The 113110-nt window shown below is 69.3% G+C and carries 101 protein-coding genes, 3 tRNA genes and 1 riboswitch (2 of these 105 only partly in view); of the genes, 44 read left to right on the forward strand and 60 right to left on the reverse strand.

What is annotated here, in order from left to right; translation table 11 throughout:
- On the forward strand, positions 1-49 hold the end of the coding sequence (locus ACYVOK_RS20575; protein ID WP_460664097.1) for a hypothetical protein. 272 nt of this gene lie to the left of the window's left edge; 49 of the gene's 321 nt are visible here — the last part of the coding sequence; its start codon lies off the left edge, out of view; it ends in the stop codon at positions 47-49.
- Between the two features lie 117 nt (positions 50-166).
- Here the strand turns inward: ACYVOK_RS20575 and ACYVOK_RS20580 are convergent, their stop codons facing one another.
- From ACYVOK_RS20580 to ACYVOK_RS20600, 5 genes are all read right to left on the reverse strand, one after another.
- Entirely contained in the window at positions 167-10756 is a 10590-nt protein-coding gene (locus ACYVOK_RS20580) for an amino acid adenylation domain-containing protein (RefSeq protein ID WP_460664098.1), read from the reverse strand.
- Positions 10757-11181: 425 nt separating this feature from the next.
- The gene (locus ACYVOK_RS20585; RefSeq protein WP_460664099.1) at positions 11182-12075 is read right to left on the reverse strand and encodes an NAD(P)-dependent oxidoreductase; all 894 of its coding nucleotides are present in this window, start codon (positions 12073-12075) and stop codon (positions 11182-11184) included.
- A 129-nt stretch (positions 12076-12204) separates the two neighbouring features.
- Positions 12205-12276: transfer RNA gene (locus ACYVOK_RS20590), tRNA-Val, on the reverse strand.
- A 21-nt stretch (positions 12277-12297) separates the two neighbouring features.
- A complete protein-coding gene (locus tag ACYVOK_RS20595; RefSeq protein ID WP_460664100.1) occupies positions 12298-12765 on the reverse strand; it encodes a peroxiredoxin in 468 nt (155 codons plus the stop codon).
- Positions 12766-12772: 7 nt separating this feature from the next.
- Complete coding sequence (locus ACYVOK_RS20600; protein WP_460664101.1) at positions 12773-13219, reverse strand: DUF3052 domain-containing protein; 447 nt, start codon at positions 13217-13219, stop codon at positions 12773-12775.
- Positions 13220-13516: 297 nt separating this feature from the next.
- Here ACYVOK_RS20600 and aceE point away from each other — a divergent pair, with 297 nt between their 5' ends.
- The 5 genes from aceE to ACYVOK_RS20625 all read left to right on the forward strand — a co-directional run bounded on the left by aceE (position 13517) and on the right by ACYVOK_RS20625 (position 20130).
- A complete protein-coding gene (gene aceE, locus ACYVOK_RS20605) occupies positions 13517-16246 on the forward strand; it encodes a pyruvate dehydrogenase (acetyl-transferring), homodimeric type (RefSeq protein WP_460664102.1) in 2730 nt (909 codons plus the stop codon).
- Between the two features lie 179 nt (positions 16247-16425).
- The gene (locus ACYVOK_RS20610) at positions 16426-16731 is read left to right on the forward strand and encodes a hypothetical protein (RefSeq protein ID WP_460664103.1); all 306 of its coding nucleotides are present in this window, start codon (positions 16426-16428) and stop codon (positions 16729-16731) included.
- Positions 16728-17822, forward strand: coding sequence for a flavin-containing monooxygenase (locus tag ACYVOK_RS20615; protein WP_460664104.1), 1095 nt, complete (start codon positions 16728-16730; stop codon positions 17820-17822). The genes ACYVOK_RS20610 and ACYVOK_RS20615 overlap by 4 nt, the downstream gene beginning before the upstream one ends.
- A gap of 34 nt (positions 17823-17856) precedes the next feature.
- Positions 17857-19521 (forward strand): helix-turn-helix transcriptional regulator, encoded by a 1665-nt coding sequence (locus ACYVOK_RS20620; protein ID WP_460664105.1) that lies wholly within the window; start codon positions 17857-17859, stop codon positions 19519-19521.
- 75 nt (positions 19522-19596) lie between these two features.
- On the forward strand, positions 19597-20130 hold the full coding sequence (locus tag ACYVOK_RS20625) for a hypothetical protein (RefSeq protein WP_460664106.1): 534 nt from the start codon (positions 19597-19599) through the stop codon (positions 20128-20130).
- On the opposite strand, the gene ACYVOK_RS20630 is transcribed toward ACYVOK_RS20625, so the two are convergent.
- Both ACYVOK_RS20630 and ACYVOK_RS20635 read right to left on the reverse strand, forming a co-directional pair.
- Entirely contained in the window at positions 20096-21103 is a 1008-nt protein-coding gene (locus ACYVOK_RS20630; RefSeq protein WP_460664107.1) for a pirin family protein, read from the reverse strand. The two genes, ACYVOK_RS20625 and ACYVOK_RS20630, sit on opposite strands and share 35 nt — an antisense overlap.
- Positions 21100-22143 carry a PHP domain-containing protein gene (locus ACYVOK_RS20635; RefSeq protein WP_460664108.1) on the reverse strand — a complete coding sequence of 348 codons (1044 nt, stop codon included), beginning with the start codon at positions 22141-22143 and terminating at the stop codon, positions 21100-21102. The genes ACYVOK_RS20630 and ACYVOK_RS20635 overlap by 4 nt, the downstream gene beginning before the upstream one ends.
- 32 nt (positions 22144-22175) lie before the next feature.
- On the opposite strand from ACYVOK_RS20635, the gene ACYVOK_RS20640 reads away from it, so the two are divergent.
- From ACYVOK_RS20640 to ACYVOK_RS20675, 8 genes are all read left to right on the forward strand, one after another.
- Positions 22176-23378, forward strand: a complete 1203-nt coding sequence (locus ACYVOK_RS20640) for a PucR family transcriptional regulator (RefSeq protein WP_460664109.1) — start codon at positions 22176-22178, stop codon at positions 23376-23378.
- Between the two features lie 78 nt (positions 23379-23456).
- On the forward strand, positions 23457-24653 hold the full coding sequence (locus tag ACYVOK_RS20645) for an acyltransferase domain-containing protein (RefSeq protein ID WP_460664110.1): 1197 nt from the start codon (positions 23457-23459) through the stop codon (positions 24651-24653).
- Positions 24650-25645, forward strand: a complete 996-nt coding sequence (locus tag ACYVOK_RS20650; RefSeq protein WP_460664111.1) for a beta-ketoacyl-ACP synthase III — start codon at positions 24650-24652, stop codon at positions 25643-25645. The genes ACYVOK_RS20645 and ACYVOK_RS20650 overlap by 4 nt, the downstream gene beginning before the upstream one ends.
- A 76-nt stretch (positions 25646-25721) precedes the next feature.
- Positions 25722-25970, forward strand: coding sequence for an acyl carrier protein (locus tag ACYVOK_RS20655; protein WP_130380551.1), 249 nt, complete (start codon positions 25722-25724; stop codon positions 25968-25970).
- Positions 25971-26088: 118 nt separating this feature from the next.
- Positions 26089-27324 carry a beta-ketoacyl-ACP synthase II gene (gene fabF / locus ACYVOK_RS20660; protein WP_460664112.1) on the forward strand — a complete coding sequence of 412 codons (1236 nt, stop codon included), beginning with the start codon at positions 26089-26091 and terminating at the stop codon, positions 27322-27324.
- Between the two features lie 75 nt (positions 27325-27399).
- On the forward strand, positions 27400-28824 hold the full coding sequence (locus ACYVOK_RS20665; protein WP_460664113.1) for an acyl-CoA carboxylase subunit beta: 1425 nt from the start codon (positions 27400-27402) through the stop codon (positions 28822-28824).
- Between the two features lie 245 nt (positions 28825-29069).
- Positions 29070-29567, forward strand: a complete 498-nt coding sequence (locus tag ACYVOK_RS20670; RefSeq protein WP_460664114.1) for a DUF3145 domain-containing protein — start codon at positions 29070-29072, stop codon at positions 29565-29567.
- A gap of 238 nt (positions 29568-29805) precedes the next feature.
- Positions 29806-30156, forward strand: coding sequence for a hypothetical protein (locus tag ACYVOK_RS20675; protein WP_460664115.1), 351 nt, complete (start codon positions 29806-29808; stop codon positions 30154-30156).
- Between the two features lie 21 nt (positions 30157-30177).
- Here ACYVOK_RS20675 and ACYVOK_RS20680 read toward each other — a convergent pair whose 3' ends face one another.
- Genes ACYVOK_RS20680 through ACYVOK_RS20690 form a run of 3 tightly spaced genes read right to left on the reverse strand, consistent with a single transcriptional unit; the run spans position 30178 to position 33157 of the window.
- A complete protein-coding gene (locus tag ACYVOK_RS20680; protein WP_460664116.1) occupies positions 30178-31131 on the reverse strand; it encodes a VWA domain-containing protein in 954 nt (317 codons plus the stop codon).
- Complete coding sequence (locus tag ACYVOK_RS20685; protein ID WP_460664117.1) at positions 31131-32093, reverse strand: DUF58 domain-containing protein; 963 nt, start codon at positions 32091-32093, stop codon at positions 31131-31133. Before ACYVOK_RS20685 ends, ACYVOK_RS20680 begins: the two co-directional genes overlap by 1 nt.
- Positions 32094-32122: 29 nt before the next feature.
- Positions 32123-33157, reverse strand: a complete 1035-nt coding sequence (locus tag ACYVOK_RS20690) for an AAA family ATPase (protein WP_460664118.1) — start codon at positions 33155-33157, stop codon at positions 32123-32125.
- Between the two features lie 252 nt (positions 33158-33409).
- Here ACYVOK_RS20690 and ACYVOK_RS20695 point away from each other — a divergent pair, with 252 nt between their 5' ends.
- Positions 33410-34276 (forward strand): hypothetical protein, encoded by an 867-nt coding sequence (locus ACYVOK_RS20695; protein ID WP_460664119.1) that lies wholly within the window; start codon positions 33410-33412, stop codon positions 34274-34276.
- Here ACYVOK_RS20695 and ACYVOK_RS20700 read toward each other — a convergent pair.
- The 5 genes from ACYVOK_RS20700 to ACYVOK_RS20720 form a co-directional block, all read right to left on the reverse strand.
- A complete protein-coding gene (locus ACYVOK_RS20700; protein ID WP_460664120.1) occupies positions 34273-34524 on the reverse strand; it encodes a CBU_0592 family membrane protein in 252 nt (83 codons plus the stop codon). The genes ACYVOK_RS20695 and ACYVOK_RS20700 overlap by 4 nt on opposite strands.
- 20 nt (positions 34525-34544) lie before the next feature.
- Positions 34545-34612, reverse strand: a riboswitch (guanidine-III (ykkC-III) riboswitch).
- A 3-nt stretch (positions 34613-34615) separates the two neighbouring features.
- Entirely contained in the window at positions 34616-35443 is an 828-nt protein-coding gene (locus ACYVOK_RS20705; RefSeq protein ID WP_460664121.1) for an aldo/keto reductase, read from the reverse strand.
- 75 nt (positions 35444-35518) lie between these two features.
- The gene (locus ACYVOK_RS20710; protein ID WP_460664122.1) at positions 35519-37120 is read right to left on the reverse strand and encodes a CocE/NonD family hydrolase; all 1602 of its coding nucleotides are present in this window, start codon (positions 37118-37120) and stop codon (positions 35519-35521) included.
- 57 nt (positions 37121-37177) lie between these two features.
- The gene (locus ACYVOK_RS20715) at positions 37178-38113 is read right to left on the reverse strand and encodes an oxidoreductase (protein WP_460664123.1); all 936 of its coding nucleotides are present in this window, start codon (positions 38111-38113) and stop codon (positions 37178-37180) included.
- 37 nt (positions 38114-38150) lie between these two features.
- Complete coding sequence (locus ACYVOK_RS20720) at positions 38151-39608, reverse strand: M4 family metallopeptidase (RefSeq protein ID WP_460664124.1); 1458 nt, start codon at positions 39606-39608, stop codon at positions 38151-38153.
- Positions 39609-40010: 402 nt separating this feature from the next.
- Between ACYVOK_RS20720 and ACYVOK_RS20725 the strand changes: the two genes are divergently transcribed.
- Positions 40011-41111: a winged helix DNA-binding domain-containing protein gene (locus ACYVOK_RS20725; protein ID WP_460664125.1), complete on the forward strand. Its 1101-nt coding sequence runs from the start codon at positions 40011-40013 to the stop codon at positions 41109-41111.
- Between the two features lie 74 nt (positions 41112-41185).
- On the opposite strand, the gene ACYVOK_RS20730 is transcribed toward ACYVOK_RS20725, so the two are convergent.
- The 8 genes from ACYVOK_RS20730 to ACYVOK_RS20765 are packed head-to-tail and all read right to left on the reverse strand — an operon-like array spanning position 41186 to position 51830.
- On the reverse strand, positions 41186-42241 hold the full coding sequence (locus ACYVOK_RS20730) for a M48 family metalloprotease (protein WP_460664126.1): 1056 nt from the start codon (positions 42239-42241) through the stop codon (positions 41186-41188).
- 60 nt (positions 42242-42301) lie between these two features.
- On the reverse strand, positions 42302-43456 hold the full coding sequence (locus ACYVOK_RS20735) for a hypothetical protein (RefSeq protein ID WP_460664127.1): 1155 nt from the start codon (positions 43454-43456) through the stop codon (positions 42302-42304).
- A gap of 21 nt (positions 43457-43477) precedes the next feature.
- A complete protein-coding gene (locus ACYVOK_RS20740; RefSeq protein ID WP_460664128.1) occupies positions 43478-44428 on the reverse strand; it encodes a hypothetical protein in 951 nt (316 codons plus the stop codon).
- 6 nt (positions 44429-44434) lie between these two features.
- On the reverse strand, positions 44435-46435 hold the full coding sequence (locus tag ACYVOK_RS20745) for a hypothetical protein (protein WP_460664129.1): 2001 nt from the start codon (positions 46433-46435) through the stop codon (positions 44435-44437).
- Positions 46432-49689 (reverse strand): ATP-binding protein, encoded by a 3258-nt coding sequence (locus ACYVOK_RS20750; protein ID WP_460664130.1) that lies wholly within the window; start codon positions 49687-49689, stop codon positions 46432-46434. The genes ACYVOK_RS20745 and ACYVOK_RS20750 overlap by 4 nt, the downstream gene beginning before the upstream one ends.
- A complete protein-coding gene (locus ACYVOK_RS20755) occupies positions 49686-50252 on the reverse strand; it encodes a hypothetical protein (RefSeq protein ID WP_460664131.1) in 567 nt (188 codons plus the stop codon). Before ACYVOK_RS20755 ends, ACYVOK_RS20750 begins: the two co-directional genes overlap by 4 nt.
- On the reverse strand, positions 50252-50536 hold the full coding sequence (locus ACYVOK_RS20760) for a hypothetical protein (protein ID WP_393150258.1): 285 nt from the start codon (positions 50534-50536) through the stop codon (positions 50252-50254). The genes ACYVOK_RS20755 and ACYVOK_RS20760 overlap by 1 nt, the downstream gene beginning before the upstream one ends.
- Positions 50537-50588: 52 nt before the next feature.
- The gene (locus ACYVOK_RS20765) at positions 50589-51830 is read right to left on the reverse strand and encodes a conjugal transfer protein (protein ID WP_460664132.1); all 1242 of its coding nucleotides are present in this window, start codon (positions 51828-51830) and stop codon (positions 50589-50591) included.
- 419 nt (positions 51831-52249) lie between these two features.
- On the opposite strand from ACYVOK_RS20765, the gene ACYVOK_RS20770 reads away from it, so the two are divergent.
- Together ACYVOK_RS20770 and trxA are read left to right on the forward strand one after the other, a co-directional pair.
- Complete coding sequence (locus ACYVOK_RS20770) at positions 52250-53125, forward strand: aldo/keto reductase (RefSeq protein ID WP_460664133.1); 876 nt, start codon at positions 52250-52252, stop codon at positions 53123-53125.
- Positions 53126-53279: 154 nt separating this feature from the next.
- Positions 53280-53669 carry a thioredoxin gene (gene trxA, locus ACYVOK_RS20775; protein ID WP_460664134.1) on the forward strand — a complete coding sequence of 130 codons (390 nt, stop codon included), beginning with the start codon at positions 53280-53282 and terminating at the stop codon, positions 53667-53669.
- Between the two features lie 92 nt (positions 53670-53761).
- Here the strand turns inward: trxA and ACYVOK_RS20780 are convergent, their stop codons facing one another.
- Together ACYVOK_RS20780 and ACYVOK_RS20785 are read right to left on the reverse strand one after the other, a co-directional pair.
- Complete coding sequence (locus ACYVOK_RS20780; RefSeq protein WP_460664135.1) at positions 53762-54163, reverse strand: VOC family protein; 402 nt, start codon at positions 54161-54163, stop codon at positions 53762-53764.
- 238 nt (positions 54164-54401) lie between these two features.
- Positions 54402-55667 carry an NAD(P)/FAD-dependent oxidoreductase gene (locus tag ACYVOK_RS20785; protein ID WP_460664136.1) on the reverse strand — a complete coding sequence of 422 codons (1266 nt, stop codon included), beginning with the start codon at positions 55665-55667 and terminating at the stop codon, positions 54402-54404.
- A gap of 91 nt (positions 55668-55758) precedes the next feature.
- Here ACYVOK_RS20785 and ACYVOK_RS20790 point away from each other — a divergent pair, with 91 nt between their 5' ends.
- Entirely contained in the window at positions 55759-57306 is a 1548-nt protein-coding gene (locus tag ACYVOK_RS20790) for a helix-turn-helix domain-containing protein (RefSeq protein ID WP_460664137.1), read from the forward strand.
- A 259-nt stretch (positions 57307-57565) separates the two neighbouring features.
- Here the strand turns inward: ACYVOK_RS20790 and ACYVOK_RS20795 are convergent, their stop codons facing one another.
- Genes ACYVOK_RS20795 through ACYVOK_RS20805 form a run of 3 tightly spaced genes read right to left on the reverse strand, consistent with a single transcriptional unit; the run spans position 57566 to position 60161 of the window.
- Positions 57566-58609: an NAD(P)/FAD-dependent oxidoreductase gene (locus ACYVOK_RS20795; RefSeq protein ID WP_460664138.1), complete on the reverse strand. Its 1044-nt coding sequence runs from the start codon at positions 58607-58609 to the stop codon at positions 57566-57568.
- Positions 58606-59115, reverse strand: coding sequence for an isoprenylcysteine carboxyl methyltransferase family protein (locus ACYVOK_RS20800; RefSeq protein ID WP_460664139.1), 510 nt, complete (start codon positions 59113-59115; stop codon positions 58606-58608). Before ACYVOK_RS20800 ends, ACYVOK_RS20795 begins: the two co-directional genes overlap by 4 nt.
- The gene (locus ACYVOK_RS20805) at positions 59112-60161 is read right to left on the reverse strand and encodes a type III polyketide synthase (RefSeq protein ID WP_460664140.1); all 1050 of its coding nucleotides are present in this window, start codon (positions 60159-60161) and stop codon (positions 59112-59114) included. The genes ACYVOK_RS20800 and ACYVOK_RS20805 overlap by 4 nt, the downstream gene beginning before the upstream one ends.
- A 42-nt stretch (positions 60162-60203) precedes the next feature.
- Between ACYVOK_RS20805 and ACYVOK_RS20810 the strand changes: the two genes are divergently transcribed.
- Positions 60204-61022, forward strand: coding sequence for a UbiA family prenyltransferase (locus ACYVOK_RS20810; protein WP_460664141.1), 819 nt, complete (start codon positions 60204-60206; stop codon positions 61020-61022).
- On the opposite strand, the gene ACYVOK_RS20815 is transcribed toward ACYVOK_RS20810, so the two are convergent.
- Both ACYVOK_RS20815 and ACYVOK_RS20820 read right to left on the reverse strand, forming a co-directional pair.
- A complete protein-coding gene (locus ACYVOK_RS20815) occupies positions 61011-62786 on the reverse strand; it encodes a thiamine pyrophosphate-requiring protein (protein WP_460664142.1) in 1776 nt (591 codons plus the stop codon). The two genes, ACYVOK_RS20810 and ACYVOK_RS20815, sit on opposite strands and share 12 nt — an antisense overlap.
- Positions 62787-62882: 96 nt before the next feature.
- Positions 62883-63770, reverse strand: coding sequence for a LysR substrate-binding domain-containing protein (locus ACYVOK_RS20820; protein WP_460664143.1), 888 nt, complete (start codon positions 63768-63770; stop codon positions 62883-62885).
- A 109-nt stretch (positions 63771-63879) separates the two neighbouring features.
- Between ACYVOK_RS20820 and ACYVOK_RS20825 the strand changes: the two genes are divergently transcribed.
- From ACYVOK_RS20825 to ACYVOK_RS20835, 3 genes are all read left to right on the forward strand, one after another.
- On the forward strand, positions 63880-65403 hold the full coding sequence (locus ACYVOK_RS20825) for an MFS transporter (protein WP_460664144.1): 1524 nt from the start codon (positions 63880-63882) through the stop codon (positions 65401-65403).
- 132 nt (positions 65404-65535) lie between these two features.
- Entirely contained in the window at positions 65536-67668 is a 2133-nt protein-coding gene (locus tag ACYVOK_RS20830; RefSeq protein ID WP_460664145.1) for a fibronectin type III domain-containing protein, read from the forward strand.
- Between the two features lie 63 nt (positions 67669-67731).
- The gene (locus tag ACYVOK_RS20835) at positions 67732-68487 is read left to right on the forward strand and encodes a DUF427 domain-containing protein (protein WP_460664146.1); all 756 of its coding nucleotides are present in this window, start codon (positions 67732-67734) and stop codon (positions 68485-68487) included.
- Here ACYVOK_RS20835 and ACYVOK_RS20840 read toward each other — a convergent pair.
- Complete coding sequence (locus ACYVOK_RS20840; RefSeq protein ID WP_460664147.1) at positions 68441-68857, reverse strand: MerR family transcriptional regulator; 417 nt, start codon at positions 68855-68857, stop codon at positions 68441-68443. The genes ACYVOK_RS20835 and ACYVOK_RS20840 overlap by 47 nt on opposite strands.
- The gene (locus ACYVOK_RS20845) at positions 68857-69642 is read right to left on the reverse strand and encodes an SDR family NAD(P)-dependent oxidoreductase (protein ID WP_460664148.1); all 786 of its coding nucleotides are present in this window, start codon (positions 69640-69642) and stop codon (positions 68857-68859) included. Before ACYVOK_RS20845 ends, ACYVOK_RS20840 begins: the two co-directional genes overlap by 1 nt.
- Before the next feature lie 208 nt (positions 69643-69850).
- Here ACYVOK_RS20845 and ACYVOK_RS20850 point away from each other — a divergent pair, with 208 nt between their 5' ends.
- Positions 69851-72067, forward strand: coding sequence for a bifunctional SulP family inorganic anion transporter/carbonic anhydrase (locus ACYVOK_RS20850; RefSeq protein ID WP_460664149.1), 2217 nt, complete (start codon positions 69851-69853; stop codon positions 72065-72067).
- Here ACYVOK_RS20850 and ACYVOK_RS20855 read toward each other — a convergent pair.
- Positions 72010-72831 carry a phosphatase PAP2 family protein gene (locus tag ACYVOK_RS20855; RefSeq protein ID WP_460664150.1) on the reverse strand — a complete coding sequence of 274 codons (822 nt, stop codon included), beginning with the start codon at positions 72829-72831 and terminating at the stop codon, positions 72010-72012. The genes ACYVOK_RS20850 and ACYVOK_RS20855 overlap by 58 nt on opposite strands.
- A 250-nt stretch (positions 72832-73081) precedes the next feature.
- Here ACYVOK_RS20855 and ACYVOK_RS20860 point away from each other — a divergent pair, with 250 nt between their 5' ends.
- Positions 73082-74269, forward strand: a complete 1188-nt coding sequence (locus tag ACYVOK_RS20860) for an MFS transporter (RefSeq protein ID WP_460664151.1) — start codon at positions 73082-73084, stop codon at positions 74267-74269.
- Here ACYVOK_RS20860 and ACYVOK_RS20865 read toward each other — a convergent pair.
- From ACYVOK_RS20865 to ACYVOK_RS20880, 4 genes are read right to left on the reverse strand one after another with little or no spacing between them, the layout of a single operon-like run.
- Complete coding sequence (locus ACYVOK_RS20865; RefSeq protein WP_460664152.1) at positions 74239-75108, reverse strand: neutral zinc metallopeptidase; 870 nt, start codon at positions 75106-75108, stop codon at positions 74239-74241. The genes ACYVOK_RS20860 and ACYVOK_RS20865 overlap by 31 nt on opposite strands.
- A 13-nt stretch (positions 75109-75121) precedes the next feature.
- Positions 75122-75532, reverse strand: coding sequence for an aconitase X swivel domain-containing protein (locus tag ACYVOK_RS20870; protein ID WP_460664153.1), 411 nt, complete (start codon positions 75530-75532; stop codon positions 75122-75124).
- Positions 75529-76785: an aconitase X gene (locus ACYVOK_RS20875; RefSeq protein WP_460664154.1), complete on the reverse strand. Its 1257-nt coding sequence runs from the start codon at positions 76783-76785 to the stop codon at positions 75529-75531. The genes ACYVOK_RS20870 and ACYVOK_RS20875 overlap by 4 nt, the downstream gene beginning before the upstream one ends.
- A 19-nt stretch (positions 76786-76804) precedes the next feature.
- Entirely contained in the window at positions 76805-78931 is a 2127-nt protein-coding gene (locus ACYVOK_RS20880) for a S41 family peptidase (protein WP_460664155.1), read from the reverse strand.
- Between the two features lie 115 nt (positions 78932-79046).
- Here ACYVOK_RS20880 and ACYVOK_RS20885 point away from each other — a divergent pair, with 115 nt between their 5' ends.
- Entirely contained in the window at positions 79047-79751 is a 705-nt protein-coding gene (locus tag ACYVOK_RS20885) for a M50 family metallopeptidase (protein WP_460664156.1), read from the forward strand.
- On the opposite strand, the gene ACYVOK_RS20890 is transcribed toward ACYVOK_RS20885, so the two are convergent.
- Both ACYVOK_RS20890 and ACYVOK_RS20895 read right to left on the reverse strand, forming a co-directional pair.
- On the reverse strand, positions 79748-80518 hold the full coding sequence (locus ACYVOK_RS20890; protein WP_460664157.1) for a DUF5995 family protein: 771 nt from the start codon (positions 80516-80518) through the stop codon (positions 79748-79750). The two genes, ACYVOK_RS20885 and ACYVOK_RS20890, sit on opposite strands and share 4 nt — an antisense overlap.
- A 52-nt stretch (positions 80519-80570) precedes the next feature.
- The gene (locus ACYVOK_RS20895; RefSeq protein ID WP_460664158.1) at positions 80571-81602 is read right to left on the reverse strand and encodes an aldo/keto reductase; all 1032 of its coding nucleotides are present in this window, start codon (positions 81600-81602) and stop codon (positions 80571-80573) included.
- A 76-nt stretch (positions 81603-81678) separates the two neighbouring features.
- On the opposite strand from ACYVOK_RS20895, the gene ACYVOK_RS20900 reads away from it, so the two are divergent.
- Positions 81679-82179 carry a mycothiol transferase gene (locus tag ACYVOK_RS20900; protein ID WP_460664159.1) on the forward strand — a complete coding sequence of 167 codons (501 nt, stop codon included), beginning with the start codon at positions 81679-81681 and terminating at the stop codon, positions 82177-82179.
- On the opposite strand, the gene ACYVOK_RS20905 is transcribed toward ACYVOK_RS20900, so the two are convergent.
- The 3 genes from ACYVOK_RS20905 to ACYVOK_RS20915 are packed head-to-tail and all read right to left on the reverse strand — an operon-like array spanning position 82172 to position 84981.
- A complete protein-coding gene (locus ACYVOK_RS20905; RefSeq protein WP_460664160.1) occupies positions 82172-83287 on the reverse strand; it encodes a hypothetical protein in 1116 nt (371 codons plus the stop codon). The genes ACYVOK_RS20900 and ACYVOK_RS20905 overlap by 8 nt on opposite strands.
- On the reverse strand, positions 83287-84156 hold the full coding sequence (locus ACYVOK_RS20910) for an exodeoxyribonuclease III (protein ID WP_460664161.1): 870 nt from the start codon (positions 84154-84156) through the stop codon (positions 83287-83289). The genes ACYVOK_RS20905 and ACYVOK_RS20910 overlap by 1 nt, the downstream gene beginning before the upstream one ends.
- Positions 84157-84198: 42 nt before the next feature.
- Positions 84199-84981 (reverse strand): uracil-DNA glycosylase family protein, encoded by a 783-nt coding sequence (locus tag ACYVOK_RS20915; RefSeq protein ID WP_460664162.1) that lies wholly within the window; start codon positions 84979-84981, stop codon positions 84199-84201.
- 79 nt (positions 84982-85060) lie between these two features.
- Here ACYVOK_RS20915 and ACYVOK_RS20920 point away from each other — a divergent pair, with 79 nt between their 5' ends.
- From ACYVOK_RS20920 to ACYVOK_RS20945, 6 genes are all read left to right on the forward strand, one after another.
- Entirely contained in the window at positions 85061-86620 is a 1560-nt protein-coding gene (locus tag ACYVOK_RS20920) for an amidohydrolase family protein (RefSeq protein ID WP_460664163.1), read from the forward strand.
- Positions 86621-86695: 75 nt separating this feature from the next.
- The gene (locus tag ACYVOK_RS20925; RefSeq protein ID WP_460664164.1) at positions 86696-87016 is read left to right on the forward strand and encodes an ArsR/SmtB family transcription factor; all 321 of its coding nucleotides are present in this window, start codon (positions 86696-86698) and stop codon (positions 87014-87016) included.
- Entirely contained in the window at positions 87013-87519 is a 507-nt protein-coding gene (locus ACYVOK_RS20930) for an SRPBCC family protein (protein WP_460664165.1), read from the forward strand. The genes ACYVOK_RS20925 and ACYVOK_RS20930 overlap by 4 nt, the downstream gene beginning before the upstream one ends.
- 357 nt (positions 87520-87876) lie before the next feature.
- On the forward strand, positions 87877-88761 hold the full coding sequence (locus ACYVOK_RS20935; protein ID WP_460664166.1) for a sigma-70 family RNA polymerase sigma factor: 885 nt from the start codon (positions 87877-87879) through the stop codon (positions 88759-88761).
- A 355-nt stretch (positions 88762-89116) separates the two neighbouring features.
- On the forward strand, positions 89117-89659 hold the full coding sequence (locus ACYVOK_RS20940; RefSeq protein ID WP_460664167.1) for a hypothetical protein: 543 nt from the start codon (positions 89117-89119) through the stop codon (positions 89657-89659).
- Positions 89660-89796: 137 nt separating this feature from the next.
- Positions 89797-89869: transfer RNA gene (locus ACYVOK_RS20945), tRNA-Asn, on the forward strand.
- 232 nt (positions 89870-90101) lie between these two features.
- Here the strand turns inward: ACYVOK_RS20945 and ACYVOK_RS20950 are convergent.
- Positions 90102-90239, reverse strand: coding sequence for a hypothetical protein (locus ACYVOK_RS20950; RefSeq protein WP_460664168.1), 138 nt, complete (start codon positions 90237-90239; stop codon positions 90102-90104).
- Positions 90240-90573: 334 nt separating this feature from the next.
- On the opposite strand from ACYVOK_RS20950, the gene ACYVOK_RS20955 reads away from it, so the two are divergent.
- From ACYVOK_RS20955 to ACYVOK_RS20965, 3 genes are read left to right on the forward strand one after another with little or no spacing between them, the layout of a single operon-like run.
- Positions 90574-90972 carry a hypothetical protein gene (locus ACYVOK_RS20955; protein ID WP_460664169.1) on the forward strand — a complete coding sequence of 133 codons (399 nt, stop codon included), beginning with the start codon at positions 90574-90576 and terminating at the stop codon, positions 90970-90972.
- Between the two features lie 15 nt (positions 90973-90987).
- Positions 90988-91194 carry a hypothetical protein gene (locus ACYVOK_RS20960; RefSeq protein ID WP_460664170.1) on the forward strand — a complete coding sequence of 69 codons (207 nt, stop codon included), beginning with the start codon at positions 90988-90990 and terminating at the stop codon, positions 91192-91194.
- 56 nt (positions 91195-91250) lie between these two features.
- Entirely contained in the window at positions 91251-91769 is a 519-nt protein-coding gene (locus ACYVOK_RS20965) for a hypothetical protein (RefSeq protein WP_460664171.1), read from the forward strand.
- Positions 91770-92042: 273 nt separating this feature from the next.
- On the opposite strand, the gene ACYVOK_RS20970 is transcribed toward ACYVOK_RS20965, so the two are convergent.
- From ACYVOK_RS20970 to ACYVOK_RS21020, 11 genes are all read right to left on the reverse strand, one after another.
- The gene (locus ACYVOK_RS20970; RefSeq protein ID WP_460664172.1) at positions 92043-92387 is read right to left on the reverse strand and encodes a hypothetical protein; all 345 of its coding nucleotides are present in this window, start codon (positions 92385-92387) and stop codon (positions 92043-92045) included.
- Positions 92387-93127: a hypothetical protein gene (locus ACYVOK_RS20975; RefSeq protein WP_460664173.1), complete on the reverse strand. Its 741-nt coding sequence runs from the start codon at positions 93125-93127 to the stop codon at positions 92387-92389. The genes ACYVOK_RS20970 and ACYVOK_RS20975 overlap by 1 nt, the downstream gene beginning before the upstream one ends.
- On the reverse strand, positions 93114-93767 hold the full coding sequence (locus ACYVOK_RS20980; RefSeq protein ID WP_460664174.1) for an E3 binding domain-containing protein: 654 nt from the start codon (positions 93765-93767) through the stop codon (positions 93114-93116). The genes ACYVOK_RS20975 and ACYVOK_RS20980 overlap by 14 nt, the downstream gene beginning before the upstream one ends.
- The gene (locus ACYVOK_RS20985) at positions 93767-94195 is read right to left on the reverse strand and encodes a hypothetical protein (RefSeq protein WP_460664175.1); all 429 of its coding nucleotides are present in this window, start codon (positions 94193-94195) and stop codon (positions 93767-93769) included. Before ACYVOK_RS20985 ends, ACYVOK_RS20980 begins: the two co-directional genes overlap by 1 nt.
- Entirely contained in the window at positions 94188-94472 is a 285-nt protein-coding gene (locus ACYVOK_RS20990; RefSeq protein ID WP_460664176.1) for a hypothetical protein, read from the reverse strand. Before ACYVOK_RS20990 ends, ACYVOK_RS20985 begins: the two co-directional genes overlap by 8 nt.
- A gap of 674 nt (positions 94473-95146) precedes the next feature.
- A complete protein-coding gene (locus tag ACYVOK_RS20995) occupies positions 95147-95428 on the reverse strand; it encodes a hypothetical protein (RefSeq protein ID WP_460664177.1) in 282 nt (93 codons plus the stop codon).
- A gap of 503 nt (positions 95429-95931) precedes the next feature.
- Entirely contained in the window at positions 95932-97215 is a 1284-nt protein-coding gene (locus ACYVOK_RS21000) for an AAA family ATPase (RefSeq protein ID WP_460664178.1), read from the reverse strand.
- On the reverse strand, positions 97212-97529 hold the full coding sequence (locus ACYVOK_RS21005; protein WP_460664179.1) for a hypothetical protein: 318 nt from the start codon (positions 97527-97529) through the stop codon (positions 97212-97214). Before ACYVOK_RS21005 ends, ACYVOK_RS21000 begins: the two co-directional genes overlap by 4 nt.
- A gap of 300 nt (positions 97530-97829) precedes the next feature.
- The gene (locus ACYVOK_RS21010; protein ID WP_460664180.1) at positions 97830-98117 is read right to left on the reverse strand and encodes a helix-turn-helix domain-containing protein; all 288 of its coding nucleotides are present in this window, start codon (positions 98115-98117) and stop codon (positions 97830-97832) included.
- A 186-nt stretch (positions 98118-98303) separates the two neighbouring features.
- Complete coding sequence (locus tag ACYVOK_RS21015; RefSeq protein ID WP_460664181.1) at positions 98304-99446, reverse strand: tyrosine-type recombinase/integrase; 1143 nt, start codon at positions 99444-99446, stop codon at positions 98304-98306.
- Positions 99447-100021: 575 nt separating this feature from the next.
- Positions 100022-100192 (reverse strand): hypothetical protein, encoded by a 171-nt coding sequence (locus tag ACYVOK_RS21020; protein ID WP_460664182.1) that lies wholly within the window; start codon positions 100190-100192, stop codon positions 100022-100024.
- Between the two features lie 94 nt (positions 100193-100286).
- Between ACYVOK_RS21020 and ACYVOK_RS21025 the strand changes: the two genes are divergently transcribed.
- The 4 genes from ACYVOK_RS21025 to ACYVOK_RS21040 all read left to right on the forward strand — a co-directional run bounded on the left by ACYVOK_RS21025 (position 100287) and on the right by ACYVOK_RS21040 (position 102379).
- Positions 100287-100363 (forward strand) — tRNA-Ile (locus ACYVOK_RS21025).
- 64 nt (positions 100364-100427) lie between these two features.
- Positions 100428-101009: a hypothetical protein gene (locus ACYVOK_RS21030; RefSeq protein ID WP_460664183.1), complete on the forward strand. Its 582-nt coding sequence runs from the start codon at positions 100428-100430 to the stop codon at positions 101007-101009.
- A 112-nt stretch (positions 101010-101121) separates the two neighbouring features.
- Positions 101122-101490, forward strand: a complete 369-nt coding sequence (locus ACYVOK_RS21035; RefSeq protein ID WP_460664184.1) for a VOC family protein — start codon at positions 101122-101124, stop codon at positions 101488-101490.
- A gap of 40 nt (positions 101491-101530) precedes the next feature.
- Positions 101531-102379: an AraC family transcriptional regulator gene (locus ACYVOK_RS21040; protein ID WP_460664185.1), complete on the forward strand. Its 849-nt coding sequence runs from the start codon at positions 101531-101533 to the stop codon at positions 102377-102379.
- A 29-nt stretch (positions 102380-102408) separates the two neighbouring features.
- Here the strand turns inward: ACYVOK_RS21040 and dnaG are convergent, their stop codons facing one another.
- Positions 102409-104295, reverse strand: coding sequence for a DNA primase (gene dnaG / locus ACYVOK_RS21045; protein ID WP_460664186.1), 1887 nt, complete (start codon positions 104293-104295; stop codon positions 102409-102411).
- Between the two features lie 64 nt (positions 104296-104359).
- On the opposite strand from dnaG, the gene ACYVOK_RS21050 reads away from it, so the two are divergent.
- A complete protein-coding gene (locus ACYVOK_RS21050; RefSeq protein WP_460664187.1) occupies positions 104360-105211 on the forward strand; it encodes a TolB family protein in 852 nt (283 codons plus the stop codon).
- Here ACYVOK_RS21050 and ACYVOK_RS21055 read toward each other — a convergent pair.
- Complete coding sequence (locus tag ACYVOK_RS21055) at positions 105208-106449, reverse strand: NAD(P)/FAD-dependent oxidoreductase (protein ID WP_460664188.1); 1242 nt, start codon at positions 106447-106449, stop codon at positions 105208-105210. The genes ACYVOK_RS21050 and ACYVOK_RS21055 overlap by 4 nt on opposite strands.
- Before the next feature lie 94 nt (positions 106450-106543).
- Here ACYVOK_RS21055 and ACYVOK_RS21060 point away from each other — a divergent pair, with 94 nt between their 5' ends.
- Positions 106544-108466 carry an exo-alpha-sialidase gene (locus tag ACYVOK_RS21060; protein WP_460664189.1) on the forward strand — a complete coding sequence of 641 codons (1923 nt, stop codon included), beginning with the start codon at positions 106544-106546 and terminating at the stop codon, positions 108464-108466.
- A 25-nt stretch (positions 108467-108491) separates the two neighbouring features.
- Here the strand turns inward: ACYVOK_RS21060 and ACYVOK_RS21065 are convergent, their stop codons facing one another.
- Together ACYVOK_RS21065 and ACYVOK_RS21070 are read right to left on the reverse strand one after the other, a co-directional pair.
- The gene (locus ACYVOK_RS21065; RefSeq protein ID WP_460664190.1) at positions 108492-109718 is read right to left on the reverse strand and encodes a deoxyguanosinetriphosphate triphosphohydrolase; all 1227 of its coding nucleotides are present in this window, start codon (positions 109716-109718) and stop codon (positions 108492-108494) included.
- Between the two features lie 81 nt (positions 109719-109799).
- Positions 109800-110222, reverse strand: a complete 423-nt coding sequence (locus tag ACYVOK_RS21070) for a Cif family virulence factor (RefSeq protein WP_460664191.1) — start codon at positions 110220-110222, stop codon at positions 109800-109802.
- Between the two features lie 123 nt (positions 110223-110345).
- On the opposite strand from ACYVOK_RS21070, the gene ACYVOK_RS21075 reads away from it, so the two are divergent.
- Positions 110346-111092: a DUF899 family protein gene (locus ACYVOK_RS21075; RefSeq protein ID WP_460664192.1), complete on the forward strand. Its 747-nt coding sequence runs from the start codon at positions 110346-110348 to the stop codon at positions 111090-111092.
- A gap of 15 nt (positions 111093-111107) precedes the next feature.
- Here ACYVOK_RS21075 and ACYVOK_RS21080 read toward each other — a convergent pair whose 3' ends face one another.
- Positions 111108-111710 (reverse strand): dihydrofolate reductase family protein, encoded by a 603-nt coding sequence (locus ACYVOK_RS21080; RefSeq protein ID WP_460664193.1) that lies wholly within the window; start codon positions 111708-111710, stop codon positions 111108-111110.
- Between the two features lie 46 nt (positions 111711-111756).
- Positions 111757-112362, reverse strand: a complete 606-nt coding sequence (locus tag ACYVOK_RS21085) for a TetR/AcrR family transcriptional regulator (protein WP_460664194.1) — start codon at positions 112360-112362, stop codon at positions 111757-111759.
- A gap of 88 nt (positions 112363-112450) precedes the next feature.
- Between ACYVOK_RS21085 and ACYVOK_RS21090 the strand changes: the two genes are divergently transcribed.
- Positions 112451-113110: the 5' portion of an alpha/beta hydrolase gene (locus tag ACYVOK_RS21090; protein ID WP_460664195.1), read on the forward strand. It continues 195 nt past the right edge of the window; 660 of the gene's 855 nt are visible here — the first part of the coding sequence; it begins with the start codon at positions 112451-112453; its stop codon lies off the right edge, out of view.

Genomic DNA, 113110 nt, shown 5'->3' on the forward strand with positions numbered 1-113110 from the left:
CGACGGAGCTGCGCTTGCCCGGAGTGCGATCGATCCTCGGGAGGGATGAGGATCGACGCGGGTTCTGCACCGTGGACGGTGGGCCGGTGGCTGCGGGAGGGCCGCCACCGACACACCCTCCGTCCCCGGTGCAGAACCATGCGGAGACGCGTCTACGTCGTACCGGTCAAGGCTTGAGCCACTCGGGTTCGGGCAGGCGGGCGCGGTCGAGGCGGCCGTTGTCGTCGAGCGGGAGTTCCTCGATCGGGATCAGGTCGGCCGGGACCAGGTAGATCGGCAACTCCTTGCCGAGGTCAAGCATCAGCCGGGCCAGTACGGCGGGATCGCTGTCCTCGAGGACGACGTACCCGATCAGGCACGTGTCACCGGCCGGATCCGTGCAGGCGACCACCACCGCGTCGACCACACCCGGCTGGTCGGCCAGGACATGCTCGGTCTCGCCCGGCTCGACCCGGTGACCGCGAATCTTCACCTGGTCGTCGGCGCGGCCGAGGTACTCCAGCGTCCCGTCCACACGCCAGCGGCCGAGGTCGCGGGTGCGGTACAACCGTCCGCCCGGGTGCCCCGGATCCGGCACGAACGCCCGCTCGGTCTCCTCCGGCCGCCCGAGGTAGCCCTGGGCAACGGCCGCACCGCCGAGGTGGATCTCGCCGACCGCCCCGACCGGCACCGGCCGGAGCGCCTGGTCCAGCAGGCGTACGACGACGCCCTCGACCGGACGGCCGATCGACGGCCGGTCCTCGGCCGGGTCGACCTCGTGGATCGTGGTGACGATCGACGCCTCGACCGGTCCGTACTCGTTGAACAACCGGCAGTCCGGGTGCGCCTCGAGGAAGTCGCGCACCTTGTGCGTCAGCACCATCGCCTCGCCGCCGGCGACGATCTCCCGCAGCGCGGGCAGTTCCGGCAGCCGGCGCATGGTGGCGAGCAGCGCCGTCAACGGGCTGAACGCCATGAACAGCCGCTCGACGTCGTGGTCCCGCAGCGCCGCGATCACCGCGTCCGGGTCGTACCGGTCGTCCTCGCCGATCAACACCAGCGCGGCACCCGACGCCAGCGCGGTGAACATCTCCTGCACGTGGACGTCGAACCCGAACGACGTCCACTGCAACGTCCGGAGCGAGCGGCGGGTGGCCAGATAGTGCCGGATCAGGTTGACCGGGCCGCGGTGCGGAACGAGCACACCCTTCGGGTTGCCGGTCGAGCCCGACGTGTAGATGCAGTAGGCGATGTCATCGGCCGCGGACCGCACCGGCGGCGCCTGCTGAGACCGCGGATCGCCGTCCACCGCCGCGACCGGGACCAGCCGCAGCCCGAGCCGATCGGCCAGGGCCGCGTCGTCACCGACCAGCGCGACCGCGGACGAGTCCTCGACCATGAACGACCAGCGCGACTCCGGCACGCCGGGGTCCAGCGGCAGGTAGGCCGCTCCGGACTTCAGCACGGCGAGCACGGCGACGACGAGTTCGGTGCCCCGGGCAACACGTACGGCGACCAGTTGGCCCGGCTTCACGCCGAGGTCGACGAGTTGCCAGGCGACCGCGTTGGACCGGCGGTCGAGTTCGGCGTACGTGAGCTCGCGCTTTCCTTGGATCAGGGCGATCGCGTCGGGGGTCCGGGCGACCTGCTGCTCGAAGAGGGTGTGCAGTCCGCTGAGCTCACCGGCCACCACCGCGTTCCGCCGTACCCGGCCGATCGGACCGATCGAACCGGTCGGGTCGATGTCGCCCTCGAGCTCGCGCAACGCCTCCAGGTCGGACTCGATCGGCAGCATCAGGTCCGGGATGCGCAGATGCGGCTGGGTGGTGGCGCGACGCAGTACCGCTTCCAGGTAGGCGAGCAGGCGGTCGATCGTGCGCTGGTCGAACATGTCGGTGCGGTAGTCCGCCGTACAGGTGATGCCGGCGCCGTGGTGCGTGAGCCGGAGCCGTACGTCGAGGTGCTCCGGCAACTCCTCGTCGCCGTCCTCGAACTCCACCAGCACCTGGAACAGTGGGTCGCGCTCCAGTACGGCGAGGTCCGTGCCGGCGTGGTCGAACGCGCCGGTCGTGACGTCGCGGACCCGGTGCGCGAGCTCGCCGAGGTCGGGTTCGCCGGAGAGGTCGATGCGGATCGGCACCGCGCGCTGAGGCGCCGTCGAGGTGTCGCCCTGCGGGCGGATCAGCCGGGTCCCGATGGTCACATCGTCCTGCGCCGCGAACCGGCCGAGCACGGTCCCGACCGCGGCCAGCATCACCATCAGCGGACTGACGCGCCGCTCCCGGCTGTACGCGAAAACCGCGTCGCCGAGCTCGACCGCAAACTCCTGCCTGACCGAAGCAACCCCCGGCTCACCCCCCGGCCGGTCCCCGGGCAAAACCAAAGGCTCCGCCCCGGCCAAAGCCAAGTCCCAATACTCGAAGTCCCGCCGCCGCAACTCCTTCTCACCCTCGACCCCCTCACCTTCGTCCTGCACCGCGGCGGTGGGCGCCTGCGGGGTCGCGGCGGTGGGCTCGTCGACTGGAGTCTCGGGGTTGGGCTCCGCCAACGAGTCGGCGTCGGGCTGTTGAGCGGCTTCCGGGCCGTCCGTGTCCGCGTCGGCGGGCGGCTCAGCGACGGGCGCCGGCTCGGCAGTGGGTGCCGGCTCGGCACTACCCCCCGGCTCATCGGCAGCCGAGGCGCCATCATCAGCGGCCACACCGGGACCAGCGGTGGATTCGTTGAGGATCGCCAGTTGTTCGCGCATCAGCTTGGTGACTCCGTCGACCAGCTGGCTCGCGACGCGCAACTGCTGCGACATGAGCGCAGCCATGCCCGACCCCGGCAGCTTCGCCTCACTCGTCGCGGCCGCCGCCTCGTCGACCTTCGCGGCCAGCTCGGCCAGCTCGGACCCAAGCACCGCCAACGCAGTACGCGGGTCACGAGCCTCAGCCACATCATCCTCGGCGACCAACACCTCCACGGAATCGGTGCCATCGGCAACTTCCTCGACAACACCTTCAACCCCAGCAGGCACTTCCGCCCGCTCGGTGCCCTCGGCAACCTCAGCCTCGCCAGGTTTCGCGGTCTGGACAGCCACCGCCGTCGCCAGCTTGTGCGGCGTCGAGTACGTCGTGAAGAGATCGTCCGGCGTGAGCTCAACACCGAACCGCCAGTTGATCTGCTCGATCACCGGAGCCATCGACGCAGGACTCGCCCCGAGCTCGGCGAACGTGTGGTCGACCGTCAGGTCGTACGGGTCCAGCGACAGTTCCTCACAGGTCAGATCGAGAACCGCATCGAGCGACTCCCGGTAGCGCTCGGCCGAAATCTCATCACCCGACAACGATCCCGCCTGGGCCAGGTAGTCCGCATCGACCTGATGCGTCTCGGCCGGCAACGCGAACGGCGACCGCTCCCCCGCCTCGGGCTCCGCCTCGTCGGACTTCACCGCCTCGGCCGGCTCCGGCTCGCTCGGCGGGTCCAGCGGGATCTTCTTCACCGCGGGACCAGTACCGCTCACCGGCTCGAACGCCGCCGCCTGCGCCCGCGCCGCCCGTTCGAACGCACTCAGCCGCCCCGCCGCCGTACCGGTATCCGCGCCGTCGGCAGGCATCGCCACGGCACTAGCCACTGCGGCGGAGGTGTCGATCGGGTGGTGCACCCGGCGGAACGGGTACGTCGGCAACGGCACGCGACCGCTGTCGCCGTACACCTTCGACCAGGCGATCTCGGTGCCCTGCTGGTACAGCTCGGCCAGCCCGTTCATCGTCGCCAGCACCGGATCCTGTCCGAGCCGCTGCGCCGGAATCCACGTGCTGTTCGGCGCGATCCGCCTGCCGGCCGGACTCAGGACCGCATCCGGCCCGAGCTCCAGGAACCGCCGGCACCCGGCCGCCGTCACCGCCTCGACCGCGTCACCGAAGAGAACCGGCTGCCGCAACTGCCCGACCAGGTAGTCACCGTCCAGCACAGTCCCGGACTCGAGCAGGTCACCGGACCAGCTCGACACCATCGGCGTCCGCAGCGGCTTCAGCGTGATGTCACGGACGATCGCAGCGAAGTCCGCGAGGATCGGGTCCACCAGCGAACTGTGGAACGCCCGGTCGACGTCCAGCCGCTGCCACGCGACCTCCAACCGGTCCAGCTGCGCGGCCAACTGCCCGACGATCACCTCGGAGCCAGTCAGCACGAACGACTGCGGACCGTTGCCTGCGGCAATCTCCACACCCGGCGTCTGGGCCAGCTCACGGACCCGCTCAGCATCCGCCCGTACGGCGACCATCGCGCCCGGCACCGTCCCACGCTGCATGAGTTCGCCACGCTTGGCCGTCAGACGTACGCCGTCCGGCAGCGACAACGCTCCTGCCACGCACAGAGCGGCGTACTCCCCGACACTGTGGCCGACGACCAGTGCGGGCTGCACTCCAAACGACTGCCACAACCGCGCCAACGCCAGCTCGAACGCGAACAGAGCAGGCTGCGCAGTCTCCGTCGGCCAGACACCCTCAGACGAACCAGCTGGGGTCAGCAACAGCCCAAGCAGGCTGCCACCGGTCTCCTCGGCGTACACGCGGTCGCACTCGTCCAGAACCGACCGGAACACCGGGAAGCGTGCTGCAAGCCCAGCAGCCATGCCACGCCGTGCAGCGCCCTGTCCGGTGAACGCGTAGCCCAGTGGGCCTGGTCCACCGCGTGGGACCTCGGACGCCTGGGCTGTGGCGAGTGCATCGACCAGCTCGGCCTCTGACGAGCCTGCGACAGCGACGCGGTGACGGTACGCCGGTCGGCCGAGTGCCGCCGTACCAGCGAGGTCGATGAGGCGGTGGCCGGTGCCGTGACCCAGGTCCGTGCGGTACAGCTCCACCAGGTCGGCCAGGGCGTCCAGGTCGGGTGCGGACAGGGGCAGTACGACGGGTCCGTCGTCGCCACGGCGGACCTGCCGGGGCGCCTCCTCGAGAATCACGTGCGCATTGGTGCCGCCGGCATCGAGTGCGCTGACGCCGGCGCGCAACGTCGTACCTGCCTCCCAGTCGCGCACCTTGGTGCCGACCACGAACGGACTGCCGTCGAGCGCGAGCTGCGGATTCGGCTCTGTGTAGTTGATCGTCGGGACCAGCGTCCGGTGCTGCAGCATCAGGATGGTCTTGATCAGCCCGGCCATCCCCGCGGCGCTGTCCAGGTGGCCGATGTTCGGTTTGACCGAACCGATCGTGCAGAACCCGACCTTGTCGGTGTGCCGGCGCAGCGCCGTCGTCAGCGCCTGCACCTCGGCCGAGTCGGCGCCCGCACTGCCGATCCCGTTGGCCTCGATGTAGCTGAGCGAATCGGCCGTGAACCCGGCACGCTCGAGCGCGCGCTCGATCAGCTCGACCTGGTTGCCGGCCGGCGCGTCCTCCTCGTTACTGACCGCGGTGCCGCGGATCACGGCGTACACGGTGTCGCCGTCGGCCACGGCCTGGTCGAGTCGCTTGAGCAGTACGGCGGCCACTCCATTGCCACCCACGGTGCCGTCGGCCTCGGCGTCGAAGGCACGGATCCGGCCGCTCGGCGACAGGATCGACTCCGGGGACGGGTGGTAACCCGTTGCCTGCGGCACCTGTACGGCGGCCGCACCGGCGAGGGCGAGATCCGCGTCGCCGGAACGGAGTGCCTGACAGGCGAGGTGGACCGCGACGAGCGAGGACGACCAGGCGGACTGTACGCCGATGGCCGGGCCGGTCAGGCCGAGGCGGTACGCGACGCGGGTGGCGAGGGAGTCGCGGGACTGGTTCTGCTGGGTGTAGAGGTTCATGCCGGAGCCGGCGAAGACGCCGACGCGGCTGGTCGTACCGGCGTACCCGCCGTGCTCGAGCGCCTGGTAACAGACCTCGAGGAACAGGCGCTGCGCCGGATCCATCAACTCGGCCTCGCGATCGCTGAGCCCGAAGAACTTCGCGTCGAACGACTCCACGTGCTCGAGCGCCCCGTTCACCGCGACCAGGTCGTCGTCCGGGTGCCCGCCCGCTTGGCTCACTTCGTCCGGCGTGAACCGGCGGATGCTCTCCACCCCACCCACCAGGTTGTCCCAGAACTGCTCGAGCGTCTCCGCCCCCGGGAACCGCCCCGCCAACCCCACCACAGCCACCGGCTCAACACTCGCCGCCCTCCCCGCCCCCAAAACCTTCCCCTCACCCCGCACACCACCCCCAACCGCGGACCGGGAACTGCCCGCAGCCTCGGACTGGGTGCTGCCCGCAGCCTCGGACTGTGAACTGCCCGCGGGCCCGGACTGGGAGCTGCCCGCGGTCGGCTCGGCGTCCGAGACCCGGGCAACGTCACCCGTCGGTACGACGCTGGGCTCGGACTCACCCTCCGCGGCGACAGCTTCCGCCTCGGGTTCCGCAGCCGACTCAAGCTCGGCGGCCGGCAGGACGTCACCGGTGGCCTCGGCCGTGACCGATTCGGCGCCCGACTCTGCGGTCGACTCCGGGTCCGCGACCGGCTCAGCGTCAGCAGGAGCCTCCGCCTCGACCGGCCGCACTACCTCAGCCGCCGGGTGGGCGACCTCCCCGGCGGTGGGCTCAAACTCGCCTGTGGGTACGACGGTGGCCTCGGACTGAGCCTGCGTGGCGACAAGTTCTGTGTCGGGTTCCGCAGCCGACGCGACCTCGGTGATGGGGTCAGGGTCGCCGGTGGACCGAGGCTCCGCCTCGACCGAGGCGGATACGGCCTCCGACGCTGCGGTCGACTCGGCGTCCTCGGCTCGCTCGGCGTCAGCTACAGCCTCCGGCTCGACCGGCTGCGCAACCTCGGCCGCCGGCTCGGCGACCTCCTCGGAGGTGGACTCGGGCTCACCTGTAGTTGCGGCGGCCGGCTCGGCGTCGGACGCCCGGCGATCTTCACCCGTGGGTACGGCGTTGGGCTCGGGCTCGGGCTGCGTGGCGACAGCTTCTGCCTCGGGTTCCGACTCAAGCTCGGCGGCGGGCCGGAGCTCACCGGCGGACTCGGACTCAGCCTCGGCGGTGACGGTTTCGGCCTGCGGCGCCGTGGTCGACTCAGTCTCTGCGGCCAGCTCGGCGTCAGCGGCAACCTCCGACTCGGCTTCGGCCATGCGCTCGACGTCTGAACCACCAGCAACTTCGCCCGTCGGTACGGCGCTGGGACCGGACTCGGCCTCCGCGACAACAGCTTCTGCCTGGGATTCCGCAGCCAACTCAAGCTCGGCGCCAGGCCGGACGTCACCGCTGGACTCAGATGCAGCCTCGGCGGTGACGGTTTCGGCCTGCTCCGCCGTGGTCGACTCGGTCTCTTCGACTAGTTCCGCATCACCAGAAGCCTCGGGCTCGGCTTCGGCCGTGGCCTCGGCGTCGGAAGCCCCGGCAACTTCGCCCGTCGGTACGGCGCTGGGACCGGACTCGGCCTCCGCGACGACAACCTCTGCCTGGGGTTCCGCAGCCAACTCAAGCTCGGCGGCGGGCCGGACGTCACCGCTGGACTCAGATGCAGCCTCGGCGGTGACGGTTTCGGTCTGCTGCGCCGTGGTCGACTCGGTCTCTTCGACTAGGTCCGCATCAGCAGAAGCCTCGGGCTCGGCTTCGGCCGTGGGCTCGGCGTCGGAACCACCAGCAACTTCGCCCGTCGGTACGGCGCTGGGACCGGACTCGGCCCCCGCCGCAACAACTCCGACCTCTGGTTCCGGAGCGGCCTCGCTCTCGGCCCCAAGCTCAGCGTGAGGTTCGGCGGCTGGCTCGGTATGCGGTTCTGCGGCTGACTCGGAGACGAGCTCGGCGGCTTGCTCAGCTGGCCGCGCGGCCTCGGCCGTCGGGTCGGCGACCTGCTCGGTGAACTTGGCCTCACCGGTCGGTTCCGCTTCGGCGGCGGGCTCGAAGTCGAATGTGCCAGCAACTTCGCCCGGAGGTACGGCGCTGGGCTCGGACTCAGTCTCCGCCGCGACGGCTCCGGTTCCGGGCTGCGGAGGCGACTCTGTCTCTGCGGCCGGCTGCGCGTGGCCGGGAGCCTCCGGGTCGACCGGCTCAGCGATCTGCTGGGCGGTGGAGTCGGATTCGGGCCTCGCGGCGACGGGCTCGGTTTCGGGTTCCTCGCTTGGCTCGGCGTCCGGCGCGGTTTGCGGCTGGACCGGGTTTGTGACCTCGGCGGCTGGGGCGGCGTCGAGAGTGGTCTCGGGCCCGACCGGGTTTGCGACCTCGGCTGCTGCGCCAGCGTCCAGGGTGATCTCGGGCTCGACTGGCCGTGTGACCTCGGCGGCTGGGGCGGCGTCCGCGGCCGTCTCGGGAGCGACCGGGTTTGCGACCTCGGCGGCCGGGGTGGGGTCCGGTTCGGCTGGGTCTGCGGCGGCAGCGGTGGGGGTGTTGGGCACCACTCGGGTGAGGATGGTGGTGGCTTCGGGGTCGTCGGTGGGCTTGCGGGAGAAGGCGGTGCTGTTGAAGTACGCGTCCGACTCGTCGTCAACCTCGGGCTGAGCGTTCGCCGACGCGTCCTCGGACTCGGGCTGAGCGTTGGCCGACGCGTCCTCTTCCGGTTGCGGCGCGACGTGGGTTGGCGTGGCGGAGGCGGGCTCGGGCTGCGAGCGCGGTGCCGCCTGGAACTGCTCGTCGGTGGGCGGCTCGGCCTGGGGACGCGGGTCCGCCTGGAGCCGCTCGTCGGTGGACGGCTCGGGCTGGGGGCGCGGGTCCGACTGGAGCTGCTCGTCGGTGGACGGCTCGGGCTGGGGGCGCGGGTCCGACTGGAGCTGCTCGTCGGTGGACGGCTCGGCCTGGGGGCGCGGGTCCGACTGGAGCTGCTCGTCGGTGGGCGGCTTGGGCTCGGGGCGCGGCGTCTCGGGGTGAGGGGTGCCTAGGGTGGGGCGTTCGGGTGGGGTGGGGATGGATTGTTGGAGGGTGCGTTTCCAGGCTAGGCGGACGACTGGGAGTTCGGTGGTGCGTTCGGCGGGGTCTTCTTCGACGGAGATGAGGGTGTCGGCGGCGTCGGCGTACGGGCCTTCGCCGGACGGGCCGGAGTAGGAGCTGGCTCCGGCTGGTTCGACGTACGGGCTGGACGAGGTCTCGAGCGTGCCGTCGAGCCAGCGTTGGCGGAGCAGGGGGCGGAGGATCTTGCCGCCGGGGGTGGTCGGGAAGTCGCGCCGAGGTACGCCGACGACCTCGGCCGCGAGGCCGAGCCGGCCCTGGATCAGGCTGCGGATCGCCTGGTCCATGCCTGGGATCGACTCAGGGGTGAGCGCGTAGAACACCACCAGCCGGTCGGTGCCGGTCTCCGGATCGGCGACGCCGCAGGCGGCGACCAGACCGTGCTCGGCGCCGACGACGGACGACGCGACCGCCTCGATGTCGTGGGCGTAGTACAGCTTCCCCGCGATGATGATGCGTTCGCTGTCGCGACCGGTGATGACGACCTGCCCGCCGGTGATGAAGCCCTGGTCGCCGGTCGCGAGCCACTTGCGGGCCGGCCAGTTGCCGACCGGGAACGCGACCCGGTCCGCCTCCAGGTTGCCGAGGTACCCGGGCGTCACCCGGGCGGACGCGACCTGCAACTGCCCGATCCGGCCCTCCGGCAGGACCGCGCCGTTGGGCGCGACGATCCGTACGGTCGTCCCCGGAGCCGGCGCACCCACCGACACCAGGCTCAGTACGCCGGGCGCCTCGGCCCGCGTCTTGCCCGGCCGCGCCACCGCGACCTTGCCGCTCGACGGCCGCTGGTCGACCCACTCGACCACCCCCGTCGGCGGAATGCGGACGCGGTGCACGTTCGGCGTCAGCCCGGGCCGGGCGAACGTGATCCCGGTGACCGTCTCGGTCATCCCCCAGGCCGCGACGAAGGTCTCGGGTACGACGCCGAAACGGTTCGTCAGCCGGAGGAACTCGCTCATCACCGGCACGGTGATCTGCTCACCACCGCTGACCAGACTGCGCAACGCCGAGAGGTCCCAGTGCCGGTCCGGCTCGCCCGCGATGGCCTGGGTGACGAGGCGGTAGCCGAAGTTCGGCGACCAGGAGTGGTTGACCCGGTGCTGCTCCATCAGATCCAGCCAGCGCAGCGGGTTGGCCAGCACCCAGTCAGTGTTGACGTGGATGTTCGTGCAACCGGTGAACACGGGCAGAAGGTGGTAGAGCAGGAAGGCGCCGCTCTGGTCCAGCGGCAGCCAGTTCAGCGTGGTCTGTCCGGGCCGGACCGGCAGCATGGCCGGCGTACCGGCGGCGAACTCGACCAGGCCGCGATGCGTCAGCTGCACGATCTTCGGCGTCCCGGTGCTGGTCCCCGACGACATCATCAGTACGGCGACGTCGTCCGCGGCCGGGCGGTGGAACTCCGAGGTCGGTTCGTGGCCGGCCAGTGCGTCGGGGTCGAGCACGGGCAGGCCGAGGTCGTTGGGGAGGTCGGACGGGCGGCCGATCAGCACGGTCCAGCCGAGCAGATCGGTGACCTTGCGGAGCCGCTCGCGGCCCTCCTCGGTCCGGTCGCCGTCGCGACCCGGCGCCATCAGCAGCGGGCGGATGCCGCCCAGCGTGCAGGCCCAGAACGAGGCGAAGAACCCGATCGGCTCGGTGCAGTGCACGACCGCGGGATCTCCGGCGCGTACGCCGTTCGCCCGCAGGCCGGCCAGGATGCGGGCGGCGAGTTCGAGCAGGATCGGGAAGTCGAGTTTGGTCTCGCGGCCGTCAGGCCCGATCTCTACCACGCCGGCGCCGCCGAAGTCGCGGGCGGCCCGCAGCAACGCGCTGGGCAGGTCCCGCGGATACCCGGCCGGAATCATCAGGGCCGGTCCGGTGCTGATCGCCGGCCGGTCCACACCGCTCCTCACCACGCCGATGCCACCACCGGGGGCAGGGCCGGTACGACGTCGAGCGGGAGCGCGGACCGGCATGTCACCGGGACAGCGGTGGCCGGTTGGCGACCCACGGACACGCGCCTCCCCAACTGGACGGAGCCGGGCTCAGGGCAGACCCGCCTCGCTCTCACCGACAGAAGCCCCGTTGTTCCGCCGGCCGGAACAATGCCGTGACCGGGTGTTCCCGGTGCGTTATCGAGCCGACCGACAGCCGTGAACCCTACCAGCCGCGACCCGCCCGGGAGGAGTCCGATCCCGGCAGCCGATGGTTAAGAATTCCTGCTCCCACCGACACCGTTCACAACGAGTGGCACCGCCGCCGGGTACGGCGACGGCCGACACCGTCCGATCACCGGAATCGGCCCCCGCCACGACCCCGCCGTACGCTCCGGGCCCCCTCAGACCTCGGCCCGAGCGGGCTTCCTGAGCACCTCCACAAGCGCGGAGATGCTGTGCTCGCCGTGGCCGGCCGCAACGGCGCGCTCGAGCAGCTCGCGCAGTGGGCGCTGCCAGGTCACGTCGACAGCTGCCTCCTCGCCGAGTTCCTCGTCGTGCGCGGCTCCGGCGAGGAAGAGATTGACGCTCGACTCCGGTTCGGTGTAATCCCCGCTGTCGATCTCGCGCGCGAAGGTGCGCAGGACGGAGCCGATCATCTCCAGCCATTTGACGGTGTAGGGAACCAGCGTGCTCGCTTCCAGCCCGCGGGCCTGCACGGCCGCGGCGCCCTGGAAGAAGCCGACGAGGGCCGGGAGCAGGGTGCCGCCCACGGCCATCTCGTAGAGCGCGGCGAGGTCCGGTTCGTCGCCGAGGTGAACGGTGTCGCCGCCCAGCACCTTCAGGGTGGTTTCGAACTCGTCGAACACGGTCCGGTCGCCGCCGTAGTACAGGAGGGTGTCCGGGGCTCCGACCGCCGAAGGCACGTTCTTGACCGCCCCGCCGAGGAACCGGGCACCGTTGCGCTTGGCGAAATCCGCCGCCTTCCGGGCCCCGGCCGGCGATCCGCTGTTCAACGTGATCAGGGTGCGCCCCTCCAGGGCCGCCGCAGCCGGCGCCAGGGCCTCGATGGTGTCGTCGAACGTTGTCAGGCACGTGATGATCAGCGGGCTCGCTGCCACGGCGGCCTCGACGGTCTCCGCCTGCTTGCCACCCTTCGCGACGACCGGAGCGGCCTTCGCAGCCGTCCTGTTCCAGACGGTGGTCGGGTGTCCGGCGCCGATGAGTGCTTCGGCCAACGCCGTACCCATCGAACCCAGTCCGATGACGGTGACCGGGATGTTCTTGTTCTCAGGCATGGTCAGAGCCTGTAGCGGTGCCGCCGCCTCGACAAGTACCCACCTTCTTGTCAGGTACTGACAAGAAGTAAGTGACACAACCCTGGACATGCGACGAGCGAGGTCGCACGGACCTCGCTCGTGAAGGGGTGGGCGAAGAGGGGATCGAACCCCCGACATCTTCCTTGTAAGGGAAGCGCTCTACCGCTGAGCTATTCGCCCTGATCGAACGACCGGCGCAGTCTACCCGAGGTCGAGTCCCAGCTCCGCCAGGGCCGCCGCGTACTCGTCCGGGTCGCGGGCCTCCGGGACCGGGTTGACCACCGACCAGCGGATCACGCCGCCGCGGTCGACCACGAAGGTGCCGCGCAGCGCACAGCCGCGCTCGGAGTCGAAGACGCCGTACGCCGACGCGATCGCCCCGTGCGGCCAGAAGTCGCTGAGCAGACCGAACTCGAGTTTCTCCGCGTCCGCGTACGCCCGCAGCGTGAACATCGGGTCGCACGAGATCGCCAGGAACTCGGCCGCCGCCAGCAGGTCGGGCCGGTCCCGCAGCGTGGTCAGTTCGCTCGTGCACACCCTGCTGAAGGCGTACGGGTAGAACACCAGTACGACGTCCCGCCGGCCGTGGAAGTCGGCCAGCCGGACCTCTTCGCCGTACTGGTTCCGGGCGGTGAAGTCCGGTGCCCGGCTGCCGACGGCAGGGGTCACCGGACGGTCAGCCCCGGCCGCGCGCCGACTTGGGCACCACCAACTTGGTGGCCGACCAGTCGTCGGTCACGGTCAGGCTGCTCGTGGTGGCGAGCCCGGCCGTGGGTGCGGCCTCGGCGATCTCGCTGGCGTCGACGTACCCGTCGCGGCCGACCTTCGGGGTCAGCAGCCACACCACGCCGCCGGCCTTCAGGTCGGTCAGGATGTCGAACAGTGCGTCGACCAGGTCGCCGTCGTCCTCCCGGAACCAGAGCAGGACCGCGTCCACGACCTCGTCGGTGTCCTCGTCGACGAACTCCTCGCCGGTGATGTCCCGGATCGCGTCGCGGAGGTCGTCGTCACAGTCGTCGTCGTACCCGATCTCCTGCACGATCCAGCCCGGCTCCAGGCCGAGCCGGGTTGCCGTGTTCGGCACCCCGCTCTTGCCGTCCGCGTGGTCCGCGGTCGCGCTCACGTGTCCTCCTCCGTGGTCCCCGCTTGCCCGGGGGTAGGCGTCAGTAGCGATAGTCCATCGTGGCCTATCGCGTCGCGCAAGTATGCACGAGGGTTCCGTGACGTGTCCGGTATCCGCGTGCCGGGTACGGCGCGTGTCCGGTGGTTGCACGCTGCGGCGGCCGGAATCGGGCGGCTGTGGAAGGCGAAGTAGAACGCATTCCGAACAGGTGACAGGATTGCGGGGAAGAGCAACCTGAGAGAACGGCAGGACACCGTGGCTTCCGGACACGAACCACCAGCCATCATCACCGAGGGGATGCCCACCCAGCTCCCCGACATCGACCCCGACGAGACGCGCGAGTGGGTCGAATCGCTCGACGCCGTCCTGGACGAACGGGGCAAGGCGCGAGCGCGCTACCTGATGCTCAAGCTGATCGAGCGGGCCCGGGAGCGACAGGTCGGGGTGCCCGCCCTGCGGAGCACCGACTACATCAACTCGATCCCGCCCGAGCGCGAGCCGTGGTTCCCCGGCGACGAGCACATCGAGCGCCGGATCCGCGCCTTCATCCGGTGGAACGCCGCGGTGATGGTGAGCAAGGCCAACCGCAAGGGTCTCGAGGTCGGCGGGCACATCGCCACCTACCAGTCCGCGGCCAGCCTGTACGAGGTCGGGTTCAACCACTTCTTCCGCGGCAAGGACCACCCCGGCGGCGGCGACCAGGTCTTCATCCAGGGTCACGCCTCCCCCGGTATGTACGCGCGGGCCTTCCTCGAGGGCCGGCTGACCGCCGACCAGCTGGACGGGTTCCGCCAGGAGGTCTCCCGCGGCCTGCACAACGGCCTGTCGTCGTACCCGCACCCGCGGCTGATGCCGGACTTCTGGGAGTTCCCGACCGTCTCGATGGGGCTGGCCGCGCTGAACTCGATCTACCAGGCCCGCTTCAACCGGTACCTGCACCACCGCGGCATCAAGGACACCAGCCAGCAGCACGTCTGGGCGTTCCTCGGCGACGGCGAGATGGGTGAGCCGGAGTCGCTCGGCGCGATCGGCCTGGCCGCCCGCGAGGAGCTCGACAATCTCACCTTCGTGATCAACTGCAACCTGCAGCAGCTGGACGGCCCGGTCCGCGGCAACGGCAAGGTCATCCAGGAGCTGGAGGCGTTCTTCCGCGGCGCCGGCTGGAACGTGATCAAGGTGATCTGGGGCCGGGAGTGGGACAACCTGCTGGCGCAGGACCACGACGGCGTGCTGGTGAACAAGATGAACACCACCCCGGACGGCCAGTTCCAGACCTACTCGGTGGAGTCCGGCGAGTACATCCGGAACAACTTCTTCGGCGGCGACCAGCGGCTGCAGGCGATGGTCCGCAACCTGTCCGACGAGGACCTGCGCAAGTTGCCGCGCGGCGGTCACGACTACCGCAAGGTGTACGCCGCGTTCAAGAGCGCGACCGAGCACGTCGGCCAGCCGACGGTGATCCTGGCCCAGACCATCAAGGGCTGGACGATCGAGGCGCTGGAGGGCCGCAACGCGACCCACCAGATGAAGAAGCTGACCTCGGACGACCTGAAGGCGTTCCGGGACCGGCTCTACCTGCCGATCGAGGACAAGGACCTCGAGGACGCGTACAACCCGCCGTACTTCCACCCCGGCAAGGACTCGCCGGAGTACCAGTACATGATGGAGCGGCGCAAGCAGCTCGGCGGTTCGCTGCCGGAGCGCCGGGTGGCGCCGCGGACGACGCTGAAGCTGCCGGGCGACGACGTCTACAAGCCGTTGTCGAAGGGCAGCAACGCGCCGGTGGCGACCACGATGGCGCTGGTCCGGCTGTTCCGCGACCTGATGAAGGACCCGGAGATCGGCCACCGGATCGTCCCGATCGCCCCGGACGAGTACCGCACGTTCGGTATGGACTCGATGTTCCCGACGGCGAAGATCTACTCGCCGCACGGGCAGACCTACGAGGCGGTCGACCGCAACCTGCTGCTGTCGTGGAAGGAGTCCGAGCAGGGCCAGCTGCTGCACGAGGGCATCAGCGAGGCCGGTGCGATGGGCTCGATGATCGCGGCCGGTACGGCGTACGCGACGCACGGCGAGCCGATGATCCCGTTCTACATCTTCTACTCGATGTTCGGCTTCCAGCGGACCGGTGACTCGCTCTGGGCGTTCGGCGACCAGCTCGGCCGGGGCTTCCTGATCGGCGCGACGGCCGGCCGGACCACCCTGACCGGTGAGGGCCTGCAGCACGCGGACGGTCACTCGCCGCTGCTGGCCTCGAGCAACCCGGCCGCGGTGCACTACGACCCGGGCTTCGCCTACGAGGTCGCGTACATCGTGAAGGACGGCCTCCGCCGGATGTACGGCTACGGTCTGGACAAGGACCTGCCGTACGGCGAGGACGTCTTCTACTACCTCACCGTCTACAACGAGCCCGTCCCGCAGCCGGCTGAGCCGGAGAACCTCGACGTCGAGGGCTTGCTGAAGGGTATGTACCGGTTCAGCGAGTACGAGACGGCCGAGGGCGACGACGTACCGCGGGTGCAGCTGCTCGCGTCGGGTGTCGCGTTGCCGTGGGTCCGCAAGGCGCAGGAGATCCTCGCCGAGGAGTACTCGGTGGCCGCCGACATCTGGTCGGTGACGTCGTGGAACGAGCTGCGCCGGGACGCGATCGCGGCCGAGGAGCACAACCTGCTGCACCCGGACGAGCCGGAGCAGGTGCCGTTCGTGACCGAGCAGCTGAAGGACACCAAGGGCCCGGTCGTCGCGGTCAGCGACTACATGCGCGCGGTGCAGGACCAGATCTCACGCTGGGTGCCGAACGACTACACCTCGCTCGGGACCGACGGCTGGGGTCTGGCCGACACCCGCGCCGCGGCCCGGCGCCACTTCCACGTGGACGCCGAGTCGATCGTCGTCGCCACGCTGGAGATCCTGGCCAAGCGCGGTGACGTGAAGCCGGAGGTCGCCGCCGAGGCGGCCCGCAAGTACCGCATCGACGACCCGACCGCGGTCGCCGGCGTGAAGCAGGAGGGCGCCGGCGCCTGACGCCGGATCCCTGGAGCAGCCGCTCACCCTTCGGGGTGGGCGGCTTTTCCGTTCCCGGTCCGCCGACCACTCGAGCGCTCGGCAGACCGGCGTACGACAAACCTCGTAGTCCGCGGCCGGCGGAGGTTGCGTATTCCGTCCGACGCGCGGGGTGACCCCGGATCCCTAGCGTCAGTGCCATGACTGGCGCAAGCGTTGCTCTTCTCGCGGGGACGATGTCCACCATCCTCTTCGCGTCGAGTGCGCTGCCGATGGTGGTCAAGGCGATCCGGACCCGCGACCTGGAGTCGTACAGCCCGGCGCATCTGGTCCTCGCCAACGTCGGCAACGCCGTCCACTGCATCTACGTGGTGCACCTGCCGCCGGGACCGATCTGGGCCCTGCACGGCTTCTACGTCGTGACGTCCGCGCTGATGCTGCTGTGGTGGCTGCGGTACCGCCCGGCTGCGCGCGCCGTCGTACGGAACGAGCGGAGACTCGCATGACCACCGAAAGTATCGAGACCGTCATTATCGGCGGCGGGCAGGCCGGGCTGTCCACCGGTTACCACCTGCGCAGACGCGGCCGGCCGTTCCTGATCCTGGACGGCAACGCCCGGATCGGCGACCAGTGGCGGGCGCAGTGGGACACGCTGCGGCTCTACACGCCGATCAAGTACGACGGCCTGCCCGGGCTGCCGTTCCCCGGCGAGCGCTGGGGCTACCCGAGCAAGGACGAGGTCGCCGACTACCTCGAGTCGTACGCCGCTCACTTCGAGCTCCCGGTGCGGAACAGCACCCGGGTGGACAGCCTCGAAGCGCAGGACGGGCGGTACGTCGTCACGACCAGCTCGGGGGCCATCCACGCCGACAACGTGGTGGTTGCCACCGGCACCTTCGGCAAGACGCCGTACCTGCCGGACTTCGCCGTCGATCTCGACCCGGCGATCCGGCAGCTACACTCCAGCGAGTACCGCCGGCCCGAGCAGCTGAAGCAAGGGCCGGTCCTGGTCGTCGGCGGTTCGCACTCGGGGACGGACATCGCCTACGAGGTAGCGACCACCCACCCGACCATCCTGTGCGGACGCGACCCGGGCCAGATCCCAGTCCGGCTGGACAGCCCAGGCGCGCATGTCTTCTTCCCGGTCTTCCTCTTCGTCGGCAAGCATCTGATCACCCGGCGGACACCGATCGGGCGGAAGGCCAGGGAAGACATCCGCTTCCACGGCGGTCCGATGCTCCGGGTCAAGCGGGAGGACCTGCTCGCGCGAGGGGTCGAGCGGGTGCCCGACCGGGTGACCGGTGTCCGCGACGGGCGGCCGGTGCTCGGCGACGACCGGGTGCTGGACGTCGCGAACGTGGTGTGGGCGACCGGGTTCCGGCAGGTGTTCGACTGGATCCGGCTGCCGGTGATCGGTGCGGACGGCTGGCCGGTGGAGGAGCGCGGCGTGGTCACCTCCGCGCCGGGGTTGTTCTTCTGCGGTCTGGCCTTCCAGTTCGCCTTCAGCTCGATGGTGCTCCCGGGCGTCGGGCGGGACGCGGCGTACGTCGCCAAACGCATCGCGGCCCGATCCGGCCGGAGTCTTGCCGCCGCCTGATCCAGCGCGCATCCTCGCCACTAGGGGGCAGGTGATGGGGATCGTCGACGATCTGGAGCGGGCCCGCCGGGCGTACGAGCAGCGCGACTGGGCGGTCGCCTACGACCGGCTCTCCGCAGCTGCGGCCGCGGACGAGCGCGGCGCGGCGGCGGGTGAGCCGGACGCGGCCACACTCGGTGCCGGGGATCTGATGGCGCTGGGCACCGCGGCGTACCTGATCGGTGACCAGGACGGCTGTATCCGCGCGTTTCAGCGCGGGTACCGCGTGCAGGTCGACCGCGGCGACACGCTGGCAGCGGTCCGATTCGCCTTCTGGCTCGCCATGGTGCTCAACGTCCGGGGGGAGGTCGCCGTCGGCAGTGGTTGGGCCGCCAGGGCCGAGCGACTGCTGGCGGACCACCCCGAGGACGTGGTCGAGCGGGGATATCTCCGGCTGCACGAGTTCTTCCGGCACCTGGCACACGGTGACTTCGCCGGCGCCGCGCGTGCCGCCGAGGAGATCACCGAGGCGGCCCGCCGGTTCGGTGACCCCGACCTGCTCGCGCAGGGCCTGGTCTGCCAAGGCCGCCTGATGATGTATTCGGGCCGGGTGCCGGAGGGGCTGGCCAGGCTGGACGAGGCGATGGTCGGCGTCGCGGCCGGCGAGGTCTCGCCGATCTTCGCCGGCCAGGTGTACTGCGCGATGATCGAGGGCTGTCAGGAGGTGATGGACTTCGCCCGGGCGTCGGAATGGACCACCGCGTTGACGCGCTGGTGCGACAGCCAGCCCGACCTCGTCCCATACACCGGCCAGTGCGCCGTCCACCGAGGTCAGATCCTGCGGCTGCACGGGAGGTTCGACGAGGCGCTGGAGGAGTTCGAGGGTGCCCGCCTGCGCTATGTGTCGTCCGGTGCACCCGCCGCGGCCGGCCTCGCGCTGAGCGAGTACGGCGACGTACTCCGGATCCGCGGCGATCTGGCCGGCGCCGAGGCCGGCTACGAACAGGCCATCGAGTACGGTCACGAGGTGCAGCCCGGTCGGGCGCAGCTGCTCCTGGCCCGCGGACGCACGACGGCCGCGGTGGCGACCATCCGCCGGCTGCTCACCGAGACCGGTGACCAGGTGCATCGGGCCCGGCTGCTGCCGGCCGCGGTCGAGATCCTGACGGCCGCCGGTCACTACGACGAGGCCGAGTCCGCCGCGTCCGAGCTGACCGGGATCGCCGACGCCTTCCAATGCCCCGGCCTGCGGGCGACGGCGGCCTACGGTGCGGGTCTGGCAGCGCTGTCGTCCGGGGATCCTGAACGGGCCCTCGCACCGGCGAGGCTGGCAGCGCAGCTGTGGGGAGGGCTGCAGGCGCCGTACGAAGTGGCTCGGGCGAAGGTGCTGGTGGGCCGGGCGTTCCGGCTGCTGGGTGACGACGACTCGGCGACCGCGGAGCTGACGTCCGCGTGCCGGACCTTCGGTGAACTCGGCGCGCTGCCGGCCCGGCAGGACGCCGAGAAGCTGTTGCACCGCAGCACTCCCGGCGGGCTCACGGTGCGGGAGCTCGAGGTTTTGCGATTGGTTGCGTCCGGCAACAGCAATACCGAGATCGCGCACCGGCTGGTGCTCAGCGACAAGACCGTGGCGCGGCACCTCACGAACATCTTCACCAAGCTCGACGTCCCCTCCCGGACCGCGGCAGCGGCCTACGCGCGCGACCACGACCTGCTCTGAAACGCTCCCCGGAGGGAGCCGGTTCACTCTCGCGGGTGAGGTTCCGCCGCCGTGCGGGTCGCATGCTCGGTAACTGTGAAAACGACCGAGCAACCTGTTCCCCGGTGGGCCTACCGGCTGGCTCACGCGATCCCGCTGATGACCCTGCCGTCCGGCCTGTGGCGGCTCGGGCTGGTCGCGGGCTCCTCGATGGGCATCCTCGACGACGCAGGCCAGCCGGCCTACCTGGTCGGCACCGGCGAGAAGATCTACGTCGTCTTCCTGTCGCTGTTCTCCGAGGCCGTCGCGATGATCGCCTTCGGGCTGGTCAAGCCCTGGGGCGAGGTCGCGCCGCGCTGGATCCCGTTCATCGGCGGCCGCCGGGTCAACCCGTACGCCGCGATCGTCCCGGCGATCCTGGGCGCCCTGTCGCTGATCGCGATCTGGACCTACGGGTTCCGCGACGTCTTCTCGGGGGACTTCATCCCGTTCGCGAACACGGGCTGGGCGGCCCTGATGATCGCCTGCTACGCGCCGCTCCACCTGTGGGGTCCGGCGCTGCTGGTCCTCACCTGGGCCTACTACCGCCGCCGGGTCAGCGCGCCCGCGGCCGTGGTTTCAGCTCGGTAGCGGGCAGCGCCGGCGCGGGGAGCGGGTCACCGTCGTAGCCGGGGACCATCCGGAAGCGGTCGTTGCCGCCCGAGGCGATGGCCGACTGCCAGGCTTCCCGGGCGGTGACGATCTCGTCGTGGCTGCGGCCGATGAAGTTCCACCACATCACCAGGTGCTCCTCGAACGGTTCGCCACCGAGCAGCAGGCAGCGAACTCCGTTGTCCGAGGCAACCAGGTCGATCGCCTCGCGGCCGTCGCCGAGGTAGACCATCTCACCGAAGCCCGGGGCCAGGTCGCCGACCGTGAGCGAGCCGTCGACGACCAGTACGGCGTACTCGTGCGACGGCGTGAGGGGAAGCGTCAGCGTCCGACCGGGCTCGATGGTGAGGTCGGCGCCGACGAGTGGGGTGTAGGCGGGAGCGGGTGAGGTGACCCCGGCGACGGTGCCGATCATGACCGTGGCCCGGGCGCCGTCGAAGTCGACCTTCGGCAGGTCGGCGTACGCGTTGAAGGCAGGCGGGACCGTCGCACGCACCGAGTCCGGCAGGGCGACCCACAGCTGGGCGCCGTGCAGGGTCGGCGGCGCGGTCGGGGTCGAGACCTCGGAGTGGGCGATGCCATTGCCCGCGGTCATGATGTTGAGCTCCCCTGGCCGGACCATCGCGTGCGACCCGACACTGTCGCGGTGCTCGATCTCGCCCTCGAACAACCAGCTGACCGTCTGCAGACTCGTGTGCGGGTGCGGCGGGACCTGCATCCCCCGCTCCCCCGGTACGTCGTAAGAGTCGACGCGGCTCGTCAGGTCGTCCGGTCCGTAGTGGTCGACGAAGCACCACGCGCCGACCATCCGGCGGTTCTTGTTCGGCAGCAGCCGCCGTACCTTCGTCGTCCGGCCGAGGACGACCTCGCGCGGCTCGAGGAACTCCAGCACAGGTCCGCCGTTCCCGCCGACACAGATGACCTCGGCCGGGTCCTTCTCCAGGTCGCTCATGACGCCGCCCATTCCTGCAGTTTCTGCTGGTCCCAGGTGTTGATGACGCGGTCGGGGGTCACACCGCAGTCTTCGGCACGCTCGCAGCCGTACGCCTGCCAGTCGAGCTGGCCGGGCGCGTGCGCGTCGGTGTCGATGGAGAACAGGCAGTCCATCTCGACCGCCAGCGACAGCAGCCGCCGGGGCGGGTCGAGGCGTTCCGGACGGGAGTTGATCTCGACCGCCGTACCGAACTGACGGCACGCCTCGAAGACGATCTCCGCGTCGAACTGGGACTCCGGCCGGGTGCCGCGGCCGCCGGTGATCAGCCGGCCGGTGCAGTGCCCGAGGACGTCGACGTGCGGGTTCGCGATCGCACGGACCATCCGCTCGGTCATCGGCTCGGCCGCCATCCGCAGCTTCGAGTGCACGCTGGCGACGACGATGTCGAGCTGGGCCAGGATCTCGCTGTCGCAGTCGAGCGAGCCGTCCTCGAGGATGTCGACCTCGATGCCGTTCAGGATGGTGAACCCGTCCAGCTCGTCGGCCAGCTTCTTGTTCAGCTCCGCGACCACCTTGAGCTGCTGCAGGCGGCGTTCGCGGGACAATCCGTTGGCGACGGTGAGCCGGCCCGAGTGGTCGGTCAGGGCGATGTACTTGTGCCCGAGACGGTGCGCCGTCCGCGCCATCTCCTCGATCGGGCTGCCGCCGTCGGACCAGTCCGAGTGCAGATGCAGATCCGCCTGGAGCTCCGCGCGCATCGCCGTACCGGCCGTGGTCAGCGCACCCGCGGCCTCCTCCAGCTTGACCAGGTACGACGGGGTGGCGCCGTCCATCGCCTCGAGGATGACCGCCTCCGTCTTGGGCCCGATCCCCGGCAACTCGGTCAGCGTGCCGGCCCGGCGACGGGCCCGGACCTCCGCCGGCGGCAGCGCCGCGATCGTGTCGGCCGCCCGGCGGTACGCCTTCACCCGGTGTGTCGGCTGCCGGTCGCGCTCCAGGTAGTACCCGATCGCCCGCAACGCGGCCACCGCATCCGCCACACCCGCCTTGTCACTCATTCCCCCATGATGGCAGCGGATATGGTCGGGACGTGGCGAAGCGGTCGAAGGAGCACCTGGCCCGGGCGGAGCGGTTGCAGGGCGCGACCGGTGCGCTCGCCACCGCGGCGATGGCCGCGATGGACGAGAAGTTGCCGTGGTTCGGGAAGTTGTCCGCGCAGGACCGGTCCTGGATCGGGCTGGTCGCCCAGTCCGGGATCACCGCGTTCGTCGACTGGTTCCGCGATCCCGAGGCACACTCGGCGATGCCGACCCGGATGTTCGGCTCGGCGCCGCGCGAGTTCACCCGGGTCATCTCACTGCACCAGACCGTCGACCTGCTGCGGACCACGATCGAGATGATCGAGAACACCATCGGCGACCTACTGCCGCCCGAGGACGTGCCGGTGGTCCGGGAGGCGATGCAGCGCTACGCCCGCGAGGTCGCGTTCGCCGCCGCGACGGTCTACGCCAAGGCAGCAGAGATGCGCGGCGCCTGGGACGCCCGGCTGGAGGCCCTGGTCGTCGACTCGATGATCCGCGGCGAGGCCGACGAGTCGGTCCGCTCGCGCGCCTCCGCCCTCGGCTGGACCGGAGCCGGTACGACGGGGTCCGCCGAGGTGTCCGTGGTGGTCGGACGAGCACCCGAATCCGAGCCCGGAAGCGCCAACGTGGCCGACGTGGTCCGGCACGCCGCCCGGGAGGCCGGGGCTGACGCTCTGTGTGCGATGCAGGGCGACCGGCTGGTGGTAGTACTCGGTGGTACGAGTAAACCTGTCGAGATCGTACAAAACCTGGTTCAATGGTTCGGACCCGGTCCGATCGTCGTCGGACCGGTGGTGAAAGACCTGATGGCGGCCGTGACGTCGGCCCGCGCGGCGATCGCCGGTCTCCGCGCCGCCCCCGCCTGGCCGACCGCTCCCCGGCCCGTCGAGGCCGACGAGCTCCTCCCGGAAAGGTCACTCTCCGGAGACGGCCACGCCCGCCGCCAACTCGCCTCCGACGTCTACGGCCCGCTCACCATAGGCGATGGCGTGCTGCTCGACACGGTGTCGGCGTACCTGGACTCGGGTGGCGCGATCGAGGCGACGGCCCGGGCGCTGTTCATCCACCCCAATACCGTCCGGTACCGGCTGAAGCGTGTGGGCGAGATCACGGGCTACTCTCCGCTCAACCCGCGCGACGCTTTCACATTGCGTGTCGCACTGGCCTTGGGCCGCCTGCTCAACCCCGAGCCCGGAAGCACGGTTTTGTAGGATCTCCACAATGTCGGCCCGGTAGATTCGTGGTGCATTCCGGCCCACGGACGGCCCGGCTCAGGGAGAGTTGTCACCGTGCTCGTCATCGTCGCGCCCGGTCAGGGTGCCCAGACCCCAGGATTCCTCGAGCCGTGGCTGGAGGACCCCGCGTTCGAGAGCCGGCTGAACTGGCTCTCCGCGGTGGCCGGCCTCGACCTCGCCCACTACGGCACCAAGGCCGACGCGGACACGATCCGGGACACCGCGATCGCGCAGCCGCTCCTGGTCGCGTCCAGCATGCTGGCCGCGCTGGCGGTGTTCCCGCATCCGGCCGACGCCTTCACCAAGGTGGGCGCGGTCGCCGGCCACAGTGTCGGTGAGATCGCGGCCGCGGCCGGCACCGGCGTGCTGAGCGCCGAGCAGGCGATGGTGCTGGTCCGCGAGCGCGGCAAGGCGATGGCCGCCGCGTCGGCGCTGACCGCCACCTCGATGACCGCCGTCCTGGGCGGCGACCGGGACGAGATCCTGGCCAAGCTGGCCGAGCACGGCCTGACCGCCGCGAACGACAACGGTCCCGGTCAGATCGTCGCCGCCGGCACGGTCGAGGAGCTGGCCGCGTTCGCCGCCGACCCGCCGGCCAGGACCCGGCTGGTCCCGCTGTCCGTGGCCGGGGCGTTTCACACCAAGCACATGGAGCCCGCGGTCCAGACCCTGGCGAAGTACGCGACCGCGATCAGCACCCACGACCCGCGGACCCGGCTGATCTCCAACCGCGACGGCCAGATCGTGCACGACGGCCGCGAGGCGCTGGACCGGCTGGTCCAGCAGGTCAACTCCCCGGTCCGGTGGGACCTGTGCATGCAGACGATGGCCGACCTGCAGGTGACCGGCATCCTCGAGCTGCCGCCGGCCGGCACGCTGACCGGGATCGCGAAGCGCGCCCTCAAGGGTGTCGAGACCTTCGCGCTGAAGACGCCGGACCAGCTCGACGACGCCCGCGCGTTCGTCGAGAAGCACGGCAGCCCGTCCGAGATCGACGCGTCGCCGACCTGGCGGCTGCTGGTCGCCCCGGTGAAGGGCACCTTCACCCGCGAGACGGTCCAGGTACGGCGTGAGCCCGGTGACACCGTCGAGGCCGGCGAGGTGGTGGCCCAGGTGAAGAGCCTGCGCGACGAGGCCGGCGTGAAGGCTCCCCACGGCGGCATCGTGGTGGAGTGGCTCGTCGAGGAGGGCGACCCGGTCGCCCCCGGCCAACCGCTGGTCCGACTGCACCCGAACGGAGTCTCCTCATGAGCGCGATAACCCCTCCGAGCGGAGCGCAGTACGCCGGGGTCCTCGGCATCGGCTCGTACCGGCCGCGCCGCGTCGTACCGAACTCGGAGATCCTGGAGCACATCGACTCCAGTGACGAGTGGATCCAGACCCGGTCCGGGATCAAGGAACGGCGCTGGGCGAGCGACGACGAGACAGTCCTGATGATGTCGGTGAACGCGGCCAAGGACGCGCTGGCCGACGCCGGCATCGACCCGGCCCAGATCGGCTGCGTCGTCGTTGCCACCGTCACACACCTGTACCAGACTCCGGCGATCGCGACCCGGATCGCCGTCGAGGTGGGCGCCCCGACCGCGGCCGCGTTCGACATCTCCGCCGCGTGCGCGGGCTTCTGCTACGGCATCGCGATGGCCAACGACATGGTCCGCGGCGGCAGCGCGAAGTACGTGCTGGCGATCGGTGTCGAGCGGCTGAGCGACCTGACCGACCGGAACGACCGCAGTACGGCGTTCATCTTCGCCGACGGCGCCGGTGCCGCGGTGGTCGGCCCGGCCGAGGAGCCGGGCATCGGCCCGGTGGTGTGGGGTTCCGACGGTACGCAGTACCAGGTGATCAGCCAGAAGGAGTCGTGGCAGGAGGCAGCCGGCAGCTACAACTGGCCGCACCTGCGGATGGACGGCAACCCGGTGTTCCGGTGGGCGTCGTTCGAGATGGCGAAGACCGCGCAGCAGGCGCTGGACGTGGCCGGCGTGAAGGCCGAGGACCTCGACCTGTTCGTGCCGCACCAGGCGAACATGCGGATCACCGACGCGATGCGCCGGGCGCTCAAGCTGCCCGACCACGTCAAGGTGGCCCGCGACATCGAGCGGCAGGGCAACACCTCGGCCGCGTCGATCCCGCTCGCCATCACCGCGATGCGCGAGAACGGCGAGGCCAGGAGCGGCGACCTCGCGCTGCTCATCGGCTTCGGCGCCGGTCTGGTGTACGCCGCTCAGGTGATCCGGATCCCGTAGCCCATAGTTGTCCGGGGCGGCTCAGGTGGCCGGCCCGGCCGTTGCACAGCAAAGAATCCGAAAGGGAAACGAACTGATGGCCAGCACCGAAGAGATCCGTTCCAGCCTCGCCGAGATCGTGAACGAGATCGCCGGCATCCCGGTCGAGGACGTCCAGCTGGACAAGTCCTTCACCGACGACCTCGACGTCGACTCGCTCTCCATGGTGGAGGTCGTGGTGGCCGCCGAGGAGAAGTTCGACGTCAAGATCCCCGACGACGAGGTGAAGAACCTGAAGACCGTCGGCGACGCGGTCGCGTTCATCGAGCGCGCCCAGAACGGCTGACCGAACCCGCACCCGTGCTGGCCGGTGCTCGCCGGACCCCGGTCCGGTGAGCACCACCCGGCGCACACCCACCCCTCGCCCCTGTTTCCAGATCGATCCCGTGAAGGATGAGGTAACCATGTCGAAGACCCGAGTCGTCATCACCGGGCTCGGAGCCACGACCCCGCTGGGGGGCGACGTGTCCAGCACCTGGGAAGGGTTGCTGGCCGGCCGGTCCGGCGCACGGCGGCTGACCGACGAGTGGGTGCAGAACCTGGCGGTCCAGATCGCCGCACCGGCCGCGGTCGAGCCCACCGAGGTGCTCGAGCGGGTCAAGGCCCGGCGGCTCGACCGCAACGCGCAGCTCGCCGTGGTGGCTGCCCGGGAGGCCTGGGCCGACGCCGGCCTGAAGGACTCCGGGCTGGACAAGGAGCGGCTCGGTGTCGCGGTCGCCTCCGGTATCGGCGGCCTGCACACCACACTGGCGAACTACGACGCGCTGAAGACCAACCCGCGACGGGTCTCGCCGCTGGCGATCCCGATGCTGATGCCGAACTCGTCCGCGGCGTACGTGAGCCTGGAGTTCGGCGCCAAGTCCGGCGTGCACACCCCGGTCTCGGCCTGCGCGTCCGGCAACGAGGCGATCGCGCTCGGCCTCGACCAGATCCGGCTCGGCCGCGCGGACGTCGTCCTGGCCGGCGGGACCGAAGGCTGCATCATGCCGCTGCCGCTGGCCGCCTTCGGCATGATGCAGGCGCTGAGCAGGCGCAACGACGAGCCGGAGAAGGCGTCGCGGCCGTGGGACGTGGACCGCGACGGGTTCCTGCTCGGTGAGGGCGCCGGGATCCTCGTACTGGAGTCGTACGAGCACGCCAAGGCCCGCGGCGCGACGATCTACGCCGAGCTGGCCGGTGCGGGCATCTCCGCCGACGGTCACGACATCGCGCAGCCCGACCCGACCGGGTCCGGCGCGAAGCGGGCGATGGAGCGGGCGCTGGCCGAGGGCGACCTGACCCCGGCCGACGTGCACCACATCAACGCGCACGCGACCTCGACCCCGCAGGGTGACATCGCGGAGTCGCTGGCGATCCGGCAGGCGCTCGGCAAGGAGGCCGACCACGCGATCGCCACCGCGCCGAAGTCGATGTTCGGTCACCTGCTCGGCGCGGCCGGCGCGGTCGAGTCGATCGCGACCGTGCTCGCCCTGCACCACCGGGTCTCGCCGCCCACCATCAACGTGGACAAGCTCGACGACCAGGTCGAGCTGGACGTCGCGACGGAGCAGCGCAAGCTGGCCGACGGGGACATCGCGGCGCTGAACAACTCCTTCGGCTTCGGCGGCCACAACGCCGCCATCGCCTTCAAGACGGTCTAGTCGACGTCGGTCGCCCGGCGGGACGTACGACGTACGCCGGGCGACACCTGTTCCCGCACACCACCGGAGGACGGTATGACCACCGCTCCAGCAGCGCCCAAGCCCGCCAAACCGCCTCGTGAACTGGACCCGCGGAACCCGGTCACCCGGCTGACGAACCTGCTGGACCTGGACAGCCTGGAGCTGATCACGCCGGACAACCTCTCCGGGATGGTCGCCGCCCGCGGCACGATCGAGGGCGCTCCGGTTGTCGCGTTCTGCTCCGACGCCACGGTGATGGGCGGCGCGATGGGCGACGAGGGCTGCGAGGTGGTGGTCAAGGCCTACGAGGCCGCCCTCCGCGAGGAGGTGCCGATCATCGGCCTGTGGCACTCCGGCGGCGCCCGGCTCGCCGAGGGCGTGCTGAGCCTGCACGCGGTCGGCAAGATCTTCTACGCGATGACGCAGGCGTCCGGGAAGATCCCGCAGATCTCCGTCGTCCTCGGCCCGGCCGCAGGTGGTGCGGCGTACGGCCCGGCGCTGACCGACATCGTCATCCTCGGTCCGGAGGGCCGGATCTTCGTCACCGGGCCGGACGTCGTTCGCTCGGTGACCGGTGAGGACGTCGACATGCTCCGCCTGGGCGGTCCCGAGCCGCACGGAAGGCGGTCCGGCGTCGTCCACATCACCACCGACTCCGAGACCGCCGCACTGCACGAGGCCCGTCGGCTCGCGGACCTGCTGGCGAACCAGGGTTCGGTCGCGGCCGACGTACCGGACACCGATCTGTCCGGGTTCCTGCCGGAGTCGGCCAAGCGTGCGTACGACGTCCATCCGCTGGTCGGAGGGGTGCTCGACGAGGACTCCTCCGTCGAACTGCACCAGCGGTGGGCACCGAACATCGTCACCACGCTCGGCCGGCTCGGCGGGCGGACCGTCGGCGTGATCGCGAACAACCCGCTGCGGCTGGGCGGCTGCCTCGACGCGCTGTCGGCCGAGAAGGCGTCGCGGTTCGTCCGGATGTGCGATGCCTTTGGTGTCCCGCTCGTGGTCCTGGTCGACGTCCCCGGGTATCTGCCGGGTGTCGGTCAGGAGTGGGACGGCGTCGTACGGCGTGGTGCGAAGCTGCTGCACGCGTTCGCGGAGAGCGTCGTGCCGCGGGTGACGCTGGTGACGCGGAAGACGTACGGCGGTGCCTACATCGCGATGAACGCACGGTCGCTCGGTGCCACCCGGGTGTTCGCCTGGCCGCGCGCCGAGGTCGCCGTGATGGGCGCGGTCGCGGCGATCCGGGTGCTGCACCGGCGCAAACTCGCCGAGGTCGACCCCGAACTCCGGCCCCAGGTCGAGGCGGAGCTCGCCGCCGAGCACGAAGAGATCGCCGGCGGCATCGAACGAGCCCGCGAGATCGGTGTCGTCGACGAGGTGGTGGACCCGGCCACGACGCGCTCCGCCCTCGCCGCCGCGATCGCCGCCGCCGACACCGGCCGCCGCGGCCACCACGGCAACATCCCGCTCTGACGGGACCGTTTGCGGAGTCTCTCCGTCACCAGGCGCTGGTTCTCTCCGAAGATCATGTTCGCGACACGATGGTGATGTGGTTGACACGGCGAGGTTGCTGGTGTTGGTGGGGGTCGTGGTGCAAGATGTACGCAGTGTTGTGTCGGGTGTCGTTTGGTGCCTGATGGAATGCTGGTACCGCCGGAATCGACGAGCGGGTGTTCGAGAACGCTGGGGAAGGCGCCCCTCGAGCACAGGAGGTTCCGGTGGCGACAACTCGTGGCGTTCTGTACGTCCACACGGTGCCGTCAGCGTTGTGCCCGCATGTCGAGTGGGCCGCGGGCGGCGTACTCGGCGTGCCCGTGAAACTGGACTGGACGCCGCAGCCTGCGGCTCAGGGCACCTACCGGGCCGAGCTGTCGTGGCAGGCCGAGGCCGGGACCGCGGCGAAGCTGGCGTCCGCGCTGCGCGGATGGCAGAAGCTGCGCTTCGAGGTGACCGAGGAGCCGAGCAACGGCGCCGAGGGTGAGCGGTACTCGTTCACGCCCACGCTGGGGGTGTTCCATGCGACCACCGGCGTCCACGGCGACATCATGGTGCCGGAGGAGCGGCTGAAGGCCGCGATGCTGAAGGCGGCCAGTGGCGAGGCGGACCTGACCGAGGAGGTCGAGCGGCTGCTCGGCCGCCCGTGGGACGACGAACTGGAGCCGTTCCGGTACGCCGGTGACGGCGCGCCGGTGCGCTGGCTCCACCAGGTGGTGTGAGTTCTCCCGACTGAGGTGAACCTGAGAAGTTCTGAAGAAAGCCGTGAAAGGTACGGACTTCCCCGAACTTTTCCAGAAGACTGAGCATCAGACGTTCCACCAGGGTGGGAGGGGCCGTGGCCGCTGGGCCACCGGGTGTCGGGACACCCCCGGTTGTCGCAAACAGCGGCCGCACCACGTGAAGGGCGCGAACCACAGGGTTCGCGCCCTTCGTGCGTCCTGGGCGATAGTGGTGACCATGCATTGGGCACGGCTGACGACGGCGATTCCCTGGCTCGAGGAACTGCCACCAGAGCTGAGCAGCGCGCTCGACCTCGACGAGTTGGTGGTTCCGGACGGCATCGTCGCGACGGTGCGAGCCGACCTCGAGCGTTCGTTGGGCCAGCACGTCATGACCTACCGGGCCGACGCCGTCCCGCGGCCCGGGCACGTCCAGCTGTGCACGATCCTGCATGCGGCGACTCTCTCGCCGGCAGAGCTGGACCTGCTCCGCCAGGCGGAGAATTCCGTGGCGTCACATGGCGTCGTGCTCTGCGCGTACGCGCGCCCGCTGACGATCAGGTGGGCGTCCGCAGACCTCGAGGCCTGACAGGCGACCGGAGCCGGCCGCCTACGGGAAGCGGGAGGCGAGGGCGATGCAGGCGCCGGCGGCGGCGAGAGTGAAGAGCATGGCGATACCGGCGAAGCGGGCGGTGACTTCCTTGTCCACCTCGTCGTACCCGACCGAGGAACCGATGTCCTTGTAGACGTCCTCGAGCTCACCGGCCGACTCCGCCGTGTAGGCCTCGCCGCCGCTGATCTCGGCCACGCTGCGCAGCTCGGCGCGGTCCGGTGGGACCCGCTGGCGGATGCCGTCCATCTCGATGAAGCCGGAGTCGGTGCCGAAGCAGATCGTGTAGACCGGGGTGTTCTTCGCCTTGGCGGCCTGCGCGCCTTCCTGCGCGGTCCGGCCGACGGTCCGCTTGCCGTCCGACAGCAGCACGATGCGCGCCGGAGCCGGGTCGTTCGGGTGGTCGGGGTCCGGCGGGACCTGGGTCAGCGCCTGCAGCGAGGTGAAGATGCCCTCACCGGTCGCGGTCGACTCGGCCAGCTCCAGCCCGTCGACCGAGCGCAGTACGGTGGCCCGGTCCGTCGTGGGCGGCACGATGATCGACGCCGTACCGGCGAAGTTGACCAGCGCCACGTTGAACTTCGACGGCAACTGGTTGATGAAGTTCTTCGCCGACTTCTTCGCCGCCTCCAGCCGGTTCGGCTCGATGTCGGTGGCCATCATCGACAGCGACACGTCGATCGCGACCACGATGGTGGCCCGCTCGCGCGGCACCTTCACCTCGTCCTTGGGCTGTGCGAACGCCACGATGCAGGAGACCGCCGCGAGCAGCGCCAGTACGACGGCCAGGTGCCGCCGCCACTGCGGACGGCGCGGCGCGACCCGGTCGAGCAGGGCGATGTTGGTGAAGCGGAGTGCGTACTGCGCCCGGCGGTGCTGCAGGAAGATGTAGCCGGCGACGACGACCGGGATGATCAGCAGGAACCACAGCCGCCCGGGAGACAGGAACTCCATCAGCGAACCACTCCCTTCGGCGGTTGGTGCAGGCGGGGGGCGACCCGCCGGTAGGCGAGCACGAATCGCACGGTGTCCGCGACCCAGTCACGATCGGTCCGCAGGACCAGGTGGCCCGCACCTACCCTACGCAGAGCGGTCCTGGTTCGTTCCCGTTGCGCCAGGGCGGCCGTCGCGAACGCTTCCCGGACCTTGCGCCGCCGGGTGTCGATCTCGCGGACCGCGCCGGTCTCGGGGTCGCCGATCATGACCACACCGATGTTCGGCAGCTCCAGCTCCCGCGGGTCGACGATCTCGACCGCGAGCACCTGGTGCTGCGCGGTCAGCTTGCGCATCGCCCGCTCCCAGGACGGCTCCTTCCGCGGGTCGACCTCGCCATCCTCCGGCGTGAGGAAGTCGGACACGATCACCCGCAGGCCACGCTTGCGCTGCGTCCGGGCCATCGACTCCAGCGCCGCCGTCAGGTCGCTGCGGTGTGCTTCCTGGTCGCCGCTGACCTGCTCGGCCAGCAAGGCCCGCAGGAGGCCGTACAGGGCCAGCCGGCCGGACCGCGCCGGCCAGCGGCGCAGCGCCGAATCGCGCAGCATCAGCCCGCCGAACCGGTCCCCCAGCCGGTGGGTCAGGAACCCGACCGTGGCGACGGCCGCGACAGCCAGCTCCCGCTTCTCCAGCTGCGACGTACCGAAGTCCATCGAGGCGGACAGGTCGACCAGGGCCCACGTCTCCAGCTCGCGGTCCGCGATCAGGTCACGCACGTGCGGAACCGTCGTACGGGCGGTCACAGCCCAGTCCATCCGCCGTACGTCGTCGCCGACCTGGTACTCCCGGGCTTCGGCGAGCTCGGTGCCGGGGCCTGGCAACAGGCCCAGGTGCTCACCGTGCAGATAACCCTCGAGCCGCCGTACGACGGTCAACTCGAGCCGCCGGAGTGCGCGTTCGGGAGCGAGCTGCGAGATCGTCATCGCAGCCCGCGGGTCTGGTCGGTTGGGCACTACACGAACTCCGGGCGGCCGGAGCCGTCGGTGCCGTCGCGCCACACCGGCTGCGGCGGCGGGACGGTGGCGAGGATGCGCTCGATCACGGCGCGCGGGTCGATGTTGTCCGCGACCGCGTCGAACGTGAGGCCGAGACGGTGGCCCATCACGTCCAGCGCGACGGTCTGGATGTCGCTCGGCAGCAGGTAGTCGCGGCCGTGGATCAGAGCGAGCCCCCGGCCGGCCGAGATCAGGCCGAGGGTCGCGCGCGGGCTGACGCCGAGCTCGATGATCGGCTCCAGGTCGGGCAGGTGGAAGTCGGACGGCGTCCGGGTCGCCATCACCAGGCGAACGGCGTACTCCGCGACCAGGTTGTGCACGAAGACCTGTTCGGCCGACCGCTGCAGCTCCAGGATCGTCTCCGGCTTGAGCACCTGCCGCGGCTCCGGCGGGTCCACACTCATCCGGCGCAGGATCTCGAACTCCTCGTGCCCGCGCGGGTGGGGTACGTCGATCTTGACCAGGAACCGGTCGCGCTGCGCCTCCGGCAGCGGGTAGACACCCTCGGACTCGATCGGGTTCTGGGTGGCGATGACGATGAACGGCTTCGGCATCGGGAACGTCTGGCCGCCGATGGACACCTGGCGCTCGGCCATCAGCTCCAGCATCGCCGACTGCACCTTGGCCGGTGCGCGGTTCACCTCGTCGGCAAGGACGAAGTTCACGAACGTCGGGCCGAGTTCGATGTCGAACGTCTCCCGGGTCTGCCGGTAGATCCGGGTGCCGACGATGTCGGACGGGACCAGGTCAGGGGTGAACTGGATCCGGGCGAACGTGCCGCCGACCACCGAGGCGAAGGTACGGACCGCGAGCGTCTTGGCCACGCCGGGAACACCCTCGAGCAGACAGTGACCCTTCGCCAGCAGCGAGACCATCAACGTCTCGACCATGTGCTCCTGGCCGACGATCACCCGCTTGATCTCGCTGACGGCCTCGCCGATCAGCCGGGACTGCTGGGCCACCGATCCAGCCGGCACAGTGGTTTCGGTCATGCCTGTCCTTCCGGGGTCCGCGCTCGGACCTTGTCAACGCCGCGCCGGTCTCCGGCGCACTCACAACACCGGCCATTCCATCAGATCCCCGGGTCCCCCGGGCGCACGGCCCACCAGGTCCATCCCTATCCTCCCCATCCGCTCAAGTCCGCACTCCCCCGACGGCCTGTCGTCACCGCCGGTGAGCGGTGCCGCGGTCCGGAATCCGGGTGTGGCGACAGTGCTACCAGGGATGTGGTGGGATTGGGGGTGATGACTGCGACCGAATCCCACACCCAGGTGCGGCCGGCGGATGCGCCGGAGCAGACGCCTGCCCAGGTGATTCCGGACGCACTGCCGCTGATGCCGGAGGACCCGCCGCGGGTCGGCGAGTTCTGGCTGCGCGGGCGGCTCGGCGCGAACGCGGCCGGTTACCTGTACACCGCCAGCGACGAGCACGGCCGGCACGCCGTGGTGGCGATGATGACCGAGGGATCGGCGGACGACGCGGCCGCCCGGGACCGGTTCGTCACCGCGGTGGAGGAGTTGCCGGACGACGCCGTCCTCGCGCACAACAACAGTGACGACGGCGACCTGGCGCTGTGGGTCGCGATCGGCCCGATCCGGGAGGACGACGGTTCCAGCGCGGCCGCCGACGAGCGGCTGCTCGCCGAGCGCCGCGGTGAGGACGTGCTGTCCGCGGTCCTGATGGACCGGATCCCGCACATCGGCCGGTTCCGCGGACCCGACTTCCTGCACTACTGGGAGGGCCGCCGGCGCCCGGGCCTGTTCCGGATCTGGCCGCTGCCCTGGCCGAACGCGCTCCGCCCGGCGTCGCGGTGGGCGTTGATCCTGTCCCTGATCGCGATGGCGATCATCATGGCGCTCGCGGTGTTCCTGGCCTGGCTGCTGTTCCGCAACGCCGAGCCGCTGGAGCCGGAGCCGGTCATCCCGACCCCGACCGGTACGACGACGGTCACCGTCACGCCGACCACACCGCCGCCGGGCACCGGTTCGCCGTCCGGTTCGCCGACGACCGTTCCCAGCCCGACGCCGGGATCGCCGACGAGCGGCATCCCGACCGGCCTGCCAAGCACCCCGGGTTCGCCGGGCACCGGCGACCCGGGCGATCGGTTCTAACTCGCCTGCTCCCGGGTGCGCGTCAGGCTGAGCAGTCCGACCAGGCTGATCACGGCCCAGGTGCCTTCCAGCAGCAGGAAGCCCCACGACGACTCGATCGCGGCGATGACCGCCAGCGCCGCCGATCCGACCAGGTTGAGGATTTGGTACGACGCCGTGCGCTGACGCAGCCGTCCGGCCTGGGCGGCCGCGAACGCGATCAGGATGGTGAGCGCACCGGCGATCTCGACGATGTCGATTACATGCATCGGAGTGCCCCTCCAGGGGGCGGGCGCCGTCTTGTCGTGGACCGGGTACGACGCCACTCGTCCGGGGAGCCGCTGACCGCGGCTCCTGCGCTCAGCTTACCAACCTCAGCAGCTCCGGATCGCGCCAGAGCGTGGCCGGCACCGGCTGCCGGACCAGTGCCGCGTCGGCCCGGATCTCGGCCGGGGTTGCGGCCGCGATGAGCACCGACGTGACCGCGGAATGCCTGGTGGGGAAGGCCAGAGCGGCCTGTGGCAGCGAGACGCCGTACCGCTCGCAGACCGCGGAGATCCGGCGGGCGCGAATCGTTGCCGGATCGCTCGACTGCTCGATCTGCAGCACCTGCGGAGTGAGGATGCCGGACACGATCACCGACACCCGGCGCGCGAGGCAACGATCGAGCAGCGGCGTCGCAGACTGGTCGAGCAACGAGTACTGCCCCGCCAGCAGGGCCACCTCCAACTCGAGGTCGCGGACGATCCGGTCCAGCAGTTGCCAATCGTCCGACGCCACGCCGATCGCCTTGATCACCCCGTCGTGCCGCAGTTCGTCCAGCACCGGGTACGACGCCTCGATCGCGGTCGCGTCCGCGAACACGAGGTCGACCGCCAGTCCGAGCCGCTCCATACTCGTCCGGACCGATTCGCCGGCGTCCGGGCCGGCGACCTTAGTGGACACGAGGAACTCACCACGGGGCCGCCGCTGCAACGCCGTACCGAGTCGTTGCTCGCCGGCGCCGTACGCCGGGGACGAGACGAAGAACCGGATGCCGGCCTGATATGCGGCGTCGACCGTCGCCATCGCCCTGGCGTCCCCGTCCGGACCGGGCAGCTCGCCGAGTCGCGAACCACCGAGACCGAACCGCGGCGGCCGGAACTTGCTCGCCGACAATGACGCAAGGGCGTGACTGGGAGCAGCCATTACTGTCACCTCCCGTGGTCGGCGTTGCTACCAGGATCGGTGACGCGGGACGAGTTCGCATCCCGAACCGCTGGCTCAGGGGAGGCTCGCGGCCACCGGGATACTCAGCCTGGACGGGTCGCCGGCCGGGGAACTGAAGGTGACCGTCGTACCGATCGCGCTGCGGCCGAGGTACCGCGGGTCGACCGTGTCCACGACGAGCACGAGGTGATGTCCGGCCGGGACCTCCCAGCTGGTGGTTTCCAGCCTGACGTCGATCGGCACCGCCTGACCCGGCGTCGCGCCGCGCAGGGTGAACGGCTTGTGCGAGATGAGCGAGCCGACGCCGAGCGCGTCGACGTCGTACAGGTAGGCGAACAGCGACGTGTCGGGGCCGGACGGCTTGACCGTCAGATGCAACTCCGGCATGCCGTTGACGACGGCGCCACTGGTGTAGACAGGGCCGGACCAGACACCCGCGAACGACCTGTTCACCAAAGGCGTCGCGACACCGGTCGGAATCGACAAGAGCCCTTGCAGAGCACCGGAAACGAGCGTCACACCGCTGTCCGCGATCGTCGGAACTCCGGCTCCGATCCCACTGCTCCATCCTGTTGACGGCTGACCTGTCAGCGCACCGGTCCGCGACAGTCCGGTCGGCTTGCTGAGGTACGACGTACGCGACTGCCCGACAGACGCCCAACTCGGGTAGCCACGCCAGACCCCGCGCTGCGACTTCAACTGGACCGGCGCTTCGTCGCCGGCTCCGTTGTCCACACCGGTCAGGTGGTGATGCAGCCAGGCGGCGAGTTCGTCCCAGGTCTCGTTCGGCAGTCCGATCGCGCCGGATGCCTCAGGCGTCGCATGATCGCCATGGGCGAGCAGCAGCCGCTTCGATCCGGTCAGCCTGGTGAAGAAGTCCGTGTACTGCGTGGGCGGAAAGATCGAGTCCTCGAAGGCGTTGGCGAGGAACACGGCCGGCCGGTTGGCGTTGATCCGGTCGACCACGGTGGCCGCGGACCGGACCGGCGCGAGTTGCTTCGCCTCCGCGATCGCGCCGTCGAAGTTCCCGCTGAGGAACTTGGTCTGCAAGGACGCCATCTCCGGACCGGGCCGGCCCGTGATGTTGCCGAGAGCAAGCAGACCGGCGACGGACTGGAGTGCGACGGTGTCGTTCGGGTTGAGGGAGGCGATCAAGTCGGCCCAGCCGCTCAGCGCGCCGACCGCCCTGATCCGCGGATCCCGCGCACTCGCGAGCAGCGAGGTGCCGGCGCCGTACGAGATCCCGACCGCGGCGACCCGGGTCGTGTCGGCGTCGGTGTGCCGATCGGCCCAGTCGATGACTTCGGTGACGTCGGCAACGGTCGGCGGACCGGCGATGTCGATCGTGCCGCCGGTGTCCCAGAAGCCGCGACTCGAGTACGAGATCACCTGGAAGCCGGACCTGGCCAGCTTCGCGCCCTGGCCGACGTACTCGACGTTCGGCACGCCCCAACTCGACGGCATCACCACCAGCGGGAACGGCCCGTCGCCCTGACCGGTCGGTGTGAGTACGACGGCACCGATCTCGATCCCGTCCGCGCCGGGGATGCGCTGGTACGACGTACTGAAGCCGGACTGATCCGCTTCGGCACCGACCGCGGGGCCGATCGCGATCAGGGCAAGGACGACAGCAAGGGCGGCTGCGAATCTGCGCACAGTGGGGACCTCCGGCTCGGGTTACCGGAGGGTAACCACAAACATCCCGGTGTGTCACTACCTCGGCACGGTGAGTGTCGGTTCTACTTCGGTCGCCTCGACGGACCAGGCCCACAGTCGCTCTGCCAGCGCAGGATCCTGTGCCGTCCGGCTGGGCAGCACGGCCGCCGGGGCGCCGCGGTACTCGAAGAAACCGGGACCGTAGAAGCCGCCCGGGCGCACATCGGCATCGGTCGCGGCGTACAGAGTGGGCCAGGCGCCGGCCGCCGCGGACTGCGCGACCAGTTTGGTGACCGCGCCCCACATCCGGGCCTGGAGCGCCCGCCCGGCCAGCTCGGGTCCGGCCGCCTGCAGATGGGTTGCGGCGTACCCGGGATGGGCGCCGGCGCTGAGCAGCTTCGACCCGGCGGCGCGGGCGCGGCGGTCGAGTTCGAGCATGAACAGCACGTTGGCGAGCTTGGACTTCCCGTACGCGATCCACTTGGAGTAGGCCTGCCCCGGCCGCCGGAAGTCGGATTCGGCGATCCCCCGCACGGTCTTGTGCATGAAGGAGCTGACCGTCACCACACGCGGAGCCGGTGCCTTGAGCAACGATGGAAGCAGCCGTCCGGTGAGCGCGAAGTGGCCCAGATGGTTGGTGCCGAGCTGCAGCTCGAAGCCGTCCGCGGTCTGCCGGTACGGCGTCGCCATCACGCCGGCGTTGTTGACCAGGAGATCGAGCTTGTCGTAGCTCTTGGCGACCTGGTCCGCGGCCTTCTCGACACTCGTCAGATCCGCGAGATCGAGCTCGACGACGTCGGGCTCTCGGCCGGACGCCTGCCTGAGCGTCTCGGCCGCCTGAGCAGCCTTCTCCGGATTGCGGGCCGCGACCAGCACGTCGGCGCCGTGCCGGAGCAACTCGAGCGCCGTCTGGTAGCCGATTCCGCTGGTCGCGCCGGTCACCAGCGCGCGTCGTCCGGTCAGCTCGGGGATGTCCGCCGTACTCCAGGTCATGCGCCCACAGTAGCCATGGGCGCACAACCTGGGTCCGTCAGAGGATCTTGCGGTCCTGGAAGGCCTTGGTGACCTGGGCAGCCGCAGCCTTGCCGTACAGCAGCCGGGCGGCCTGCACGGTGACGCGGGCAGCGTCGGCGAACGAGGTGTCCGGCGCGTAGAAGAACGTGCCCTCGAGGATCACCCGGTTGGCCTTGGTCCGGCCGAGCGCCTTGTGGATGTCCCAGAGCGCCTGCGACCAGATCTCCCCGTCGTCGTGCACCTGGCCGACCAGGTCGTCCATGGTCTTGCCGGTGTCGGTCCGACGCAGGCAGTGCGGCTCGGTCGTCGTGTACGACGTCGCGTCCCAGTCCATCACGCACGGCAGATCGAAGTTGCGGCTCACCGGCACCGACATCGTCACGGCCCAGTAGTCGCCGAAGCCCTCACCGATCGCCCCGGCCTGGAGCGACGCGCCGTACCCCGGCACGATGTCGTCCTGGATCGCGTGACCGTACTCGTGCCAGATCACCTCGGCGTCCTCGGCGTCGTCGACGCCGCCCTCGCCCATCGTGATCCGGTCCTTCGACGGGTCGTAGAACGAGTTGTCACCGTTGTAGGTGTTGATCTCGAAGTCCTGCGACTCGTTGTTCACCTCGGTGAAGCCGAGACTGTGGATGTACTCCTGGGTCTGGTTGACCTGGTAGTACGCCATCACCTGCTCGAACCGGTCGTCGTCGCGGTAGTACAGGAACTGGTGGTTCGCGCTCTCCGCCAGTCCGCCCTTGGCCTTGACGACGTTGACGTACTTTCCTTCGAGCTTCCCGTTGCCGGTCAGGTTCCGCAGGATCACGCTCTTGTGCGCCGGGAACAGCTCGTCGGTGTTCGCGTCGTCGGCGTCGGTCAGCTTCTCGTTCCGCTCGCTGACCACCGGGTTCGGGTCGAACACGATGCCGCGGCCGTCGACATGGTCGCTGATCACCTTCGACTCGACCACGGCGCCGGACTTCGCGTCGACCAGCGACCGGGTCACGCCCTGGGCCGACCGGCTGGTGACGTTCCAGACCAGTCGCGCGTTCGGCCCACCGATCACGGCCAGCTGCGCGGCCCCGTCGGCCGCGGCCGGGGTCGGCGTCACGTCCTTCTCCGGCCCGGCGAGCCGCGCCCGGGCCGCACGGGCGTTGACCGCCGCGTTGGCCGACGTGGTCGCCGTTGCCGCCGGCACCTTCGCGGTCAGGTCCACATTCTCCGGTACGACGTCCCGCCCGTCGGCGATCTGGACACCACCGGCCTTGGTCACGTGCTTGGCGTAGTACCCGTTGAGGACCGGCAGGCCCTTGAATGTCTGCTGGTACCAGTAGTGCTTGCCGAGCAGCGAGGTCTTCGTCTTGATCAACTTCAGGCCGGACGGATTCGCGGCGCTCTCCGGCGCCGCCCCCGCAGCGCTGGTGAACGACAGCCCGACGGAGACAGTGGCCAAACCGGCAGTGACGACCGCGATCACGCGTTTCGCCATACGTTCCCCTCCTAGGGTGGACGAGTTGCGTAATGCAACAACTACGCTCCGTCGAACCTTAATTGCCCCAGCGGGCGCTGGGAAGCAGCCGCCACCCCGACACGGGAAATCACCCGGGGTCGCCCGTTCAGCGGGAACCGAGAGGTTTTGCCGGGTACTCGCGCAGTACGACTGACGTGGCGACCGGACCGAGCCCGACCCGCCTCCCCGTACCGGCGCTTCTGGTTGCCAGCGACAACGATCCCTAGTGCTCGGTCGATGCCGCGACGCTGGCCGCCGTCTGGGAGGTTCCCCTCGTCATCACCGGCAGCCGCAGCCGGCTCGGCTCGCGGTCTGGTAGAGGACTGAACTTGACCGCTTCTTCTCCTAGCGTTTGATCCGTAAACCAGGAGAGGATGCGCCATGTCGAAGTTGAGCCTGCAAGCCCTGAACCGCGCCACGCTGCACCGCCAATGGCTGATCGAACGCCAGGACGCGACCGCGCTCGAGGCGATCGAACACCTCGTCGGCATGCAGGCCCAGTCACCGCTCGCGCCGTACGTCGGCCTCTGGGCCCGGCTGAAGAACTTCGAACCGTCCGAACTCGCCACGCTGATCGAGACCCGCCAGGCGGTCCGCGGTTCGATGATGCGGGCAACAATCCATCTGATGTCCAGCCGCGACTTCCTCGCGTTCCGCCCGCTGATCCAGCCGCGGCTCGAGCGCGAGGTGTTCCAGAACATGACCTACGGCCGGCACCGGCTCGAGGGGCTCGACATCGACGCCGTACTCCAGGCCGGCATCGAACGCATGACTCAAGGCCCGGCGACCGCCGTACAACTGCGCGAACACCTCGCCCCGCTCTGGCCCGACCGCGACCCCGCCGCCCTGGCCCACGCCGTACGCTGCCTGCTCCCCACCATCCAGACCCCGCCGCGCGGCATCTGGGGCAAGGGCGGCAACCCGGCGATGTCCACCGCCGACCTCTGGCTCGGCTCCCCCGTCGACCCCAACCCGTCGGTCGACGACCTGGTACGGCGCTATCTCGCCGCCTACGGCCCCGCCTCGGTCGCCGACGCCCAGACTTGGTCCGGCCTCACCCGCCTGGCCGAAGTCTTCGACCGCCTCGACCTCCGCACCTACACCGACGCCGAATCGGGCCGCACCCTCTACGACCTCCCCGACATCGACCTCCCCGACGAGGACATCGAGGTCCCCACCCGCTTCCTCCCCGAGTACGACAACCTCCTCCTCTCCCACGCCGACCGCACCCGCTGGATCGACACCGCCACCCGCCGTTCCCTCACCCTCCAGGAAATCCTCACCCGAGGCACCACCCTCCACAACGGCCGACCCACCGCCCTCTGGAAACTAACCAAAACCCCCAAATCCAACCCCACCCTAGAAATAGAACCCATCACCCCCCTCTCCAAAACCACCCAAACCCAAATAGAATCCGAAGCCACCAACCTCCTAGCTTTCACCTCCCCCACCGCAACCCCCGAAATCACATTCACCCGCTGAATCCGAGGGGTTCGGGACAGAGCCGGGAACATGGGGTGATGCCCGTCCCGCCGGGGTCTCCCATGGTTCGGTGCCTATGCGGGCCGTGCCATGCCCTCGAGGGCGCGAACGCGGTCGCCCAGCGACGGGGTGCTGGACATCAATTGGGAGCGCCGGTTGGACTCCCGGCCGAGCATGTTTTGATGTTGGACCTGCCAGCCGTAGAGAACCTGCACGATCGTGGGCCCATAACCCATGCTCGCGGCCCGGCGATCAGCCTGCATGACCTCTCGACGGCCGAGCCACGCCAGAATGGGCGGCGCGACGAACGGCGTCAGGAACAGCAACGGCAGCGTAAGACTGTCGTCGAACGTGAGGACCGCGAGCAGTATCCCCAGATAGCCAACCGTCACAAACCCAATGACCAGGCATCCGACAGCGGGCACTGCCTTCATCAAACGCCCGAGGGCTCGTACGGCGATGAGCGCGCAGCGAGCCGGAATCGAGTACCAGAAACTCAGCAAACTCAGCCAGGTACGCCCGCCGAGGTGATGGCTGAGTTCATGCGCCAGAACAGCCTCCAGATGCGCCGCCGGCAGGTTGTACAACGACCAGGTCGTCACGGCGACAGTGTGACCAGGTGTGGGCGTCGCGTTGGCGTCCTCCGACTCCTGGACCCATACCGAGTACTTGCTAGCGTCCACTCCCGCGCCGCTCGACAACTGCGGCCAGACCGACGCTATGCGCTGGTCCTCGACCAGGGTCGGCTTGCGGAGTCGGAACAAATAGCGAGCGATCAGTTCCTCGACCGACTGGATGAAGACGATCGCTCCGGACAGGATCCAGAGAGCGACGATGATCCACCCGTAGCCGAAGCCGACGATTCCGGCAATCCACGAGACGGTGACAAAGCTCCAGAAGAACCATGGAATCGCAGTGAGGAGGGTCGCCGCGGTCGAGACCTCGACCCGGCCACGAGGCCTGGGACCGCCTCGCCCGTCCGAGCCTGCTGATGACCCCGGGGGCAACTGACTCCACTGCGGGGACGGCGGCAGGCTCTGATGTGGACCAGCGCTAGCAGGGTCGGTTGGCTGCCATGGGCCTGTTGTCCAGGGGGCGTTGGGGTCGTTCGGGTCGCCCGGACTGGTCATTGAGCTCTCACTTCCTGTGCCGCCTCAGCCACACGCGGCAGACTACGGAGACATCGATCATCAGTACAGGGACACGTGGACGTGGTCGTAGTGGCCGCCGGTGGCGTCGGTGGGGCTGTAGACGCCGCCGCCGTTGTACGGGATCCAGGTGCCTCGGCGGGCGGACCAGATTTTGCCGTACCAGATGACGTAGCGCACGCCGGTCTGGCCGGCGGTCTTGACGGCCCAGTTGGCGATCTCGTCGCCTCGGGCGCGGGCCGGCGACGATCTTCGGGCGTCGGTGCCGACCATGAGGTCGCAGGCCTTGCCTCGTGGGTGGTCGCTGGTCGGGTTCCAGAGGTGGGCGTCCCAGCAACTCATGCTCAGAGTTCCCAAGGATTTGCGGGCCGCGGCGACCCAGGCCGCCGTACGCGGGGTGACCAGGCCGCCCGTTCCGGTCGGGTCAGTGACGGTCTGCTGCTCCTCGGGCCAGACGCCGTTCACCGGCCCGCCGGCGATCAATCCTTCGCCGCCGCAGTCCTCGTCCTGCGCGACGCCTTCGACTGCACCGCTCGGCGGTGCGCCCGCTCGGCCGGCGTACGGGTTGCCGGGGCGAGTGAGGTCGATGCCGGCGGCCGCCGCGATCTGGCGCGCCTCGCCCTCCCGCGTGGCGTAGCGGTCAGGGAACGCGGACACCTGCACCCGCTGGGCCGCGTCCCCGAGGGCCATCGACGGCCAACCGTCGATGTCCACCAAACCCGGCGGATCTGGCGCGGCCGCACCACCGAAAAAAGCATTGATCGCGTACACGGGCGGGCTGCCGTCGGGGGGCACGATCTGGTCAGGATCGCCCCATCCCGCGGCGGGCCGCTGTTGGAAGAGCCCGACCGAGTCGGCATCGCCGTACGTCAGGTTCTGCAGGTCGGATTCGACGAGGGCAGTCATCAGGGCGATCAACGTCGCCCGCCCGGGAAGGCCACGCTGGACGGCCACGTCGTCGATGAGCTTCGCGAACCCGATCTGCGTAGCCCGAAGTGGGCCATCGGGGAGCCGGTTGCCGGCTTGGCCGGGTGCAAGCGGTAGGCAGGCGGCCTGCGGCTTGCTCGATCCACCGAACGGGGCGAGCATCAGCAAACTGGCCACGCCCACTACGGCCAGGGCCGCCGCGGCCTTGACGAACACGCCTCTGCTCGCGGCCGTGAGGAGTCCCCTGCCGAGATCGCGCTCATCGAACATCGCAGCCCTCCACCGCCGTGGTCATGGCCCGGTACCGCCTGACACCTCGCTGATGACCCATTGGCTGTTCTGATTCACCAGCGTGACGAGCAGGGGTACGTCGAATCGCTGAGCGTGCTTTCCGGTGACATCGATGGTGACTTTGACGAACCGCGTGATCCGCGCCGGCGTGTCGACCGGGGCCTCCGCGTTGGGCGGCGGAGCGCTGACCGGCGCCGAGACCACAGTCGACTTGCCGCCGTCCTTCTTCAATGCGTCGTACGTCGGATCGCCGGCCGACGTGAAGCTGGACGCGACTTCCGGCGTCATGTACTTCGCACACTTCGAAACCAGCGCCTGATACGTCTCCGCCGCCGGATCGCGGGTATAGAAGGCACGTGCCCAGGCACCGACCACATCGGTCGCCAAGGCGATCGACTCGGCAGACGGTCGCTGACTCTGTGGCGGCGGAATGGTGAGGGTCGGCGTCGAGACTTCCGAGCTCCCGGGATTTGGCTGAGTGTTCGACGGTGCAGACGGGAGCACCACGGAACGACCGGGAGTCAGCAGGCTGATCGGAGCACCGTCGTCCGAGCTCTCGCCACCGAGCAGACGCGGCAGACCACCGCCCAGCCCGAGGATGATGATCGCGAGCACCACAACCAACGCGACGATCACCGCCGGACTGGCCGGCTCGGCCTGCCGCTGGTTGCGCAACCACGCCATCCGCTGCGCGTGGTCGTCACGGCGCCAGTCCTTCTTTGCCCGACGACGTTCACGGCCACTGAGCTCTTCGAGCTCCTCCGGGTAGTCGTAGTCCGTGCTCATCAGCGAACGCCAACTGTCCGGTGCTTCCGGGCGCCGTCGGTGCTCGCGCTCGCGCTCGTCGTACTCGAGTTCGGACTCGGGCCGCGACGTGTCACGGTCGCGGCGATGCGAGGCGCGGCCCGCACCCTCCCGGCGATCCTCAGGCGATCGATGCTTCCCTGCCATCCCCGATCACCTACGCGTCGGCACGTGTACGGTCACGCCATCCTTCGTGAAGGCGGAGTATTCACGGAACCGGCGCGGCTGCGGAGCAGGCGCCCTTCGACGCTGACGAGCCTTGGGCGGCCCCTCGCGGAGACTGGCCGAATGCGAGTGAGCTCGTGGCTCGTACCGCTGCTCGCTGACCGGGGCCTGGGCAGGACGCCGCGAATGGCGGGCCTTCTGGGTGTCCGCCCCGCTGCCACGGGAGCCTCCGGAGCCGCTCGCTCCGGCGACGCTGGCAGCCGAGACGGAGATCGTGCGCCGTGGCTCAGTCGTCTGCTGGGTGCGAGAGCGGGCGAGATTCAGCGCCGAGGTGCTCCTGGTCGAGCCGCCCGCTCCGGCGGCGCGAATCGCACCACCCTCACCAGCCACCTGCTGACCACCCGGCCCGACGCCACCGCCCGAAGTCCCGGCCCCGTCAGCCCTGCGCCGCTCCGGCCCCGCAGTCAACTCGTACGACGAACCAACCGCAGCCCCCCGCCCCAACGAACCAGGCGCGGGCGCTTGTCGGTAGACGCGAACGGATGTAACCCGTTGTGGCGTAGCGCCGTCAGCCACCATGCCCCGCTTCCGCTCGGTGAGCGTCGGTGCCGCGCTCCGGCTTGTGATCGCGCCGAACATTCGCCTTGCCACACTGAGCGCTCCTCGACGTGCCAGCCCACCCAACAGGATGCTGCCGGAGCCGGGCCGCATCATCGAAGTCAAGTTGTCCAGGAGTCTGCGCAATCTGAAGCCGGCTATCAGAACGGCGATGGCCAGCCCAGACACGGGAAGCCAGCCGAGCGCGCCCGTCAGGCTGAAAACAGCTGTGACCAGGGTCAGAGCGGTGCCGAAGACGAGCATCGCAAGGAACGACTGCAGGACAAGGCCTACCAACGCCTCGAACCAGTTGAGCCCCCACTGTCGCGTCCTGCCCGGGATGATCCAGAGGCAGGCGAAGAACACCCCGACGACCAGGAGCAACAGACAGCCGACAAAAGCCATCAATGCCGTGAAGGCCAGGGAGATGTTGAGAAAGGCAAACAAGGTTGCGGCGATGGCTGCGAGCATGACTACGGCGATGCGGCCGAACGCGTTCTCGCCCTTCGCCCACTTGACCGTTGGCGCGTCATCGCCGCCTTCGGCAGGAGCGACCACCGAGTCGATGTACTTGTTTCTCGCGTCGACATCCGTTCCGGCGTCGAGCATGCCCTTGCCGTACCTTCCGCACGCCTCGAGCGAGCCGAATTCCGCAATACACCATGGCGTTACGGCGAATCCGCGCCAACTCGCGTCCGCGGATTTCCGCAGCAAGGCGTCCCGCGCGGTTCCGGTGAAGCTTGGCTCCGGCCAGGCGATGGGACTTTGCATTGTCGGGCCCATGGCATCAGCAGACGCCGTCATGATCGCGCCCGATCCCATCTGCCGGGCGCCGTCCACACCTCGCAGCCATGTCGCGGGAGCGAGCGCGAAGCTGATGCTGAGGACACCGGCGACAAAGACCCAGGCCAACTGACCCAGCGCGCTTCCACTGGTCTTGCGCTGCGTGTAGGCGGCCACCGCACCGAAGGCAAGTGCCGACGGCAGGAGCCAGCCGACCAACTGGGTACTGGTCGCTCCGATCGTTGCCGATGTCGCGTCGGTGAGTGGTTTGACGTCGGTGAAGGAGAACAGCCACCACCCCACCGAAATCGCACCGCGCGTGATCGCGACGATGTACATCATCACGATATGTGCGTAGCCGTTGAAGACGGCCTCCATGGGATCGCGGATACTTCGCTCGAAGTCCAGTCCGTACGCCATCGGGCTGTACTGCTCGAACAGAGTTCGCGTGTCGCCATGCGTGAGGTCCGGCGTCGGAAGCAGGTCACCAAAGCCGGTGGGGCTTGTCGGGCCCGGTTCTGGGTCGGCGGCTAGGGCTAGTTGGGTGGTGACTATGAGGGATATGGAGAGCACTGTCACGGCCGTCCTCAGACGGCGTGACCAGGTCATGCGACGTGCTCCTTGTTGCCGGGGGTGGGGGTGTCGGTGGGGGACGGGTCGCCGTGGGCGGGGTACATGGCCTCGTTGTAGGCGGCTTCGTCTGCTTCTTGGTCGTAGACCTCGTCGGGGCCGATCGGGGACTCGTAGCGCAGGGGGTGGCGGTGGTCCTGGCCGTTGGGGTGGCCGTTCTGGTGGGCGGCCTGGGACGGCTGGGGGTCCTGGATCAGCGCCGTAGTGGTCGGGTGGGGCTCCGGAGTTGGGGCCGTGGCGGTCGGCTGGTGTGCGTGCGTTGGGGCCGTTGCGGTCGGCTGGTGTGCCTGCGACGGAGCCGTGGGGGCCGGCTGGGCGGCTGAAGCAGGTGCCGCGGGGGCCCATTGAGATTCCGGAGCCATGGCGGACGGCTGGGAGTCCGGGGCCATGGCGGACGGCTGGTAGTCCGGAGCCGTGGCGGACGGCTGGGAGTTCGGGGCCATGGCGGACGGCTGGGGTGCAGGAGCCGACGTCGGCGGAGCTGAGGTTGCTGGAGCCATGGCAGTCGGGGTCGGCTGGGGTGCTGGAGCTGGGGCCGTCGGGTGCGGTCCCGGAGTGGATGCCGCGGGAGCAGGCTGGGGGTCCGCGGTCGGAGCAGGGGTGGTCGGGTGCGGTTCGGGGGTTGGTTGGGTGGGGTACGGCGGGGGCGGGGGTGTGGTGGTGTGGGCCTCGGCCTGGGCGGTGGCGGCGGCGGCTGGTTGGGGGGTGTCGTCGTAGTCGTCGGCGAAGGGGTCGAGTTCTTCGGGGACGGGGACGGGTTGGGTGGGTTCGGTGGCGTGTTCGGATTCCGGGGTGGTGCGGAGGAGGGCGGCCACGCGCTGGCTGGGGATGTCGATCTGGACGGTGGCGACTTCGTCCCAGCGGTCGCGCATGATGCAGTGGCCGTGGCGGATGCTCTTGCCGTTGGCGGCGGTGTTGATGCCGCGGACGAGGGCCTGGTACGGCGGGGTCTGCGGCCGGCCCAGCAACTCCAGCAACGAGTCCACCTGCTCGCGCGAGCGGAGGCTGAACGCGAACAGCGTGGTGATCTGCTCCACCAGACCGGGCAGCTTCAGGATGCTCGCCGGGTCCTGGGTGTCGAGGACCAGGGAGGCGCCGAGGGCGCGGCCGACACGGGCGATGTAGTCGAGGAAGGACGCGCCGTCCGGGGTCTTGGTGAGCAGGTGGACCTCGGGGACGATGACGACCTTCGAGCGTCCACGGAACTCGCGGCGTCCCGTCGTACGGATCATCCAGGCGAGGCAGCCGCGCAGGCAGGCCATGCCTACACGTTCGATCGGTGACCAGGACTCCGGCGCCGACTCGGGCGAGGGCAGGGTCAGGCCGGGCATCTGGACGACCCACAGTCCCGGGTTGGTGGTCAGCGACGACAGGCCGGACGGCGGACCGGCGACGACCGAGCCGAGGCCGGTCTCGACCAGGTCGCGGAGGGCGAATCCGACCGTACGCGTGGTCTCGGAGTCGGACTGGCACAGCCGCTGGATGACTCCCCACGACGACGGGTCGGGCGACTGGATCTCGGCCCGCGTCGCGGCCATGACCGGGGCTTCCGCGGCGCCCCGCAGGTGCGGCGGAAGCAGCAGCATCAGCTGTGAAGGCGCCTGCAGCAGGGCGTCGTCGACCGGCAGCACGCGCAGCAGGTCGGCGGCACCGGAGAACTGCGCGGTGATTTCGATGACGGCAGTGGGTACGCCGTACTCCGCGGCGACCGCGGACACACCGGCCGCGTCACCCTTGAGGTCGAGCAGCGGCACCCATGCGCCCGCGAAGGCACTGTCCAGACCGCCCAGCATCGCGGCCGTCGTCTTGCCTCGACCCGAACGTCCCAGGAAGAGCGTCGTCGTCGCGTCACCCAGCGCGGAACCGGCGGCCGCGTCGAAGCGCACCAGGCCCGGCGTGGAGCCGGTCAGGTACCCGATCGCGGGACCGGTGGCGTCACCGACCGACGCACCGCCCCAGAACCAGGATCCGAAGAACGCGGTCGACTCACGGACGTGGCCGAGGTCGGGGACGCGCAACTGGTCGCCCGGCAGGGACTCCAGCCAGAGATCGCGCTGCTCGTCGGCGCCGACGGCGACGGTGATGCCGCGGTCGGCGTAGTGCGCGATGACGGCGTCGACGTACGCCTCCAGGTCCTCGCGGGTGTCCGCGCTGACCAGCAGACGGGGGTGGTCCTCGACCAGGGTCAGGCCGCTGCGGTTGATGTCGCGCTTGACCTCGCGCATCACGCGCTCGGTCTCGACGATCTCGTCAGCGGTCTCCTCCGCGGTGCCCTTGGCGGCGGACCGGCGCTGTTCCTTCGCGCTCTTGCGGGTTTCGTCGACCAGGTGACGCGCGGTCTTCTTGGTGAGCACGCGGAACCGGACCGACGCCTCGACGGTGACGTCGATCTCGTCGCCGTCGTCGTCGATCGCCTTGATCTCCGACAGCGTGCGCAGCCACTCCCCCGCGCCCGGGGTCTCGAGCTCCTCGGGGAAGTCGGTCATCGCGAGCACGGAGGTGTACGCCGCGATCTGGCCGCGGGTGTCGTAGATGCGCAGGTGGTCGGTGTACGGGACGACCCGGCCGGACGTGAGCCGGGCCAGGGACGCACCGGTGATCAGGCCGCGGCGGGGCACGGCGACGGCACCGCGATGCATCTCCCGGCTGATCAGCCAGGAGATCACCTCGGCCGGCGCGGTGTGCGCCCGCCAGACGGTGGAGCCGAGCTGACGGGCGAGCTTGCGGACCCGCTCGTCGAGGTGGGCGAGCTCACGGGCGCTGACGCGCCAGGACGTCGTACCCAGGGCGTCGCTGACCGATCCCCGGACCTGGGCGGTCGCCCGGGGGTCGCGGTCGCTGAGGTGAACGCCGAGGGCGACGTACCGCTCCGGCATCCGCATCTCGTCGATCCGGTCGGCCCGGGTCTGGGCCCAGGCCTCGTGGTCGCCGAGCCGGTAGTGGCCGGCCACGCTGTCGAGGTAGTCCTGACCGGTCGAACGGCCCCAGACCACCTTCAGGTGGCTGAGCCGGTCGCCCAGGATGGTCGCCGCGGCGCTCACGGCGGCGTCGAGGGCCGCGTCCTGCTCCGCCTCGGTGGCCAGATCGGTGTTCGCGACCGAGATCAGGAACCACGCCTCGGCACTGCGTTCGGTGACGAGCAGACCGTCGGCGATGGCGACCAGGCGCGGTGGCGGCAGGCCGCGCTCACGGCCGACACCCACCAGGTTCAGGAGCTTGTCAGCGATCTTCATCGGTGCCTCTTCCCAGACGACGACGTCCTGCGACTGACCCGCTGCACGTGGTCCGCCCCGAGCAGGCGGGCACGCTGGTTGACCGTGATGTCCGCACCTGCGCGGACCCTCGGATCCAGCTCCACCACGACCTCGCGGTCCCACTCCGGGGTCACCCGGGCCTTCGCCAGGTTGGCCACCTTGTGGGTCGCGACGCGCTCACGCCATGGCAGGTACTCCGTCTTGTCGGCGGCCCGGGCGCCGAGACCGATGATCGGGCGATGGGCGCGCAACGCGTAGCGGACGGCGAGCGCCCACTCGGTCACGCGGCGGCGGCGTTCGTGGAACTTGCCCGGTCGCCAGCCGAACGCGGTGATCACGAACGGCGGAACGACGTACAGGCTGACGGTGGGTTTCTTCGGCACCCCGATGATCGGGATGAGCAGTGCGACCCAGAGCACGATGATCACCGCTCCGAAGATGATCATCCGGCGCCGGGCGCCTTCCCCGAGGTCGATGCCCAGCAGGTCGTACTGCCGGGTCTCGATCTCGAAGTGGTGGGTCAGGGTACGGCCGACGCGCATCAATTACCTCCGGACAGCAATCCCCAGAAGCCCTTGAGCACGTTGATGGTCTGGTTGTTGGCGTAGATCAGCCCACCCACCAGTACGCCGGCCGCGATGTGGCCGAACAGCTCGCCCCACTCGCGCTTGAAGTAGTGCCCGATGGCACGCAGCACGAGGATGGCGATGAAGATGTTGCCCGCGATGACCAGGACCCAGTCCTTGAAGTCCGCGCCCGTCGGGACGTTGCTGTCGACCAGCGGCGCGGCGAGCTGAACCACGCTCGCAGCCAGTTCGTGCGTCATCATTGCGGTGTCTCCCTTGTTGCCTCGGTCGTCCGACGGCTGGTCGCTGGTGTCATCCGACGGCAGCCACTTGCCATCGTTGTGCTCCGTCCGTGGCGACAGTACGCCTCAGCGTGAGCGTGTAGGTCTGGTCCAGGGTGGTGTCCCCCGCCCCGTCCCAGGTGACGGCCGCGGTCGCCCGCCGCTCGTCGTCGTTGCCGGTGTAGACCTGCCAGTCCTTGAGCTCGCCGAACTTCACCGAGCCGTTCAGGCTGCGGATCGTCGCGCCCGGCGCGGTCACTGCCGACACCTTGTTGTCCGACTCGGCGTACGCCGAGAAGAACGCCTCCGCGTCCTTCAGCGTCGCCGCGGTCAGGTCGTCGTCCGGGACCCCGGCCTCCGGCATGTTGTCCGGCAGCGGAGCCCGCTCGTCCGGTACGAACGTCGGCGGCCCGCTGGCTACCACGCGTGACGCGGTCCGGGCGACCGGGACTGACAGCCGCTCCCACCGGTACGGTCCGGGGATCCAGGCCGCCCCGCGCTTGGTGAAGGACCGCACCTCGACGCGTACGTCGACCACGGCCGTCACACCACCGGAGTCGACCTTGACCTCGCCCGGGTAGGCGGTATCGGCGGTCTGCTTGCCCCGGCCGTTCCACCCGGCCCGGCCGTCCAGTCCGGCGGCCAGGTCGAGGCCGATCTGGGCCGGACGGGCGTCCGGGTTCGCCTCGTCCCAGTTCAGGTAGGAGACGGCGTACCGGGTCGCGACGGCGCGGGCCTCGTCGACCGGGAAGCTGTTCTGGTTGGTGACGACGGTCTGCGGCGCCCGGTTCGGCGCGATCCAGGAGCGGACGCCGCTGATCGCGGCCAGCAGCAGCACGACGACCACCAGGCCGCGGAAGAACCGGCGGGCCCAGGTCGAGAACGACGACTCCGGCTCGGTCGACCACGGCGGCTGACCTGGCTCGAGCGGCTCGCGGACCGGCACCGGTGCGGTGTGCGTCCCGTGCGGCGAACGCTGTCTCAAACGCTCGGGGGTGCGATGCGCCGGCTGCTGGTTGTCCGGCGTACGAGGAGCTGGACGACGAGGCGGAGCCATCACTCCGCCGGCCGGCGGGTGCGCGGGGGGAGCGGCGTACTGCGCCGCTACGCCCTGTGCCTGGCGAGGGGTGGGTGGCACAGGTCCGTCCGGGTGGGCCCACCACTCCGGTGCGGTGTTCGCCGGGCGCCCCTTGCCCGGCTTCTTCGTACGTCGCTGGTCCGACCAGTGCTCACCTTTTGGCGGCAGGTTCAGCAACGTTCGCCACCAACTCATCGCTACCCGCCCCTCAGACAGCAGTTACGCGGACAGTAGCCGGGACAATACGGCAAGCAACTGTCCTCCGGGAGACCTGGGACCAGGATCCGGATGCTCCATCGCTCCCCGCAGCCATACTGTTACCCCGCTCGCGGGCAGTGTCACCCTCCTCGGGCAAGAGTGACACCTTCAGAACCGTCGTCATAGCTCCTCTCTCATGCCCGACCCTGTCGATCGGGCAGCGCACACCATGCCACACGCCACGGACATGCTTCGAATATCCGTGCGAACAACATGGTAAAGAACGCATCAACTGATCACGCATAGTAACCGATCGCGATGTCCACCCTGTGGAAAACTCTCCCGTGGCGAGGGGTCAAAAACGCTGCACCGGGCATAGGGTCGCAGTAACCCCCTGCTACCCCTGGAGGACCAGCATGGAAACTCGCCGACTGGGCAGACTCGGGCACCAGAGTTCGGTACTCATCTACGGCGCCGCGTCGCTCGGCGGGGTCGACCAGGATCGGGCCGACGCCTCGATCCAGGAAGCCCTCGATGCCGGCATCAACCATTTCGACGTCGCCGCCGACTACGGCGACGCGGAGCTCCGGCTCGGTCCGCGGATGCCGGAGATCCGCGACCGCATCTTCCTCGCGACCAAGACGGGCCGCCGTACGTCCGAGGAGGCATGGGCCGAGATCAACCGGTCGCTGGAGCGGTTGCAGACCGACCACCTCGACCTGATCCAGATGCACGCGGTCTGCGATCTGGAGAACCTCGATCTCGTCACCGGCAAAGGCGGATCGCTCGAAGCGGCCATTCGTGCCAAGGAAGAAGGAATGGTCCGGGCGATCGGGATCACCGGGCACCTCGCGCAGGCGCCGGCCGTCCACACCGAGGCCCTGCGCCGGTTCGACTTCGACAGTGTGCTGACGCCGCTGAACTACCGGCTCTCGACGGATCCGCAGTACGCCGCCGACTACGCCGCGCTGGTCAAGGCGATGAAGGCGTCCGACGCCGCGCTGATGACGATCAAGATGATTGCCCGGCGCAACTGGCGTGACGGCGAGGAGAAGACGTACGACACCTGGTACCGGCCGTTCGACGAGCAGCGCTACATCACTGCGGCGACCGCGTGGCTGCTCAACGGGCACCTGGAGATCACCGGTCTGGCGACGGCCGGCGAGACCCGGTTGCTGCGCCAGATGATCGTCGCGGAACGCGAGCGGGCCGACCTGTCGCCGGAGGACGCGGCATCGATCCTGGAGGAGGTTCAGGACTACACGTCACCGTTCGTGGACATGCCGTTCTGACCCGAACGTGTGCCAGGTCACATCCGATGTGCCGGATTTCGGTCACTTCCCGGCCCGGTCAAGCGCTTGTACGCCGTACTCGCGAGCGGTCCGGGAACACCTGGGACCGGCTCGGTGTTGTAGTGGCTGAATTCGTCTAACTTCGGAGGTCGTAGTGGCAACGGTCGAGCTGTCCAAGGAGAACTTCAACGAGGTCGTCACGGGTGACGGTCTCGTGCTGGTGGACTTCTGGGCAGAGTGGTGTGGCCCGTGCAAGATGTTCGGACCGGTGTTCGAGAAGTCGTCCGAGCAGCACACGGACATCACCTTCGGCAAGGTCGACACGGAGGCGCAGGTCGAGCTGGCCCAGGCGTTCCAGATCCGTTCGATCCCGACCCTGATGGCGGTCCGCGACGGCGTCGTCCTCTACTCCCAGCCGGGCGCGCTCCCGGCCCCGGCCCTGGAGGACCTGATCAGCCAGCTCCGCGCGGTCGACATGGACGAGGTCCGCGCCCAGATCGCGGCCCACGAAGCCGAACACGGCACCGAGCCACACACCCACTGAGCACGTCTTCGAGGCCCCGGACCACAGCGGTCCGGGGCTTCGTCATACCCCCGGTAGGTCAGTCGTCGCAGGGCGCTGCGGGCGCCGGCAGGTCAGCCGTCGCGGGAGCTGAGGACGCAGAACTCGTTGCCTTCGGGGTCGGCGAGGACGGTGAAGGAGGCGTCGGCGGGTTGGCCGACGTCGACGCGGCGGGCGCCGAGGGCTTCGAGGCGGGCGATCTCGGCGTCGCGGTCCTGGCTGGTGTGCGGGGCGAGGTCGAGGTGCAGCCGGTTCTTCACCGTCTTGCCCTCCGGTACGGCGACGAACGTCATCCCCGGCCCGATCCGCTCCCAGGGTGTGTCCCGCATGACCTGCTCGTCCACCCAGCCCGGGACGTTGACGCACTCGTCGTCGGCCTCGTAAATCGTCTGCCAGCCGAGCGCCTCCGCCCACCAGGCGGCCTGCTTGCGCACGTCGTGGCAGTCGACGACGACCGTGTACCAGCGCAGCACCATGAAACGTCCTCCTCGAAACTCAGAGGACCACCCTGTCACCGGCCGCCGACAAAACGAGCGGGCCCTGGGCAGGGGATCTCAGCCAGGGCCCGCTCCGGAGCTGACCGGCGGCAGGTGAGCCACAGGAGGCGCAGGGCGGATGAGGCAGGACCGCCCGATCGGGTCACCTGGATTGCCGCTCGAGGTGTGGGTCAGCTCGGGTGGAGGGGCCCACGTCCCTGGAGCCCCTCCCGTGTGGTCAGCGAAGTGGGTCGAACGGAGCCAGCTCGGCCGGGGTCCGGCCGGTGGTGATGGTCTCGGCCAGCAGTTGCCCGGTGACGGGGCCGAGGGTGATACCCCACATGCCGTGACCGCCGGCGGCGAAGACGCGCGGTGACGTGGTGGCACCGATCAGCGGCAGGCCGTCCGGGGTGCACGGACGCGGGCCGACCCACTCATAGGTCCGGGCGTCCAGGTCGGCGTCCCGCAGAAGTGGCCGGGCCGCCTCGACGATCGCCTCGATCCGGCGCGGGTCGAGCTTCGCGTCCGGCTTACGGAACTCCATCATCCCGGCGACCCGCAGCCGGTCGCCGAGCGGCGTGCACGCGACCCGCTGCGCCGGGAAGTACACCGGCCCGGCCGGCACGTGCGCGATCGGCACGCTGAAGCTGTACCCGCGACCAGCTTGTACGACGGTCTTGACGCCGAACTGCCGGGCCAGGTCGCCGAGCCACGCCCCGGTCGCCATCACCACGGCGTCGAAGGGGTCGGTCTCGCCGTCGCCGGTGACCAGGCGGACACCGCGGATCTCGTCGACGATGTCCTTCACGACGACACCCGCGATGATCTGGCCGCCGCGGGCGACGACCGAGTCGGCCAGCAGCTGCACGTACTCGCCGGGGTTGATGAACCGCTGCCCGTGCAGCCGGATCGCGGCCCCGATCTCGTCGGACAGCGAGGGCTCGATCTCGCGGGCGTCGTCACCGCTGATCGGCTCGAACTCGATGCCCTGGCCGGCCGCGTGGATGTGCTCGATCTCCTCGAGCAGCACGCTGCGCTCGGCCTCGGTCCGGTACGCGGCCAGGAACGACTTGGCCTCGTACGTCTGCGCCTCGACGCCGGCCTTGGCCAGGAAGTCGAACGCGGTCAGGGCCTGGCGGTTGATCGGGACCAGCGACTCCATCGCGGTCTTCCAGCGTCCGGCGGTGCTGTTGCGAGCGAAGCGGGTGAGGAAATTGAGGAGCCGCGGGCTCGCGGTCGGTGGAACGTACACCGGTGAGGAGGGGCTCAGCACCGCGCGGACGCCGTACTTGAGGACGGCCGGTTCCGGCAGCGGGGTGGCCAGGCCGGGTGTCAGCCAGCCGGCGTTGCCCCAGGATGCGCCCGCGGCGACGCCTTCGCGGTCGAGCACGGTGACCTCGACCCCGGCTTCCTGGAGGAACCAGGCGGTGGCGAGTCCGACCATGCCCGCGCCGACGACGGCGACGCGATCCGGTACGACGTGAGTGGAACCAGCAGCGACCATGTATCGATGGTGCGGCCGCGGCGCACGGCTGTCATGGTGCGATCACACCACTGAAGAGACAAATGACTGTGCGCGGCGCACAATAACCTGCATGATCACCGCGTCTGACCTGATCGTCGCCGTCGGCCCTGCCTTGTTCGAGGTGGTGGTGACCGGCAAGGGCGACGGGGAGGTCCGTGACGTGTTCCTGGCCGATCCACAAGAGCCAGCGACCGGTCAGCCGGGCGATCTGGTGCTGGGACTGGGCCTTCGCAACGCAGAGGACGCAGTCGAACTGGTGGAACGCTGCGCGGCCGGCAACGCGTCAGGGGTTGTCCTGCGTACGACGCTCGCGCACGAGCCCACTGTGGTCGCCGCAGCCGAGCGCTGGCTGATCACCCTCGTCGCACTGCAGCCGAGCGTCACTTGGGCCCACGTGGTCTGGCTGCTCCGCGGTGTGATCGACCGAGCCGCCGCACCCGACTCCCCCGCTGCTGGAGACGCCGGCGTCCACCAGGAGCTCTTCGCACTGGCCGACGCGGCGGCAGCGATCGTCGACGCGCCGGTCACCATCGAGGACAACCAATCGCGGGTCCTGGCGTACTCCTCCGGTCAGGACTTCACCGACCCCACCCGGGTCTCCACCATCGTCGGCCGCCGCGTCCCGGCCGAGGTGATCGCGCACTTCCGGGCTCGTGGCATCTTCCGCCGGCTGGCGAAGTCGAGCGAGCCGTTCCTGGTGCCTGACGGACCCAATGGCATCCGCCCGCGTCTCGTCGTACCTGTTCGCGCAGGTGGTGAATGGCTGGGGTCGATCTGGGCCGTGGTGGACGGACCGGTCAGTGACGAGGTGACAGCCGAGCTGAGCAACGCTGCATCGGTTCTGGCGCTGCATCTGCTGCGGCTGCGGGCTCAGGCGGACGTAGCGCGGCGGAGTGCGATCGACAGGCTGCGGACGATCCTCCGGCAGTTCTCCCCCGACAATCCGATCGACGTACGCCTCCCACCGCAGCCCTGGCGCGTGGTCGCACTCGGCTCGCCGGACGGGTACGACGTACCGCAGCAACTCGACCTGTGGGAGTCGACGGGTCGTCGGCACGGGTGGAGCGAGCCACAACTCGCAGACCTCGACGGCACGGTTCTGGCGGTCGTCACCGACGCGGACGGTCCCGGCTCGTGGAACTGGTTGAGCAAGCTCGTCACAGAGCAGGCCAAGACAACTCCTGGCACGATCGCCGCGGCAGGCGGGCAAGCACGTGGTCCGGCCGACCTGCCGAGCTCACGCGCCCAGGCGGTCGAGTTGTTGGGCCTGGTACGACGGGGAGCCGCACCAGGACCCGCATTGCCTGTCGAGCAGGCCTGGCACGTGCTGACGGTTCACCGGGCGGTCACGTCGTTGGACACGACCAAGCTGGACGGACCGCTCGCCACTTTGCTGCGGCACGACATCGAGCACGGCAGCGGGTTCGTGGAAACGCTGCAGGCGTGGCTCGAGTACCCGGGGCAGCCGCAACGCGCCGCGCGGGAGCTGCATTTGCACACGAACACCCTGCGGCACCGGATGAAGCGGATCGGCGAAATCGCGGCCCTTGATCTGTCGGATCCGCAGGAACGGCTCGCGTTGCAATTGCAGATCGCCGCGGTGCGCACCGAGCATTGAGATCTTCGCCACAGCTCTGTGTAACAAGGCTTCATATTCCGGCAACGGATGGGCAACATCCGACTGGTTGAGTCTTCCTCAGAAACACCGAGCACCACCCCAGGGACTTGTCCCAGCTTTTCACCAGGAAGCTGGGGCACCGTTCCAGCCTTTCACCAGGAGGCTGGACCGGCCGGTCCGAGCTTTTCACCAGGAAGCTCGGGCTTCTCGGGGGCCCGGCGGTTGTCTGAGCGATCGCCGGGCCCCAAGAGAACGGCAGTCACGACAACCGGTTGACGATCTGCGCGTAGACGCCGGGCAGCAGCGCGGCAGCCGGCACGATGCGGGGAGCGAGCAACGATCTGTTGCGGGCCCAGAGCAACGAAGCGGTGAGCAGCCGGCACTCCCAGGAGACGCGGCGCCAGGCGGCCTCGTAGTCGGGCGGCCGATCCTTCAGAACGCAGTCCACCAGCTCCGCCGACGTCCGTAGCGCGACCGCGATGCCTTCGCCGGTCAACGCGTCGACGTATCCGGCCGCGTCGCCGACGAGCAGTACACGTCCTGCCACGCGCGATCGCACCCGTTGGCGGAGTGGGCCGGCGCCCATCACCGCATTCGCCGGGCAGGCGCCTCGCAGCCGCCGCTTCAGCGCCGGGAAGGCGTCGAGGTGGGAGTCGAAGGTGCCACGCTCCGAGGTGAGGACCGCGACACCGACCAGGTCGTCGGCAACCGGTGTCACGTACGCCTCCCCCAACTTCGACCAGTACACCTCCACAAGGTCGGTCCAGGGCGCCACGAAGAAGTGCCGACGCAACCCACGACGCACGCCGCCTCCGGCTCCGGAGGCGCGGTCGTCAGTGGGGGGTGGGTGGGTTAGGGATAGTTGGCGGCGGATGGTGGAGTGGAGGCCGTCGGCGGCGGCCAGGTAGCGGGCGGTGATGCCGGCGGCGGTGACCGACGTGGAGTTCTGGGTGATGGTGCTGACGCGATGGTCGACGATCGGCACGCCGAGCGCGGTCAGGCGGTCGACCAGGGCCTGATGAAGCGTCGTACGGCGTACGCCGAGACCTGGGCCGGCGCGGAAGCGGGCGTCGACCTGGTGATCGGCGTCCAGGTACCTGATCCCGTAGAAGGGCCGCCCGTCCAACTCCACCCCCAACCGCCGCAGGTACTCGACCGCGCTGTGTGCGATTCCCTCGCCGCAGGCCTTGTCGATCGGAGCCGAGCGTGGTTCGACCACCACGACGGACAGCCCGGCCAGCGCCGCGCGGATGGCGGTCGCGGCACCTGCGGGACCGCAGCCGGCGACGAGGAGGTCGATCACTTGATCAGCGCGGCGTTCAGGGCCGCCTCTTCGGTCCGGATCCGGACCGCCAGCAACGGGATGTTCAGAATGGTGAAGACCAACGCAGTCACCCACGCCGTGTGGACCAGCGGGAGCGCGATGCCCTCGGCAACCACCGCGACGTAGTTCGGATGGCGCATCCAGCGATACGGGCCGCGTGCAACCAGTTGCAGCCCCGGTACGACGATCACCCGCGTGTTCCACTGTCGACCGAGCACCGTGATGCACCACCACCGCAACCCTTGCGACAGCAGCACCACCGCGAACATCGTCCACCCGAGCCCCGGCACGAAGGGCCGGTGGGCGGCCTCGACCAGACACCCCACCAGCAGCCCGGTGTGCAGCAGGACCATGAACGGATAGTGCCCGCGCCCCGACTCGACGCCGCCCTGCGCGAAACTCCAGCGCGCGTTCCGCAGCGATACAACCAGCTCGGCGACCCGCTCCACACCGACCAGCACCACGAGTACGACGTACCAGGTCATGGCCACTCCAGTAGGACGAGTTCGGAGCAGAAGCCTGGGCCCATTGCCAGGAGCAATCCCATGCCGGAAGGGTCCCCGCGCAACGTCTCGCCGAGCACATGCAGCACGGACGAGGACGACAAGTTGCCGACCGCATCGAGCGACCGCCAGGTCAGTTCCAGCGCATCGGGCCGCAACGACAGCGTCTCCGAGACCGCCTCCAGCACCTTCGGCCCGCCGGGATGACTCACCCACGTGCCGATGTCCGGAACGGTCAACCCGAAACCAGAGAGAAAACCCCGCACATCGTCGCCGAGATACCTCCGCACCACCTGCGGAACGTCGGCCCCGAGCACGATCCGGAACCCGCCCGATCCGACGTCCCACCCCATCACCCGCTCGGAATCCGGGTACAACCGGCTCCGGGTCGCCACCACCGACGGCCCGGCCGCCGCCGGATGTTCCGATCCCGTCATCACCACCGCGGCCGCACCGTCTCCGAACAGTGCCCCGCCGACGAGATTGGGCAACGACGAGTCGTCCCGCTGCAACGTCAACGAGCACAACTCCACCGACAGCAGTACGGCGACATGCGTCGGCCAAGCCTTCAAGTAGTCGTGCACCCGGGCGATCCCCGCGGCCCCACCGACACACCCGAGCCCGAACAACGGCAGCCGCTTGACGTCGTCCCGCAGCCCGAGCCGCACCGCGATCCGCGCGTCGATCGACGGCGCCGCCACCCCGGTCACCGTGGTGAACATCAGCAGGTCGACATCGTCCAGCGTCAGCCCGGCGTCCTTCACCGCGCCCGCGACCGCCTCCGCACCCAGGTCCACCGCCGCCGCGATCCAGGCGTCGTTCGCCTCCCGGAAGTCCTTCAGCGCGGCGTACCGCTCCAACGGCAACGCCAGATGCCGGTACGACACCCCCGCGTTCGCGTGCAGCCGCCGCAGCAGCGCCGTACCGCTGCCGTCGGGCAGACAGATCGACGCGAACGCGTCGGTGAGGTCGGACTGCGGATAGCGGTACGGCGGCAACGCGGGCCGGACCGCTGCGATCCGCGTCATCGTGGCATCGTTACTTCGGTGAGCCCCGAGGTCAGCCCAGCGGTGGGCACTGTCGCAGCGACCGTCAAAGGTCTGGCGCTGGCCTGCCATCCCGGACCGACGGCCGCTGTCACCGCACTCACCACGGCCGTGGCGTGGTCGGCCGGGCGCAGTCCGGCCGGGTGTCTCCTCGTCGCAGCAACGATCCTCACCGGCCACCTCTCGATCGGCTGGAGCAATGACGCGATAGATGCCGCCCGCGACACCATTGTGAACCGACGGGACAAGCCGGTGGTGCGCGGACTGGTGAGTCGTCGCACACTCGCGGTGGGCGCGGCCGTCATGTTGATCGTCACCATCCCGGTCTCGCTGGCCAACGGGATCGCCGCCGGCCTGATGCATCTGCTCTTCGTCGTCTGCGCATGGGCGTACAACCTCGGCCTGAAGTCGACCGCGGTGTCCTGGCTCCCGTACGCCGTCGCGTTCGGTGCGCTCCCCTCGTTCGTCACCCTCGGCACGACGGACACCTGGGCGCCCTGGTGGGCCACGGCCGCCACCGCCCTGCTCGGGGTCGGTGCCCACCTGGCAAACGTCGTACCCGATCTCGCCGACGATCTCGCCACCGGCGTCCGGGGCTGGCCGCAACGACTCGGCGGCGCGGCCCGGCTGCTCGCGCCGGTCCCGCTGGCCGCCGCCGCGATCCTGCTGGTGGTCGCCCCGGCCGGACCGATCGGTGTGATCGGCTGGATCGCGCTCGCCGCCGTCGCCGCCCTGCTCGCGACCATCGTGGCCTGGAAGGACGCGCCGTTCGTCGTCACGATCGCGGTCGCGGCGGTGAGCGTGGCGGCGCTCGTCATCAGTGGCGACGCGTTAGTGCCGTAGCTCCTGGAGCTTGGTCTTCATGCCTTCCTTGAGCACTCCCCAGCGGTCCTCGTCGCCGTGCCACAGCGACTTGGCCATCTTCTGGATCTGGTCCCAACTGGCGTGCGGCGGAATCGGCGGTACGTCGGGGTCGCAGTACACGTCGAGCACCGTCGGCCGGTCCGCTGCCAACGCGGCGTCCCAGGCCGAGCCGAGCGAGTCTGCGTCCCGGACGGTGATCGCCTCGAGGCCCACGGACCGCGCGAAGGCCGCGTAGTCGACGTCCGGCAGCGTCTGCGAGTCGGGGAACTTGGGTGCCCCCTGCATCGACCGCATCTCCCAGGTCACCTGGTTGAGGTCGTTGTTGTGCAGTACGGCGATCACCAGCCGCGGGTCGCTCCACTCCCGCCAGTACCGCTTGATCGTGATGAGTTCGGCCAGCCCGTTCATCTGCATCGCACCGTCACCCGAGAACCCGATCACCGGCTTGCCGGGATGCCCGATCTTGGCGCCGATCGCATACGGCACCGCGGACCCCATCGTGGCCAGCGTCCCGGACAGCGACCCGCGCGTGGTGTCGTTGAACCGCACCTGCCGCGCGTACCAGTCGGCCGCCGAGCCGGAGTCGGCGACCACGATGCAGTCGTCGGGGAGCCGCTCGGAGAAGTCGTGGAACAGCCGCTGCGGGTTCACCGGATCGGCCTTGACCTGCGCGGCCGCGGCCATCACCTCCCACCAGTGCCGGACGCTCTCCTCGATCCCCGACCGCCAGGAGCGATCCTCCTTCTGCAGCAGGTACGGCGTGAGCTCGCGCAACGTGGCCGCCGCGTCGCCGACCAGGTTGACCTCGTAGGGGTACCGCATCCCGATCATGGTCGGATCGACGTCGATCTGAACCGCCCGCACCTTGCCGAACTCCGGCAAGAACTGCGAGTACGGGAAACTCGACCCGACCGTCAGCAGCGTGTCGCAGCCTCGCATCAGTTCCCAGCTCGGCCGCGTCCCGAGCAACCCGATCGAGCCGGTCACGTACGGCAGGTGGTCGCTCAGCACGTCCTTGCCGAGCAGCGCCTTGGCCACTCCCGCGTTCAGCAGTTCCGCGACGGTCTCGAGCTCACGCCGCGCACCACGCGCACCCTGACCGACCAGGATCGCGACCTTCACCCCGCTGTTCAGTACGTCGGCCGCCCGCAGCAGCGCCTCCTCGTCGGGCACCGCCAACGAGGGCGCGAAGCCTAGACTCGACGGCACCATCTTGAACGCGTGCGGCGGGGCGGAGTACTCCAGTTCCTGGACGTCGGACGGCACGATGACCGCGGTCGGCGCCGATCGGGACAGCGCGGTCCGGATCGCCCGGTCGAGCACGTTCGGCAGCTGCTCCGGCACGTTGACCGTCTCGACGTACTCGCTCGCGACGTCCTTGAACAGGGTGTGCAGATCCACCTCCTGCTGGTACGAACCGCCCATCGCGGACCGGCTCGTCTGGCCCACGATCGCGACCACCGGGACATGGTCGAGTTTGGCGTCGTACAGACCGTTCAGGAGGTGGATCGCGCCGGGACCGGAGGTCGCCGTGCAGACGCCGACGCGGCCGGTGAACTTGGCGTAGCCGACCGCCTGGAAGGCGCTCATCTCCTCGTGCCGGGACTGGATGAACCGTGGACCGTCGGCCCGCGTCCAGGCGGCGAGGATGCCGTTGATGCCGTCGCCCGGATAGCCGAAGACGGTGTCCACCTGCCAGTCCCGCAGCCGCTGGAGCAGATAGTCGCCAACCGTCGTCGCCATGATGCAACCTCCGAGAGTCGGTTTTCCCCTCGGGTGCCCCTTGTTCCCGCCTTCATGCGGCACCCGGGATGCGGTGGACCGGGAACGGTACGAACGTCAGGCGGCGTCGGGTTTCAGCGGTGCGTTGCTGCCCAGGATGGCGGCGGTCAGGGCCTCGGCGGGCTCCTTGGCGGCACGGGGGTTCGTGATCAGCACCAGGTCGATGGGCGGGAGCTCCGGCAGGCCGGCGCTCGGTGGGGGTTCGACCAGGTCGGCCGGCATCAGCGAGCGGGCGAAGATCGCGATGCCGAGGCCGGCCCGGACGGCCGCGAGCACGCCGTTCACACCGCGGACGATGCAGGTGATCCGGCAGGCCCGGCCGGCCTGCTCCAGCGTCTGCACACCGAGCGAGCGACTCAGGCTGGGTGCCTGGTAGGCGACCAGCGGCACCGGTCCGTCCGGGGCGATCCGGGTCCCGGCGATCCCGGCCCAGACCAGCGGATCCCGCCGTACCAGCCGTCCGTTCGGCTCGTAGCCGGTGCCGACGCTGTGCTTCACGTAGGCCAGGTCCAGGTGACCGGACTCGACCCGGCGGAGCAGGTTGGGGCTCTGGGCAACGGTCAGCTCGAGGTCGATCCGCGGGTACAGCTGGCGGAAGTCGCGCAGGATCCGCGGCAGCGGGGTGAGCGCAAGGTCGTCGGTCACCCCGAACCGCAGCCGGCCGCGCAGCTCCGAGCCGGTGAAGTAGCCGACCGCCTCCTCGTGCGCGGCCAGGATGGTCCGCGCGAACCCGGCCATCGCCTCGCCGTCGGCGGTCAGCGTCACCGTCCTCGTGTCGCGCAGGAACAGCGGCCGGCCGACCGCCGCCTCGAGTTTACGGACATGTTGACTCACCGTCGGCTGCCGGATCCCCAGCCGCTCGGCCGCCTGGGTGAAGCTGAGCGACTGCGCCACCGCCAGGAACGTCCGCAACTGGTCCGGGTCGTACATCGATTCCCCTCTCATAGCGCGACGCAATAAGACTAATAGGAGTAATTCGGTGTCGGAATCCAGCATCGAACTGTGAGGATGGACCTGTCCTCCCCTGACCAGTCCACTCGCGTAGGGAACGCTCTTGACCACCCGGGCCACCGGTACTGTCCCATCCGTCCCCGACTTCCACACCCACCGCTCCACCAGCAGCTCCGACCTCCGGGAAGCGCAGCGCCGCCCGGGCTTCAAGGACACCTTCAGCGCGCTGCAGGTCCGCAACTTCCGGCTCCTGGTCAGCGGACTGCTGGTCAGCTCGACCGGCGGCTGGATCCAGCGCATCGCCCAGGACTGGCTGGTGCTCACGATCACCGGCAGCGCCACGGCGGTCGGCATCACCACCGCGCTGCAGTTCCTCCCCACCCTGCTGCTCGGCCTGTACGGCGGCGTGATCGCGGACCGCTTCCCGAAGCGGAAGGTCCTGCTGGTCACCCAGACGATGATGGGTACTGGAGCCGCCGTCCTCGCTGTACTGGCGTTCACCGGTCAGGTGCAGGTCTGGCAGGTGTACGCGCTGGCCTTGTTCCTCGGTCTGGCCACGGCGGTCGACAACCCGACCCGGCAGTCCTTCGTCACCGAACTGGTCGGCAAGGACCGGGTCCGGAACGCGATCAGCATGGTCTCCTCGACGTTCCAGCTGGGCAGCCTGATCGGTCCGGCGCTGGGCGGCGTGCTGCTCGGCGCGCTCGGCACCGGCTGGGCCTTCGCGCTCAACGCGATCACGTTCTTCGCCTCGATCTCCGCACTGCTGATGATGCGCGAGAGCGAGATGCCCGGTCTGCAGGCCGCCCGCCGGGCGAGCGCGGGGATGCGGATCCGCGACGGTCTCCGCGACGGCGTGCGGTACGCGCTCGACGAGCCGGCCGTCCGGTGGGCGATCGCGCTGGTCGGCATCTACGGCATGTTCGCGATCAGCCTGCCGGTGACCCTGACCGCGTTCGCGGACCGGGTCTTCCACACCGGCGCGACCGGCTACGGCGTACTGAACTCGGTGGTGGCGGTCGGAGCGCTGGCCGGTGCTCTGCTGTCGGCGCGCCGGGTCCGGACACCCCGGCTGCGCAACCTGGTCTGCATCGCGTCACTGCTGGCGGTGACGCAGATCCTGGCCGCGATCCAGCCCTCCCTGTGGACCTTCATCCCGCTGCTGTCGGCGATGGGCATGGCGACGCTGATGTTCCTCACCGCCGCCCAGTCGATGGTCCAGCTGACCACGCCGGACGGGCTGCGCGGGCGCGTTTCCGGCATCTACAACCTGGTGTTCATCGGCGGTGGCGCGATCGGCGGTCCGCTGGTCGGTTTCCTGGCCCAGAACGTCGGCGCCCGCAGCAGTCTGCTGCTGTCCGGCCTGATCCCGGCCGTCGCGACCATCGCCATCGCACTCCGGCTCCGCCGCGACGGTCGCCTCCGGCTGGTCGTGGTCCGCACCCGCTCCCCCTGGCACCAGCCTCCGGTCCGGGTCAACCTCGAGCAGGCGCCGATCCAGTTGTCCGCTCCCGCCCGCCCGGTCGCCCGCACCTCCCGGCCGTTCATGCTCGGCCGGCGCCAGCACCAGCGCACCGACCCGCACACCCGGCCGCTGCGCCCACGCCGCCGGCCGCAGCACCACTAGTCATCCGGGGCAGGGCCGGGAAGCTGCCTCCCGGCCCTGCTCCGGATCCGGATCGGCTGAATACTTGACGTTGTAAATTAATCGCCCCTAGGCTCGGCCGGGTCCGCCTCTCTCCTCCCCCGGAGGATCATCGTGTTGAACTCGCGCCTCAGAACACGCCGTACTGCCGCTGCCGTGCTGGCCTCCGTCGCCCTGGTGTCGACGGCCGCCGCCATCGCACCGGCCGAAGCGGCCCAACCCTCCGCAATCCAGCCGGGCCCCAAGCCGACCTTGGTGGAACCCGACTCGGCGTTCCAGGGCTTCCCCGACCTGACCAGGGATGCTCAGGCCACGCCGGCCAAGCACGCGCAGGTCGCGGCCAAGCCGTACATGGGATGGACCAGCTGGAGCCTGCAGTCCACCAACTACCCGGGCGTGAACCCCGACGGCCCGGGCAGCTTCATCAACGAGCAGAACATCCTCACCCAGGCCCGGGCGATGGCGACGAAGCTGAAGCCGTACGGGTACGAATACATCAACATCGACGCCGGCTGGCAACTCGGCGGTGACGAGTACGGCCGCCCGGTGGCGAACCCGAAGCGGTTCCCGCGCGGGATGAAGGCGGTCGGCGACGACCTGCACAAGCTCGGCCTGAAGTTCGGCATCTACACCGTGGTCGGCCTCGGTTTCGACGTCTACCGCGACGGCAACACCCCGATCTACGACGCGCCGGGCTGCTTCACCCGCGACATCGTCTACCCGGACCTGCGGACGACGAACGGCTGGGACCAGGCGTACAAGATCAACTACGAGAGTCCGTGCGCGCAGAAGTACGCGGACTCGATCGTGAACCTGTTCGCCGACTGGGGCGTCGACTTCATCAAGATGGACGGCGTCGGCCCGGGCTCCTGGAAGGGCGCCCCGGACGACCCGAACCACAACAACACCGAGGACGTCGAGGCCTGGTGGCGCGCGGTGCAGAACTCCGGCCGCCCGATGATGTACACGCTGTCGTGGTCGCTCAGCCACCGGTACGCCGACGTGTGGAAGCAGAACTCGCACGGCTGGCGGATCGACACCGACGTGGAGTGCTACTGCGACACGATCGTCCGCTGGGACGGCTCGGTGAAGCAGCGCTGGTGGGACCTGCCGCAGTGGATCGACGACGCCGGGCCGGGCCACTGGAACAACCTCGACGCGATCAACGTCGGTGTCGGGGAGATGGACGGCCTGAACGAGGCCGAGCGGCAGAGCTACATGACGTTCTGGGCGATCAACGCCGCGCCGCTGTTCGTCGGTGACGACATGACCAAGCTCGACCCGTACGGCCTGAAGCTGCTGACCAACCGCGAGGTCATCGCGATCAACCAGTCCGGCAACCCGGCCCGCCCGCTGAACCAGGACCAGTTGCAGCAGGTCTGGTACGCCAAGAACGCCGACGGCAGTGTCACGGTCGGCCTGTTCAACCTGGCCGAGACGCCGGCCACCGTGACCGGGAACTTCGATCAGCTCGGCATCACCGGCAAGGCGACCGTCCGCGACGTCTGGGCCGACCAGAACACCCGCGGCGTCACCGGGCAGGTCAGCGCCGCGCTGCCCGCGCACGGGTCGAAGCTCTACAAGATCATCCCCGACAAGGCGGCCTCGCCGAGCAAACCGGCCGACCTGACCGCCACGGACGTGAGCCGTACGACGGTTTCGCTCGAGTGGCAGCCGAGCACCGGTGCCTCGTCGTACCAAGTGTTTGCCAACGGCAAGCAGGTGGCGACGAGCTCCGGGACCAAGGTCGTGGTCAGCGGGCTGCTGCCGCAGACGCAGTACACCTTCACGGTGAAGGGTGTGTCGGGCGGACGTACGTCGGAGGCGAGTGCGCCGGTCACCATGTTCACCTCGAAGTCGGGTGGACCGGTGAAGTACGAGGCCGAAGCGTCGACCAGCACGCTGACCGGGAACGCGAGCGTCTCCGGCTGCACGCTGTGCTCCGGCGGCGCGAAGATCGGCAACATCGGCGGTGACGCGTCGGTGACGCTCAACAACATCACCGTGCCGAGCACCGGCACCTACCTGGTGAAGATCGCGTACACCGACGGCGACACCAGCCGGCAGAGCATGCTCACCGTCAACGGTGCCGACACCTACTGGGTGAACTACCACGGCCTCGGCGACAACGACTGGGGTACGCCGCAGGTCACCTACCTGCCGATGAAGCTCCAGGCCGGGGCCAACTCGATCAGGGTGCACAACCCGACCGGCTACATCGCCGACATCGACTGGATCACCGTCTGACGGTTGTCCACAGATCACGGGGCCGGCCTTCCCCTGGGCCGGCCCCGTGCCTTTACTGGATCAATGAGCGCCTACCCCGAATCTCTGGTCCCACCCGGCTCGACCGCTCCGGTCCCCCGGCGGATCCGCGCGATGCTCGACGGTCGGGTCGTCCTCGACACGACCGACGCGATCTACCTCTGGGAGTTCCCGCCGTATCCGCAGTACTACGTTCCGCTCGCCGACGTGGCCGACGGGGTGCTGACCGAAACCGGCGAGACCAAGATGTTCGAGCACGGTGTCGCGCGGGTGCACACCGCCGGATCGGGGAAGGCCTGGGTGTACGACGAGGGGATCGCGAAGGACCGGGTCCGGTTCCAGTGGAACGCGGTGGACAGCTGGTTCGAGGAGGACGAGGAGGTGTTCGTCCATCCGCGCAACCCCTACGCCCGCTGCGACGCGATCCGCTCCGGCCGGCACGTCAAGGTGGAGCTGGACGGCAACGTCCTGGCCGAGTCGCGATCCACTGTGATCGTTTTCGAAACCGGTCTGCCGCCGCGGTACTACGTCCCGCGCACCGAGGTGAACTTCGAGCACCTCACCCCGAGCGAGACCGAGACTGCCTGCCCGTACAAGGGCCGCACCACGGCGTACTGGAACGTCGGCGATCAGGCCGATCTCGCCTGGTCGTACGACTTCCCGACCGCGCCGCTGCTCCCGATCGCCGGGCTCGTCGCCTTCTTCAACGAGAAGGTCGACATCACGATCGACGGCGTGCGCCAGGACCGTCCGATCACACCGTTCTCGGATGCGGACCTGAGCTCCGGTCATCCGGTGTGAGTTCGGCGATCAACTGCTGGAAGTGCGGGCACTCGGTGAAGTCGGGCGCCTCACAGGTCAAGGCGTGCCGGATCAGTCGCTTGGACTCCTGGGCCTGCCGGATCTGCTCGTCCAGGGCAGCGTCCTGCTCGGCCAGGATCCGCCTCCGCTCGGGTCCGCCGGGCGCCTCGAACATCCGGCGGATCTGCTCGAGGCTGAATCCGGCCGCCTTGCCCCGCTGGATCATCACCACGCGCGCCACGTGTGACTCGTCGAACCGGCGCCGGCCGCCGACGCGCGCGGCCGGCGTGAGCAACCCTTCGTCCTCCCAGTGCCTGAGGACGTGGGTGGCCAGTCCGAACCGGCCGGCGAGCTCACCGATCCCGAACATCAGATCGCGGACGTCGCGCCGCCGTCCATGGTGATGATCGCGCCGGTGACGTAGCTGGCCAGTGGGGAGGCCAGGAAGACGGCGACGTTGGCGATCTCGGCGGGTTCGCCGGCCCGGCCCATCGGGATCTCGGCGACCATCTCGGCCAGCAACTCGTCCTTCGGCCGCCCGCTGGCGCGGACCGCGGCCTCGAGCCCTTCGTCCACCCGGGCGGTGCGGGTCATGCCGGGGTTGATCACGTTCACCCGGACGCCCTGACCGGCGTACGCCTTGGCGTAGCCGACCGACGCCAGCATCAGCGCCGCGTTGGCCGCGCCGCCGCCGATGTGCAGCGGGTTCGCCGCGCGCCCGCCTTGGCCGACCACGTTGACGATCGCACCGCTGCCGCGCTCGGCCATCTGCCGGATGACCGCCTCGGTGGCGTGCATGTAGGTGAAGTACTTCGCCTCCATCGCCGCGTGCAACGCCTTGCTGTCGAGCTCGTCGACCGGCGTCCGGCGGGCCGCGCCGGCACAGTTGACCAGGATGTCCGGTACGCCGATCCGCTCGAACGCGGCCTTGGTCGCGTCGGGGTCGGTGAGGTCCACCGCCTCGACGTCGTAACCGAGTCCCTTGGCCGCCAGCTCCTCCTGCGCCTTGGCGAGATTGCCGGGATCACGCGAGATTCCGGTCACCTTCGCCCCCTCGCGGGCCAGCGCCTCCGCGCAGGCCAGGCCGATGCCCTTGCTGGCACCGGTGACGACGGCGGTCCGGCCCGACAGTTGCAGGTCCACGAGACTCCTCACAGTTTCGGCGTACGCCGGGAGTCTAGGCGAACGGCTCGATGCCCTGAGCAATCGTCAGTTTTCCGAGACACGGGCCGTCGGCAACAAATTGGAATTGTCGCTGTTCCGGCCTTGAACGGGCGGCTACGATGGGTGATCAGATCGACACTCTTTGTCTCGACGCCTGATGCCCAAGCGCACCCGACGCCGGAGGGAACCCGTGCCGACCATGTCTTCTTCGTCTTCTTCCCATTCCCCGCCCGCTTCCGCTCGCAGTACCGCGCCCGAGCGCAATACCTGGCAGTCCGTTCTCCACCATGACCTCCCGGCCTCGCTGGTGGTCTTCCTGATCGCGATACCACTCTCCCTGGGGATCGCCGCCGCCTCCGGCGCCCCGCTGATCGCCGGCCTGGTGGCCGCGGTGGTCGGCGGTGTGGTCGCCGGCGCGCTCGGCGGTGCCCCCTTGCAGGTCAGCGGCCCGGCCGCCGGGCTCACCGTTGTCGTCGCCGGCCTCGTCGGCCAGTTCGGCTGGGCCGCGACCGCCGGCATCACCTGCGCCGCCGGCCTGCTGCAGATCCTGTTGGGCGTCACCCGGATCGGGCGGCTCGCCCTCTCCCTGTCTCCCGCCGTCGTCCACGGCATGCTCGCGGGGATCGGTGTCACCATCGCCGTCCAGCAACTGCACGTGGTGCTCGGCGGGCAGGCGCAGAGCTCACTGATCGCCAACCTGCTGGCGCTACCCGGTCAGCTCGTCGCGCACCACCCTCACTCGGTGCTGGTCGGCGTACTGACCGTCGTCATGCTGCTGGTGTGGCCCAGACTGCCCAAGGTGAAGGCGATCCCGGCGCCTCTGGTCGCCGTCGTCGCCGTCACCGCACTGGCCGCTGTCTTCATGCCGGACGTCACCCGGGTCGACCTGCCGGACCAGCCTCTGCAGGACCTGATCCTTCCCGCTATGCCGGACGGCACCCCGGTCGAGGTCGTCACCGCGGTGTTGACCGTCGCGCTCGTCGCGAGTGTGGAGTCGCTGCTCTCGGCCGTTGCCGTGGACAAGCTTCATCGCGGCAAGCGGAGCAACCTGGACCGCGAGCTGATCGGCCAGGGCGCGGCGAACGCGGTGTCCGGCGCACTCGGCGGCATGCCGGTGACCGGGGTGATCGTGCGCAGCTCCACCAACGTCGCGGCCGGTGCGCGCAGCCGGGCCTCGACGATCATGCACGGGATCTGGATCGCGGCGTTCGTGCTCGCGGCCGGCTCGATGCTCGAACTCATCCCGATGGCCGCGCTGGCCGGCGTACTGCTCGTGATCGGACTGCGCCTGGTCCAGCTCGCGCACATCCGCACGTTGCGCCGGCACGACGAGTTGCTCGTGTACGTCGTCACCGCCGCCGGCGTCGCCGTCCTCGGACTGGCCGAAGGCGTGCTGACGGGTCTGGTGCTGGCCCTCGGACGCGTGCTCTACCGGCTGGCCCGGGCGACCGTCACCGCGACCGAGCAGGACGGACTGTGGACGGTGCGGATCCGCGGCACGCTCGTCTTCCTCGGCGTCGCGTCGCTGGTCCGGACGCTGCGGACGATCCCGGCCGGCGCGCGGGTGCGGATCGACCTCGAGGTCGACCATCTCGACCACGCGGCCTACGAGGCGATCGAGGACTGGCGGCGCGGGCACCTCGCGCGCGGCGGCTCGGTCGACCTGAACCGGGCGGCGTTCCGGGCCGCGATGCACACCGACCCGGCCGTGCGGCTGCCCTGGCAACCCCAGGTGATCCCGGAGCCCGACCAGCGCGTCTCGATGCTCGACGGCGTCCGCGAGTTCGAGGCGTCGGCCGACGGGATCCGGCCGGTGCTGGCGAAACTCGCGGCCGACGGGCAGCGGCCGGCGCACCTGTTCATCACCTGCGCCGACTCGCGGATCGTGCCGAACCTGATCACCACGAGTGGTCCGGGCGAGCAGTTCTGCGTGCGCAACATCGGCAACCTGGTCCCGCCGAAGGGATCGAACAGCAACTCCGTCGACGCCGCGATCGAGTACGCCGTCGAGGTGCTCGGGGTGAAGTCGATCGTGGTCTGCGGTCACTCGCACTGCGGTGCCGCCGCGGCCGCCCTCGAAGCCGACGCCCAGGCCGGCTCCGGCCTGCAGAACTGGCTGCGCCATCTGGAACCGTCGGTACGGCGTGCGGTCGGGCTGCCCGACATCATCGATCCGGCGACCGGCGTGAAGCTGTCACCGGCCGACAAGCTCTCCGTCGCGAACGTCGGCGTACAACTGGCCAACCTGCGCAGTTTCGCCTGCGTGCGCACGGCGGAGGCGGAAGGCCGGCTCGAACTGATCGGGCTGTGGTTCGACATCGGTGCGGCCGCGGCCCGGCTGGTCCTCGACCGCGAGCCCTACCTGGTCCGTGCCGACGAGGAGCTCGCCACCACGGGCACCTTGACCAGGCGCTGATCGAGCTCCACGACCTCGGCGGGTGTGCTCTCCGGGCGCACCCGCCGTGGGTCGAAGATCAGCAGCAACGGCAGCGCCAGCGCAATCGCGATCAGGCCGTCGAGCCAGTAGTGGTTGGCGGTCACCACGACGACGGCGAAGGTGAGCACCGGATGCGCGATCCACAACCAGCGCCAGCGGGAGCGGGTCGCCCGGATCAGGAACACAGCGACCATGAACGCCCAGCCGACATGCAGGCTCGGCATCGCGGCGAACTGGTTCGCCACGCCGGAGTCCGTGGTCGGGCCGTAAACGGACTGCCCGAGCAGTACGCCGGTGTCGATCCACCCCGGCATCATCCGCGGCGGCGCCAGCGGGAAGAACATGTGCCCGATCAGCGCCAGACCGGTCAGTGACGCGAGCGCCCACCGGGCTTTGCCGTACTCGCCCGGACGCCGGATCATCAACCACAGCAGGACGACCGCGGTCAGCGGGAAATGCACGCCCGCATAGAAGATGTTGGCCGCCTCGGCCAGCCCCGGGATCCGCAACGCGTGCTGCTGAACGACCGCCTCACTCGGCAGCCCGAGCCAGGCCTCCCAGCGGATGAGGTCATCGGCATGGCGGTACGCCGATCCGGCCTGGTCGGCGGACAGGAATCGGCCCAGGTTGTAGATCCCGAACAGCACCGCGAGCAGGGCCACCTCGCGAACGATCCGCCGTACGCCGGCCTGCGGCTTGACCGCAACCGGATGCTCCACCCGCTCCAGAGTCAGCTGCGCCACGTCGACCCCCTCAAACCGAACGCTCGTTCTCTGATTTCCAACCCTGCTCCTGTGTGCGCCCGGAATCAAGAACGGTCATTCGTTTTGCTGTGTGATCCTGACCGCACCGTTCCAAATTATCGCAATATGCTGATAGTTGCGAAAAATATGAAGCACCTCACATGGTGCGGGAAATTCGTTGGCGCCGGGTGCGGCGGGCAGGCGAGGGTGAGAGCCCGGGCTGCGGAATGAGGAGGACCAGCGAGTCGTGGTGACCGTCTTCGTCAGGTGGACCTGGATGCGGGCGGTGCTGCACAACGGGTGGTGGCTCGTCACCAGCGTCTATCTGGTCGTCGACGCCGGCCTCTCCCCCGCCCAGCTCGTGTTGATCGGCTCGGTGCAGAGCGTCTTCGCGTTGCTGTGCGAGGTGCCGGCCGGAGTCTTCGCGGACACGATCAGCCGCAAATGGTCACTGGTGATCTCCCAACTGCTGATGGGTACGGCGATGCTCACCACCGGGCTCGTCACCTCGTTTCCGTTGCTGCTGGCCACGCAAGTGCTCTGGGGCGTCTCGTGGACGTTCGCCAGCGGCTCCGACGTCGCCTGGATCACCGACGAACTCGATCAGCCCGACCGCATCACCGCCGTACTCGCCCGGGCCGCCCGTGCGCAGTTGACCGGTGCGGCGACGGGCCTGATCGCCCTCGGCCTGCTGGCCTGGACGACCCGTCGCGACGTCACGATCGTCGTTGCCGGAGTCGCGATGATGTCGCTGGCGGTGTACATCGCGTTGCGCTTCACCGAGGACCGGTTCATTCCGGTGCGCACCGCTCGGTGGTCGGCGTCGTGGACCACGTTCCGGCGCGGTCTCACGCTGGTACGGCGAAGCCGCGAGATCCTGCTCATCTTCGCCGCGACATTCCTCGTCAACGGCGCCTCCGACGCGGCCGGCCGGCTGACGCAGAAGCAGTTGCTCGACCTCGGCCTGCCGACCGAACCGGATCCGATCCTCTGGTTCACCGGACTCGGAGTCGTCGGCCTCGTCGTCGGCGCGGTGACCCTGCGGATCTTCGGCAAGCGGATCGACGGCGACCACGCCCGCACGGACTACGCCTGGGCGGCCGTCGCCGGGGTGGTCAGCATGCTGATGCTGGCGCTGGCCCGCGATCCGGTCGTCGGTGCGATCGCCGTCGTCCTGGTCTCCGGAATCGTCACGCCGCTGACCCGCGTGATCAGCACGATCTGGGTCAACGCGCGGACGACTGCGGACATCCGCGCCACCACGCATTCCTTCCTTGCACAGTTGGAGTACCTGGGCGAGATCGTCTGCGGGCTCGGCATCGCGGCCATCGCCCGCCTGACCAACCTGCCGCTGGCGCTCGGCGCGTGCGCGGTGCTGTTCGCGGCGACCGCCGTCCTGATGAAGCGTCAGCCGACCAGGGACGAGGCCGCGTTGTAGGTGTTGCAGGCGGCCGGACCGGCTGCCTTGAGCCCGACGTCGGTCCAGTGCACGTGGTTCGCCGGGCTTCCGTGGTCGCGGTTCGGGTCCTCGCTGGAGGCAACGACCTCGTCCCACACCTCCAGCCACTCGTCGTCGGCCGGGAAGTACTCCTTGTTGGCACCGAGGTAGGCGGCGCTGAAGCAGGACGCCTGCAGTTCCAGCCGCCGGCTCTCCTCCAGTTGCAGGTCGACACCGTTGAGGGCCAGCCCGCGCTCGTACTTCGCCTCGAGGATCCCGGTCAGGGCCTGGATGTGATGCCCGTACTCGTGCCCGATCAGGAACGCCATCCAGGCCCGGGCCCAGGCGGGATCCTCCTTGTACGCCGCGATGTCGACCTTGGCGTCCATGTAGATGGTGTCGCCGCAGTAGTAGGCCTGTCCGTCGTCGAAGTCGCACGGTGAGGACGGCGACTTCCCGAGGACGACGACCAGCTTCGGCGGGACGAAGGTGAGCCCGGCCGTGCGGATCGCCGGTGCCCACACCTTGTCGAGGCAGGCGACGTACTGCTGGTAGTAGGTACGGACGTTCGCCAGGGACGTGGCCGGAACTGACGGCTCCGCACACCGCGACGCGGCGAGCTTGCCGACGCGGTAGATCGGATTCTTCGCCAGCGCGGCCGGCTGCGGCGGCGCGGAGACCGGCGCCTCGGAAGTGTGCACGGTGGTCGGCACCGCCGACCTGAGCTTCTCCACCTCCGAGGCCGCCGCCGCGCCTGGATCTGTCTCGGCGGTCGACGTACATCCGGTCAGCAGTAGAAGAGCGGCTGCCCAGGCAGCGGCCATGCCCCGTGTGTTCACCGGGCGAATGTAGTCACCAGGTGATCGTCGCGTCGAGGGGACCGGCCGTGACGCGCAGGGGGTGGTCCGTGGGAAGGTCGTCGTACGCGGGTCTGCCGACGACGACCACCGGGGTCGCCAGGCCGTAGAGCTCGTGGGCGACGAGTGCGCCCAGGGCGATGATCGCGTCCGGACGGGCCAGGATGATCGCGGCCGGGGCGGTGTGGGCGCGGATCTGCTCGGCGAGCACGCTGGACGCGGAACTCGAACCCCGACCGGACTCCATCACCAGCACGCGTCCGGCCAGGATCGTGCCGCACTGCGGGTGATGCGCGTCGACGATCCGGCCCTGCTCGTCGGTGCCGCCCCAGAAGGACAGCGGCGCGGTGAGCGTGATCGGCTCACCGGACGCGATGCCGGGATGGAGCGTGCGTGCTCGGATCATGCTTCGAGCTCGTCGAGGACGACGTGGCCTGCCCGGGCCGACGCGACGCACTCCGCCAGCGAACCGAGGACGACATCGACGCCGATGTTGCCCGGCGCGTAGTGCGCCCACTTGCCGGAGTTCGTCATCACGTTCTTCCAGGCCGGGGACAGGATCGAGGTCACGTACGTGCAGGTGTCCACGACGACCGTGACACCGGCCGACTCGAGCATCCGCAGTACGCCGGTCTCCTCGGCGCGAGCCCGCGTCGCCCGGCCGGTCGACAGGTAGAAGGGGACCTTCAGCGGCGGCCCGTCATGGAGCAGGTCGGCGAGCCGCTCGCATTCGGCGTACGACGCATGCGGCGTACCGACGCTCACCGCGTCCAGCCCTCCGGACGAGAAGGTGGACAGTCTGCTCCTGGTGGCGCGCATCGTCTCGAGGTCGACGGCATGCGTCGGCAAGTCGTCGAGCGGACCCGTGGGCGCCTCCGGCGTGACCCCGACGGCATGGAACAGCGCGACTCCCCCGGCCGACGCGGCCGCGGCCCCGAACGCCTTCAGGTCGTCCTCGCTCACCTCCGCCGGAATCCCCACCAGCACAGGGATTTCACCCGCTACGACCGACCCGACATGATGCCCGAGCAACGGGTACGCCAACTCCGAACGCAGGAACCGATCGCCGAGCGGCCGGCAGTCGAAGACCACGGTCCCGCGCCGCGCCTCGGTCGTCTGCAGACCCGAGTACGGCGCCCGTCCGGTGATCGCGGCGCAGATGTCGAGGAAGTCGCCGTACCGATCCGTCCGCGCACCGAGGACAGAGTTGGCGAACACGATCGCGTTCGACTCGGCCCAGGCGACGTGCTCGCCGAGACCGGGCCGGTTCGGCAGTTGGTACGGCGCGCACGTCCAGGTCGGGGTGCAGCCGAGGTCGACGTAGGCGGCCATCAGTTCGCGGCCGCGGGTGGCGATCTCGCGTTCGGCAGCGGTGCCGCTGCGGACCAGGCCGGGATGCAGGAGGTCCATCGAGCCGACGTTCAGGGTGGTCGGGACGTGGACCTTCGCGCCGAGGCTGACCAATCGGTGTGCGAAGTCGAGACTGACCTGGCCGTGGTACAGGCACGAGTCGACGTGGGCGGAGGTGATCTCGACCAGCCGTGGCGCGCCCTCGATCCGGGCCAGGCCGACGATCACCCGCATCGCGAGCGCGACGCCGTCGCCGGCCTGACCGCCGAGCATCGCTTCTTCCTCGGCGGTCAGGTGCAGATCGTCCACAATCCGAAAGCTACCTCCTTCAGACGGTGAGACGGCGGGAGGCGACCAGCTCTCCGCTCCGGTAGCCATCGGCTCTGAGCAGCTGCCCCGGGGTGACGTCCAGGATGTCGATCGCGAGCGCCGCGTCGGTCAGGTCCTCGGAACTGATCGGCCGGTCGTCCAGATACAGGTCGACCCGGTCGATCTCCTCCACGTCGAGCGTGACGGTGAGCGTCGTACCGCTGAGGGACGTTGTCAGACCGAGCCGGCGGAACGGCATTGCCGCCAGCAACGATCCGGCCTTGTTCAGCAGGTCGACGTTGCCCTCCAGCAGGTCCGCCCGCGTCATCCGGTGCGTCTCGTGCGGCCGGATGCCGAGGTCCTCGACCGGGGTCCCGGACAGCTCGCCGACCCGCAGGGTGCGGCGGATCGAGACGCGCAGGTTGGCACCGTTCGGCAACGCCTCGTACGGCGACGTCGGGTCGGGCGGCGGCGGTTCGTTCAGCAGCGCGGCGAGCAGGCCGTGCGTCCAGACGTTCGCGCCGCCCGCGCCGGTGTTGTCGTCGACCCCGAGGATGGTGCCGATCTCGTGGTCGGCGAACCCGGCCGCGAAGATGTCGGTCGCCGAGTACACCCGGGCGTCGGTGATCAGCACCACCGGACCGTGGTACGTCTGGCCGATGTCGTTCGCGCCGTCCTCGGGCGTGATCGGCTTCGCGGCCGAGTACGCCGCACCCGTCTCGGTCGCCAGGTCGAGCGAGTCGAACCACGGCCCCAGATCGATCCCGGCCGGGTTGTCCTTGTGCCGGCGGCAGATCCGCAGGTTGAGCGGCGTACTGATGAACTGCACCGGCTCCGGCGAGATGCGCCGCGGCGTCAGTGTCTGCAGGGTGAACTCGCTGGCGTAGATGTGCCCGCCGCCGTTGTCGCGCACGTCGACGATCAGACCGTTCTGCGGCAGCAGACCCGCCAGCCGGACGAACTCGTCCCGGAAGGCGACCGGGTCCTGCACGCTGAACGTGAAGATCCGCAGGTGCCCGAAGGTCCCGGACGGCGTGACGACCTCCCGGGCCCGGAACACACCGGGCATCGTGGTGGGCAGATCCGAACCGCCGACCGCGGCCGGTTTGCTCAACTCCGCCGAACTCTGGCCGCCCTCGAGTTCGACCACGTCGCGAACGTACAGGACCTTCTTCGCCCGGGACTTCTCGTCGGAGTCCAGGTCCAGGCCCATCGACGCGGACGTCTCGCTGATCGCGTCCAGATCCGTCATCGGCGGGAGGTTGGCCGTCACCTTCCACTGCTCGCGCAACTCCTGCGTCGAGCCGTCGAGACCGAGGTAGGTGAGGGTCACCCAGTCCTCGTCCGGCGGCGCCTGGATCACCAGTGGTCGCAACGTGAGCGACTCCAGGCCGCGCGCGAGGTTCGCGACGTCGTTGCTGCCGGCGAACTGGGCGCCGTTCAGGGCCACGGCGCGGGCGATCGGCGTACCGCTCCAGTGCGTCACCTCCGCACCCGGGCCGAACTGCGGAGCCGAATAGCCGGTGACAATCTGGGTGATCAGGTAGTGCTCATCGCCGGCCTCGTCGTAGCACTTCTCGATCATGAACGGCAGGAACGCGATCTTGCCGGCGAACGGAGCCGGCAGCAGGTAGTTGGTGTGCAGGTCGCGGACCGAGTGGAAGATGCTCGACATCTGCCGGTGGAACACCCACTCCGGTTCCATCGTCTCGGCGGTCTGACGTTCCATCCGGGACCGCAACACGCGCAGCCGCTGCAGGGGGTTGACCGCGTGCATCGCGACCTTGAGCGGCAGGTGCACGTAGTTCTGGTCGAGGAGCAGCAACGCCTGGTCGACCAGCAGCTTCCGCTGCCCGATGGTCAGCGTCCCCGCCGAGGCGAGGAACTCCGGCAACGGTACGGCGGCCGCACCTTCGGCGGCCGGCGCCTTGGATTTGGTGGTGCGCGCGATGGTCTGCTTGGCAGCTCGCTTGCCGGCAGTCGTGGTCTTCGCCGATGCCTGCTTGGCGGTGCTCGTCTTCTTCGCGGTGCTCGTCTTCTTCTTCGCGGTGCTCGTCTGCTTGGCGGTGCTCTTTTGCTTGGCGGTGCTGGTCTTCTTGGCCGTTGTCTTCTTGGCAGTGGACTTGGTGTTGCGTGGCTGTGACATCTCTCCCCCAAAACGGCAGCCCCTCCCCGGGCCGCGATCCCTCCACCGTCGTCCGCCCACCGCACGATGTCAACGTCCCCGCGGCCTTCTGGTCCCCGGCTGTCAGGATGGGGTGATGAACGAGGTCTGGGACAGCTTGACGTCGGTGCAGCCGCAGCCGTCGCTCCGGGTCGTGATCGGCACCGGCATCGCCGCGCTACTGCTGATCGCGTGGCGGCCGGTCTGGCGGCACACGCGGCAGGTCGTGACGATCGCGCACGAGGGTGCCCACGGGCTGATCGCCGCGCTCGTCGGACGGAAGCTGGCCGGGATCCGGTTGCACTCCGACACGTCCGGGGTGACGGTGTCGCGCGGACATCCGACCGGTCCGGGCATGATCGCCGTACTGCTGGCCGGTTATCCGGGACCGGCGCTGTTCGGGCTGGCGGCAGCGTTCGTTCTCGGCCGCGGGTACGCCGTTGCGCTGTTGTGGGGACTGTTGGTCGCGTTGCTGATCCTGTTGCTGCAGATCCGCAACCTCTACGGTTTGTGGTCGGTCCTCGTCTTCGGTGCGGTGGTCTTCGGCGTGTCGTGGTGGGGATCGCCGGCTGTGCAGTCCGCGTTCGCCCATCTGCTGACGTGGTTCCTGTTGCTGGCCGCTCCTCGCGCCGTACTCGAGTTGCAGCACTCCCGCCGCGGTGGTGGGGGTCGCAGCTCCGACGCGGATCAGCTTCGGCGGCTGACCGGCGTGCCTGCGCTGATGTGGGTCGGGTTCTTCGGACTGGTGACGCTCGCGTGCCTGGCGCTCGGCGTCGTGTGGTCGGGTGTACTGCCGGACTAGGCCGGTGGTGGGAGTGTCACGCCGAATCCGGTGATCGCCAGTCGGAGCAGCACTTGGCCGGGTCGGAGGAGGTCGGCGATCTTCGTGGCACTGAGGAGTTCGAGCTCGGCGAGGCGGGTCGCGTACGGCGTCGGGCCTTCGAGCCGGGCCCGTTGCAGTTCGGCGGTGTTGTGCCAGACCTTCTGGCGGGACTCGCGGAGGAAGCGCTGCGAGGAGAGCCGGTTGAGCGGGGTGAGGACGCGGTCGAGCAGGCTCCTCGCGCCGCCGAGTTCGTTGTCCTCGGCAGCGACGCGGGACGCGAGCACGTGGTCGATGCGCTCGTGGTCGCGGCGGCGTCGTTCCATCAGCTGCGGGTCGGTGAAGTCGTCGTCACTGATCACGGCCAACAACGCCTGCGGCAGGTCGTAGTTGACGTGTGCGTTGATGCCCAGCAGGACGTGCAGCAGTGGCGGCAGGTCAGCCGGGGCATCGAAGGCCAGCCGCCACGGCCGCGCCACGTCGCCGCCGCGCTCGCCCTTGCCACGTCCGGCCGAGCGCCGGGCGAGATCGGCGTCGTGGGCGTCCAGGTACAGCTCGGCGAACTTCACGTCCCAGTCCTCGACCCACCCCGGGTCCTCGAACAACTGCGCCCGGGCGATCGCCGCGCCGATCGCCCGGGTGGTGCGAAGGTAGGTGCCGAGAAAGATCCGCCGGTGCTCGAGGTCCCGCGGCAACTCGTCCATCCGCTGCTGCAACCGCGCGACGACGCCGGCAATACCGTCGTTCATCAGTCTGCCGTTGTCCTTCGGAGAGCGCCGCTCCCCGAAGGACATGTCGACGTCAGGCGCGGCCGCCGGCGATCGGGCGGTCTCGCTGGTCGTTGCCGGGGCCGCCGTACGGGTAGTCGGCAGCGCCTGGATCACTGGCCGCGTCCAGTTTCGCCGTCTCCTCCTCGGTCAGGTGCAGATCCGCGGCGGCGAGGTTGTCGTCGAGCTGCTCCAGGGTCCGCGCGCCGAGAATGACCGACGTGACCGCCGGCCGGTCGACCAGCCACGCGAGCGCGACCTGGGCCATGGAGATGCCCCGAGCCTCGGCGATCGCGCGGACCGCGTCGACGACGTCGCGGACACGCTGGTTGCGACTGCGGCGGTGCCAGGACTCCACACCGCGGTCCGGGTTCTCACCCAGGCGGGTTGCGCCGGTCGGCTCCTCGTCGAACGAGTACTTCCCGGTCAGCCAGCCACCACCGAGCGGCGACCACGGCAGCAGACCGAGCCCGTTGTCCTGCGCGGCCGGGACGATCTCCCACTCGATCTCACGCACCAGCAGGTTGTACTGCGGTTGCAGCGTGACGAGCCGCGACCAGCCACGCCGGTCGATGAGGTCGCAGGCCTTCTGCAACTGCCACCCGGTGAAGTTGGACAGGCCGCCGTACGAGATCTTGCCCGAGCGTACGGCGTCCTCGAGGAAACTCAGCGTCTCCTCGAGTGGTGTGATCGGGTCCCACGCGTGCAACTGGTACAGGTCGACATGGTCGACCCCGAGGCGGCTGAGCGACGCGTCAAGGGCACGGCGCAGGTGCCGGCGGGACGTGCCGACGTCGTTGGGCGAGTCGCCGGTCGGGAACCGGCCCTTGGTGGCGACGACGAGGTCGGCGCGGGCGGAGCTCTTCGCCAGCCAGCGGCCGACGATCTCCTCGGACACGCCGGCGGAGTACACGTCGGCGGTGTCGATGAAGTTCCCGCCGGCCTCGACGTACCGGTCCAGCTGGGCATGCGAGCCGGCCTCGTCGGTCTCGGTGCCGAACGTCATCGTGCCGAGCGCGTAGGTGGAGACGACGGCGCCGCTCGCGCCCAGAGTGCGGTATTCCACAATTGCTCCTCGTTGTCCGGACAAAGCTTGCTGACCACCTTAGAACTGTCCGGGCGGCGCGCTAGCGTGGCTGTCCATGAACACGAGTGAGCTGCTGATCGACGCGTACGGACGGATCAAGGAGGTCGTGCACGACGTCGTGGACGGTCTCGACGACAAGACCCTCGCGAGCCGGCCCAACGGGACGGCCAACTCGATCGCGTGGCTGGTCTGGCACCTGACCCGGATCCAGGACGACCACCTGGCCGACGCGGGTGGCTACGAGCAGGTGCTGACCGCGGACGGGTGGCACGACCGGCTCGGGCTCCCGTTCGAGCCGGCCGACACCGGGTACGGGCACACCTCCGACCAGGTCGAGCAGGTGAAGGTGTCCGGTGAGTTGCTGCTCGGGTACTACGACGCCGTCCACGCGCGCACGCTGGAGTACCTGGAGACGCTCACCGACGACGACCTCGACCGGATCGTCGACCGCCGCTGGAACCCGCCGGTGACGCTCGGCGTGCGCCTGGTCAGCGTGATCGGCGACGACCTCGAGCACGCTGGTCAAGCGGCGTACGTAAAGGGGCTGCTCAGCTGAGCCTGGTCTGCCAGAGCGAGGTCCCGGCGATGAGATAGAGGGTGCCGGACTTCGTGAGCGCCGCGTCGGTGACGGGGCCTTCCGGGCCGGTCGACTCCTGGACGGTCCAGCTGCCGTCCCGGCCGCTCACCACCTTCACCTTGTTGTCCTGAGCAACGATCTGGACGACGCGCTCGCCGTTGACGACCGGCGGCGGCAGCTTGTCCTCGTCCCCGACCGGGATCGCCGGCAGGCCGGTCAGCCGCTTGGCGGTGCCGTCGCGGTCCAGCTGCCACATCGCGAGCTGCCCGTCGACGTACCCGGAGATCAGGCACGACGTCGTACAGGACGCGGTCATCGCCTGACTGCGGTTGCCGGGCTCGGGCAGCGCGACCCGGGTCCAGCCCTGGTTGAGCTTCGCCGACCGCCAGACCGCGGCCTCCTGGGCGACCACGTTCGGCGCCAGCCGCACCTGCGACCCGACGATCACGATGCTGTCGCCGAGCGCCGTACCGAAGCTGGGTCCGACCAGGAGGGACGGCGTACTCTGCAGGGCCGTCTTCGCCGGGCTCTGCCGGATCCACTTGGCATCGCTCTGCGGGAGCCAGACCGCGGCGTCGTTCCCGGTTTCGACACCGCCCCAGGAGCCGAGCAACGCCCGGCCGCTCGGCGTGATGACGGCCGAGTACAACGCGCCCGCCGTCTGCCCGCCGAACGTGTTGAACTCCTGCGGACGCTCGATCAGTCCACCGTCGACCGTGCCCGTCCACACCGTCCATCGCGTGTTCGAGTGCGCGCCACCGGCCGCGCCGCCGAGCGCGAGCAACTGCTTGCCGTCGTACGCGATCGAGTACCAGATCGCTTCGAACGCGTACGGGCTTTTGGGCGACGGCGTCACGGTGACCTGCTTGCGTTGCTCGCCGTTCAGGACGAGAAGTTGTGGCACGACCTTGGCGCCGCGATCACGGAGGCCGACCAGGAGTTGGTCGCCGTACTCGGTGAGTACGACGGGCTCCGCGCCGACGTCGACCTTCGACCAGGCAACGGGCGATGGGGCCGGCGGCTTGTCCTCACTGCAGGCGGTGACAAGGCATATCAGAAACAGGGCCGCGGCGGTGAGACGACGCATCAGCGGTTCTGTGGGAGTTTGGTGGTGGTCCTGCGGCCCGTCCGCGGCGCCGACGGCGGCGGTACGACGGGACCGATGTCGCCGTCCGGAGCGACGTCGAGGTCGACGATGACCGGCGCGTGGTCGCTCGGACCGGTCCCCTTACGAGCCTTGCGGTCGATCCAGGCGGCCTTCACCCGGTCCGCTACCGGCTCCGTCGCCAGCATCAGGTCGATCCGCATCCCGAGGTCCTGGTGGAACATGCCGGCGCGATAGTCCCAGTAGCTGAAGATGCGGTGATCCGGCCAGCGGTCCCGGACCACGTCGTGGAGCCCCTTGGCGGACATCAGCTCGGCCAGCGCCTGCCGCTCCGGCGCGGTCACATGCGTCTGACCGACGTACGCCGCCGGATCGAAGACGTCTGCGTCGGTCGGGGCGATGTTCATGTCGCCGCAGACGATCTGGTCGGCCGGACCGGCGGCGACCACCTCCCGAAGGGCTGCGAGCCAGGCGAGCTTGTAGCGGTAGTGATCGGAGCCGGGGATGCGACCGTTCGGCACGTAGAGGGAGTAGACGCGGATGCCGCCGCAGGTCGCCGCGACCGCCCGGGCCTCCGGGTTCGGGAAACCCGGAGCGCCGGCGACGCCGGTCACGACGTCCTCCAGTCCGACCCTCGACAGCAAGGCGACACCGTTCCATTGCACCTCGCCGTACAGGGCTGTCTCGTAGCCGCGGGCGGACAGCTCCTCACCGAGCAAATCGGTGAACGCGTCGTCCGCGAGCTTCGTCTCCTGCAGGCACACCACGTCCGGCTGCCGCTCGTCCAGCCACCCCAGCAACCGCGGCAGCCGCTGCTTGACCGAGTTCACATTCCACGTCGCTACTCGCACCCGACTTACGGTAGACCCCGGCACGGACCATTTCAGCAGTTGTCAGCCGACCGCCTGTTTGGGCGCCCTCCAGACGAGAGTGTTGCGGAGGTCGGTCGACGGGCGTTCCACGCAGTTGTTGTGCCTCGGCTTGTCCTTGCGGCCCCACGCGTCGTCACCCAGCCACGGCGGTACCCCGAACGGCAGGTCGCGGGCCGGGATCGCCGCGTAGTCCGACTCGAGGAACTTCGGGCCGTAGTTCGGCACCGTCGGATCACCGTCCGGGTCCGGCGTGACGATCGTCCGCAACTGGCTGACTGCCTCGCGCCAACTGTCCACCAGAACCTTCGGGCTGCGACTGGACGGATGCGGCACCTCGAAGACGGGGACATCCGGCTTGGTGTCCCAGAGCCTGAGCGCCGACCGGGCCTGAGTCCCGAACGCGACGATCGCCTGCAACTGCGGACCGGTGATCAGCTCCAGCAAGGTGTTGCGCCAGGCGAGGTGATCGGGCCGGGACAGCAGCGGCGCCGCCTGCTGAGCCCGCGACGGCAACAGGGCGTACGGGTAGGCGTTGACGAGGGCGTAGCTCCGGGTCAGACCGACCTTCGTGAGGAAGCCTTGCACCCGCTGCCCGGCATCCCCCACCAGCGTCCGCCCGGCGATCCGCTCGGTCGGCCCGGGATCGGACGCGATCGCCAGCAACCGGGCGGTCCGATTCAGCCGGCCCCGGTAGAACACCGGGCCCCAGTCGTACCAGAAGAATTCCCGCGAATCCGCATAACTGGGCACCTTCGCGAAGTGCCGGGCCACAGCGGCCGGCGGGCCGGGATCGAAATCGGCCATCGAAATACCTCCCCCTCGTCGATTCGTGACCTACGCTCGTGCAACAGGGGCGGTAGGGGGATTGTAAACGGGAGGGACGATGTTCGTACTGCGCGGAACCGTGGCGACGATGCGGCCGGACGGGCGGGTCCTCGATCAGGGCGCGGTGTACGTCGGCGACGACGGACTGATCGCGGCGGTCACGCCCGGAGACGCCGTACCGGAGGAATTCGCCGACGCCGTGAAAATCACCGTCGGCGGTGTCATCTATCCCGGTCTGATCGACCTGCACAACCATTTGATGTACAACAGCCTGCCGTTGTGGACCGAGCCGTCCCGCGAGGTTCCGTGGACCTCCCACAACCAGTGGGGCCGGGCGCCGACGTACAGCGAACAGATCAGCCAACCGGCCCGCCTGCTCGGCGCCGCCGCCGGCCGCGCTCTGCTCCGGTACGTCGAGACGCGCGCGATCGTCGGCGGTACGACGTCCATCCAGGGCAACCCGCGGGGCGCCGTACCGCCGGACAACGACCTGATCCGCAACGTCGACTCGGAGAAACTCGGCACCCGCGAGGATTTCATCCGGGTCAGCACACTTGTTGCCGAGAGCAAAGAAGAGCTGGCGCCGTACGCCGCCGCCGTTCAGCAGGGGCGGGGATTCATCGCGCATTCGGCCGAGGGGTCGGATCCCAGACTGCGCAAGGAGTTCCAGCTGCTCGACGAGGTCGGCGTGGTCACACCACAACTGGTCGCCATTCACGGCGGCGCGCTGACCGCGGCCGACTTCGCCCGGATGAAAGCCGGGAATTCGAGTCTGGTCTGGTCACCGTTTTCGAACTACTGGCTGTACGGCGCGACCGCCGATGTGGCCGCGGCGAAACAGGCCGGCGTACGGCTCTGCATCGGTTCGGACTGGGCGCCGTCGGGGACCCGGAATGTCCTGTGGGAGTTGAAGGTCGCGGATCTGTGGAACAAAGCCCAATCCGCGCCCGTGTTCACCGACGAGGAATTGGTGCGGCTGGCAACTTCCAATCCGGGCGAGGCGCTGTCGGGCGTCTGGCCGCATCCGCTCGGCCGAATCGAACGCGGCGCACTGGCCGACCTGGTCGTCGTACGGCGTGACCATGCGGACGTCCATCGCAACCTGATCGCGGCGACCGAGTCCGACATCCGGCTGGTCGTCGTCGGCGGACGTGCGCGCTACGGCCTCCCGTCGCTGATGAAGCGTCTCGCCCCGTCGGCGACCGCGATCTCACTCGGCCGGCTGTCCCGGTTGATCGACTACGGCGACCCTTCGGTCACCTGGAAGTCCGTGCTCACCGAACTCGAAGAGATCCGCGCCAACCCGTCAGCCGCGGCGGCGCGGGCGGCCGACACCTTCGCCGCGCTGGCGGCCGCCGACGAAGCAGCCTTCAACGACCTGGTCACCGCCGACGGGCCGGTCGACCTGGCCGGCACCGACACCTTCGTGCTGTTGCCCGACATGCCGGCTCCGGAACTCGAGACCTCACTGCGCCAGCGGGGTGCCAGCGGCGTCACACCGCCGGCGGTCACCGTCCCACCGCTGGAACCGCTGACCACCGGTCCCGCGTGGTTCGACGCGGTCGACGCCAACCCCTTCCACAACGGCCTCCTCTCCGGCCTCCGCAACTACGCCTGACGACCCCGCCCGTCCTGACTGCCGCGCGGATATATCACTTGAAGTGTATATACGCCTTCTGTAATACTTCTCGCCATGGACGTCTTCGAGGCGATCGCGGAACCCAACCGGCGCGAACTCCTGGATCTGCTGGCGGAACGGGAACGTCCGGCCGGTGAACTGGTCGACCACCTGCACGGGCTGACCCAGCCCGCCGTGTCGCGGCACCTGCGCATCCTCCGCGAGGTGGGCCTGGTCGACGTCCGCCCGGACGGCCAGCGCCGCATCTACACCCTGCGCGCGGACCGCCTGCTCGAGATCGAGAACTGGATCAGCCGGTATCGCAAGTACTGGCCGCGGCACCTCGACGCCCTCGAGCAGCACCTCGCCCAGAACCAGAAGGAGCCCACCGAATGACCACCGACGACCGCCACGGCGAACTGACCATCGACGGCGACCGCGCGACCATGACGTTCCGCCGCCACCTGCCACACCCGATCGAGGCCGTCTGGGCCGCGCTCACCGACCCGGTGGAACGCAAGGCCTGGTTCGGCGAGACCGTCATCGACGCCCGCACCGGCGGCAGCATCGAGATGATGCCCGACGAACCACCCGCCGCCCCCGACGCCAAACGTCTCACCGGCCGCATCCTCGTCTGGGACCCGCCGTACGTCTTCGAACACGAATGGCACCAGCGCATCGTCGAGGACAGCGTCGTCCGCTACGAACTCACCAAGGACGGCGACGGCACGCTCCTCACGTTCACCCACACCGGCCTGTCCCCCACCAACGCCCGCGGCTTCCTCCCCGGCACCCACGCCTACCTGGACCGCCTGACAGCCCACCTCGCCCACACCCCCATCCCCCACTGGCCCACCCGCTACGACGAACTAGCTTCGACCTACCCGACCTGGAACTAGCCCACGCCGGAGCGCGCCAACCGCCTGACGGCTGCCCCGCCCGGCCGGGCCTCGCGCCAATCAATCGGGCCTCACCATGCCCCGGCCCCTCCAGTCTGGGATCTGCCCGCTCCCGCCCCACCTCGAATCTGGGATCTGCCCCGCTCCCGCCGGCCCCGGCTCCGAGCTCGACCGCCCTACAGACGGTTGCCGCCGCCCCCGCACCGCAGCCGGCGCATGATACGCCCGCGGAACTGGCGAACCCGGATATCCACAGGGGCAGATCCGACGACTGGACGTAGTTATCCACCGACAGAAAGTCAGTCCGTTCGACGTGCCCCAAACACGGCACTCTCTTTGGCGAAGAGAGGGGAACGGATGGCCGAACTCGACTGTGATCCCGCCGACGTGACCGCGCTGGTCGCCTACCTGCGCGACATCGGGCACCACGAACTACTGACCCTGGAGGAGGTCAAGGAACACTCGTACTGGATCGAGGCCGGCCTGCTGGCCGCCGAGCAACTCGCCCGCGATCCAGGCCGGCACGACCCGGCGGACCTCGAGCAGGTGGTCGCCCTCGGCAGGCATTCGTGGCGCCGGATGATCGAGGGCAACCTGCGGCTCGTCGTGTCGCTCGCCAAGCGGTACACCGGCAAGGGCATCTCGCTCCTGGACCTGATCCAGGAGGGCAACATCGGCCTGATGCGCGCGGTCGAACGCTTCGACCACCGGCTCGGCCACCGGTTCTCGACGTACGCGATCTGGTGGATCAAGCAGGCGATCGGCCGCGCGATCTCGGACCGGTCACGTCTGGTCCGGATGCCGGCCCAGGCCTACACCGACGCCTGCCGCCTGGCCGCGATCCGCCACGACCTCACCCAGCGCCTGGGCCGCGAAGCCACCGTCCCCGAGCTCGCAACCGCAGCCGGCCTCACCATCGCCCGAGTCGAACGCGCCCAAGCCTGGCGAATCCATCCGGAAACCCTCGACCTGGACGACTCCGAACCGCTGGTCGACGACGAGGAGATAGTCCTCCGAGCCGCCCTCCGCCGCGACATCGCCCACCATCTGCAGTTCCTCGACGACCTCCACCGGCAAGTCATCCACCACCGCTACGGCCTCGACGGCCACAACCCCTCAACCCCCGACGAAACCGCCGCCACCCTCGACCTCACCCCCGACCAGGTCCGCACCCTCGAACGAGAAGCCCTCCGCCACCTCCGCCGCCGAGCCATCCCCCACCTCCGCGACTACGCCGCCTAACAGTGCTGTTTAGGACAGGTTCGTCAGGCTGAGGGTCGGACACAGTCGAGAGCTGTGTGTGGTTGCTGTCTGGGGTGAGGCCATCCTCCCGGGGCTGGTTTGATTAGTAATCCTGCGAGGGCTGCTCGACGGTTGCCTTCTGAAGTGCAGAGCTTCGTGCGGTCCAGCCGCTGGCATGGTGCGCTGGAGTCGTTCGGCCTTACCCGTTGGCTTGAGGCCGGCGGGCGCACCACGCCCGACCACCACAGATACCTAGACGGTGAAGCGGCAGTGGTGAGTGCCTGCCCGACGGGGAGCCCCGAGCGGGATACCCGCGCACCACCGCGGCGGCGGCACGCTTGGAGCGGCTGGGATGATGGGGATCGTGAGACTCAGGCGCACCACCTGGCCCCGCGAGCTGACCGAGTCGGTCACCGCCGCCTCCAAGCACGCCGGCAAGGAAGACATCCTCGCCGCGGTCCAGCTGACCGACGGCACCTGGGTCGCCGGCACCCGCGCCGCCGTCTACCTCCCCACCGACACCCCCGGCTCCGTACGCCGCGTCGGCTGGGAGCAGATCGAACGCGCCGGCTGGGACTCCGAGGCCTCGGTGATGCACATCTACGAGACCACCGACTTCGGCACCCCACTCCGCGCAACTGAGCTCAAGATCGACGACCCGGGCCGATTCGGACAACTCCTCCGCGAACGCGTCGACGCCAGCATCGTCGTCCAACGCCACGTCCCGCTCGCCGGCAAACGCGGCGTACGCATCGTCGGCCGCCGCAACCCCGCCGACACCGACGCCCCCGTCACCTGGAACTTCGTTCTGGACAAGGGCCTGGAGCCCACCCAGCCCGGCCTCGTGGACGCGGCCGAAGCCGCCCTCAAGACGGTCCGCGACGAGTTCGGCATCTGACCACAACCTGCGACCGGAAGCCCGCAGAACCTGCCCCGGAAGCCACCAACCCCGCCCCGGAATCCCGTTTTTGTAGTTCGTCCCGAGCCTGCTAACCTACTCAGGTCCTCAGGGATCGGGGGGCAAGATCACACCGATCCCGCGTAGCTCAATTGGCAGAGCAACCGGCTGTTAACCGGTAGGTTACTGGTTCGAGTCCAGTCGCGGGAGCAGACAAAACCGCAGGTCAGAGCCGGGTTCGCATAGTCGAGCCCGGCTCTCGTGCGTTAACCGTGCATTAGTGTGCCCGCCGCGAATGGGATGCATCGGGGCCGCCCCTTGCTTGTGGTCCGTTCGAGGACGGGCGGCAATTGTCGTAGCCAGCCTCGCAGTCGGGCTCTATCGTGGCGGTGGTGCCGACCTGTTGGCGCAGGCCAGCACCACTCGCGGGGTGGTTGCTACCTCAGTTGTGGTCGTGCCACCACTGGTACAGCAATGCCGCGAAGGCCAGGATCACCCGGATGATGCCCAACCAGCTCACAGGGTTGGTCCTGGCCTCGTGCTTCCGCCGCCGCCGCAACGGCGGCTCCCTCTTGCCCATGTAGAGCCCTCTCTGTTGTGTGGCCCGATCGAACGTCGCGAGCCCGTCGACAGCCAGCATTGGTGGTCACCGAAGCCCTTGCAAATAAGGGCCTTCCGGGACGTGGCCGTACATGAAGCGGTATGAAGCGGTATGAAGCGGCATGAGTCGGTATGAGGCGGCACGAAGCGGTCTAACGCAGTCAAAAATTGACCGGATATCGGACTCGCCTGCCTCAGGCGGGACCTTCTCGCGGGCCAGCGTCGCGCGTAGCGTCCGCCTCAGAAGCGCCACCGGCCGGGGTTGCAGCCCCGGGCCGATGGCTAGGCACCCACCTACCGAGAAGGTGAGCACCATGCGCCACAGCCTCCCAGACCCGCCCGACGACGCCCAGCCCCCGGAGCAGGCTTGGTACGCCATTGCGATCAGATGGGGCGGCAGCCCTCAGTACGAGTTGATCGTGACGCGCGACGCCAAGCTGACGATCCGCCGCACCGTCGACTACCTGGGCCGGATGGCGGACGCCACCGGCTCGGGCTGGCTCCGGCAGAACCCGCCACCAGACGCGGCCAGGGCCGACATGGCGGAGGTTGACGACTGGTTCGAGCAGTTCCAAGCGCACTCGTCCCGGCCCATCCTGGAGTGGCACCGCATCCCCGCCCCAGACGAGGGCAGCAAGGGCGAGGACGACGGCTCGGACCTGCCAGGTGTGGTCGAGCTACCGGACGAGCGACCACACGATCCGCGCGACTGAGAGGAGTGCCCACCCATGACCGAGACGACATGGAAGGTCTGCGGCCACCACCACCCGCCGAGACTGTTGCACCTGGACGGCTGCGAACACCTGGAGAGCCCTCGTGAGGGCTACAGCCCGGACCTGCGCGAGCCGGTCGGCGAGGAGACGCATCTGCGGCATTGCATGCACTGCGAGCAGCGCGCCGAGAAGGCCCGCAGCGGCTCCACGGGTTCCAGGTAAGCGAAACCGCCGAGACAGGCGGCACCAAACGCCACACAAGGATTAGGGGTCACACGATGTCGGTCGAACTCTGGTCTGCGATTCTTGCCGCTGCCGCCCTGTTGGTCGCGCTCGTCGCGGCCTACTTCGCCAAGCACAGCGCCACTGCTGCCGAGCGATCAGCTATAGCAGCCGAACGCTCCGCCGACGCCGCACGAGACCAGGCAGACGAGACACGACGCGCCAACGAGTTGGTCGAGCAGGCGCGTCGGCGCGGGGTCCGCGCGCCGGACGCGACCACTGAGAGCGCCCGCGCGGTCGGCTGGGAGGTCGAACGCGGTTCGGACAAGAACGTCCTGCGACTCCGCAACGTCGGCGAGGCTACCGCCACCAACGTCACTGTCGAGCCGAAATCGTGGTTCATCATGCAGGTGGACACCGACAGATTCGCCGGTCACGACGGACCCACGGTCGAGCCGAACGAAGCGCTCGACCTCTCCCTGGTGGGCGCGTTCGGCCAGGCCGTCTCGACGTTCGTACTCGTGTCGTGGGACGGCCTGGTAGCCCCGGTGCGGGTGCCGATCCCACCCCAGTAACACCGCCGGAGGGGCGCTCTTTCGTCGTGGAAGTGACCCCAGCGCCGCCACGCCGGGGCCACCCCTCTGTGCCACCAGCGGGGGGACCAGCAGGCCCCGCTGGTGACACTTGCCCGAGCCTCCCCAGCCAGCTCCGCCCGCCTGGTTAGAGCGGTAGCCGGTCACAGCCCGGGTGTGGCGGCCGACCAACCCACACCGCAAGAAGGCCCAGTGTGGGGGTCGGCCTTGGGTACCCGGGAGCAGGTCGGACGAAGGGCCCCCGGGTACGTTTCATCAGCCCTCGGCCTCGTCCGGGTAGAGGGCGGCGTGGTCCGCGTCCGGGGCGATGCTCACCGAGGGCCCGGGCAGATTCGCTAGCACGGGCGCGGGTGGCTTGGACGGGTCGCGGTCGGTCGGTGCCGGAGGTCTCTCCGGCGGCGGGCTGGCCAGGTTCACCGGCTCGATCATGGCGAGCCCGAGCAGGTGCCGGATGGTTGCCTCGTCCACGTCCAGGGGCAGCCAGTTGTCCCGGTAGAAGCCGAGCACCACAGCACCACCCCTGCCACCCATCGCGCCGGGCACCGAGGTGCGCACGGTGACGTACGGCGCGACGACGCGATACCTCGTTGCCTCCGGCATCAGGACGCACCTCCCGCGCCAGGCTCGGTTGTTGGTGTAGGCGCGGGTAGCGGCGTGGCTCTCGCCGTCTGCTGCTCGACCCAGGCGTGGTACGTCTCGTCGTCGGGCTCGTCAGCGGTGCCGATGGGTGCTACCGGCACCGTGTTGCGCTGCATCTTGTCCAGCCTGGCCTGAGTGCCGGCCGCGTCGGCTGCGAACCATTCCACCCAGGTTTCGGCCTGCGACGCCGCGATCTTCCCGGCCATGACGGCAGCATCCACGGCCATCCGCTCGCGGTGGGTGCGCTGGGCCTCGTGGTCGGCCCGAAGCTGCGCCAGCTCGTCGGCAGGCACCGACTCATGCCCGGCCGGAACCTCGGCCGCCTCGGTGAGCGCTTCGTTGACGGCGGCAACCAACACAGCGGGGTCGCTGGTCTGCACGCCGACGAGCTTGCCCAGCTCGCGCATCAGCCGGGCGCTGGCGTCCGCCCTGGCCCGCACCTCGGCGAGCGCGCCCACGTCCACCGGCTGCCACACGTCGCCGAAGCCAGGCACATCACGCACGGATGGCGGCGGCTCGGCTGCCTCGGGCAACGTGAACACCGGCAGCGAGGCAACCTCGACCTCCTCGCGCTGCTGCTGCCCCTCGGCCGCGTACTCGTCAAGCGCTGCCTTCATATCGGCATCTGACGCGTCTTCGGGCACGCCGGTCAGCCTGGCGACAGCGCGCCGGGCGCTGGCGGAAAACTCAGGCTTGCTCATCCTGCTGCACCTCCTCCTTCTGGCTGTCCTCACCGAACAGGCGAGCCCACTCCTCGGCGGTCAGCTCCTGCCGGTCTGGCGGCAGGGCCACGCGCCAAGCAGCGACCCGCGTCATGTACTCCTGCCAGCCGTACGCCCCGCGTCCGAGCGCGTTTCCGACTGCGTCATCCGCGCCCACCATCGGCGCGGCATCCTCCACCGGCGTCTCCAGCAGAACGAACAGCTCCGGCAAGCTCGGCGTCGCTGCGGCGGCGTGCCGGATCTGCCACGGCACACCGGCCAGGTTCTGCGGTTCCCACCCGCTCGCGGTCACCGGCGGGAGATTGCCGGAGGCAAAGAATGTTGGCGGTTCTCCGTACCCGCCACCATCGAGCGCCCGGGCGAGCGTCACCAACGGGTTCTCGTCGTAGTCGTCAATCTCGACCGGTGAACCACCGCCCCACGGGCTGAGCATCGGCCGCATCCGCGACGTGGGCCGCCGCCTCGTGGCCGCTGCGAGGACCGGACGGGCCGACGGGCGTGCGGCGGCCCGAACGTCGGCAAGACTGATCCGGCCACCGGCACCGGTCCCGCGCACCTGAGCCAGGGCGACCCCGAGCCGGTCGGCCTCGGCTTGGACGTGCTGCGATGCGGTGGCCATCACGCCACCTCACTTTCGTTGCGCTGAGCAAGAATCAGAGCCAGCTCGGTCCGGTCGAACTGCCAATGCCCGTCTACGCGACGGCCACCGAGCGACGGCGCGATCCGGCGCACGTGGCGGGTGCTCATGTGCAGCATCCGGGCCACCTCCTCCGTGTCGATCGCCACCGATGCTGGCATGGCGGCCGACTCCGGCAGGTCCGCGCGGTCATCGGCGCGGACATCGGCGGTTGCCGACAGCACCTGTTCCGCCTCAGCACACAGAGCCGCCAGCAGCGCGCGCGTCCCGGCCGACAAGCCAATGCCGTCCTGCCGTTCCGCCTGCCGTGCTCCAGCCAGCGCCAACCGGCACACGTCGACCAGCGCGCGGGACCGGAGCAGCACCTGACCGTTGCCTAGCCGCTCTATCGGCGGCAGTGTGTCAACCATCGCCAACACCGCCGCTCAACGCTCGCTCCACCTGCAGTTCGAATTCGAGTTCCCGGACGCGCTCCAGCAACTCCTCAGCCGTCCCAGTCGCCGTCTTCAGTGCCTCGCTGAACTCACGTGCCGTCTTGGCGTCGAGTACCTGCCAGCCGGGCGGCAGGACCGGCTCAGCCTTCGCCGACAGTCCCGCAGCGGCATTGCGGCCTCGCAGCCACCACCCAGCCACAGCGCCCACCAGCAACAGAGCAACAGTTGCCGCCAGCACCAAAAGCGTCATCATCGTGACTCCTCTCCGTGACCGCGCGCCCGCTCGGCCTCGACACGGACACGCCGCGCCTCGCGGCACTCCGGACTGCACGTCAACCGCCTTACGCTCGGTCGCCCTGCCGCCCGATCGAACGGTGTCGCGCACTCCGAACAGAACGCCACCTCCAGAACCGTCTCCGTCGTCATCCGTTGCTCCCATCAACTAAGGTCCCCGCCTTGCTCGAACGGCAGGTCTGGCACCAACGACGCTTGTACGCGCCCGGCTGCAAACCGGCCGGGATCACGAACAGCCGCCGACAAGCCCGGCACGTCCGGATCACCGGCCCCGACCCCGCCCGATTCGGGCCGCGCTTCACATACGGGCGGCCCCACGAGCGAGCCCACGCTGACACGCCTTGCACCACGTCCTCGGGCGGCCCCTGCGGCCCGTCCGCTCGATCGGCGACCCGCACCCAGCACAGGGATACGTGCCGTCGTTGCCCCAAGGCCCGGGTTCCGCTGCGTAATTCTGAGATTGCGAGCGCGGGGCTGCCCCGACGGTCTGGGACGTTTGGCCGGTCGAGATTTTATTTGCCTCGGTCGACTTGTCGTTGTCGTCGGAATCGGGTTGGGCTGCTTGGGCTTGGTCAACAACTTGCGGCCGGCCGTTGACCACGGCGTCAGGATCTTTCGTTGCGTTAGGCATCGTCACCACCGCCGCTTCGCTGGTGTGCAGCCTGGGTCGAGTTGCCCGGTGTCGTCGCGGTCGAGTTGTCGGCGTATCTCGATGTCGCGGCGGGCTGCTGCGGTGCGATGCTCGACGTTGCGCAGCTCGGCCAGCTCGTCGGTGACCCAGGCGTGGGCGTCGGCCCAGCCGGACAGGATGCGTTCGCGGTCGGCGTGGTCGTCGGCCTGCGCCTGGTTGGTGTCTCGGGCTTGACCGGGGGTCCCTTGCTGGGACTGGTCAGGAAGGTCAGCGGCCTCGCTCATCGGTGCACCTTGTCTGGGAGACGCTGTGCGCCGTTCTGGGCGCTCGGCTGGCGTCGGTGGCCGGTTGCCTGTCCTCGGTCCTGGTCGTCGCTGGTGGCCGTGCCCGGGTTCGCGGTGTGGCGCGTTCTGCGCAGGTCGGCGTACAGCCGGAAGATCCTTGCCGGGGACATCGGCTCTGTCCGCTGGCGGCGGTTGCGTCTGGGCATCGGTCGGTCACCTTCCCCGGTGTGCAGGTCGCTGTACGCCGACCTGGGCGACGTTCAGCCTGTGCGTCATTGACCGTTCACCCCTCGTGTTCGCGTCCATCAGAAGGGACGCACCTACTCGGTTCATGCGTCCCGAGTAGGTCGGTGTACCCCCGACCCTTCCGAGGGCTTAGAAAGCCGCACAGAGCGTCTCGCGCAGCGTCGTGATCGCAGGCACCACAGCAGGGCTTACTGGCCAGCCACCTTCTCGTCTGGCACTCGACCTGACGGCCTCCGCAGTTCTTGCACACCGGGTCGTCAGTCATCGGTCTGGTTGCCTTTCGGGTCGTTGTCAGGGGAGAGCCGCTCTGACTGCACCAACTGCTCTGACTGCACCAACTGCTGGGCTTCAGTGGGTGCAGTCAGAGCAGTTGGTGCAGTGGGAGCAGTCTCCCCAGGGGTTGCTCCCACTGTTGCGCTCGGCAACGTCCAGTACGTGCGGCGAGGGAACCCGCTGGAGCTGACCTCGGCCGCGATCTTCCGGCGGGCGCGCTTCAGCGCGTCTGGTGAGTGCCCTGCCTTCGCGCCCTCGCGTTTGATGACCGCGGACTCGTCGGTGCCGCCCTGTAACGTGAGCCAGTCGGTGAGCCAGTCCGCCGCCTCCTGCGTTGCGGTCCGGTTCCCGGCCCCGTCCGATGCGGCCTCCAGCACGTCGCCGAGACTGCGCTCGGTCTCGCCCTTCCATTCGACGCGCCCGGTCCAGATCGGGCCTTCGGTCGTGTCGGCGACGTGCGCCGAGACGATCCCGAAGGTGAGCGTCGGCAGGTCGGACCGACCCAGGTTGTTCTTCGGCTGACCCAGAATCCGTATGGCCTCGTCGTCGGGGTCGATCATGCAGAACAGCACGGCCCGGGCGACAGCGGCGAACGCACGTGATCCCATCAGCATCGTCAGCGGGTCAGTGCTGACGGACTTGTTCACGTGGATCAGTCCGAGAATCGCGGCACCGGTGTTCTCGGCGATTCGGACCAGCGGCTCCAGTGCCAGCCGGACCTCGGCGTCCTTGTGCGTGTCGAGCTTGGCGTCCAGGCGGCTCATCAGCGGGTCGAGCAGAACAAGCGCCGCCTGGACGTTGCGCGCCTGCGACTCCAGCGCGTGCAGGTCTCGCGGCAGGTTGAGCCCCGTCTCGAAGCCTGCGTGGGTCACTACGTCGATGCGGTACACCCGCTGCAGGTCTGCGCCAGCGGCCATGAGTCGGGGCACGATTGTCTGAGCCCAGGAGTCCTCGGATGCGGCAACAATGACCGCTCGCGGCTGGCCGAAGTGTGCCCCCGGCAACTGGCCTCGTGTCAGGTCGGCGGCGAGCTGGTATGCGACCGTGGATTTCCCGATGCCTTCCCGCCCGCCCAGTAGCGCAAGCGTTCCCAGCGCGAGACGGTTGAGCCACAGCCAGTGCACCGGCTTAGGTTCGATGTCGGCTGCCGATGTGAGACGGACGCGGCGAGACTGTGGCGACTCTTCAGTGTCCGAGCCGTCGCGGCCGTCCTGCTCGTCCCAGCCGTCCGGTGGGCCTGGGTCAACGTGCGGATAGTCCTTGCTCACGGCAGCAACCTCCCCTGCTCCCCGGCCGCGCCGTTGCCTACGGCATAGAGCCAGCGCCGCACGTTGTCGGGAGCGCCGGTGATTTCGACGTGGACCCCGCGCATCAAGGCGGCACGGACGACCGGAAGCACGCTCGGTTCAACCCGCGTCGCGCCGACGTGGATGGTTGCCCAGTCGCCCTGACAGGTGCGCTCCAGCGTCCCGGCCGCGCGGGCCTTCGCCGACTTGGGGTCAAGATCCGCCGACAGATCCACACGCGACCTGCCACGCAGCACACCCCGCGGCACCTGCTCGGGCTCGTCCTGGGCGCTCATCGGTCATCACCCGGTGGCCGTGGGTCCGTGCCCTGTCCGCGATGTCGCCAGCGGCTCTGCTCGTCCTTACAAATGAGGCTCGGGTCCGGGTACTCGTCCCGGCAGCCTCTTTTGCAATTCGACTCGTCGGCGAGCCTGCCGGGACAGCCGTGGTCATAGGCGTAGATCAGGATCTGCGACGACACCGGCATGATCTCGTTGCCGTCAGCTACATCGGATAAGGTGAAACCGATCTGCTCGTCAGTTGATCGCAGAGCCGCCCGGACTTCCGCCGGGCGGCTTCTTTCTGGGTCGGCCATCTCACTTGTCACCGCCGGGGCGTGTTACCTGGATTGGCTCAAGGAATGCGACCGCATCGTCCAGCAGGATCCGGTAGCGCTTCTTGCCGCCGAGCTGATAGCCGCGCAGGCGACCATCAGCGATGGCTCGGCGGAGGGTCTTGGGGTGGACGTCGAGCATCTCCGCCGCGTCTGCGAGGGTGAGGTATTTCCGTTGTGTCCTTGGGGTTTTCGGTTTCGTCGCGGGCATGGTGGGCCTTTCAGGAGTCTTGCCTGTCCGTCGCTGTCCACTTTTGCTCTGGAATTCCACCAAACAACTGAGTCGCCACTCACTAAACCGTGAATTCGCCGACAGCAGCGAACTGCATGCGTCAGTGTGCGTCAGTATTCGTCAGTTCACTGAGGGCAGGATGTACCCAAAATTCGTCCAGCAATAGTTCACATGCTGAGACGCACAAAGGCCCCCAGTAACCTGGGGGCCTCGGGAGTGCTCGGCTTAGTTGCCATTGGCAAGCTCCGACAGTCTCTTGGCGAGCAGCAGGTCTCGTTCCTCGCTGGCGTGCTGGTACTTCATCGCCATCGTGGGCGTGGTGTGCCCGAGCCGGGCCATGAGTTCGGCGATGGTCGCGCCCGACTGGGCGGCCAGGACAGCGCCGGTGTGCCGCAGCGCGTGCGGGGTCAGGTCGGGGCGACCGGCGGCATCCTTCGCCAGGTTGAAGCGATACAGCAGCGAGCTGTGCGGGAGTTGTTCACCGGACTTGACCGCGTAGAACAGCAGGCCCTCCGGGCCGATCTGGGCGTGGTCGCGGAGATGCGCCTTGAGCATCGGCAGCAGGTGCGGCGGCACATGCACCGGGCGTTTGCCGGCCGCAGTCTTGGGGTCGTCAACGATGACCTCGCCGTGGTCGCGGACCACACCGCGCCGAATCCGGACAACCCCTTTCTTCAGGTCAACGTCTTTGCGCCGCAGCTCGGTGACCTCGCCGAAGCGGAGAGCGCACCACGCCGACAACTGGATCAGCAGCCGCAGCCGGTCCGGCATCGCCTTGGTCAGGGTGGCCAGCTCGTCAAGGGTGGCCGGGCGCACCTCGGTCGTGCGCTTCGCCTTGCCCGCGCCACGGATGCGGCAGGGGTTCGCCGCGATCAACTCGTCCTCGACGGCGGTCGCCATGATGGCTTTCAGCAACGAGTAGGCATGGGCCTTGGCGGTCGCGCCGGTCTTCTTCTTGGTCGCTGCGGTCTTGAGCCCGGCGTACCACGAGCGCACCGCATCGGCGCTGACCGCGCCGACCGGCATCTCTCCGAGCCCGGGGACGATGTAGGTGTCCAGCAGCCAGCGGTAATGCGAGCGGGTGCGTGGCTTGAGCGTGCGGGCGGCCAGCCAGTCGGCCGCGTAGTCGCCCACGGTCCGGACCTGCGGCCGCTCGGCGGTCGCGGTCGGCGGCGACCAGTTCCCGTCGGCGATCTTCCGGGCCTCGCGGGAGAGCCAGCCTTCGCCGTCGATCTTGGCAGCGAAGGTGACGGGCGCGGCGTGGCGCTGCAGGTCGGGGCCGATGTAGCTCGCCTGCCAGCGCTTGGACGGCAGCTTGCGCAGCGTGCCGAACGCCCGGCGCGTCGCGGCGCGTTTCTTGGTGGTCATGGCCGGTTCCCCTCCCTGCGCCTGGGCGGTGCCCAGTCGCGGCGTGGCGTGCATCCTGCGTGCATTAGCAGAGTACGCCCGTGTCCTCCGCTGTCTATCCCCGTCTATATGCCGAAGTGGCTATATGCGCAGGTCACGGAGCGGAAATCGCTGGTCAGGGCTAGGTTCCCGGATTGACGGTCAGACTGGTTCGAGTCCAGTCGCGGGAGCAACCCAAAGCCGGCTTCCCCACGGGAAACCGGCTTTCTTCATGCACCCGCCGTACGTTCCGCAGATCTCGCGATCCGACACGTTTCCGTGGGTCCGCCGTTCCACCGCGCTTCCACGTCGTACGACCTCCGCAGCGGGCGCAGCCCGCCTCACCCGGCCGGCCCGCCTGCGAGGTCAGACCGAACAGCCCTCGACCGGGTCGGCGAGGGCTGTTGGTGGCGCGTGGGAGCATGTCGGCTCCACGCGGCATGACGAAACTCGAGTTGTTACGCGCAGCCGGTCAACCCGCAATCACGCCTCGGGCCAAGCCCGACGTCTGCGAGATCCGGGCGCCGGTTCCGGCGGGGAACACAAAGGTTCGTGGCTCACCGCTCCTTGCGGCGGTCGATGGCGCGTTGGATGCGGTGCTGCGGCTGCCCGGTCAGCTTCGCGATCAACGGGACGCGGTACTTGTACGCCGCGATCGCGCCCACCACGAGCACGAGAAATATGAACCAGCCCATCGGACTTCCCTTCGTCGGACCTGCCTCCATCATGCCTGGTTCCTGGTCATCACCCCTCAGTCACACCCCTGACCCACCCCTGGTTTCATGCCCCACCCACCCAGACCAGATACGATCTCCCGCACACGGGGCGGTAGCTCAGCCGGTTAGAGCAGAGGACTCATAATCCTTGGGTCGTGGGTTCGAGTCCCACCCGCCCTACCACGGAGACCACGGGTCAGCGGGGCTGACCGTTGGCCGGTGGCGCGACAGCAGGTCAGGAGACAGCGTGGTCGAGCCGATCATCCAGCGGGGTATCAAGATTGCCGGCGAGAATCCGATGATTGTTCTCTATCGGGCCGGCAGTGACGACATCGTCGTACTGGTGAGCATGTGGACGGCGCGGTACTCGCCCGTTGGGTCGGGTCGCGCGTTGCTGATCTGGGCCGATCCCGTGGAGTCAGGGCTTGGGGACAGCGCGCCGGTCGGGATGTACGCCGACAATCCGGAGTTGGCGCTGTATGTCTGGGAGCACTTCTACCGCGACTACGACCGGATCCGTGGACGCGGCATCGAGACGAACCCGCCGGTCCCGGCCAGGTTCGCAGAGGTCGCCGGCGGCGACCGGTTCCATCGGATCACCTGCGTCGCCGCCAACACGACGATCGAGCTCGAGTGGCGGGATGTGCTCGATTGCTTCCAGGTGACGACACGCCTCACCGGGTTCGAGACCTCGGCTGTCGGTTGCCCGTGCGCCGCGGCAGAGGTGCGCGTGAACGGCGTCGCGGCCCGCGGCGAGGTCCACCAGCCGGAAGGCTGGTTCGGCAGTTCCGCAGCGCTGGCCTTCGCCGAAACCTGGCGCGAAATCTGACCCCGCTGTACGACGCATTGCGGGGATATTGCCGATTCGTTCAATCCCGACCGCTGGGGTGACGGCAAGGATGCAGGTATCCGTCGACGTCACAGAAAGAGGGTTGTGTCGAATGCCTTCAGCCAAGCACGGAAAGATCTGCTACATCGTCATGCCCAGCGGGGACCCGCAGCGGTCCGGTGCGTTCTACCAGACGGTCTTCGGTTGGAATGTCCGGACTCGCGGCGACGGTGCGGCCGCCTTCGACGACTCCACCGGCGAAGTCTCCGGGACCTGGACGACCGATCGTCCGCCGGCACGCGACGGCACTCTCGACGTGCACATCATGGTCGACGACCTCCACCAGGCCATCGCCTCCATCCGTGCGGCCGGCGGCACGGTGAACGACAGCGACGTACACACCGAGCGGGAGCACTGGGCTGTGTTCAGCGACCCGGACGGCAACCGGCTCGGGATCTACCAGCAGGGCAGCGGCGCCTGACGTCTGGCTTGACCGACGGCCAATCGTTACGTTTGGCGGTATGCCACCGGTGTCGGACTCCGCCGTGGGTCGTCCGCACCCGGGCTTGGAAGGCCTGGTCGTCGGCTACAGCGGGACTGCACTCGAAGGGTTCAGTCCCGGGATCCACATCGGTACGCCGGGCCTGACACTGCCGCTGATCTTGACGTTGCACGACCGTCCGGTGGTCCAGCTCCGCCACTCCGGCGACCGCAATCCGCAGACGTACACGGCTCTGGTCGCCGGGCTTCGCATGGCTCCGGTGCTGATCGATCATGCAAGCTCCGCAGCGACGTTGTCGGTTCAGCTCAGTCCTCGGGGCGTCCAGGTTCTGTTCGGCGTACCGGCGAGCGAGTTGGTAAGCCTCTCCGTCCATACCGCCGATCTCCTCGGTCCCTCGATCGAGCGACTGCAGCAGCGGTTGGAAGACCTGCACGACTGGCCCAGCAGGTTCGCAGCCGTGGACGCCTACTTGCTGAGTCGGCGGGAAGATCGCCCACCGGAGCCCACGCTGGCGGATGGTGCGTGGCAGCTGATCAATGCCGAGCATGGCCGACTGACTGTCAAGGCGTTGGCGGAACGTCTCGGAAGCCCTCCACGCACCCTGTACGCCGGCATGATCAGACACGTCGGGATCGGGCCGAAGGCGCTGTCACGCCTGGCCCGGTTCGGCGCAGCCCGCCAGATCGTTCACAGCCGGCTGCTGAGCCGATCACCGAATCCGACGCTGGCCGTGATCGCTGCTGACTGCGGATACGCGGACGAGGCGCACCTCATCCGGGACTGGAAGGCCTTCGCAGGCAGCACACCCACGGGCTGGCGGGAGCACGACGACCTCGCCTTCCACCAAGCTCACACCAACCGCCAGTAAGGCCAACCCAACAGGCCATTCCGTCGTCTTCAGAGGGCGCCGGAGATGGCTTTCTTGCGGAGGTCGGAGCGGTAGGCCTCGAGGGCGATGAGCTCGCCGAACATGCGGTTGTAGTCGTCGGCCCGGTCGATCGGGTTGGTGCGCTGGAGCTTGGATTTGAGGTCCTGGATGCGGCGCGCGCAGGTCAGTTCCTGCAGCCGGGCCAGCAGGGCCAGCGCGTACGCCTCGTCCGGTTCGCGGCCCAGGCGGAGCGGGTCGACCGCGAGCGCACCAACCACGGCGGCGGCGGGATCGTTGCCTACGGCATCGCGTACGGCGATCACCCACGCCTCACCCGGAGGCGCCGCGGCCGGACCACCCGCCTTCGCCATCGCGGCGCGGATCGCGGCCAGCCACGGATGCGTGAAGTCCTGGTCGTCCAGCTCGTCGAATGCGACCCCGACGAGTGCCGGATGCTGCATCGCGACCTTGAGCACGTCCCACTCGATCACGAACCGCTGGTCCCGCGGCGACGGCACATCCACCCGTGGCGGCGGCGCCGCGGCGTTCTCGGTCTGGATCGTGACGCGTTCACCGGTGGGACGCGACGCCGCCCGATACACCTCCGTGCGAACCTGGTCGACCTCCATGCCCAGGTGGCCGGCGAGCTCTCGCGTGAACGCCTCCACCTTCGACCGGTCGCGGATGCTGACCACCAGCCGCGCGGCATCCCGCAAGGCGTCGATCCGGGTGTCCGCGCGGTCCAGGTCGTACTTCGACAGCACGTTGGTGAGCACGAACCGGTACAGCGGGACCCGCCGCCCGATCAGCTCGCGGACCGCGGCGTCGCCCTTCTGCAGCCGCAGGTCGCACGGGTCGAGTCCGTCCGGCTCCACCGCGACGTACGTCTGCGACGCGAACGCCTGGTCCCCCGCGAACGCCTTCAGCGCCGCCCGCTGACCGGCCTCGTCACCGTCGAAGGTGAAGATGACCTCGCCGCGGAACTGGTCGTGGTCCAGCAGCAACTGGCGCAACACCCGCGCGTGGTCCTCGCCGAACGACGTACCGCAGGTGGCCACGGCCGTCTGCACACCGGCCAGGTGACACGCCATCACGTCCGTGTAGCCCTCGACGACCACGGCTTGCCGACCCTTGGCGATCTCGCGGCGGGCGAGGTCGACGCCGTACAGGACCTTGGACTTCTTGTAGATCGCGGTCTCGGGGGTGTTCAGGTACTTCGCTTCGATCCGGTCGTCGTCGAACAGCCGCCGGGCACCGAACCCGATCACCTCCGACGAGGCGTCCCGGATCGGCCACATCAGCCGGCCGCGGAACCGGTCGTACAGCCCGCGCTGGCCCTCGGCCGAGAGCCCGGCCGCGACCAGCTCGGCATTGCTGAACCCACGCCCGCGCAGATGGTTGGTCAGCGCCTCGCCGCCGCGCGGCGAGAACCCGACCCCGAAGTGCACCGCGGCGTCCTTGTCGAAACCGCGCTTGTCCAGGAACTGCCGCCCGAGCGCCGCGTCGGCGGCGCCGAACAGTTGCTCGACGTAGAACTCGGCGGCGACCCGGTGCGCCTCGACCAACCGCGGCCGCTGGTTCGCCGGGCCGCGCTGCACCGGCGCGCCGGAGTCCTCGTAGCGGAGCTGGATGCCGACCTTCGCGGCCAGCGTCTCGACCGCCTCGTGGAAGGTGATCTGGTCGATCTTCTGGATGAAGTCGATGACGTCGCCGCCCTCTTGGCAGCCGAAGCAGTAGAAGAAGCCGCGGGACGGGGTGACGTTGAACGACGGCGACTTCTCGTCGTGGAACGGGCACAGCCCCTTGAGCGAGCCCCCGCCGGCGTTCTTCAAGGTCACGTACGAGCCGACGATGTCGTCGATCCGGGCGCGCTCGCGCACCAGCGCGATGTCCTCGTCCTTGATCCTGCCTGCCACGCCGTGAGTCTACGATCATTCCCAAGCCATCCGCCCGACGGTACGACGATCTGGGGAAAACCGCATGCCGAGAACCTTGCGCGACGGTCAACGGGCCGAGCTCTACGTCGTCGACGTGACCACCGGGGACCGGCGGCTCGTCCACAGTTCGTCCAGCCTGCTCTTCGAGGCGCCGAACTGGACTCCCGACGGCCGGCTGCTCGTCAACGGCGACGGTCGCCTGTTCGCGGTCACGCCGGACGGGCTGACCGAGATCGACCTCGGCGGGGTGCCGCCGATCAACAACGACCACGTCCTGAGCCCGGACGGTACGACGATCTACGTGTCGGCAGATGACGGACACCTGTACGCCGTGCCGCTCGAAGGCGGTTCCCCGCGACGGGTGAGCAACGACCGCGGCCCTGGATTCCACCACTACCTGCACGGGGTTTCGCCGGACGGCAGCACGCTCGCCTACATCGGGCTGGACTGGGCCGGCGACCGGCGGATCACCAACGTGTGGACGATCCCGTCGGCGGGCGGCGCCGACGTACAGATCACGAACGACGAGTACGCCGACGACGGCTCGGAGTACAGCCTGGACGGGAAGTGGATCTACTTCAACTCCGAGCGAGCCGGCCACGCACAGCTGTTCCGGATCTCGGTCGGCACCGGTGAGGTCGAGCAGCTGACCTTCGACGAGCGGGTCAACTGGTTCCCGCATCCTGCGCCGGACGGCTCCGCAATCGCCTACGTCAGCTTCCCGCCGGGGACGCAGGGCCATCCGGCGGATGTGGACGACGTACGGCTCCGGCTGCTGACCCCGCAGGGTGAGATTCGCGAGATCGCGACGCTGTTCGGCGGCCAGGGCACGATGAACGTGCCGAGCTGGTCACCGGACAGCAACTCCTTCGCGTACGTCGCCTATCCGATCTAGAGGTCCGCGAGATCGATCGAGGGGTCGGCGAGCCGAGCCGGATCGAGCTGCTTCCGGGAGCGGATCAGGTCCTGAACGGCGTCGATCGCACCCCACGTGTTGACGTGCATCCCGGCGAGCAGCCGCTGGTCGTCGTCGAGCCAGAAGGCGAGATACGCGCCCGACGCCGGATCACCGCGCAGCACCACCTGGTACGACGTGCCGCGCGGAACGTCACCGGCATACTCCATGCCGAGGTCGTACTGGTCTGTGTAGAAGAACGGGATCGCGTCGTGCGCGACGTCCTGTCCGAGCATCGCCTTGGCCGCGGACTTCCCGGTGTCCTTCGCGTTCTGCCAGTGCTCGACTCGGACCGGCCGGCCGAGCAACGGGTGTTCCCACCGGACCACGTCGCCGGCCGCGTACACGTCCTCCGCCGAGGTGCGCAGGTCCGGACCGGTCACGATGCCGGAGCCGTTGTCCGGGGTGGCGACCTCGATTCCGGCCTCTGCGGCCAGCTCGGTGTTCGGCTGTACGCCGACGCCGACGATCACCAGGTCGGCCGGGATCACCTCGCCGTTGGAGGTCCGGACTCCGGTCACCTTGTCGGTACCTTCGAACGCCTCGACACCGGTACCGAACCTCAACGTCACCCCATGCTGCCGGTGCAGCTCGGCGAACAGCCCGCCGACCTGCTGACCGAGCACCGCGGCCAGCGCGGTGGACTGCGGCTCGACGATCGTCACCTCGCAGCCGCGCTCCCGGGCGGCCGAGGCGGCCTCGAGACCGATCCAGCCCGCGCCGACCACGACCACCCGCGGCTTGGCGGCGTACGCGTCGGTGAGAGCCTGGGACTCGTCGGCGGTGCGTAGGTAGTGGATGCCGGCCAGGCCGGCTCCCGGTACGTCGAGGCGCCGTACGCGGCTCCCGGTCGCGATGAGGAGCTTGCTGTAGGAGACCTGTGAGCCGTCGTCCAGCGTGACGGTGCGGGCCGCGGCGTCGATTCCGGTGACCGTCGTACCGAGGCGCAGGTCGATGCTGTTGTCGACGTACCACTGCTGGTCGTGCAGTTGCGCGACGTCGGTCTGGTCCTTGCCGAGCAGGACGCCCTTGGACAACGGTGGTCGCTCGTACGGCAGCCTCGTCTCGCTGCCGATCAGAACGATGCCGCCGCTCCACCCGTTGTTCCTGAGCTCTTCGGCCGCGGTCGTACCCGCGAGACTCGCGCCGACGATGACAATCTGCTCTGCATCAGCCATACGCCGACTCTAGTCGCCGAGCTCTTGTCGCCGGCTCGTCGGCTCGCTACCTTGTCGCAGGACATCATACGTCCTATGTCCTGTCTGGAGAGCTATGCGCACCACCGCCCTGGGCCGCCTCGCGGCCGCCGCCCTGCTCGTGCTCGCACCGCTCGCCGCCGCGCCGGCGGCCTCCGCGCGGGAAGCCCCACCACCGGCCGCCGACTTGTCGGACACCGCCGGTGGACCAGACGACGCGGCGCCGTTCGTCGAGGACGGCGTTCTGTTCCAGCAACGGACGAACGGGTACGCCTGCTTCCGGATCCCGGCGATCGTGCGGGCGACGAACGGCACGGTGCTGGCGTTCGCGGAGGGACGCGTCGCGGACTGCGGTGACGACGGCGACATCGACGTCGTACTGCGGCGATCGACCGACGGCGGCAAGACGTGGGGTCCGCTGCAGGTGGTGTCCGAAGGCAACGGCAGCACCCACGGCAACCCCGTGCCGATTGTCGACAGTCGGACCGGCCGGATCGTCCTCGTGACGACGCACAACGGTCCGGCGCCGTGTACGAACGGCTGCGACCGCGACCCGTACGTCCAGACCAGCGACGACTTCGGCGCGACCTGGACGGCGGCGCGTGAACTGACCGAGGGCAAACTGCCGAACTGGAACTTCTGGTACGCGACCGGTCCGATGCACGGCATCCAGTTGCAGCACGGTCCACACGCGGGTCGTCTGATCGTCGGCGCGAGCTTCGAGACGTACGACGGTGCCGGAGCGCACGTCTACGGCACGCACCTGCTGTACAGCGACGACTCGGGCCAGACCTGGCACATCGGCGCGACCACGTCCCGCGACGACGGCACGGTCATCGCTCAGGAGGTGACTGTGGTCGAGCTGACCGACGGCCGGATCTACGCACTGGCGCGCGAACGCGGCACGGATCCGGGCAGTCGCGCGTACGCGATCAGCAGTGACGGCGGCGAAACCTTCGACAAGCCCTTCAGGACGCTGCCCCGGCTCGTCATGCCCGACGTCCAGGGATCGCTGCTGCGGTTCAGTTCGCGCAAGGACGGCGACCGCCGCAACCGCATCCTGTTCTCCGCCCCGGCCCATCCGTCCGCGCGCGAGGTGATGACGATCCGTTCGTCGTACGACGAGGCGCGGACGTGGGAGAGCTGGAACGAGGGCAAGGTGCTCTACTGGGGCCCGACGGCGTACTCCGACATGGTCCGGCTCGACGGCGACCAGGCGGCCCTGCTGTACGAGGCGGGTGCCTGGACTCCGTACGAGACGATCCGGTACGCACGGTTCAACGAGGCGTACCTGGAGACTCCGAACGGCACTCCGCCGGGGATTCCCGCTCCGCCCGCGCCCGGGCCGACCACGCCGGACGCCGGGCCGGCCGGCAACCCGGCGTACGTCCGCGGCGGCGCCTCGCTTGCCCCAGGCAAGTTCGGGACCGGGATCGCGCTCGACGGAGTGGACGACCACGTCGAGGTCCCGTTCGACCGATCGATCGACCTCGGCGCGGAAGACTTCACGCTGACCTCGTGGATCAAGTACGGCGCGACCACGGGGGCGCACTCGATCCTGTGGGGCTACCGGGTCGGCTGTTGCACGACGCCGGCGTTCTGGCTGCGCGCCGAGCCGGAGAGCAAGCGGATCCGGGCGATGCTGATCGTCGACCGGTACACCGTCAGCATCCAGTCGGCGTCGGCGTACAACGACAACCAGTGGCATCACGTGGTGCTGCAGCGGGCCGGCGGCAGGTTGCGCCTGCTGGTCGACGGTGCCGAGGTGGCCTCGGCCGTCGCGCCGCCCGGCTCGGTGACGGCGGGCAAGGAGTTCGGCGTGCAGGGCATCCACGTGGGCCAGCGGCTCGACGGGGTCAACCGCTTCCACGGCACGATCGACGAGGTCCGCGTCTACCGCCGGGCGCTGTCGACCGCCGAACTCGACCAGATCCGCACCACCAACGAACCCATCCGCACCCAACTGGGCCTCGACCTTCCGTTCACCACCGTCAATTGACGGTGGTGCCCACAGCCTGGCGCGGTCAGTTCACCAACTGGGCGTGCCAGGCTTGGGCGGAGGGGTCGGTCAGGGATGCGACCTGGTCGACGACGACTCGGAGGCGGGCGTTGTCGTCGGGGGCTTCGGCGAAGTCGGCTTTGAAGGGGGTGTCGAGGTGGAGCGGGGCCGTCTTCCACAACGCCTCGACCAGTTCGGTGAGCAGTTCGCGTTGCGAGGCCCGGCGGGCTTGGCGTTCGGGTGAGTTCAGGACGTGGAACATGCCCACGCCCTTGAGCAGGCCGATCTCGACGCGGATGCCGTCGGGGACGACCAGATCGGCCTCGTAGCGGATCAGCCGGGAGCGGCCGAAGACCACGTGCGTCGCCTGCTCGGCCGCGGTGCAGAAGCGGCCGATCAGCTGACTGGTCAGGTCCTTCAACCCGCCGAGCGCCCGGCGGCTGTCGTCGAACGGCGCGGCAGGCCAGTACGGCAGACCGGTCAGCCGCGCCCAACCCTCGTCCAGCTCCGCATCCGTTGCCTCCGGCAGATAGAGCCGCCGGACGATCTCCCAGTACGGCGCCCGGTCCGCCCCGACCGCGGCCAGGTCGATGCGGTGGGCAACGATCCCGTCCTCGACGTCGTGCACCGAGTAGGCGACGTCGTCGGCGAAGTCCATCACCTGCGCCTCGAGACACCGCCGCTCGCCGACGCCCTGGCGCAACCACTCGAAGACGGCGAGATCGTCGTCGTACACGCCGAACTTCCGCTCCCCCGGCCGGCGCGGCCACGGGTACTTCGTGGCGGCGTCCAGCGTTGCCCGGCTGAGGTTGAGGCCGACACTGCGGCCGGCCGGGTCGAACGCCTTCGACTCCAGCCGCGTCAGCAGCCGCAACGTCTGCGCGTTGCCCTCGAACCCGCCGATCTCCGCCGCGACCTGGTCGAGCGCCCGCTCACCGTTGTGCCCGAAGGGCGGATGCCCGAGGTCGTGTGCCAGACAGGCGGCGTCCACGATGTCCGGATCGCAACCGAGCGTCGCAGCCAGTTCCCGGCCGATCTGCGCGACCTCGAGGCTGTGCGTCAGCCGATTGCGGACGAAGTCGTCAGTGCCGGCCGTCACGACCTGCGTCTTGGCGGCGAGGCGTCTCAGCGCGGCACTGTGCAGCACGCGGGCGCGATCGCGAGCGAAGGCGGTCCGCCCCGGTCGTTTGACCGGCTCCGCCACCCACCGCTCGGCGTCGTGCTCGTCGTACCACTCATGCTGCTTCCTCATCACCGTTCACAGTAGCCGCAGCCACCGACATTCCGGTGAGCTTCGGGGACCCTTGCGGACAAGGGCCCCCGAAGGCACGACTCAGCCCCAGCCGCCCTGGACCATGGTCTGGAACTTCCACTCGCCGCCGACCTTCACCAGCAGATCGCCGTACCGGATCGGCTGGGTCTGGCCGTCGTACGTCATGGTGCCGTCGCTGATCACGAAGACCAGGTCGGCCGACAGGAAGTGCGGCGTCCGGGTGGTCTCGAGTTTCACGTCACCGCCACCGCCCATCACCTGCTCCATCTGGGCCAGGTACGCCGCCCGGTCCAACTGGTCGGCCCGGCCGTTGCCCTTGCCGTCGTCGGTCACCTCGTTCAGCGGGAACAGCGCCAGGTCCGCCATCCCCTCGTAGTCACGCGCGTCCGCCAGCGCGTCGTACCGCTCGAACCACGCCCGCACGCTGGCCAGGTCGTCCTCGGTGGGCACGAATCCCGTCGTTCCGGGCATCGTCTCAGTCAAACCGGCTCCTCAATATCGGAAACTTCGTACAGTGTACCCAGTTTTGCGCCGGCGCCAAACCTCGGCCCCGAAAAGTCGTCCGGACCGTGTCGAGACCCACCGGGCGGCTCCGACGTCCCAGGCATGACCGACAACAACACGCAACCACAGGCCACCGGCCTGCCTCCGATCGTCGACCGTGCGACGTTCCAGGCGGCCATCGACGAACTCCGCGTCCGGGAGAAGGCGCACACCCGCGAAGGCGACGCGATCGCCGCCGCACGGAGGCGGCTGCCGATGGTCGAGGTGGACGCCACGACCGAACTGATCGGCCCCGACGGACCGGTCACGCTCCTCGACGCCTTCGAAGGCCGCAAACAGCTCATCGCGTACTACTTCATGTGGCACCCAGGCCATCCCGCCGCCGAACAGTGCCAGGGCTGCACGTGGTGCAACACGCACGTGTCCGAGTTGTCCTACCTGCACTCCCGCGACATCACGTACGCCGTCTTCTGCCAGGGCCCCTACGACGAAAGCCGCCGGTACCACGAGTTCATGGGCTGGACGATGCCGTGGTACTCGGCAATGGACTCGCTGGACACCCTCCTGATCGGGCGGAAGAAGGGCATGATGCACCTGGTCTGCTACGTCCGCGACGGGGACCGGGTGTTCGAGACCTGGTGGACGACGATCCGCGGCGTCGAGGTGATGGACAACAGCTACTCGCTGATGGACCTCACCGTGTACGGGCGCCAGGAGGAGCACGAGGACTCGCCGGAGGGCTGGCCGCAACCGTGGGAGGTCGGCGGCCTGACCGCCAACGGACGACCCATCTCCCAGTGGTCACGCGTCGAGGCCGGCCGCAACGACGACCTCACCGCGGACCACTGAGCAACCACTGAGCGGTCACGACAGGCAGTAGCGCAGCCAGACGACGCCCCCTTCGAAGACCTCGGTGCCGGCGGGCTGCAGGTCCAACTCGCGCCCCTCGGACCAGCGTTGGCCGGAGCCGACAACTACCGGGTGGACCAGGATAGCCAACTCGTCGACCAGCGACAGGTCGAGGAGTGCGCCCAGCAGGCCACCGCCGGAGTCGACCCGGACGACCCGAGCCCCGCGGTCTCCGAGGGTGTCCAGGACCTCGACCAGATCGACCCGGTCGTAGCCGGTGATGAGCTCGCCCGTCGTACTGTCCGGCGGGCGGGCCGGCGTCTGGTCGGCGTACAGGGCAAGGACGTCGGACCAGTAGCCGAGTTGTCGCAGCCCGTCCCACTCGCGGACCCGCGCCCGGCTGTCGACGACGGCGAGCAGCGGCCCGTCGGCCCGCGGACCGGGGTGCGGAGCCGACCGTACGGCGGCCTCCTGCGCCAGGATCGTGTCGGCGCCGACCAGTGTCACGTCCTCCTGCCACAGCGTCGCCAGCGCGTAGAAGCGGGCGAGATCGACGTCGAACCCGGACGTCCTCCCGTCGAGCGACACCGCCACCTGAGCCACCACATGAGGCCGCATACGGACAAGCTAGGCGCCGCCACCGACAGTCTGCCCGACCTACCGCTCAGGCCGCGGCCGCCTCCAGCCGAGCCCGGATCGCCTGACGAGCGTGCGTGTACGGCGCTTCGCCGCCGTGCAGGATCGACGCCAGGTTGGCCGCCTCGTAGTACGCGTTGAGGTCGAAGGCCAGCTGCGCCGGATCCGCATCCAGCTGCCCGAGCTCGACCGCTTCCCGCACGGACGTCTCGAGCAGTGCCATCCATTCCAGATGAACGGCGGCCATCGCCTCGTGCACCGCCCCGGTCCGGGCGCCGAACTCGTGGGACACCTTGGCGAAGAAGCAGCCGCCGGGGAACACCCTCCGGCGTGAGTAGTCGAGCCAGCACTCACTCAGTGCCCGGAGCCGGGCGAGACCGGGCTCGACCTCCAGCGCCGGCGTCACCACGGCATCGGCGTAGATCCGCCGCGCGGCCCGGATCGTGGCGAGCTGGAGCTCCTCCTTCGAGCCGAAGTGCGCGAACAGCCCGCTCTTGCTGATCCCGAGCTCGGTGGCCAGCCGCCCGATCGACAGGCCTTCGAGCCCGTCGACCGAGGCGATGTCGACCGCCTTGCGCAGCACGGCGCGACGGGTTTGATCTCCCCGCACCAACCGCCCGTCGACCTTGTCCACGACTCCCGATCCTAATGCTGTTGACGTGAGCGCCATGACAAACTAATAATACGACCGTTCGTATAGTTTGCAGTCAAGGGAGAACCCCATGCGGAACCTGGTCCGGGCAGGACTGTCGACCATCGGAACGGTCTCGCCTCGACTGGCCGGCTGGGCCGCCTTCGAGCTGTGGCGCCGCCCGCTCGCCCGCGGCCGGGTCCGCGAGTCCGAGCGCGCGATCCACGAAGCCGCCCGGGTCGAGGTCGTCGACGGAATCGTCACGTACGCCTGGGGTGACGGCCGCCGGCCGGTCCTGCTCGTCCACGGCTGGCGCTCACGCGCCTCCAGGTACGCCGGCTTCGTCACCCGGCTGCTCGAACTCGGCTACAGCCCGATCTCGTACGACGGCCCGGGCCATGGCGACACGAAACAGCCGATGGGTACGATCCTCGACCACCAGCGCATCATCACCGGGCTGGCCGAGAAGCATGGCCACTTCGAAGGGGTGATCGCGCACTCGCTGGGCGTGCCGTTCGCGCTGTACGCCGTACGCCAAGGCGTCCCCGCGGAGCGGATCGTCTCGATCAGCGGGTTCGCGGACTTCGGCTACCTGGTCGACAAGTTCAGCCTCGAGCTGGGCCTGAAGCCCAAGGTGCAGGCCGAGCTGAGGCGCTCCATCGAGCGCGGGTTGTTCGGCGGCGACCCGGACATCTGGACCAAGTTCTCGGTCGGGCCGGGTGACGCCGACCTGCTGGTGATCCACAACGAC

The organism is Kribbella swartbergensis (assembly GCF_054784135.1).

What these genes read in the sequence shown, in the direction of transcription:
- ACYVOK_RS20765 (WP_460664132.1), bottom strand. Translation starts at nt 51,830, where the DNA reads ATGAGTTGGTGGCGAACGTTGCTGAACCTGCCGCCAAAAGGTGAGCAC.
- ACYVOK_RS20620 (WP_460664105.1), top strand. Translation starts at nt 17,857, where the DNA reads ATGGGGATCGTCGACGATCTGGAGCGGGCCCGCCGGGCGTACGAGCAG.
- ACYVOK_RS20920 (WP_460664163.1), top strand. Translation starts at nt 85,061, where the DNA reads ATGTTCGTACTGCGCGGAACCGTGGCGACGATGCGGCCGGACGGGCGG.
- ACYVOK_RS20880 (WP_460664155.1), bottom strand. Translation starts at nt 78,931, where the DNA reads ATGTCACAGCCACGCAACACCAAGTCCACTGCCAAGAAGACAACGGCC.
- ACYVOK_RS20705 (WP_460664121.1), bottom strand. Translation starts at nt 35,443, where the DNA reads ATGGCTGCTCCCAGTCACGCCCTTGCGTCATTGTCGGCGAGCAAGTTC.
- ACYVOK_RS20835 (WP_460664146.1), top strand. Translation starts at nt 67,732, where the DNA reads ATGAGCGCCTACCCCGAATCTCTGGTCCCACCCGGCTCGACCGCTCCG.
- ACYVOK_RS20960 (WP_460664170.1), top strand. Translation starts at nt 90,988, where the DNA reads ATGACCGAGACGACATGGAAGGTCTGCGGCCACCACCACCCGCCGAGA.
- ACYVOK_RS20755 (WP_460664131.1), bottom strand. Translation starts at nt 50,252, where the DNA reads ATGCGCGTCGGCCGTACCCTGACCCACCACTTCGAGATCGAGACCCGG.
- ACYVOK_RS20780 (WP_460664135.1), bottom strand. Translation starts at nt 54,163, where the DNA reads ATGGTGCTGCGCTGGTACACGGTCGTCGTCGACTGCCACGACGTGCGC.
- ACYVOK_RS21035 (WP_460664184.1), top strand. Translation starts at nt 101,122, where the DNA reads ATGCCTTCAGCCAAGCACGGAAAGATCTGCTACATCGTCATGCCCAGC.
- ACYVOK_RS20725 (WP_460664125.1), top strand. Translation starts at nt 40,011, where the DNA reads ATGTCGAAGTTGAGCCTGCAAGCCCTGAACCGCGCCACGCTGCACCGC.
- ACYVOK_RS20925 (WP_460664164.1), top strand. Translation starts at nt 86,696, where the DNA reads ATGGACGTCTTCGAGGCGATCGCGGAACCCAACCGGCGCGAACTCCTG.
- ACYVOK_RS20850 (WP_460664149.1), top strand. Translation starts at nt 69,851, where the DNA reads ATGTCTTCTTCGTCTTCTTCCCATTCCCCGCCCGCTTCCGCTCGCAGT.
- ACYVOK_RS20950 (WP_460664168.1), bottom strand. Translation starts at nt 90,239, where the DNA reads ATGGGCAAGAGGGAGCCGCCGTTGCGGCGGCGGCGGAAGCACGAGGCC.
- ACYVOK_RS20630 (WP_460664107.1), bottom strand. Translation starts at nt 21,103, where the DNA reads ATGAGCGACCTGGAGAAGGACCCGGCCGAGGTCATCTGTGTCGGCGGG.
- ACYVOK_RS20715 (WP_460664123.1), bottom strand. Translation starts at nt 38,113, where the DNA reads ATGACCTGGAGTACGGCGGACATCCCCGAGCTGACCGGACGACGCGCG.
- ACYVOK_RS20635 (WP_460664108.1), bottom strand. Translation starts at nt 22,143, where the DNA reads ATGAGTGACAAGGCGGGTGTGGCGGATGCGGTGGCCGCGTTGCGGGCG.
- ACYVOK_RS20840 (WP_460664147.1), bottom strand. Translation starts at nt 68,857, where the DNA reads ATGTTCGGGATCGGTGAGCTCGCCGGCCGGTTCGGACTGGCCACCCAC.
- ACYVOK_RS21060 (WP_460664189.1), top strand. Translation starts at nt 106,544, where the DNA reads ATGCGCACCACCGCCCTGGGCCGCCTCGCGGCCGCCGCCCTGCTCGTG.
- ACYVOK_RS21050 (WP_460664187.1), top strand. Translation starts at nt 104,360, where the DNA reads ATGCCGAGAACCTTGCGCGACGGTCAACGGGCCGAGCTCTACGTCGTC.
- ACYVOK_RS21080 (WP_460664193.1), bottom strand. Translation starts at nt 111,710, where the DNA reads ATGCGGCCTCATGTGGTGGCTCAGGTGGCGGTGTCGCTCGACGGGAGG.
- ACYVOK_RS20940 (WP_460664167.1), top strand. Translation starts at nt 89,117, where the DNA reads ATGGGGATCGTGAGACTCAGGCGCACCACCTGGCCCCGCGAGCTGACC.
- ACYVOK_RS20985 (WP_460664175.1), bottom strand. Translation starts at nt 94,195, where the DNA reads ATGGTTGACACACTGCCGCCGATAGAGCGGCTAGGCAACGGTCAGGTG.
- ACYVOK_RS20665 (WP_460664113.1), top strand. Translation starts at nt 27,400, where the DNA reads ATGACCACCGCTCCAGCAGCGCCCAAGCCCGCCAAACCGCCTCGTGAA.
- ACYVOK_RS20675 (WP_460664115.1), top strand. Translation starts at nt 29,806, where the DNA reads ATGCATTGGGCACGGCTGACGACGGCGATTCCCTGGCTCGAGGAACTG.
- ACYVOK_RS21075 (WP_460664192.1), top strand. Translation starts at nt 110,346, where the DNA reads ATGACCGACAACAACACGCAACCACAGGCCACCGGCCTGCCTCCGATC.
- ACYVOK_RS20735 (WP_460664127.1), bottom strand. Translation starts at nt 43,456, where the DNA reads ATGTTCGATGAGCGCGATCTCGGCAGGGGACTCCTCACGGCCGCGAGC.
- ACYVOK_RS20885 (WP_460664156.1), top strand. Translation starts at nt 79,047, where the DNA reads ATGAACGAGGTCTGGGACAGCTTGACGTCGGTGCAGCCGCAGCCGTCG.
- ACYVOK_RS20720 (WP_460664124.1), bottom strand. Translation starts at nt 39,608, where the DNA reads ATGGCGAAACGCGTGATCGCGGTCGTCACTGCCGGTTTGGCCACTGTC.
- ACYVOK_RS20970 (WP_460664172.1), bottom strand. Translation starts at nt 92,387, where the DNA reads ATGCCGGAGGCAACGAGGTATCGCGTCGTCGCGCCGTACGTCACCGTG.
- ACYVOK_RS20740 (WP_460664128.1), bottom strand. Translation starts at nt 44,428, where the DNA reads ATGGCAGGGAAGCATCGATCGCCTGAGGATCGCCGGGAGGGTGCGGGC.
- ACYVOK_RS20770 (WP_460664133.1), top strand. Translation starts at nt 52,250, where the DNA reads ATGGAAACTCGCCGACTGGGCAGACTCGGGCACCAGAGTTCGGTACTC.
- ACYVOK_RS20870 (WP_460664153.1), bottom strand. Translation starts at nt 75,532, where the DNA reads ATGATCCGAGCACGCACGCTCCATCCCGGCATCGCGTCCGGTGAGCCG.
- ACYVOK_RS20965 (WP_460664171.1), top strand. Translation starts at nt 91,251, where the DNA reads ATGTCGGTCGAACTCTGGTCTGCGATTCTTGCCGCTGCCGCCCTGTTG.
- ACYVOK_RS20750 (WP_460664130.1), bottom strand. Translation starts at nt 49,689, where the DNA reads ATGAAGATCGCTGACAAGCTCCTGAACCTGGTGGGTGTCGGCCGTGAG.
- ACYVOK_RS20680 (WP_460664116.1), bottom strand. Translation starts at nt 31,131, where the DNA reads ATGGAGTTCCTGTCTCCCGGGCGGCTGTGGTTCCTGCTGATCATCCCG.
- ACYVOK_RS20990 (WP_460664176.1), bottom strand. Translation starts at nt 94,472, where the DNA reads ATGATGACGCTTTTGGTGCTGGCGGCAACTGTTGCTCTGTTGCTGGTG.
- aceE (WP_460664102.1), top strand. Translation starts at nt 13,517, where the DNA reads ATGCCCACCCAGCTCCCCGACATCGACCCCGACGAGACGCGCGAGTGG.
- ACYVOK_RS20805 (WP_460664140.1), bottom strand. Translation starts at nt 60,161, where the DNA reads ATGACGCGGATCGCAGCGGTCCGGCCCGCGTTGCCGCCGTACCGCTAT.
- ACYVOK_RS20915 (WP_460664162.1), bottom strand. Translation starts at nt 84,981, where the DNA reads ATGGCCGATTTCGATCCCGGCCCGCCGGCCGCTGTGGCCCGGCACTTC.
- ACYVOK_RS21015 (WP_460664181.1), bottom strand. Translation starts at nt 99,446, where the DNA reads ATGACCACCAAGAAACGCGCCGCGACGCGCCGGGCGTTCGGCACGCTG.
- ACYVOK_RS20695 (WP_460664119.1), top strand. Translation starts at nt 33,410, where the DNA reads ATGACTGCGACCGAATCCCACACCCAGGTGCGGCCGGCGGATGCGCCG.
- ACYVOK_RS21040 (WP_460664185.1), top strand. Translation starts at nt 101,531, where the DNA reads ATGCCACCGGTGTCGGACTCCGCCGTGGGTCGTCCGCACCCGGGCTTG.
- ACYVOK_RS20955 (WP_460664169.1), top strand. Translation starts at nt 90,574, where the DNA reads ATGCGCCACAGCCTCCCAGACCCGCCCGACGACGCCCAGCCCCCGGAG.
- ACYVOK_RS20700 (WP_460664120.1), bottom strand. Translation starts at nt 34,524, where the DNA reads ATGCATGTAATCGACATCGTCGAGATCGCCGGTGCGCTCACCATCCTG.
- ACYVOK_RS20685 (WP_460664117.1), bottom strand. Translation starts at nt 32,093, where the DNA reads ATGACGATCTCGCAGCTCGCTCCCGAACGCGCACTCCGGCGGCTCGAG.
- ACYVOK_RS20900 (WP_460664159.1), top strand. Translation starts at nt 81,679, where the DNA reads ATGAACACGAGTGAGCTGCTGATCGACGCGTACGGACGGATCAAGGAG.
- ACYVOK_RS21020 (WP_460664182.1), bottom strand. Translation starts at nt 100,192, where the DNA reads ATGATGGAGGCAGGTCCGACGAAGGGAAGTCCGATGGGCTGGTTCATA.
- ACYVOK_RS20655 (WP_130380551.1), top strand. Translation starts at nt 25,722, where the DNA reads ATGGCCAGCACCGAAGAGATCCGTTCCAGCCTCGCCGAGATCGTGAAC.
- ACYVOK_RS20980 (WP_460664174.1), bottom strand. Translation starts at nt 93,767, where the DNA reads ATGGCCACCGCATCGCAGCACGTCCAAGCCGAGGCCGACCGGCTCGGG.
- ACYVOK_RS21055 (WP_460664188.1), bottom strand. Translation starts at nt 106,449, where the DNA reads ATGGCTGATGCAGAGCAGATTGTCATCGTCGGCGCGAGTCTCGCGGGT.
- ACYVOK_RS20760 (WP_393150258.1), bottom strand. Translation starts at nt 50,536, where the DNA reads ATGACGCACGAACTGGCTGCGAGCGTGGTTCAGCTCGCCGCGCCGCTG.
- ACYVOK_RS20815 (WP_460664142.1), bottom strand. Translation starts at nt 62,786, where the DNA reads ATGGCGACGACGGTTGGCGACTATCTGCTCCAGCGGCTGCGGGACTGG.
- ACYVOK_RS21065 (WP_460664190.1), bottom strand. Translation starts at nt 109,718, where the DNA reads ATGAGGAAGCAGCATGAGTGGTACGACGAGCACGACGCCGAGCGGTGG.
- ACYVOK_RS20690 (WP_460664118.1), bottom strand. Translation starts at nt 33,157, where the DNA reads ATGACCGAAACCACTGTGCCGGCTGGATCGGTGGCCCAGCAGTCCCGG.
- ACYVOK_RS20785 (WP_460664136.1), bottom strand. Translation starts at nt 55,667, where the DNA reads ATGGTCGCTGCTGGTTCCACTCACGTCGTACCGGATCGCGTCGCCGTC.
- ACYVOK_RS20730 (WP_460664126.1), bottom strand. Translation starts at nt 42,241, where the DNA reads ATGACCAGTCCGGGCGACCCGAACGACCCCAACGCCCCCTGGACAACA.
- ACYVOK_RS20585 (WP_460664099.1), bottom strand. Translation starts at nt 12,075, where the DNA reads ATGCCTGAGAACAAGAACATCCCGGTCACCGTCATCGGACTGGGTTCG.
- ACYVOK_RS20975 (WP_460664173.1), bottom strand. Translation starts at nt 93,127, where the DNA reads ATGAGCAAGCCTGAGTTTTCCGCCAGCGCCCGGCGCGCTGTCGCCAGG.
- ACYVOK_RS20995 (WP_460664177.1), bottom strand. Translation starts at nt 95,428, where the DNA reads ATGAGCGAGGCCGCTGACCTTCCTGACCAGTCCCAGCAAGGGACCCCC.
- ACYVOK_RS20650 (WP_460664111.1), top strand. Translation starts at nt 24,650, where the DNA reads ATGAGCGCGATAACCCCTCCGAGCGGAGCGCAGTACGCCGGGGTCCTC.
- ACYVOK_RS20615 (WP_460664104.1), top strand. Translation starts at nt 16,728, where the DNA reads ATGACCACCGAAAGTATCGAGACCGTCATTATCGGCGGCGGGCAGGCC.
- ACYVOK_RS20800 (WP_460664139.1), bottom strand. Translation starts at nt 59,115, where the DNA reads ATGACCTGGTACGTCGTACTCGTGGTGCTGGTCGGTGTGGAGCGGGTC.
- ACYVOK_RS20930 (WP_460664165.1), top strand. Translation starts at nt 87,013, where the DNA reads ATGACCACCGACGACCGCCACGGCGAACTGACCATCGACGGCGACCGC.
- fabF (WP_460664112.1), top strand. Translation starts at nt 26,089, where the DNA reads ATGTCGAAGACCCGAGTCGTCATCACCGGGCTCGGAGCCACGACCCCG.
- ACYVOK_RS20905 (WP_460664160.1), bottom strand. Translation starts at nt 83,287, where the DNA reads ATGCGTCGTCTCACCGCCGCGGCCCTGTTTCTGATATGCCTTGTCACC.
- ACYVOK_RS20790 (WP_460664137.1), top strand. Translation starts at nt 55,759, where the DNA reads ATGATCACCGCGTCTGACCTGATCGTCGCCGTCGGCCCTGCCTTGTTC.
- ACYVOK_RS20890 (WP_460664157.1), bottom strand. Translation starts at nt 80,518, where the DNA reads ATGAACGACGGTATTGCCGGCGTCGTCGCGCGGTTGCAGCAGCGGATG.
- ACYVOK_RS20820 (WP_460664143.1), bottom strand. Translation starts at nt 63,770, where the DNA reads ATGAGAGGGGAATCGATGTACGACCCGGACCAGTTGCGGACGTTCCTG.
- ACYVOK_RS21005 (WP_460664179.1), bottom strand. Translation starts at nt 97,529, where the DNA reads ATGAGCGCCCAGGACGAGCCCGAGCAGGTGCCGCGGGGTGTGCTGCGT.
- ACYVOK_RS20610 (WP_460664103.1), top strand. Translation starts at nt 16,426, where the DNA reads ATGACTGGCGCAAGCGTTGCTCTTCTCGCGGGGACGATGTCCACCATC.
- ACYVOK_RS20745 (WP_460664129.1), bottom strand. Translation starts at nt 46,435, where the DNA reads ATGACCTGGTCACGCCGTCTGAGGACGGCCGTGACAGTGCTCTCCATA.
- ACYVOK_RS20935 (WP_460664166.1), top strand. Translation starts at nt 87,877, where the DNA reads ATGGCCGAACTCGACTGTGATCCCGCCGACGTGACCGCGCTGGTCGCC.